Raw genomic sequence first — 112124 nt, 5'->3', positions numbered from 1 at the left:
CTGCGCGCGGCCTTGACGGCTGGGTGGAACGATTTTCTGGCGATGCCTCAATTTGGGCTGTTCTTCGGGGCGCTGTTCGCGCTTGGAGGGATGGCCCTTGCCTATGCGACAATAGGGCTCGGAGAGGTCTCCTGGCTCATTCCCGCTGTCGCTGGTTTTCCCTTGCTGGCGCCGTTCCTGGCGGTGGGTCTCTACGAGGTTAGCCGCAGGCGCGAATACGGGATTGCGGTTGATTGGCCCGCCGTATTGGGCGCTATCAGAGGCCGCGGGCATGATCAGATCTTGAGCATGGGCGTGCTCATATTTGTGGGCTTTGGCTTTTGGGTGATCATCGCTCACCTTATTTTTTCGGTCTTCCTTGTGGAGGCCGGAGCAGGTTCGGAATCTCTTGAATTCCTGATCACCCCCATGGGCCTCGCGATGCTCGCAGTTGGCAGCTTGATTGGCGGTGTGATCGGTCTCGTTTTCTATGCTGTGACAGTGATCAGCCTGCCCATGTTGGTTGACCGCGAAGTTGATTTCCTGACCGCGATCTTTGCCAGCCTGAAGGCCGTCCGCGATAACAGCGTGGTCTTGCTCATTTGGGCCGTGTGCATCGCAATTCTATTGGCCTTGGCGTTCGCATTGGCTTTTCTTGGCATGTTGGTCGTGGTCCCGGTGCTCGGCCATGCGACTTGGCATTTGTACCGAAGAACGATTGCCACAATGCCACCGACAGATGAAGTAGCCTAGAAGCTGCTTTCACCCCCATGAGCTGACATAACTGGCACATAGAGGCCGGACTTGTTGCAGTCTGTCGGCTTTTTCAGGCTAAACACAAAAAGCGGCTGGTCTGATCACGACCCAGTTGCGGATATTTGCACTACCCCACCAATAAGATTAACGTCGAAAGAGTTCGCTCGCAGCAAGTGAATGAAAGTTCAGTGTAGATTGGAACGGAAAAGAATGAACACTCAAACCTCCAAATTTCCAATTGCCTGCGCCTTCTTCCTGGCGGCACTTCCAGCCAGCGCCCAGACGGTTGGGGATGTCAACGAGATTGGAAATATCGAAACTAGGGCAACCGTCGGAATAACCATTCCATTCGGAGGTGGTGCGCACACCGCCCAAGGAAGCCCGCGGTTTGATCTGACGGTTGAAACCGCTCAACTACGTCGAAGAAACGCTAACGGATTTTCCAATCCTAATACGGTCTGGCCAGAACGCCGCAATGTGCGTCGCTCAATGCTGTCTTGGACTATCGAAGATAGGCCTCGTTTCCTGCTCAATGGTCGCATGTTGAGAAGTGATTTCCGACTCTATGCAAATGGTAACTCGGAGCAGGAAAACGAGGGCGAACGAAGCGAACGCTCAACTGGCAAGAAAGTACTTAGAGGCGCAGCCATAGCAGGAGGTGTCGTCCTCCTCGTCGCTGGTATCGGCGTCGCTGCCATTGCCCTTGATTGCAACAGTGACGATGGGTGTGGCGAGTAAATTTCACTTCCGGTTGGGAGTCCGCGCTTATACGCAACCAAGCCTTATCCGTTCACAGATAGTCCGCTTTCACCCCCAGTCTCGGTCATTAGTCAGGGACAGGAGATGGGCCGGATGCGGTCTGTCCGGTATCGGGAGTGGACTTCAAGAAGCTGCCGTTTGGTTTGCAACCCCAAAAGCCCATTGCATTTTCATCGGAAAATCATCGGCTCGGCGACGTGTCGGCTCAAAATCAAAGATCCTAGGGCTGAATCAACAGCAATCGAGACCCGGTCGCTGATTTGATTTGGAAACCAGGAGAATTCGATGATCACGACCACCAAGGATCGCGACGAGGCCGCTTGTCCGACCCATCAGCCTAATCCGGTGTTGCCTCGCCGACCGCGCTTTTTCCTTACCGATGGCGGGTTGGAAACAAGCCTTGTTTTTGACGCGGGCCTCGACTTGCCGGAATTCGCGACGTTTCCGTTGCTCGACACGCTGGAAGGCCGCGAGACGCTGAGGCGATATTATCAGCAATTTCTCGATATCGCGGTGGATGCGGATTGCGGGTTCGTTTTCGAAACGCCGACCTGGCGCGCCAGCAGCGATTGGGGGAGAAGCTCGGCTATGACACAATCGATCTGCGCCGCGTGAACAAGGCCTCGGTCGAACTCGTAAAGCAAGTCGCCGCCAGCAACCTGTTCGGCGGAGCAAGCCTGCGGATTTCAGGCTGCGTGGGACCGCGCGGCGATGGGTACAGGATCGACCAACGGCTCGACACCGATGCCGCCCAGGCTTACCATTTCGAACAGATCGCGGCGCTTGCTGATGCCGGTGTTGATTATGTCACTGCAACGACGATGACGACCAGTAAGGAAGCCATCGGCATTGCGCGCGCAGCCGCCAGCCTCGCGATCCCCTGCGTCATCTCATTCACCGTTGAAACTGATGGCACTTTGCCGTCCGGGCAAGGGCTGGGTGAGGCTATTTCACAAGTCGATGCCGAGACCGACGGCGCACCGGCGTGGTTCATGATCAATTGCGCGCATCCCAGCCATTTCGCTGAACAGTCGGATGTGTGGCAGCTTTGGACCTCTCGCATCGGCGGCCTTCGCGCCAACGCATCTTGCAAGAGCCACGCCGAGCTCGATCAAGCCACCGAACTTGACGCGGGCGATCCGCATGACCTGGCCAAGCAATATGCCGAAATCTGCGGTCGCCTTCCCAATATCCGCGTTCTGGGCGGCTGTTGCGGCACGGATCACCGACATGTCGAAGCGATAGCAAACCAGATTATCCGCAACGGCTGATACCGCCGACCAGAACTCAAACTTTCAACTCAAAACCAAACACAAACGGGTGCTGAGCGTTGGCCAGTGCCCGGCCAAAAGTCGTGTTCAAAAGGAACCTTAAGATGACAAAGTCAATTCACTATCAAGTTGGTGTATCCCTGCTCAGTATCGCAGCGACCACCATTCTATTTGGCTCTGCACTTCCAGCAAACTCACAGGACCGCAGCGATCCCGCGCCGAATGAGACCACGTCAGAATTGGTGCAGCCTAGCATCGAAGAACCAGTTGACGACCTCATTCAAATTCAGGACTTCTCACCTGAGTGCAACAACAACAATGCCAACTTTGGTCGGCTGGAGTGCGGGAATGGCGCATTCGCCACGGGTAGTGGTTCCACTGCGATTGGTGACAACGCAATTGCCAGCGATGACGACACTGTTGCGCTTGGATTCACTGCGCAAGCAAGCGGCGTTTCGTCAATCGCGATAGGCCGCTCAGCTCAATCAGATGGTGCTACAAGCGTCGCTGTCGGTATCCGGTCAGAAGCCCGTCAGTTTGAGAGCCTCGCAGTCGGTGGTTTCGCCATCGCCGACTCGGAGCGCGGCACTGCGATTGGATCTCGCGCACAAGCCCTTGGCATTGGTGGCGTTTCTATCGGTGCACGTACTCTGTCGGAAACATCTGGCAGTATCGCAATCGGCAGCGACGGGCTGGATGACGATACTGACGGCGCATTCGCGATTGCAGATGACGCGATTGCTATCGGATCTGACGCCGGAGCGGGCGGTGTAAACGCCATCGCGATCGGGTCTGGCTCGACAGCAACATTTCTCAACTCAGCTGCGTTCGGCGCAGGAATTTCGACCGAAAGAGTGGGTCAATTCAAGTTTGGCAACAGTCTGACAACCTACACATTTTCAGGAATTGCATCGAGCAGCGCACGGCTTCTTCAAGGCGAGATCGACGGTGTCCTCATCACGGATGCCGATGGAAACCTGGCATCCGACGGTGGAAGGTTGAATGCGCGTGTGACCGAGCTGGAGAACGTCGTCGGCTCAGGAGGAGGATTTTCCGAGGAGTTGCTCGACGCAGTTATTGTGGCTATCGACAACAATGCGGGCGGGATCTTTGAGCTTGGAAACGACCTTGCCGAGACAAACGAGCAAGTCGATCAGAACACCGCCGACATCGCTCAACTCGATAGCCGTGTCGATGCGCTTGAAGGCGAAATCATTGCGGTTGCCGAACTGAACGGCACCGGCGCAAACAGCACCGCTGCCGGGACCGGCGCTATCGCATCGGGAAACAATGCGACCGCACTCGGCGACAACGCTCAAGCAAGCGGCGAAGGCTCGCTCGCATTGGGAGCGGATGCGTCTGCTGCGTATGATGGATCGACCGCCATTGGCGCGAGTGCCGAAACCTCGCGAGAGAACCAGATGGCGCTTGGTACGCAGGCCACAACCTACACCGCCGCCGGTATCGCTTCGGCGCAATCACAGGCAGCCCAAGGTGAGATCGTCGGCGTGATAACAACCGACGCCCAAGGCAATCTTGCATCGGATGGGGGAGCGTTGCAGGCGCAGGTTACCTCGAACCAGCAAGAGCTGGCGGTGAACACGGCGGCGATTGCTCTGAACGAGCAGGCAATTGCAGCGCAGTCTCAGCAATTGGCGAGCTTCGATTTGCGGCTGGAGAACTTCGGCCTTGCTCTTGGCGAGCAAGGCCGCCGACTCAATCGGGTCGAAAACGGTCTGGCCGCCGCGACTGCAATCCCTGACGCCTATCTCGACAGCACCGAAAGCTACGCGATCAGTGGCGGCTTTGGCGTGGTGGGCGACGAGATCGGCTTTGGCGGCAGTGTGATGGTTCGAGCCAGTGACCGTTGGAGCTTTGGTGCGAGCCTGGGCGTCAGCGGTGGCGAGGCGGCTGGGCGCATTCAATTCCGCTTGGCAAACTGACCCTCCCCTCCGGTGTCAGGCGGAGGAGCCATCGGCGCACCCTGCGGGTTGCCGGTGGCTCCATACCGTTTGCGCGCCCCCTAGGCGTCCCACGCTATCTTGAAGGCATTTTGCACCATCGCGGCCTGCGTTGGATCGGGATAAGAATGGGCCAGCCGGGCAAGCTGCAAATCCAGATCGTCATTCCCCTCGATCCGGCGAAGCCGCGAGGCGGCGCTGCGCATCAGGGCCGTGTCCGATTTTATGGCCGCAAGAACCATCAAAGACAGCCAACTGTACGGGTAAATCGGGTTGAGTTCGGAGGCCTCTTTGAGCAACGCTTCCGCCGCATCCAGATCACCCATCATGAACTTCGCAACGCCACGGTTCACCAGTGGGAAGTACTTCCAGGGAAACAACGGCGCGACACGGGCATGCTCATCCAATGAGCGCTCCGCCTCTTCAGGCTGGCCGTGATGCAGGTAATGCCGCGCGAGATAGAGGTGCGCGATCGGGTGCCATGGTGCCAGATCGACAGCCTTGCGGGCGAGGGCCATGCCCTCGGCTGGTCGCGTGATCATGAGCAAGGCCTGCGCCACCCAGGCGAGAACATTGGCATCCTCCGGCGCGAGCGCCAGAGCCATGTCGCAATGTTTGCGCGCTTCCTCCGCCTCGGCCTCGTTCTGCGCCCCTCCCAGCTCGTAATGCGCAGCCAAGGCGTTTGCGAGAGCGGCGTGCGCCGCCGGATAGCGCGGGTCCATCGCCACCGCGGCGCGCGCTTCCTCTATCGCCCGGGCAAGATTGGGAAGGTCGATCCGCTGATAGGCCGCGTTGGCACGCACAACCGCTTGCCAGGCCGACTGCGCCTTGTCCTGAGCCAGCGATGTTTCGGTGACCTCGCGGATCACGATGGTGCTGAAACGGGATGCCAGATCGACCACGACTTCCTCAGCCGGGATTCCCGTTTCAAGCATCGGATCGCGCGGCAGTGAAATCGCGTCGCTCCAGACGATTTGCCCCGATTTGTTCTCGGTCAGCTTGCAATGCGCGCGCAGTTTGATCGTGTCGTCGCGCAGTTCGATGCTGGCTTGGAATTGCGCCGTTTCCGCCGATCCCGGCACCAGCACAGAATGTTCGCGATTGAGCGAGAGCGCCGCCGCAATGTCGCTGCAAAGGAGTTGCGCCAGAGCCTCACCCTGATCCGCCGGTCCGGTGTAGGCAGCCGGCTGAATGCCAATCGTCGGCTGAGAAGCGCCTGCTTCGCGACCTGCCCCATGGCGTGGCACATCGGCTTCTCCGCCGTCACCCAGCAGCCGATAGCCAATCTTCGGAATGGTCTGAATCTCGTAACCGCCAAGCTGGGAGGCGAGACGTCGCAACCTGCCGATGCATCGCTGAATGGCGTCATCGCCCACAATCACGCCGTCCCAGCATTCTTCGATCATCAGATCGCGATCGATGACATCGCCCGCATTCGAAGCGAGCAGTACCAGGACCTGCATAACTCTCGGCTCCAGCGCGATATTCTCACTCTCGACCGACACCGACAGCAGGCGCGGCTGAACGCTCAGCGTTCCAAGCTCAAAGTTTTCTGTCTTGGCGAGATCGATACCCATCGGACCTTCATCGGCAAATCATCGGCTCGCCAGCCTATCGGGCGCGCAGCGGACAGGCAACAAATCGCGGGTCATTTAAAGATCGAAGGAAGTTACCGTGATCGAGTTTTTCGCTGCACTTGTTGCCATTTTCATCACCTTTGCTGTGATCGACCGCGTCTTGCCCGCAAGGCCTCAACCAGACCGTCCGTTTTGGCGGACCCGAGGGGTTATCGGCTTTGTTCTCTATTATGCAATCGCCTTTACGGCGCCTGTCCTCTGGGATGGATTGCTGGCGCGGCATACGCTGTTCGATGCGTCTTCGCTGCCCATCTGGGCTCAGGTTGCTGGTGGGTATCTGCTGTTCAACCTTGGAATGTATGGTTGGCACCGCTCGATGCACGAATCCGACACTTTGTGGCGCTTCGTCCATCAGACCCACCACTCAGCCGAACGGGTCGACATCTGGGGTGCATACTGGTTCCATCCGATCGACATGGCAGGCTGGGCGCTGCTCGGAAGCCTGGTGCTTGTCGGCGTGTTCGGGATCAGCGCGGAGGCTGGCGTGGTGATCAACCTGATCGGCAGCTTCATGGCCATGTTCACCCACGCGAACATCAAAACCCCGCATTGGCTGGGCTATTTCGTCGCCCGCCCGGAAATGCACGCGGTGCACCACGAGCGCGGCGTCCATCGCTACAACTATGCCGATCTGCCATGGTTCGACATGCTGTTTGGAACCTACCGCAATCCGCGAGTTGCCCCGAAAGAGGCCGGGATCATCGATGGTGGTTCGGACCGCATTGGCGACCTCCTGATCGGTCGCAAGATTGGCTGATGGGCCTTGTGGAACGCCGTTCAACTAACTCTGAGGTATTGAAATGAAGAACCGAATTTTACTCGCCCTATCCGTCATCATGCTTTCCGCCTTGGCCGCCTGTTCTGCCGTTTCCGCGCCGATCAATCAGGAGGAGGAAATCACTCTGATCATCAGGTTCGAAGCCAGTGAGGAAGGGGTCTCGGAATTCGAGGAGATGATGGCCGGGGTGGCGGGTGCCATGGCATCGGAGCCCGGTTTTAAGTCGGCAACCGTTCATCGCAACATCGACCAACGTCGCGTCTTTGTCCTCGAGGAGGTTTGGGCAAGCCGTGCACTGCACGAAGAGCATTTCGACACAATCAACCGCAATGGCGATTGGTCACACATCCGCTCACTTTTGGTCCGCGAACCCGAGATGGGGTATTATCAATCGCGATGAGAATTGCGTCGCTTTGTGGGCCGATTGCGGACTGTCCGCTTCTGAAGCTTTAAGACTAGAAAGCTGTTGTTCTGCAAGCGACCCACTTGCGGACGTTCGAACTAACCCAATCTAGCGTTGGCTGGGGTGACAAAAGAAGCCGTCAGAACCTGAGACACCGAAAGAGGTGCTGTTCATCGATAAGAATGAGAAGTTGAGCGAACAATCAGGGCGCCGTTCTTTACTCAAGGCCGTATGCTGAGAGAACATCGATCATCGACAGACTTTTGCGCCATTTTCTCTCGCACTGGCAAGGTGATCAAATGCAATATCTTTCACAAACCCTTGCACTGGGTCTCACCTTATTCGTTATGGGCTGCTCAGGCCAATCTGTCCGTCGTCAGAACATTTGGCACAAGTCACAGCTTAGATTAGCGGAGCGTCTGCCTCGTCTTGTTGGTTGATATTAGGCGGCCAGCTTGCGGTGTTGCAAGCGCCGATGTTGGATAGTCTTTCTTTTGGTCCTTTCTCGCTGCTTGATGATGGCCTCCACTCTACCGAAGTAGGCATCGGCAGGCGTAACGTTGTCCAAGCTCTCGTGATAACGCTGGTGGTTGTAATGCTCGACCAACGCGTCGATCTGGTTTTCTAGATCGCCAGGCAGGAAGTAGTTTTCTAGCAGGATGCGGTTCTTCAAGGTTTGGTGCCAGCGCTCGATCTTACCCTGCGTCTGAGGATGGAAGGGCGCACCACGAACGTGGCTCATGTCATTCGTCTTGATGTAATCGGCTAACTCTTCGGCGATGTAGCTGGGACCATTATCGCTCAGCAGTCTCGGTCTGTGCTTGATGCTGGCAGATGCGCAACCAGAGGCTTCTAGCGCCATATCCAGCGTCTCGGTCACATCCTCAGCCCGCATCGTGCTGCACAGCTTCCATGCGATGATGTAGCGCGAGTAGTCATCGAGCACGGTCGATAGATAGACCCATCCCCAACCGATAATCTTGAAGTAGGTAAAGTCTGTCTGCCACATCTCGTTCACGCGAGTGGTTGGAGTGTGGAACCGGTCAGCAGCCTTGATCACAGTATAGGCTGGACTGGTGATGAGATCATGAGCCTTCAGCAGGCGGTAGACGCTCGCTTCAGACACGAAGTAGCGCTTCTCATCGGTAAACCGCACAGCCAGCTCGCGCGGGCTGAGCTCAGAGTGCTCCAGCGCCAGCTCGATGATCTGGTGATGGATATGCGAAGGGATGCGGTTCCACACCCGGCTTGGGGCTGACGGTCTATCTGCAAGCGCTTCAGGCCCGCCTTCCAGATAACGGTCATACCAGCGGTAGAACGTCCGGCGCGCCACACCCAACCGATCCAACGTCTGCTTGGCTGGCTGATGAGCTTGTTCGACGAGCCTGATGATCTCCAACTTCTCAGATGCAGGATACCTCATTCTTCGTCTCCCCCATCCGCGATCATGCTTTTTTTGAGCAGACGGTTCTCAAGCGTGAGATCGGCAACGCATTCCTTCAGATCACGGGCCTCATGCCGCAGATCCTTCACCTCGTCTGTGGTTGCAGATCGCGCCGTATCCCCAGCAAGCCTGCGCTTGCCTGCTTCCATAAACTCCTTTGACCAGGTGTAATATAGGCTCTGCGCAATGCCTTCCTTGCGGCACAGCTCAGCGATGCTGTCATCGCCGCGCAGACCCTCCAGCACGATCCGGATCTTCTCCTCGGCAGAGAACTGCCGCCGTGTCTTCCTGCGGATGTCTTTTACTACCCGCTCAGCACTCGCCTTAGAATTTGAATGTTTGTTTCTCATCTTCGTTCCTTCGTCACTGCGACGAGAAACAAACACTCCTTAAACCTCAACCCCTAATCTGTGCCATAGGTGCTGAAGGGGAACAGTCGATAGCTCGATCCTGAAGTCAAAGCCAAACGAAGAAAGGAATCGGCAATGACCGACATGGTGCAGTTTTCCGAAGAACAGACCCGCGCTGATCTGGCACGCCTGCTGACAAGCGCGGTCGAAGCAAGTGGGCGCACGCGCCGCGACATTGCGCGTGATGCGCAGATCCATAAGGACGCCTTGCGAAGGGTTTTGACCGGCAAACGTTCGGCGAGTTTGGGAGAAGCATCGCGAATCCTGCAGGCATGCGGCGTTCCCTCACAGCAAGCGCTCACCATGTTCTTGCTTACCGACGCCGATCAATCAGCTCAGTGGCACGGGACTGACATCGGCCGGTTTCTCGAAGACTTCTTAACGGCACTGCCCATTGCTTTAGCGTGCGAGCTTGGCAGCCGATTGCAGGAAGTTAGGCCGCGATGGGCAAAGGGCACCGCGCACCGTGTTGCGCGCTTGCTGTCTGATCATATCGATGAGCTTGAGCGGAAGGACGTACTTCTTGGCGATGTCTTCCTCGAAGTCGAAGAAGCTCACCATGGGTGAGCCGATGGAGAAAGAGCTGAGCGACCCGCGTCGCATCACACGGCTAATTCGTCTGCCGGAAGTGATGAACCGGGTCGGGCTTGGGCGCTCAACAATCTACCGCTGGATGAGCGAGGGAAAGTTCCCGAAGCCGGTGCAGTTGGGGGGACATGCAGTGGCTTGGGCTGGCGATGAGGTTGACGAGTGGATTGCAGATAAACTTGCATAGCGTTTACCTGCCCAAAATTGACATTAAGCAGCGTGAGAGCGATCGGAGCAATATCCAGTGGCACCTGTGCCGCCAAATCAGCAAAACAGGGCTTCAATCGGCCAAATCCTTCCGGTTCGCTGCTGCCTCTCTGGCAGCTGCCGCCATCGCGTTGGTGCCAGTTTTCATGAAGCGCTCGACTTCGGGCTGCCGCTGTTTGACGAAGAAGCCAGTGATGGCACCTTTCGGCTTGATCTTGTAAGTCCATTCGAATTTCGTCGTGTTGTCGTCGATCGCTATGAATCGCTGCTCTCCGATGATCTGATCGACACCCATCGCAACATTGCTGGTGAAGACCCAAACCTGATAGCTGAATATCTCAGGCCGGTTTTCCAACACTCGTTCGACAACATAGTGTCCATCTTCGAGATTGATTCTTCGAACTGAACCCGGGGTGAGCCAATCATCACGCAGGTCGGTCGTGCTCGCGGGGGTGAGATATTTTCGGTCGCCTCGAAGAAGTAGATGAACGGGTTTTCCAGCAGCCACGCACGATGCTCCTCCACACTCATGGGGATTTCGACCTCGACTACCGTTGTGATGAACCCTTCGGTCGCCAACGGTGGCGGGTCAGAGTATCCGGGCGGCGTTGGCGGGGGGCTGACCCGGAGCACCCTGCGAGGATCAGAAGAAATATACTTACGAAATATCGCATCGTTACCTCGCCGACTTCCCGTTGGATCGCATCATCATGGGGACTGTCTTCAGCCAACCGATCTGTTTGGGGATCGCCAGTGCATTCCAGCAATCCGCTTTCCAGTGGATTTGCTCACCGCGAAACTTGAAGAACGACGTAGATGGAATGCGCCACAACTCGCCGGGTTTGGGCCTGCCCGCCGCATCGACCTTCTTGGCACCGGACATGTAGAGTTGAACCGCGACCTGACTGTCGTCGATAACGATGATCTCGGGCTCGAGACGGAAATACGGACTGAGGCGCCATGTCTCGTCGATAAAGGCCGCAAGCTCGTCGCGCCCCTTCATGTTGCGACCCATGGTGAAGTCGATAAAGTCGGCATCTTCGGTAAAGACGGCGAGCACGCCGTCCTTATCCATCGTGTTGAACGCCTTGTAGTAGACGTCCAGCACGGCCTGTGTCTCCTCGCGGTTCATATATCAGTCCACCCAGAAATCGATGGAGGTGGCGCGCCGCTTCGTGATCGGGCTTTCGGGGTCTTTCTTGACGTACGAAGCCCAGCCGTGGCGATCGTCTGCGTCGGCAACCGCGCCCGTCAGGTTTACCGAGCTGGTATAGGCGGTCTGGAGCGCTTCGAAGCCTTGCGCCGTGTTGAGGTCGGCCTCGACATTCTTGTTGATGATGAACTTCAATTGGCGGAGTCCCTGATGGTTTTTCATCTGGAGCAGCTCGACCAGTTCCTGTGTCGCCGCTTCGAGTTCGTCGTTTCCAACAACGCGATTGAACAGGCCCAGATCGACGCCACGCTTTGCGGGGTGCAGCGCGCCCAGTAGGTTGATTTCCTTTGTCATGCGGCGACCGATCAGGCGAACCATTCGGGTCGTCCCGCCCCAACCGGGTGTGATGCCCCAGTCCACTTCGGGCATGCCCCAGCGAGCCCGCTCAGTGCAGATAACGAAGTCGCATGCCATAGTGACTTCGAGCCCGCCGCCAACGCAATTGCCGTCGACTGAGGCGATGGTGATCTTGTCGAGCTCCTCCAACGTATTCGCCATGTATTGGTAGTAGCGCACCCGGCGGAACACCTGATTGGGGTGCCCCCATTTGCTAAGCCGCCATTTCTGTCAGATCATCGCCGGTGCAAAAATTTCCGCCAGCACCTTTCAGTACGACGATGTGAAGGTGCTCTTGATCGCGGATGTATTCGAGCGTTTCAGTGAATTCGCGCGACAAATCGATGGAAAGCGCATTCATAACTTCGGGACGGTTCAACGTGATGGTCGCGACGTCACCATCTTCCTCATAGATGAGGTGTTCGGTTTCGGGTCGCGTGGCTGTGCTGCGGTTGTATCCGTGCGGTGTTTTGCTCATCCTAAACTCTCCCTTGCGATTAGTTTTTGTCGCCTGTGTTCGGCAAGATTGTGTGCGCAATGTCGCGAGCGGAGGCGGAGACGGGAAACCCGCCATAATAGGCGAGGTGGACCATCATCTCTTCGATTTCTTCGGGGGTGACGCCGACATTGAGTGCGCCGCGCAGATGCAGCGCAAATTGCTTCCCGCGGCCAAGCACCAGCAGAGCGGCGACAGTGATCAGGGACCGGTCCCGGATCGCAAGGCCTGGTCTTGGCCAAATTTCTCCGAACAAATGTTCCAGAGCAACGCCGCGAAATGGATCATCGTTGCCATCGTTGCCCGATGCCGCCCCTTTCCCCCAGAGCTGCTCGACAATTGCACGCGCTTTTTCCTGTCGGTCGTCCGTCATGTCATTCTCCTTTTGCTGAAGGCTCATCCATCAAGGACCGAGGCCCTGATCCAGGCATCGATCTTTTCCCAGAGTGGGTCGGCATCCTTGAGCGCGCCAAAATGCCCAGCTTTTGATTTTCCGATATCCTCAGGGCGCAAGCGCCATCGTGTCATCTCTGATGCCGCCATCTCATCGCAGAAGCGGGTCCAGGCTGGGCCAGGTCCGAGGGTGTCATCGTCCGTGAAGGACACCGCCAGAGTGGGCTGCGTGACCTGACGCAGACATTCGCGCGCGTTGCCTCCGCGGTACATGTACTTCCCGTCGAGACCCCAGGATGACCAGTCGCGAACATGTTGCTTGGCGAACCGTGCACCCCAGCCAAGCTTGTCGCCGGGACCAAAACCGATCACTTCCGCACATGCTCGCATGAGGCTGAAGAAAATCAGGCCTTTTGCCTGTTGAGTGATCGACCCCATTTCGCGGAAATGCAGCCAGACGGCGCATAGATTGATCAGCGCATCGACTTGCTCAGGATGCTTCCCGGCGTAGATCGAATTCAGCTGTCCGCCGAAGCTGTGGCCGAGAAGGATTGTCTTGGTCGACGGGTGGGTTGGACGAAGCCATTCGACGGCAGTTCGCCAGTCTTGTTCGAGAAACTCCCGCACACCAAAGTCGACGTTGCGCGACGGGGTAAGGTCGCTTTCGCCGATACCTCGCGGATCGAGTATTCCGACCGCATGCCCTCTGTCCGCGAGCGCGTGGCCCAATCGCCGATAGGCTCGCGCGGGTGCCCCCATCGCAGGCGTAATGAGTATCGCTGCACCCGTGATCTCGACCGGACGAATGTGATCCAGATGCAAACCCACACCGTCTGCTGTCTTCAGTGAAACAGGTGAGCAGATCGGCACGGATTCCTGCGGTCGCGCCGATGGGAGGTTGCCAATCGCATTAGTGCTTTTCATTACTAGCATAGTGGAACTCTATCAGAGCGAGTTTCAAAATGCTAGTGAATTCTGGCGCTGGTTGAGCAATGTTGCTAGGATCCTCCGATGGACGCCAAAAATCCAACCAGGAAAGATGCCTATTTTGCTGCTGTCGACGCACTAGGAGACACCTGGACGTTTCTGATCACGCGAGAAGCATTCTTCGGAGCAGCGCGATTCAACGATTTCTGTGACAGACTGAACATTTCACGAGCTCGCTTGACCGAGCGACTCAAGCATCTGGTCGAGACCGGGATATTTGAGCGGCACCAATACAACGAGGCACCGCCGCGTTTCGAATATCGCTTCACTGCAAAGGGGCGCGCGGTCTACCCAATCGCTCTGGCGATGATCGCATGGGGCGAGGAATGGCGGTCCAAACCAGGCACCTCAAAGTTGATCCACAAGGCTTGCGGAAAACCTCTTAGCGTGAAGACTGTATGTGCCAATTGTCGTCAGCCGATCTTTAGTCAGGACCTTGAATGGCCCCGGATCGGTGCTCTCAAACGATCGACGCCCGGATCTGGAAGCGTGCGCGGGTGGCGCAAGATGGCTTCCTTCGAAGACATCTCGGATCGTCCCGATCCGGCGGTCGACATGCTGAAAGCGGTCGGCGATCGCTGGTCGATGCTGATCGTTTACGGCGCGCTGCAGACGCAGTTTCGGTTTCGCGATGCACAGGCAACTCTTGGCGTTGCTGACACGATCCTTAGCGATCGCCTCAAACATCTTGTTCGCGAAGGAATTCTTGAGCGATCCGACTCGAGCAGGAATGCTGCCTATCGCGCGACCGATGCAGGCTTGGCGATCCTTGATCCGGTACTGGTCATGCGAACGTGGGCGCTTGATTGGGCACCCAAAGCTGACAAACCTTGGGCCGAACTCGTTCACAAACCATGCGGCGCCGATGTCAGAACAATATGTGTCTGCGGGCATTGCGAACTTGAGATCGACCCGCGCGATGTATCCTATTGAAGCGGCTACTTCGTCGAATTAATCGAGCGGTTCTCGGTCCAGTCGAAGGTTCCAAGGTCACGCTCGCGCACCGCTTGCTTCCAGCCCATCTCCTCCGATCTGCGCTTAAAATTCACCCCTTCGGGAGAATGCCGAGTGATCCCGTCAAAAAGGGTCGCGATCATCTGAGTGTTCTGCAATCCCATTGAGTCGAGGGCCTGATTGATCATGAGCTTTTGCATCATCAACTGATTGGTAGGGACAGTGCACATGCGTTCGGCCAGACGCTCTACTTCTGCATCGAGGTCGGTGTTTGCAACTGCCCTGTGGATGAGACCAATACGCTCAGCTTCGCGGCCATTGATCTTGTCGCCGGTCAATAGCATGCGCTTGGCCTGTTCTGCTCCAAGGCGATAGACCCACATTGCCGTTGTGGGGCAACCCCAGACCCGCGCGGGCATATAACCGATCTTGGCCTTTTCAGCCATCACGACCAGATCGCAGCATAGTGCAATGTCTGAACCGCCAGCAACCGCGAACCCATGAACCTTTGCGATGACGGGTTTATAGCTGCGCCAGAGCGACATGAATTTCTGCGTATTGCCCATCATGAATGCATAGTCTTGCATCGGATCCCATGGGCCATCGCCATATTGCGACTTTCCGCTGGTGTTCTGAGCATATGCCGTGAGGTCATACCCTGCACAGAAGGCCTCGCCTGCACCGCTCAAGACGATGACATGCACGCCCTTGTCAGCATTCGCATCTTCGACGCAGGCTTCGAGCTCGCCGGGGAGATCGGCATTGATGGCGTTCATGACCTCCGGTCGGTTCAGCGTGATCCGCCCGATGCGTCCGTCCTTCTCGTAGACGACTGTCGGCATGTCTTTGGTCCTTTCCCTAACTCAACCTTGTGTTGCGGATCGCGGCTCATCCGGGCGAACCGCACGGCGCAACACATCAACATACCCATTCGAGATACAGTCAAAGCCGTCATAATATCCCCGCTCTGCAAGCCGCTTGTGAAGCTTGGACAGATGATATCCCGGCACCGCGGCAAATTGATGGTGTTCCAGATGATAATTGACGTGGTTGGGGGCCACCAACAGCGCCTCCCACCAGGATACGAGCGTCGTCGATGTGTTCTCTCGAGGGTCGCTGCTGGATCTGTTCGAGGCAACGCCATGCTCGCCGATCTGTCGGAGGCGCATGATAAATGGGTACACGAAAATCTCGGCAGCCCACCACATGAGGTAGGCCCACGGCGCACCGACGAGTGTCAGGATCGTAAACAGCGAAACATGGAACATGAGCCATGGATAGTTGTCCGCAAGGCGGAAGCGCTTGATCTTGCCAAGAATGTCGCGAAAGCCGGTACGCCCGGTAATGTCGCGCAGCAGTTTCCGCTTCAAACTGGCCCGGCTTACCGGGTATTTTTCAACGAACCAGAGGTCTGGGTCGTCTTTTGTGCCTAAGCATATTTGTGATGCTTCAAATGGTATTCGCGATAGGCGTAAAGTGAGGTATTAAGGGGTGCGCCGCACAGCCAATGTCCGACGAAATCGTTGATCTTCCGTCGTGTGAAGTACGCCCCATGAGCGCAATCGTGATTGAGGATGCCAAGTCCCAATTGACGGCCGCCAAGGATCAAAACGCCAAGGACAATTGTGATCGGATTTGGCCACATAATCGCCATAGCAAACGCAGCTGCGATCACTGCCCAGTTGAAAGTCAGGGAGAAAATTGCCCGCCAATTCGACGGACGCCGCAACTCTCTGAGCTCGTCATTGGAGATGCAATCGGATAACTTCAAACTGGTCGACATCGTCGCCTCCGGTACGTTTGTCCTTTCCTCAATGTAACTGAGTATGTAACAATGAGTCAAATGACGTTATATTCTGACCATTCTATCCAGACGGATATGTCCGCAAAGAAATTGATATTGTCTCTTTTGAGTGTGACGGATAGCGAGCGGCAGTCAGCCGCCAATTTGGTTGCGGCGGGCGCCCTGTTCGACATTGAGTCTACCGCAATGCGCATGGCGATCACACGCCTGACAAAGGACGGTACTTTGGAGGCGATTGACCGCGGAATCTATGCGATCGGACCAGCCGGTCGCGCGATGCAGCTTCAAGTGACAGGCTGGAAATCCGCCTCAGAAAAGGTTCGTCCTTGGTCTGGTGACTGGCTTGTTGTGCACACGAGCCATTTGGGGCGAACCGACAAGACCCGGCTGCGCGCGCGAGAACGTGCGCTGCGTCTTAGCGGCTTCGCAGAGACCGAAAGTGCCCTATGGGTTCGCCCGAACAATCTCGCAGCTTCACTCGCCGCGACACGAGTTTCTCTGGTCGATTTGGGTCTGGGCGAAGAGGCAACGTTTATGGTGGTGACGGAGCTCGCTGTGGCGGAGGGAGAGGACTGGCGCGGACTGTGGTCGGCAGGGGAAATCGCAGCATCTTACAGCGCTGCCATCCAAACTATGGCGCAAAGCTCTCAAAAGGTGGCGAGAATGAGCGACGCCGAAGCGGCAAAGGAAACACTGCTGGTCGGTCAATCAGTCATCCGGCTGATCAATTTCGACCCGCTCTTGCCGACAGAGCTGATTGATCGCTCTGACTTCCAACAGGTTGTCGACGATATGAAAGCTTACAATGCGCTCGGCATAGAATGTTGGAAGAGGTACTACGCATCCCTTTCATAAGGCGATCATCCTGCGTTGAGCGGGATCGTCGTGACGCAGTCACCGAGACGAGGCCGCTCTGCGCAAGAACTTCTCAATCGTCATTCTTTCTCTTTCATCAAAATCGGCCAGCAGATCCGCGTTCATTTCGGAAACCCAATTCTTCGTCCGCTCGATCAGTGCGCGACCCTCGGGTGTTATGGAGAGAACTTGTTGACGCGCATCTTTCTCGCCCCGCTGCTTATGGATCAGGCCTTTGTCCTCCAATGTGTTGGTAAGGCCGGTCAGACGAGACTTTGACATTCCAGCACGTGACGCGACGATCGCACTGGGCAGCCCGTCTTCGACATACAGGACGAACAAGACAAATTGATGCGCGGTCTGAATACCCTCCTGTTTCCGAAGCGCTTTATCGGCAGCTCGAAAGACTGCTGAGTGAGCTTGATGCAGGCTGTGATAAGCGCGGAAAGAATAAGTCATTGCATTTAGTTCAATCTTGAATTAATGAAAGTACAGACTTGAACTAAACTCGCTAGCAGCCAATTGCAATCGAGGTTTCAGGCGTGTCGAAGCTAATCGGGAAGTCTTGGTATCATGATCGCAGAAATCACATATCCAATGGCTCTCATTACCAGCGCGTTATGGTTCAGCGCCGCGTTTCGGTATTTCAGCTTTCAGCAACTGGCCGCAGCCAAGGTGCTTGTTCCGAAATCAGCAAGACAATCGCCTGTGTTTTTGACAACCGCAGCATTGGCGCGGTTTCTCGGCGGAATGAATGCCGCGCTCGCTCTCCTTTCCTTTATGTTGGTGGTGCTGTGGGCGACGGAATCTACGCTATTCTCGAATTCAATTGAGCGCGGCCTGTTGCTGCTTGTGCTTGCAGCAGCGCATTTCTCGCAATTCATATTCAACGTCCCCATCCTTCGAAACGGGGAGCGGCAAGGTGAAAGCTATTGGTACGTGTTGTCCGGACCGATGTTCTTCATCTTCGCCATGGACGCCGCTCAAGCGATCATCAGCCTGATCGCAGCCATCGCCCAGTTTGCCGGGTAGTCGATCACGAGAGTTGCTCGATCGACTTTCCTCTCAATGTGCCGACTGCTGGCTGGTCACAACGCGGGCTACGATCCGAGGCAAAGTGATGGTCATGGTGTTCACGAGGTCAATCTGCCGGTAAGCGGCAACCAAATCCCGAACCACGGTCACATCGAAATCGTACTCGACCGCCATTCTGGCAGAGGAATCAGTGTCGACATTTGCGACACCTCCAACCACCATCACCCGAGAGCGTCGATGCTCGCGCAGCAATTCGTTCAGGCCCGTGCCTACAAAAGCATTGAAGCCGCGTCTTTCTGGCAGAACATGGTCGCCTTCAAGTACAAGGTCTTCTGCCAGCTCCGCACCTGCAGTGTCCTTTCTCAATAGATTGTTCTTCCGTAGCGTATCCATGTGTTCTGTTGTGTCGAGCGGGATTTGGGGCTGGTCGTCTGACCATGACATTGGAGAATGATAGATTGCCCATCCATGATCGCGACAGTGCTGCAAGAAATTGCTCAGCTTTTGGCGATCAATCGGAACTTCGCAAAGTCCGGCCAATCCGCCGCCTTCGATAACCGCATCATTTTGCGGGGTCAGTACCAAGACCGCAGTCTGACGGGCCTCGAACGGCCCATATCTTTTCGCATGGCGATTTGTCAGCACCCGGCCAAACCGATCTACTAGGCTGGCAATCATTGGCCCGGCTCCGCGATCCATTCATCCGTTGAGATCACCGAATGCGCGCACATAGGAAAACCTGTCTCAATCGCTGCATCGTGATCCGCAACTGACATCGCAGCCAGCGCGTCGGACACGATCGTTACCCGGTAACCAAGCTCGATTGCACTGCGTGCAGTGGATTCGATGCAGGTATTCGAGAGACAGCCACACAGGGCAACATGGGCGATGTTCGAGGCGGAGAGATGTTCGTGCAGGTCGGTGCCGACGAAGCCACTTGAAACAAGGTGCTCGCTTGCGACAAACTCACCTGGGCGCGGCTCAAGGCCCTTTCGAAACCTGCCACCCCAACCCGCGGCGCTGAATGTCCTGAAGAACTGCGCAAGATAGATCGATGGGTTCAGGAACTGGCGATGGTCGAACAGTCCCTTTCGATAGCGTGCATGCGGCGCATAGCACACTTTCAGACCGGCTACGCGGGCATGGGAAAGCACACGCACCAGGTTCGCATTCGTGCCGAGGCGTTTGAGCGTCGCGCGGTTCAACAGCCAAGCTCGCCCGCCCACAGACAGGAAATCGTTGTAGGGATCGACGACGATCAACGCTGTTCGGTCTAAATCGCTCATCCTACAATTCGCCTCAAGAGTGGTGCGCGCCGACCATCGGATTGATCTCAATCTCGGCAATGCGGGCGCGCGACGGTGCTTCTATCGCGTAGAGAAATGCGTTGGAGATATCATCGGGCCTGAGTGCATTCGGCTTCTCTTCATCAAAGAATGGCGTGTCCACCATCCCCGGATCGATGCTCGTCACACGTACACCATGAGGGGTGAGCTCGTTGGAGAGGTTTTTAGCATAGCCCCGAATGAACCATTTGGTCGCGCTATAGACAGAGCCTGACAACGCCACATGCCCGGCCTGAGAACCGATCAGCACGAGATGTCCTTTGCTCTTTCGAAGATGCGGGATGGCAAATTTGCAGGTTAAGGTGACGCCAAAATTGTTGACAAGGATCATCTCCTTGAAGTTCTCGATATTGCCATGCTCGGTGCCGGTCGCGGTTGCACCCAATCCGGCATTAGCGAAGGCGACGTCCAGTCTGCCGAAGTGGCCCACAGCTGCCTCGACCATCGCTTCTTGTGAACTGGGGGAGGTCACATCGCACTCGACCGCAAAGGCGCTCGTAGGTCCAAGCTCATCGACAAGGCTGTCCAATTTCGATTTGGAACGAGCAGCAAGCGCGACCTTGTGCCCTGACGTGACCGCCTCTCGAGCGCAATGCGCGCCAATGCCGGATGAGGCACCGGTGATCAGAATGACTTTTCCCATCTTCATTTTCTCCAATTTCGAAACGGTATCAAGGTGATGTCGGTAACTCAGGAATTAAATCGGTGAGAGCGATCAAACATCGGCGAATTCAGCAACGCAATCCTGCAACCAGCGGTAGGTTTTCTGAATGTTGGGCGAGAGCCATTGCGATTCCTGACTTAAGAAATTGTAGTCTTGAGTTTCGGCGCTCACTTCACTCAGAGGCGCTATCAGCCGGGTTTCGAAAGAGGGATGTCGGCGAATAAGCGGGGCCATCGCCAAGGCGATCCCATGGCCATTTTCAGCGGCATCCAGTGCACCGAGTATTGAGTCGAAAGCGAGACCAGGATCGCTCTTATCCGTCGAGCATCCGGCTGCTGTCAGCCAGTCTTGCCAAGCCGCCGGACTCGCGCGCACATGGATAAGTGTGTGGTTCACGATGTCCCTTGGATGATTGAGGGGAGGCGCATCCCTCAAGTATTGCGGCGAAGCAACCGGAAGACCACTTACCGAAACGAGTGATTTGCAGGTCAGACCTTGGCTGTGGTCGCTGCCAAACCGCAGCGCGATATCGGCCTCTCCACGCTGAATGTCTGCGAACGCATTCGACGTCTCAATCTTCAGCTCCAAGCTCGGATTCTTCTCTTCGAACTTAGCAAGGTTGGGCAAAAGGACGGTGCTTGTGAAGAAAGGCAAGGCGCTGATCCGCACCACATTGGTTTGCCGCGCACGTTGAGCCTGGATGGTCGCCAACTCCAGCTCTCGCAGCGCTGGACGTATGGCTTCACAATAGTCTGTCCCCGCATTGGTCAAGCGAACGGTTCTGCCCACGCGCTCAAACAAGCTTACGCCGATCTGCTGTTCCAATGCGCGGATTGCATGAGAGATCGCCGATGGCGTTCTGCCCAATTCCTCTGCGGCATCGATGAACGAAAGACGCGCGGCAGCTCTCTCAAACGCCAAGAGAGACTTTGTGGACGGCACGGAAAAATTAGATGATTTATTTTCATCAGTCATGAGGCAAACTCGCTTTATTTCCCCGTTCTGTCGCCATAACCTCTCTATCAATTGAAGTAATCTCAATCAAGTTTGGCGGACGATGGCGATTTTTGAACAAGACGAGACCGGTCACTGGATTGGTAGCGAGCAGGCGCAAGGGCCATTCACCGGACTACAGGGCGGGGGCGTCGCTTCGGTCATGGTCGCAGAGATCGAGAACATTGCCACGCAGCAGGGCCTGGGAGCCGCGATGTCTGTATCTGTGGAGTTCCTCCGCGCGACTCCTCTCATGCCGCTCAAGACCAACCCCAAGATTTTGCGCCGCGGTCGCCGTTCGAGTGTGCTGACCAACGAAGTCTGGGCAGATGGGAAACAAACAGCCTCTGCGACCGTCTGCGTGATCAACCCTTTTCGCGAATTAGGAATTGCGGCCAAGGCCTCCTGGGGCGTGGATGTGGGTACGATCAAACCTCTTGCCACGCGTGCCGCTCCGCATGGTGGCCCATGGCTCATGGACAATTTTGAAATACGCCCCGGCGCTGATGGAATCGTCTGGTTCCGCCACCAGGACGAGATCACTCCGGATGCTACCCCGCTTGCTAGTGTATTGGGACCTGCCGACTGGACCCATGGCCTTGCTCGTCCTTCCGAGCCGAAGCTGGCCGACCCCAACGTCAACCTTCAGGTCGCCCTCGCGCGGCATCCGCGCGGCGAACATATCGGAATAAGGCCCAAAACAACCTGGACGCCGGAGGGAATTGGCCTGGGTGAAGGCGCATTGTTCGATGAGCACGGCGAGATAGGCCGGGTGGCAATGTCCGCTGTGCTCATCCCCTTTCCATAAGGAATATTCGCGATGCTGCTCTCTAAACTGGCCGCAAGACTTGAGACGAGAAATTGGAAGGAGCGCATCCAATGGGCTCGCACGGGTCCTCCATCTCAATCCTGCTCTGACATTGATTTCTACGAAGATGATGTGTGCCTGATCCGATATAGGAAGGCTGGTCGCGGCCCGGCCATCGTATTCCTCTGCGACGGCCCTGCTACTTTGGAGGTCTATGACGCCCTGTTCGCCGCTCTAAAATCGCGATTTACTGTCATCGCCTTCGAAGCGACCGGCAACGGGTTCTCCGTACCCAAGCCTGGCTACGACTTCGGATTTCAACCCGTCAACGACGGGGTCGCTCGGTTCTTGCGAACGGTTGCGGGAGGGTCGGCTATTCTCGCATTTTCGTGCGGCGGAACCTACGCCGCAGTCGATGTTGCAAGTCGATACCCTGAGCTGTGCAGTCACCTGATCGCGATTCAGGTCCCATCCTGGTCTGAAGAAATGCTCTGGAAGAAGCGCCGCGACCCAAAGGGGATCGTGTCCACGCCGTTTCTGGGCCAACTCCTCTTTCCGCGTATGATGAAACCGCGCGCGCCCGCGTGGTACGAGCACTCGATGGCCGACACACCGGCGGTGGCCCACTTCTGCACCTGCACGGCCCAGGCGTTCGACCAAGGGGCAACCTTCGCGCTTCCAACGATGTTTCAGAATTACCTTTCGGCAAGCGAAGCTCCGTTCGAGCCACCCCTGCAGCCGACGCTTGCACTATGGGGAGAGCAGGATCAATCACATGCCGAGACTGATAAGAGTTCGTCATTATCGCTGGCAAAGAATTGTCAGCTCCTACGGCTCGATCATGTCGGGCACTTTCCCGAACTTGAGGATCCGGTGGGTTTCTCAAACTTAGTAAGTTCCTTTGCGAAGATATAGCAGTGTGCAAGGCCGCTTGGCGACCAGAGGCTGTCGCCCCTGTCTGGGGCGACAGCCTAGACGGATTACGCAGTATTTCCGCGCTTGATCTCCATCTTTGTTTGCGGACTTGCAGGCCTGGCTCTTTATGTGGCTTCGATCGCAGCCAATAGCTGACGGGCACCTTCGGCCGAAGATTGCGGGTTTTGCCCCGTCACGATGTTGCCGTCCGTAACGACATTGACCGACCAGTCCGGACCGTTCTCGATTGCCGCGCCCAGTTCGCGCAAGCGATCCTCAAGCAGGAAAGGGACGACATCGGATAGCTCGACAGCGTCTTCTTCCCCATTGGTGAACGCGCTGATACGCTTCCCTGCCACCAAGGGTGTGCCATCAGGTTTCTTGGCATCCACCAGCGCCACCGGGCCATGGCAAACAGCACCGATCGGCTTTGCTTGTTCATCAAACGTCTCGATCAAACGAGCGAGCCTGCCATTCCCCGGATAATCCCACATCGGTCCATGGCCGCCTGGAAAGAAGATGGCGTCGAAAGATCCGGCGTCGAACTCCGAAATTGGGGTAGTGTTCGCGAGCGCAGTTTTGGCAGCCTCGTCTTTCTCAAACCGTCTTGTGTCGTCGGTTTGCCATTCTTCCAGTGCACTTTTCGGATCGAGCGGCGGCTGCCCTCCGGCAATGGAGGCCAAAGTCACATCGGCGCCAGCATCGCGGAAAACGTAATAGGGGGAAGCGAGTTCCTCCAGCCAGAAGCCGGTCTTCTTGCCGGTATCACCAAGGCGGTCGTGGGATGTAAGAACGACAAGAATGCGGGGGTTAGTCATGAGAGTATCTCCAAAATTGGTTTGGGTCTGGTTGTGCCCGGGCTTTTGCCGGACGGGGCGTCACCGGATGGATCGTGCGATTTAGTCGGTGTTGGTATTGCCAAGCTGGAGGGTGCAGCTTCTTCGACACGGCGCGGTAGCGAGCGAACAGTTCCACAGCGACATCTGCGGCGGATTGTTTCGAAGTTGTCATCTTAAGGCTCCTTGCTCGGTCGCTTCTCGATGAAGCCAATATGTGGCCAAAACCGGATTGAATTAATTCCATATTTCGTGCACGCATTATTGCTCAGGAGCAATAATGCGTGATCTAGATGGATTATTGGAGTTCTGCGCCGTGGTTGAACATGGCGGGTTCACCCGTGCGTCTGAAGCGCTCAACGTTTCTGCATCGTTTATCAGTCGCCGTGTTGCCGATCTGGAGGAGCGTCTTGGGGTTCGCCTGCTTCACCGGACAACGCGGAGTGTAAATCTTACTGATCTTGGCGCTCAATATCATGAGCGGGCGATCACGATTTTGGAAAATATCCGCACCCTTTCAATGGATCTGGCCGAGCAACAAAATCTCGTCAATGGACGGATCCGCATAACGGCCGGTGGCCTGTTCGGCGAGACGTGGGTGAGCGAGGCTGTTTCAGAATTTGCGGCGTTGCATCCGCAAGTCGAGATCGAGCTCGAGGTAAGTGAACGACGCGTTGATCTTATCCGTGAGCGGTTTGACCTTGCTGTTCGCCACCGAATGCCATCAGACCCCGAACTGATGGTCCGCAGGATAGGCCAAAGGCGCATGATCGTCTGCAGTTCGGCGGCCTACCTTTCAGAACACGGAACACCGATGGAACCTGAAGAACTCAAGGGTCATGTATGCCTTACTGGGCCAGGACAACCCTGGCGCTTCTGCCGGGACGAGAAAATTTTTGAAGTGAAGGTTTCCGGCCGATGGCACAGCAATAACGGTCCCGCGCTGATCAGCGCCGCATTGCATGGTTTGGGCATCATTCGTCTAGCCGAAGACTATGTGAGGGACAGCCTCAGCTCGGGTGCATTGGTATCGTTGCTGGAAAGCTATGAAGTCGCGCCACAGGAAACGGTTTTGGTTTATCCGTCCCGCGAGAACTTGCCATATCGCGTGCGAGCGCTGATTGATCACTTGATCTCAAGATCCAAGACGCGCGCCGATGGCTCGGCATAATTAGTAGCTCAATTTGTAATACGCCTCCTTCCGCCTTGCGATCGGGCCTTGCAAGAGGCCTGGCTGGACGGTGCTACCGGGCTCGCTTTTGATGGACTGTGAATTTCCGACGAATCCAATCTGTCCAAGGCTAACACGGCGCGTAAGAAGGTTCTCTGCCACATCCAAGACGGGCCGCTTTCCGCCCCTAATCCAAGCGATTGGAATATGGCTCAAGCTGGAGCCAGACGGTTTGCTTCCAACCTTGTTGCTGTGGATCTAGTCATCGCAATCTACAGGGGAACTTTCGTCGGCGACTCAATCTGCTTGACCATCCGCAAGCCGCCAAGATTCTTACTCCAGCAACTTAGGTGTTCTGACCAACGATTTTCGCCGATTGTACATTCTTCGATAGGATAAACCATGTCGGTCATTCGAAGTTCTAACTTTCTCGAGGTGACGATCTGATGAAAAAGTCTTTATACTAGAAAATTGTGCAGTCATCTCAGGGTCTAGTGGGCCTTTTTGTGGGCATTACAAAGGGACCTCAAACATTATTGTATTAAAGACAGCAGGTTACGATTTTCGTGCGAGTCCTCTTCTGGCACCATTTGTTCTTCCCTTGTTCTCTCAGATAATCTATAAAAACCGCAGAAATCCAAGGGGTTTGGCCCTTGGATCGTCTCGGAATGTTCCGCCCAATCTCGGTCGTTCCAGACAATTTTGCGGGCCTTTTGTGGGCCTTTTGAAGGTGTTGTCAGACTAACGTGGTAGGCGAGGGTCCGGGCTGCTAGCCGTTTGTGATGAAGCGCAACTCTAGAGCTAAACCGCTAAGTCCATTTCGCCGTTTCAACTCGTCGCCTGAGGTGATCCGCATGGCGGTGATGCTTTATGTTCGTTATCCACTGAGTTTGCGCAACGTCGAAGATTTTCTGTTCAAATACGGGGTCGATGTTTGTCATGAGACGGTGCGTTTCTGATGGAATAGGTTCGGTCCGATGTTCGCAGCGGACATCAAGCGTCAACGGATCAGCCGGATGCGCGGCTACAAGCAGTGGCGCTGGCACCTCGATGAGATGTTCGTGAAGGTCAATGGCGAGACGCATTATCTGTGGCGTGCAGTCGACAACGAGGGTGAGATTCTCGAGAGCTATGTCACGAAAAAGCGGGACAAAAAGGCTGCGCTGAAGTTCCTTCGCAAGGCACTCAAAGGCCATGGTCAGGCGGAGAAGATCATCACCAACGATCTCAAATCCTATCCTTCGGCGATGCGCGAACTGGGGGGTTTGAAGATCGCCGCGAGATGGGAAGATGGAAGAACAACAGGGTCGAGAATTCTCGCTTACCATTCTGACGAAGAGAGCGTGTTATGCAACGGTTTCGGAGGATGAAGTCGTTACAGAAATTCGCATCCGTCCACGCCAACATCCGCAACCACTTCAACTCAGACCGCCACCTCATCGACCGTCAAACTTACAAGACCCGCCGCTCAGCAGCACTGGCTGAGTGGCAAAACTTTGCTGCCTGATTCATATCCAAGCTTGCCAAACTTGCGCCAATCAGAGACGAGTTCGCTTTAGTCCGACAGCACCCTTTTGTGACAGCGAAGTATCGTATGAATATTTCCGCTCGCGGACACGAACCGAGGGTGAACGCAGGCCCTTCTTTGCTTGTCTACGAATGGTAGGATGATAGATTGAAGCTTTAGCGCGATATGGACAATTTCACGCCCAATGCGCTGCTGGAGGATTTTGAATGGCCCGCATCCTACCCTTGGAAATCGAAGAGTTACCCGAGAAGACCCGTCAAGCGCTTGAATACGCGCAAGGTATCATGGGATTTGCGCCCAACGATGTACTGACCATGGCGCATTGGCCCGATTTGCTCGAAGCGATGGAAAGACTGGTGCAGGTCATCTACAAACCTGGCGAGCTTGACCCCGTGCTTAAACGCATGATTGCAACAATCACCAGCGGGGCTGCGGGGTGCCGGTATTGTCAGGCGCACACCGCGCATGGTGCGGCCAGAATGGCCGACGGCGATCATGGAAAAATCGCGCATGTTTGGGAATATCAGACAAACGACCTCTTTAGCGATGCCGAACGCGCCGCATTGAACCTGGCCCTTGCTGCGGGCACACAGCCCAACGCGACAACAGATGACCATTTTCGCGCTCTGAAACAGCATTTCTCCCAGCGCCAAATTCTGGAAATTATGGGTGTGATTGGCTTGTTCGGCTTTCTCAATCGCTGGAACGATACGCTCGCGACCGAACTCGAAGACAAGCCCATGAATTTCGCGAGCTCGATTTATTCAAATGAAGTGTGGGAGCCAGGGCGACATGAAAGGGAATAAGATTTATTGCGGCTTAATTTTTTCAGGCTGTGCCGCCCACCCAGTCACCTGCGCCTCCACGGAAGTGATTGACTCTCACCTGATTGCACACGCCTGCAGCAAAATAGGGATCAGCTGCCAAAGTTGCGAATGCTTCGGCTTCGCTTTCAGCTTCGATAACCAGCAGTGACCCGACTGTTTTCTCGCTATTCATTGGCGGACCAGCAAAGCGTCTTGAGGGCGCATAGCTACATTTCAAAGGCGAAAATGTTGCCCAGCGATCAAGCGGCATGGAAGCAGCGCTCGAAAGCGACGGGCATACCGCCATGCGGGTCTTGGTATCGACACACAAGGAAAAACGGGGGCAAAGCACCAAGTGCTCGCCCCCATATCTACTCAAATTAAGCGATTATATCGCAGCTCTCCCTATCGAAAGCTGTAATTTAGACGCACGCCGAATTGACGGCGATCACGCAGAATCACTCGGGCACCTTCACGGGTGAAGTTAAAAAATCCACCCGGCAGCGTACGCGTACCGAAGCCCGTGTCGGCGAAGTTCTGAGCCGATGTCGGCGCATCTTCATCAAGGAGGTTCGTCACAAACAACTCAATCCCAATTTTCTTGCCGCGCAAACCGGCCCGGACGTTGAGGTCGGTCGCAGGCTCAACTTCGGCAACATTTGCATTGCTGATGAAATAATCGCCTGTGAAGAACAAGTCCGTGCGCAAGAACCACGTGTCCAATGCTCCTCCACCTGAACCAAAGTCATCTTCAAACAATGTTCCCAAGGACAAAGTGATCGGCGGGAAACGTGGTGCTCTTTGTCCAGTGATCTCCGCTTGGGTTCCGAAAATATCACCAAAGTCACCCGTACCTCCAGTTTCAGGGAAACTTGCAATCGTTGAATCGATGTAAGCAAACGATCCCTGAAGAGAGAACTCGTTGCTAATTTGAAAGGCTGCATCAAACTCGATACCAAAAATATCGGTGGTCGCACCGTTAGAGATAAATTGCACCGTTCTCTGAGGATTAGGAGCGCCTGGTGCCGTATCTGTTACGACTGCAAAAGAGTTAAAAATCTCATTCTCACGCTGCATAAAAAATGCAGCCAGATTGAATGCGATATTGCCATCGGCCGATTGCTGTTTCCAACCAAACTCATAGTTCGTGAGCGACTCCTCGCCAAACACGACGCTAGCATCCGCACGAAACGCCAACAATTCACTCAATTGCAGCTCATCAAGCTGAGCGACCTCAGCATTGAATCCACCTGGCAAGTTACCTTCACTGTAGGTCAGATACAGGGTTGTCAGGTCGGTCGGCTGATAACGCAATGTCGCCCTAGGCAGAAAGCTTGAAATGTTAGCAGGTGAAATCGGATCAGTCAGACCAAGATTGACTTCGTCTTCAAATATCTCGTCTTCCTGGTACCGTGCTTCGAGAGTGATCGAGAACTGATCGCTAAATTCGTAATCAATAAGTCCAAAGACACCTATCGTCTCTGCTCCAGATACAAAGCCGGTCTCGCGGAAAATATCACCAAAGAAAATCGTCGGGCCGAAGAAACTGGACGTTCCACCAAGTTCATTGATGTCGATCGTGACATAGCTTGCGCCCACCAGGAGTGTGAGCGCATCGTCTAGGAACTCCCCTTGGAACCGACCTTCCAGAGTCAGGTCTTCGATTTCACGCGCACTGAAGTTCAGGAACGAATTATCCGGTGTCAAATCGAAGTCTGAGAAGAAACCGAATTGCTCTTCATTGTAGCCAGCAAGAAAGTTGAATTCGATGTTATCGGAGAGATCAAACGAGCCAATCGCACTCAGTTGAAGCGAGTCTAGGTTGAGTCCAAAATCGTCCACTGTCGTCGGATTATATTTGAAGCCGAAAATAGCATCGCTTGGATCAGAGCGCGGGTCGTTCAAGAACCCACGAGCCAGTTCAACTTCAGCTACGCCTGAGTTCTGGCCAATCGCCGATGCAGGCGGCAATCCAATTTGCCCCGCAAAAACAGATTCGGTCCGATCGCCAAACATGCGGCTGTTGGCTATCCGTTAAGTCAACGCTGCCATCTGGATTGATCAGAAAACCGCCGAAATTATGCTGGGCAGTACCAAAAAACGAAACTGCAGCAGCCGGTCCATCATCAATTTCTTGATAGGACCCGCGCAGTTTCAAGCGAAAACTCGAAGATGGTTCGAACAAAAGCGATCCGTTAATCGACCATTGTTCTTGATCACCAAGGCGCTGACCCTCGACCGCGACATTGTCATAATGACCGTTTTTCGTACTGTAATTGCCGCCAACTCTAAATGACAGCCCATCGAACAGCGGCCCTTCGATACCGGCTGAAAACCGATACTCGTCTCGTGTCGCCGCACTTGCATTTAGGTCAGCACGAAACTCGTCGCTGGGATCCTTTGTCACGTAATTAATTGCGCCAGCGAATGTGTTCCGCCCGAACAGTGCCGATTGCGGACCTTTGATGATCTCAACCCGCTGGAGCTCGTTCACCCCAATGGTTTCGATGCCGCCACTCAAATAAACGCCGTCAAGGAACACTGTCGCGGTTTGCTGGAGGCGGTCCCCGCTCAAAACTGAAACACCTCTGAAGCGTGGTGTGCTGTTAATCCGCGCAGGCCCCCCGACGTTTTGACCGCTTGGCTCGACAAATGCGCCAGGCGCAGCCTTGGCGACTTCCGTGATATCAGTGAAACCACCGCCTTCCAATTCCTGCTGGCCAATGACTGAGACAGCAAGCGGCGCATCAAGAAGAGTCTCTTCTTTCTTGCGAGCCGTAACGATGATTTCTCTACCGGATTGAACTTCCGCAGCTTCTTCGCCGATCTCAGAAATTGCCTCCTGTCCAAAAGCAGAAGTTGGCGTCAAAAATGTGGCAACCAACAGTGTGCCGAAAACGAACCTTTTCATGGTTTAACTCCCAGTGTTCTGCGCCTGCATCCCAAACAGGCGCATGATTTTCGATCTAACCTTAACTCTGACAACCAGTTAGAATTTGTCCAGACAAATTTTGAGAAAGGTGTTTATATCCCTTTCCTGCGTCATCAATGTACCGTCTTTGCGTTCCCCAAGAATGCCGCAATGAAGAGTAAAAAGAAAACAGCTCAGCCCCACCAACGGTTGCGATTCTTTGGTCGGCGAAGCGGGATTTCCGTCTCATCCGATGAGCCTTGCTCCAGTGCCGCCTTGAGCTGAGCACCGTCTAGCGCAACCAATCTTCGATTTGGCGACTGCTTGCTGCCCGAGGAGTCCGGTCATGCCAATGCGAATCGCAAACCAGCCGAAGGCAGAACAAACAGGTGCCCATGCAACGACAAGCAAAGCGGTGGGCACTTCCCACCAATTGCCGAGATCTACTAAACTATGTGACAACGGAAACATGAGCGCCCAAGGGCTGCGCGGCACCACGTCAACTTCGAGCAGCAGCCGTAACAAAGCGAGGCGCTGATCCAGCGCGTGGTCCGCACGACCGCGAAAATGCGCGCCAAAGACAAACACGTTCACACCTCACCCTAATCACAAGACGAAGAGCAAGAGTTGAGCACAAACCAGCGCCGGATAGGCTAGGTCAGCAATACGCAAAAGACCGCTTAAATTTGTCCTGACTGTCCGTCGTCACCACTTTCGATGCATTGTGAGGCGGTTTATGAGCATGTCGATCCGCATCGGACGCATTGGGCAACCTCGTTACCGAAGACCTTGAGCTGATACTCAACTCGATGGGTCTCTACACCGGCACTGACTTTGATAAGCTGCTACAAATACGCTCTATCGTGGAGGATGCGCTTGCTAGTGAGCCGCTACACGACTTCACTCATGGCGCTGGGCCGATGAAGCATTATGCGGAAAGGGTCGCAGTATAAGCGACACGAGCTTGTCTCAACCACTCCCTGAGATAGCAATCTCGAATTCACCCACATGGTCATAGGGTCAACCGTGGGCCACTTTCTCGTGCGGCTTAGCGCTGAGTTTGTGCGGTTGGAGCCTATTGGTGTTTACCGACCAGGACGGTTGTTCACATCGGGCTTCGGCTATTTCCCGATGTATAATCGCAGCAAGCAGTCGATTTCCTTAATTAGGGGTCAGACGTAGGATTGGCGGTCGGTAACGAACTGATCGACAAAGCGGACGCGCTGGTGGAAAACGTAAGACCCGGTGCACTCGATGGCCTTGGCCGGATTCATCAAGATTTTGCTAAGAGTAATCCCCTCCCAATCTACTCCTCTGAAAATGGGTTTCTGCCCGGTCCATATGAACAGCCCACTGCACTCGAGGAAGTAGCGCAGATGATGATTGGGCTGGCCTAAATGACCGAGCAACCGGGCAACCGGGAAAACTAACCAGCGAAGGCACAAGTGCAATTAGCGAGACCGGTGGAATCTTCGGCGAATCGGTATCCCTGCTGCGCTGGAGCAGCGCCATCGGACCGATAGGGGACAAAAAGGTGACGGCCATCCTGTTCGAAACCACGATCTACCCCTTCTGGCAGCATATAGCGCAATATGCAGTCATCGGGACGCCCGCTACGCCTATGCCCGCGCGTGTCCTGCTTGGGCTGTTACACCTATTGGATCCAACGCTTGAGGGAACAGAGGAGCCCTATCCCTCCCGCCTTACGCCAAGCCCTGCCTTAATGTGGTCAGCGCCACTAACACAAAGGCGGCATGCGAAACCGCGACTAAGATCGAAGGCGTCGCAATGACCGGGCCAACACCTTTGCAGGTTTATCCCGGGCGCGATGCCCGTCCTGAAATCAATATGCGCTGGTGCAATGTGTTCGATCCCAATGGCGTAGCCGTCGATCTCAACCAATCGTTCGATTAAGCGGACAGCGCTTTCAACACCTCCTCAGCAATTAGCTTTGCTACCTCGTCGAGTACGGCGCGAGTCACGTCGAGCCGTTCAACCAATTGCGCATGGGAAATGAGGTCTGCTGTGCGGCGCGAGGCCCCGAGCAGCATAGGCTGTGTGGCGATCACGGTTGTTGGGTGGGCGAGCGCGGCTAGGCGATCCTCGACTGGATAGGTAAAGCCTGCATGGGACCCTGCATTCAACGCCTCGCCAGGCCGCAGTTGCTCGACAAACCTCTCAAAACTGCGCGACATGCCCTGACTGCCGAGGCGCCGGGTAATCCCGCGCCCCACGCCGAAGCAAGGCTCTCCATATCTGGCGTGAAGCCGGGTGGTGCGGAGCTTCCGGCTAAGTGCTCGCGCCGTTTCGCTGAGTCGAAGGCCGGCACATCAATCAGGACCAGCGAACGCATATGAACCGGCGCTATGAGCGCCAACTCACAAGCAACCAGACAGCCTGTGGGAAAGCCGAGCAAATCAACCGGCCGTTCGGGAGAGACTGCTTCGACGACACTCCTAACCGCACTTGCATAATCAGCGATGGTTGCATCGTGCCGGTGCGGATCAGAGCCGCCATGGCCAGGAAAAATCCGGCGCAATTACACGGCAGCCTTGGGCCAGAAAGGGCATGATGGTGGTGAAAGCGAGCCCGCTGAATGGAGCGGGATGAAGGCATGTCTGGTCAGAGAATTCGCCAGCCTTACGGCAGGTCCGGCAATGGATCTGACCCAAAGGGCTGTCGCACTAACCTTTACGGATCGCATTCATCTAGTTGTGCCTTCGATCCGCTTCGCTAGTTCAAGATAACGACGCCTTGTCATCGGCATCATCGCCAATGGAATGATCGCAAAAACAAATGGCACAGCAGCGACAGCCAAACGCAGTTCGTCTTCGCCAAACACTTGGCTGGAAAGCTCCCCAACGACAATAGGGCCCAGCGAACCAAACCAGCTAATTGCAAGGTAATAAAGCGCAACAATCTGCCCGCGAATTTGTGCTGGTGTGATGACGAGCAGCGCCGTAACACCGATAGCAGAAACGATCCCGATACCCACTGTATTGATACAAAGCACAGCGAACGCGGTCCATGCATCGGGCATGAACATAGGCAGTGCAGCCGTAGGCACCATGACAAAAAAGCCGATATACATTAGGCGAAGCGCCGCATCGGGTACGCCTTTGGACGTCCACTTGTCGGAAATCGTCCCCATAAGCATCATGTTGAGCGGACCGATGATGAGTAGCGCAGCACCATTTACATAGGCATATGTTTGAGGCGACCAGCCCCATGTCCGCTCAAATACAGGTGCCAAAAACCCCTGACTGTAGGCGATCGCTGTCATGCAGCACACGACCATCACAAAACCGAAATAGAGCGCGAAGTTGTCGAAGATATGCTTAAACGCATCCCTTAATCCGTTGCCAGCAATCACTTGTTCGCTTGTTGACGCAGGACGGCGGGCAGGGTCCTTAATGAATAGGAAGAGCGCAGCGAAAAACAGGCCCGGCAAACCAACCACGATGAGGGTGAAGCGCCACGGCTCAAGTTCTCCGAACAAAGGCAAACTCTGATTGCCACTCGCTGCCGTCCAAGCAATCACAGCTCCAGACAGCAGAGATGCAAGGCCTGCCCCGATCGGCAGCGCGCTTGAATAAAAGGCGATGGGCATTCCTCGTTTTTCGGGCGGGAAGCTGTCTCCGATCATCGAGAATGTTGCTGGACTCAGGGTTGCTTCACCCACTCCCACGCCCATGCGCGCAGCGAACAGCTGGAAGAAATTCTTCGCCGTGCCGGTCGCGACTGTGGCCGCCGACCACAGTGCCATGCCAATAGCGACTATCCATGTGCGCCGTCCACGATCAATCAACCAGCCCATGAAAATTCCAACAAAGCCGTATACCCAAGTGAAGGCTGAGAGCAGCCAACCAATGGCGCGGTCTGACAGGTCAAACTCCGCCTTCATCGGTTCAATCAGCAAGCCCAGAATATAGCGGTCTACGAAACTGAAAATATAAGCGAGTGTCAGCAAGATAACGAGTGTCCAACCCGCCATTGCACTGGGGTAAGGCTTGTCTTGGATCGTCTTCGTCTCGCTCATGATTGCCCCTCCGGGAACCAGTAAATCACCACCAGATTGTCATCGAAATCAACGATCCCGATCTCGCGGCCCACTCTACCGTCAGGGGTTTTGAGCACTTCTTCTTCGTACACCGTCAGGCCCAATTCGCGCGCTCCAGCCATTACCGCATCGGGGTCGTACGTCTCGAGCACAATCGCACTACGACGAGGATGTGGTACTGGCTCTAGCGGAATTTCTGTCATTTCGGTGAGCGCCATCACTCGCCGCTGACCCGCCAGGTTAAGCGTCACAAAGCTCAGTTTGGCTTCTACAGGAATATCAAAGACGGGTCGCGAATAGCTATCGGGATTGTCGCCGAGGCGATATTCGACCTCAAACCCCAAAACGCCTTCGTAAAAGATCAACGCACGATCCAAGTCGGCGACCACGAAATTTCCTCGCTGGAACCGCACGGGGGCATCTTTGCTTACAGCCATTCTTGAGGTTCTCCACGAACTGAGCAACATTGAACTCCAACATTGGCGCCATAGTATAAGTTAGCGAGCGCGCGCGGCATCGCCGCAAAGCCCTCTTCGACGTCTTGTACAGGCGTCAATCGCCCGTCGGCCATCCAGCCTGAAAGATCGTCCATCACTTCTTCCCAACGGTCGAGATGATTGTAGACGAAGAAGCCGCGCATCACGCTATCGGTGGCGCGCAAACGAGTATAATTTGAGAGTTTGAAGGGCACATCGCGCGTGTACTCACTAATGGAGCCGCATAAGACGATCCGTGCATTCATGCGCAAGCGCTCAAAACAAGCCTCCAGAGTTTCGCCACCGACGTTGTCGAAGTAAAGGTCAATGCCGTCGGGACGCAATTGGTCGAGCATCGCTCCGATATCGTCCGTTTTATAGTCGATCGCAGCCGAGCAGCCATGGTCAAGAATGAAAGCGCACTTCTCAGGCCCGCCTGCTATGCCGACCACATCGCAGCCCACAACATTGGCAGCAATCTGGCTGACTATGGAACCGACCCCGCTTAGCCGCGCCGGAGAGCACCATCCGATCGCCTTCTTGCGGACTGCCGCAAGCGAACAAACCTGCATGGGCGGAGAGGCCCGTCATACCCAAGACACCCGCACCCAGCGCCGCTGGCAGGTCGTTTCTGGGCATGCGAAAGAACTTTTCCTGTGGCGTCATCGCGCTGACTTTGTATGTCTGCCAGCCCATTTGCCCTTGTACAATCTCGCCTTCGCGCCAGTCGGGATGACGAGACTTCACCACTTGCGCCACGCCGCGCCCATGGATCACATCGCCGGGAGAAAGTGTGCCATCTCCTGTGCGCGCTGTGCCTTGCATGTAGAACCGCATAACCGGGGCGAGACCGAGATAATGGGTGCGCAAGAGCACTTCCCCCTCGCCCGGCTCTCGAATGTCAGTGGTGTGCCATTCGAAATCGTCAGGACGCACATTGCCATCGGGCCGCCGCGCAATGCGCCATTGATAATTGGCATCATCGTCTATCGCATGCGCAAGATGGATCTCGAAAGCCGTAAGAGGGGCGGTGCTGGTCACCTAGTCGTGGATCCCCACAAGCTGCTTGACTTCAAAAAGTTGCCGTCCAGATTCCAAAAACTGACCCCGGTCATATCTTTCTGACGGCCATCAGCACCGGTCACGCTCCATTCCAGTGGTTCCGCATGCATGCGCAAACCCGCAGCCCGCGCGCGCTCAACCGTGGCCTTCGCATCCTTGGGGGCAACGACAAAGATCGGTGTGCCAAACGGAATTTCGGTTGGAAGTTCGGCGGGAATGTCATCACGCTTTGGATTGATCCATTGCAGCAGACCGATCATCCCTATCGTATCATGTTCCGCCTTCATGATCATAAGCCGGGTTTGATCACCCTTTTTGCCTGTCGCTAGCTGATTTCCGGATAGCGTAAATGGCACGTCCATCCGGCGACTCATGCCCTGAACGCCTTCGTACCATTGCGCGGCCATTTCCGCGTCACGAACTATCACGGTCGTGCGTTTAACCTCGTCGGTCATTTGACCGGCTCCGCAAGGCTAGGTGCTTCGATCAACAGAACCTGAACATCTGCGATGCCTTCCCGCAGCTTCTTAGCCTCGCCGTATTCTGGGCTGTCCCAGAACACCTTGGCCGCTTCCTTGTTCGGCCATTTGGAGATGACCATTGACGCGCCGTCGCCAAAGTCACCTTCCAGTAACTCAGCGCCCGGTCCGCGCAAGACATAGCGCCCACCAAACTTGTTCACGAGCGCGCCAGCGGCAACGCCATAGCCAGAGATAAAAGCATCGCGGTCAGCGATTTTTGCGGTGACGATCATGTAAGCGGGCACTTCTAATGCCTCCTATTTGTGGCCTCGTTTGGGATCCATTGCTTCGGCAAGCGCGTCTTATTCGCGCAGGTGGCGGCTTGCACCGACAGTATCGTTCGACCGACACTCGGCAAGCTGGTTCCGATTCCGACGCCGCCGGAAAGAAAACGGTTGAAGTAGGTCCGAAAATTGAACTGTGCAGCTTCTCATGCTCGGTACGCAGCATCATCGGATGACGTGCCAGCGCAGTGTAAAGTGGGGGAAGAACAGAGATAAGTCTTTCAGCCTTAAAAGTTGTCTGGACAACTTTTCCTTTAACTGATCACTATGTCAATCACAAAGGCATGTCGACTTAGGGACGTGCGAACCAGACCCTCTTTTTTCTGGCGATTGTTCGCGCGTGCCATACGTCTTAGAGCAAAGTAGAAAACACCCGACAATAGGATCGCGCAATTCTTAATCAGTGGGTCCTAGGTTCGAGCTCTAGTACGGACACAATATTTTCCACACATTATCAGAATCTTATAGACTGCCCAGAGCGATTCCAACTGTCCGTCGAAGCCTGAAAACTCGAATTAGGCTCCCCATGGCTCGACCAATTCTGCTTGTTTATAGCTACACAAAAGCTGCCATCGGCGATTACTTTTCGGATCACTCGCAGCTCTGTTGTCGGAGATCGAGCATGATGAGCTCTCCGCGTAGCTCAGTGAGCACCCACTAGTCTTCACAATCGTCGGCACTGGTAAGCTCGATCGAAGCACTTGCTAATTCTTGGCTCGAGGGTACATCTGGGAACGCCCGTTGGTCAGTCCAAACGGGTCAGGCGTTGTAACCTCCGAACTCTCACTGCGCCGACCCAAGGCTTCGATCATCTACAAAGCCAAAGGCAAGCACCTGGGCAATCCAGATAGCGCTCGGTCACTCCAAGATCGAAAACAATGTGCGGTATCTTGGCGTCGATATAGAAGACGGTCCTACTCTCGCTGATAAGACCGAAATCTGACTGCTACTGAGCGCCCGCCTTTTTGGGGCTGGCGTCCGGAACTAAGAGCGAAAGCGGACAATTTGGCTATTTGCAAATTCTTAGTACCTGGCAGGTATCATAGTAACACCTGTTGGAGAGTTGCTGTGAAAAACGTGCAAATGGTCTGCGCTCGCTGTTACAGCGATATCTGTTTCTGGCTGCGAAGCAAACGCATCGACGACTGAGGCTGAGCTCCTGCAGACATACGTTCAGGTTCGTCAAAAAGCTGCGGCTGGCAGCTTCCAAGATGCCGCGACTTTGACGGATGATCCTCAGGCAATTGTGGAGCAAATGACGCGGGCCCGCGAAGGAATGGGAGGCAGCAGATTTCGCGCTGAACTGACCAGTGCAGCTGTTGATTTCGAGGTGTATGATTCCGCATGGAACGGGAGCTACGGTGTCTTAGTCCTAGCTTCCGAGTTTAATGGTCGATCACGTAAAGCCGCGACATTTTTTGTGGAACGCGATGGGCAAATATTGGAAATGCTTCAGCCTACCAGCAGCGTTCCCTGCTCGCTAATTGATCAGTTCTATGTCGCGGAAAAGGAGCGAAGACCCGCAACAGTTCAATGTGCGGCTGGATAGCGGGAAGTGTGGCTTCATGCAGGTCCGCAGTCATCCTTAATTCTTCTTTGCCGCTGATCTCAGTCAGAAAATGGGTCGTATGCGGACCAGCCTCGTTCCGATGGCGGGGCGAAAGCTAGTGCTTCGACGTTTGCGGCAATACCCGTAGCTTCTCGACTCAGGCCGTCTCAAGTCGATCACTGTAAGGCCCGTGCCAAAAACTCCAGAAGAGTTCCCCCGCGACGAAAGTTCTTCGGATGTGGCTCGAAATATTTCCGCAGCGGTGATCAAGTGCTTTGACCAACTCCGAATGGCGTTCCAAGGATTCCATGGGAAGACCACACACAGGAATTTCTCGAGCAGGGTAGCCTCCGTTCGAACGAATACAATCCAGCAGTTTTACTTCCTCAACCTTCGAAAGAAAAAACTCATCATGCGCCATGACGCCTTCATAGCTGAACAGGATAGCCTGCAAAAGTTCCAACTATAGCGCCTGCCTTAGGGTTCGAGGCTGATCGTCCGCAATTTGGGCTGTCAACTGACCAGCCGCTTTCCGGCGACGAGGCACGAGACCTGACGAACCGCTCTTGGAATTGGGCTCTAGTTCGAAACTGGGCTGCTCTTGCGGATAGCAGCAGATATTGAAATGCTGCGAAGATCGACATTAGTATGTGCTCGTTTCGCCACGCTTGTGAGCGCTACCTATCTGGCGTCTAGCTACCCACAAATTGCGCGCTAATCAGCCGTAATATCGATGGGTCTTTCTTGGCCCGCGAGATAATCAGGCCGCCTTCCAGCGCGGCAACAATAACCCAGGCTCTTTTCGCGGCATCACTACCCTCGATAGCATCTGCCAGCCACGTCACCAGAAAGTCGAAATATTCTGCAATGCTCGCCCCGACTGTTTCTGGCAGAGCCGCCACCTCGGCCCCAAACATGCCGCAAAGGCACATCAAATCATCTTCTTCATTCGATTGAGTGAACAGACCAGTGACCTTCTCAATCGCCTCTTTCTCAGTATACTCATTCGCGGACCCGAGAGCACTTTGAGCCCTTTTGAGGTATCGCTCTCCAAGAGCCTCTACCAGCGCCGCCTTTGTAGGAAAGTGGTAGTGAACACTAGCACTCTTGATCCCAACATCATTAGCAATGTCCCGGAAGCTGAAACCATAATACCCCCCGCGACGCGCGCGTGTTTCAGCTGCATTCATGATCGCAGATCGCCTGTCTGGATTGGTAGCCATCAACGTCAATACCCTTGTCTGTGATCAAGGCAACACTCCCCACTATGAGGGACATACGCCATCTCTGAATCCATCAACCTACTCATAGGTCAAATACCCATTGACATCAACTTTCTAACGTATATCTAGTGATAGATAGATGAACGTTAGAAAGGATGATTCATTTGTTTGACCTTAAAAACCTCGCGAAGATCTCTGGAATGGGGGTGAAGGCGCCCGCAGCAATGGAAGGTTTTCTTGCGCTCGACAAAGCTGCACTCAGTGAAGGCGCAATCTCGAAGAAGAATAAAGAACTGATGGCAATCGCCGTCGCACTGACCACTCAATGTGGCTATTGTCTCGAAGTGCATCGCAAGGCCGCAATCGCTGCAGGTGCCACCGAAGAAGAGCTGGCGGAGACCGTCTTTGTTGCGACCGCGCTGCGCGCCGGCGCCGCTCTTACCCACGGTACCCATCTGTTCGTTGATGAATAAGTTAGCGGCTCTCAGCAGTCATACACCAACACTCAAAACTCACAAATGAGGAACGAAAGCCATGAGAATTTATGACGTAGAAAACTTCCCTAATCCTGCCCGCGTTCGCATCGCTCTGGCGGAGAAAAATGCGACAGACGCGATCACTTTCCAGTCGGTTGATGTAATGGGCGGGGAACACCGAACGCCTGAGTTTAGGGCCAAGAATATCGGTGCAGCAGTGCCCGTCCTCGAACTCGATGATGGGACTTGCATTGCCGAATGCCCGGCCATTATCGAATTCATTGACCATCACTTCGAAGGCCCAAGCCTAACCGGCACAAACGCCAAAGATCGCGCTGTCATTTCAATGATGCAACGCCGCGCCGAAACCATGGTAAACGATGCAGCTGGAGGTTATTTCCACCACGCCACCGATGGGCTCGGCCCTGAGCTTGAAACGTATCAGAATCGCGAATGGGGCGAAAAGCAGAAAGAGCGTCTGCTGGAAGGTATGCAATATTTCGACGGCGTTCTGGGCGATAGTGAGTATGCCGCCGGTTCAGATTTCTCGATGGCGGACATCACCTTGTTCACTGGCTTGAACTTCGCGAACTTCGCGGGGGTTGAAATGCCAGAGAGTCTTTCGAGCCTGAAAGCGTGGCGTGAACGTGTAGGTGCGCGTCCGAGCATCGCAGGCTAAGTTGGTGGCCGCGACATCACACAACATTTAGACCGGAGACAAGCAATCGAACTCAACGCAAAATTTAACGAGAGAGTTGTTGTCCATAGCGAGGCCATGGACTGGATCAGCTCCCCAATGCCGGGAGTCGATCGCCGACCGCTTGATCGCGTCGGCGGAGAAATCGCTCGCGCGACTACCATCGTGAGGTATGAGCCTGGAAGCCACTTCTCACCGCATACTCATACTGGCGGCGAAGAATTCATCGTGCTTGAAGGTGTCTTTCAGGACGAGCATGGAGATTTTCCAACTGGGTCTTATGTTCGAAACCCCCCGACGTCGCGGCACACTCCTGGATCAGAGCCAGGCTGTGTAATCTTCGTAAAATTATGGCAGTTTGAGCCTAGTGACCGCGGACATGTCGTCATCGACATGTCCGACATGGGAAAAACTGCCAACCCAGGCGATGCCGAAGTGGTTGTGACTGAGCTTTTCTCAGGCGAGCACGAAACTGTCTCGCATGTCAGCTTGCCAGCCGGAACATCATACATCATCGCGCCAGAAGCAGGCGCGGAGGTGCTTGTGCTCGAAGGTGCTGCGACAGAAGGCTCTGACGAGCTTGAGCAACACAGCTGGCTACGCTCGCCAACTGATACCAAGCTTGAACTGAAAGCAGGGCCAAACGGCGCACGCATCTGGGTCAAGGTCGACAACCTCAATCAGGTTCAAAGCCAGATCAAACGCGTCCTTGATGCCGCCTAACGCCCCCCGAGTGACCTAAGAGTTTCCCGATGCCCAAAATCCTTATCGAACCTGCTGAACTGGCCAATTGGCCAGAAACCAAGCGTCCCGTCATTATCGACACCCGCTCACCCGATGAATATCGCGAGGCGCATATTCCGGGAGCAGCGAATGTGCATGAGATTTTCACTTATCTTGCTTCGTCTACACCAGAAGGGATCGAAGAACTCAAAGCGAGATTCGCGAGTGTATTTGGCGCATGCGGCATTTCGGGCGATGATGACCCTGTCGTATTTTATGAAGCGGGAATGCGCAGCGGATTTGGCCAGTCGTGCCGAGGCCACTTTTTGCTCTCCTACTTGGGTCATGAAAACTCTTATGTTCTGCATGGCGGTTTGGAAGCATGGACCGCGGCAGGTTTCGATATCACTGATGCTGTGTTCCAGCCTGCACCAAAGGAATTCGTGGCAAACCCGTCACAAACCACAAAAGTCGTCAGCAAGGACGACGTGCTAGCACAGCTCGGTAAAGACGATGTAACACTGCTCGACGTGCGCGATGTTGATGAATGGATTGGCGACAGCTCCTCTCCCTATGGAAAGGATTTTGTCCCGCGAAAGGGACGCTTGCCGGGTGCCAAATGGCTTGAATGGTACCGCATGATGAAGCCTGCTGGCAGCACCATGAAGATGAAGAACGTCGATGAAGTCCTGGCGGAATGCCACAATGTTGGGCTTGATCGCGGTAAACCTGTTTGGCTGTATTGCTTTAAGGGTGCGCGAACATCGAATACCTATGTCGCATTGAAGCAAGCAGGTTTTACCAATCTTGCGACTTATTTCGGTTCGTGGAACGAATGGGCCCGCGATCCGCAACTCCCAATCGAAGAGGGTTTGCCTTGGGAGTGATCGTAGGGCGACTTTCTAAGGCACACCTTTCGGGGGCACGCACGCGGGCATGAAAACAGATATCCTGATTGTCGGCGGCGGCCTTTCTGGTCTGTCGCTTGCCCGCCAATGTCAGGCGGCCGGCATGGGTTGGCAGCTTGTCGAAGGACGCCATCGGCTTGGCGGTCGATTCCATACGGAAACGGTTGGGAGCGACGGCGTCAAAGCGAACTTCGATCTTGGCCCTGCATGGATATGGGACGGTCAGCCCCGTATTGATCGGCTTCTGAGTGAGTTGGGGCTGACCACCTTCGCTCAATATTCGGACGGTGGGGCATGCATTGAAGAACCAAGCGGCGCCGTTCGGCGCGGCGTACACATGCCCACAATGCGCGGTTCAAAGCGAATTTCTGGCGGCTGCGGCGCGGTTATTTCCGCCATTGGAGAGCAGCTAGACAGTGCTAGGATAAACCTCTCAGCACGCATCACAAATATCGACCGCGAAGATACGGCTATAACCGCACAATACGTGAATTCTGATGGCACTGATGAATCCATCCATTGCCAAAGAATCATACTCGCAATTCCGCCTCGCCTTGCAGCAGAAAAGATCGAATTCTCCGCAGACTTTCCTGAAACGGCACTCTCGGCAATGCGAAAAGTCCCGACTTGGATGGCCGGACACGCAAAATGCTTGGCAGTTTATGATCGCCCCTTCTGGCGAGAAGCAGGACTTTCAGGCGATGTGTTTAGCCGCGCTGGGCCAATGGTTCAGATCCACGATGCCTCTTCTGAAAACGGAGGGCCTTATGCCTTATTTGGGTTCCTGGGTGTGCCGGCGGCTGTACGCGCGCAGCATGCAGACAAGCTACAACCGGCCTGCATCGATCAGCTCCAGCGAATATTCGGCAAGGACGCCAAAAAGCCCGTCCAGTGCTATGTGAAAGATTGGGCGCTTGACGATCTGACCTCGTGCCGCGCTGATCATGAGCCGCCTCCCGGGCACCCAACCTATGGAATGCCTCGGGAGCTAAGCTGCCTATGGAACTGTCAATTGCAGTTCGCCTCCACCGAAGTGGCTTCAACGCACGGTGGATTGATCGAAGGTGCACTGGAAGCCTCAGAATTCGCATTCGCCTCGGTTCAACCGCCGTTAGAGTAGTTCGCCGATCGGACTGATGAGATTTTGCCCCGCTGAGATTGGGGTTGTAATCAATTTCGTCAACTTTTGGATCGTTAGCGGAACGTCTGCCTTTGAGGTCGCAGAGCATAGAGCCAACATTCGGCCTCCGGCCCAGTTCGAGCCGCGCGCCCAAGACCACGATTGGGCTGAAACGCAAAAATCAAAGAGTATGGACGCAAGCTCTCTCTATCATTCTGTTCGGCGCAGAAATGGCAATCGAATTACCGCCTTCAGACCTTTGCGCTCATTTGCGTAAAGCTCCTAGGCACCATCGTGACAGTTAACGATTGCTTTAGCTATGGGCAGCCCGTTTCGGCAAGAAAGCTAGGGTCCAGCGTTTTCGAGCAGACATTAAGTTTGTCGCGATAATCAGACGACTCAACACGCGCGCCTTATTTTTGTCCTAACCGATGCTCCATTCGCTTGGGCATGATTGATCAGAAACCATCGCCTTCTAAGCCTAAGACTGAAGCCGCGCTCCAGCTGGGTCAGAACCGGTATCCGTCTTAACATGATCGATATCCTGCGCCGCAACGAGATCGCCGCAAGTGAGAAAAGCTGTAATCAAGAAATATTTAGCAAACCTCACCGCAACACCTCCATTCAATCCGCAAACATGGTGACATTACCTATCGATAATCATCCTACGCCGCCCCTGTTTTTCCTTGGGGGCTTGGTCCAACGCGTCAGCGATCCGCCGTGAATTCACGTCCGTTGTAGCGACGCGAGTAAATTTCGCGCTGGGCTTGCATGATCCCTTCGAGCTGCTCGTAATAAGGGCGGTCCGTCACATCGACGATGCCGTTATTGTAATTCTCGCCATCTAGAGCGCGGCCCGTGATCGGACTGTCCATATATTGGAAGTAATGCGCGCCTACGAAATACGGGTTGTCGAGCACGGTGTGCAGATACTGGCGATACTTCACACCGCGATCCCTTTGGTCTGCAGCGACGACAATACCCGGGTGGAAGTGCCCACGGTCACTCGCACCGAACATGAATTCGCCGACAAGGGCAGGGCGATCGACTTCCTTTAGGATGTCCCACCGCCCTTCGACAACGCCATCATGGTAAATGTTGAAGGACAGGACGTCGGTGTGCTCGGCAGCGGCGCGTACGATCTCGTCGGGGCGGCCCCAATCGGCCATGCGCGCGCCGAGATAGAGGTGGTTCGGCAGAACGGACTTCGTGGCTCGCTCAATCGTAGAGAAATACTGCTTCCCGAAAGCATAGAGCATGTCGGAAAAGTCCTGACGCTGCTCGGGCGTCGTGAAGTCCGGATTGATGCCCGATGCAAAGCTTTCCCAGGAATCGTAGTCCTTTTCCCAAGCGGCATTGAGCGCTTCGATGGTCGCATATTTATCCTTTAGCATCTGCGTAAAATGCGCCTTGGCGGGACTTTCAGCTGCGTCCGAACCGAGCGCATTGAGCACTACGCCGAAATAGAGCTGATCGCTTTCGGCGCGGCCAAAGCTCTGCTCATTGTCGTAAAAGATGCCCATGCACCACGGACTGCCCTTCATCTGGCTCTTGACGAACTCGGCAGACGCCACCGCGCGCTCATAGAAGAACGGATCGAACGGGTCGGGCACAGGGAACCAGAAATCGAAACCGCTGGAGACTGTTTTGAATTCGCCATTGATGTCTGCAAAGGCGACGAACGGGATTTGCTTGTTTTCGTAGAATTCAGGCTCGACCCAGTTTCCAAGCGACGTGAAACCCCAGTCGACCAGCCGGTCGAGCGATACCTGGCGCCACGTGTCCATGTAGCTCCTGGGGTAGGTCTCGCCATAGCGGCGCTCGAGATTCGCCGAATAGAAGCTGTAGGTTTCGCCGCGCTTGAGAGGGCCTGATTGGGCCGTGCGGCGATAGCCATAGTGGTTGCCCAATGGATCATCGACGTCGGGCAGCCATTCGAACATCTTGGCGCGCGTTTCATTGACGAGCTCGCGTGTTGGCCATGCTTCGCGCGGTGCAGGGTTCAGCGGCTGATCGTCTTCCTGGATCAACGAATTGGGGTCGATCGGCTCGATATAGGAATGATCGAAATCGTAACCGGTCATCGTGCCCGAATTGGACAGGCGGATAATGTCGATACCGGACGAGAAATAGAGATAACCTTCCGGGTCGATCAGCCACCATTTCCCGTCGACTTTCTTGGGATAGAAGTAACCGGTTGCCTCGAAGCGCGGTCCATCGGCCCAGCCATGGTATTTGGACCGGCCTGGCAACGGATCGCCTCTGAGGGCAGCACGCTCCGCATCGGCTTCGGCGCGCAGCTGTTCGTCGGACAAGACCTTGCCCGGATAATCCATCTTCGCGTTCTGGCCGAACTTGTCGAGAATGCCGACGAGGAAGTTGGGGTCTTTGGGCGGATTCGCGCGGAGGCGAATATTATCGATCACCAGAGAGCGGTCGGACAGCTTGCCTGAAGAGCCGAAATGGATGCCGGTGACGGCGCTGTAATCGATCTGGCGCGGACCCCACAGGTTGATCAACTGGTACTCGCCTTCCGCCTGCCAGCTGGGCGGGTTGGCGCGCAGGCCGGATTGGAAGTTGAACTCGTTCGCTGCGGTGCCGGGCGGGTGATACTGATCGTGGCCGTCCATCTTGCCGTAGACGGTCATCTCATCGCCTGCTGCGATCACGAATAAACGCGTGTAGCTACCGCCCTTGTCGTCGGACATGGTCATGTTGATTTCGACGGATTTGTCTGAAGGATTCCGGACGTCGAATACGACCGAGAAATCAGAGTAATCTGACCAGTCCCATGGCGTATCGGGCGCAAGGGTGAGGCCGGTGGAGTAATCGGACCCGTTGTTCCAGGTCACTTTCATCGATTGACCGTCGATCGCCGCATCGCCTGAAACCACGACTGTTTCGCTGTTGTTGGTACGCACGAATTCGGGAACCGTGCCGTTCTCGAAATTGGCAATCGTAAGAAGTGTCTCACCTGGCTCCGGAATGGCGCTGGCTGTCGAAGCAACGGGAGCGTCATTTGTCGCACATCCGGAAGCCGCCATCGCGGCAGGCGCGAGACCGAAAAGGAGCGCGGCCTTGTAGGCTAAACCATTCTGCATTTTCGAGAACCTCTCCACTCTTTTACCGTGTCTGACGCGCCGACGGGCATGGCCGAAAGTCACCCATTGGTGATAGATTGTCAACAGTCTGCAATGTGCTACAATGCGTTTTGAGAAGCCAAGAAAGAGGGATGGATAGCGTATGTCGCGGTTGCTGCATTACGGCTCCATTCGGGACGGGAGGGCGTGGAGATGGACGTCGATGGTTCAGGCAGGCTTGCCCTTGAGGCGACGAGCATTCTGCAACATCTGCGAGTGAGTCGGCGGCAATTTTCTGTGGCAACGGCTGGTTTGGGAGCTAAGCGCGCTGGCCTCTTGCGCACCAATGCCGAGCACCGCTTCAGCCGCGCCAAAATCGCTGACACGGATCGGAATCCAGCTCTGGACCATTCGCAATACGTTCGAAGCTGACCCCCTTGGTGCACTCAAAGTTGTCGCGGCTTCGGGGTATAAGGAAGTCGAATTTGGTGGGGGCAATTTCTTTGCGCGAGACCCGATAGAATTGCGCGACATGCTCGACGAAACCGGACTGACGGCACCCAGCCTTCATGTCGGCAGGGGGGAACTCACCGTCCAGATGGATCGCGTCATCGAGATGGCGAAGGCTGTCGGCGCTGGGTACGTGGTGGTCCCGGCTGTTGGCACGGAGATGCGCGGGTCGGCCGAAGCCTGGAAAGGCGTCGGCAGGATTTTCACCGAAGCGGCAAAGCGGCTTGCGGATGAACGCCTTCAGTTTGCCTATCACAACCACGATTTCGAGTTTGACCAGATCGATGGCGAGACCAACGGGTTTGATGTGCTGTTCGGAGAAACCGATGCTGAACTGGTGAAAATCGAACTCGACTTCTTTTGGGCGACCTACGCAAAGCAGGATCCCGCCGCCATCATGCGGGCGCATCCGGGCCGTGTGCGACTATGCCATGTGAAAGACATGAACGCCAACGGAGAGATGTGCTTCCCGGGCGAAGGGTCGATAGACTTTCAATCGCTGTTCTTGCGCATGGAGGAGGCTGGCTTGGAGCATTTCCATGTCGAGTACGACCATCTGGCAGTGGTCAACCTCGAACGAATGCGGGCAGCCAATCGTCACCTTTATGGGATGACGCAGTCATGAGCGGAAGATTAACATTCACATCGATGGACCGGCGCTCCATGATGGCTGCAACCGGAGCGAGCGCGGCATTGGCTGGTTGTTCTCCGTCCTCAATGCGAGCAGGGGCAAGCGAGATGAGCGCTTCGGATATCTCGATATTCACTGTCAATCTGGAAAGCTGGTGGACGCATCTGCCATTGCACGAACGGATCGAGGAGGCGGCTCGCGCCGGTTTCACGACGGCGGAGATGTGGTCCGTTGGGGAGGGTGAGCGCAGCGCCAATGCACTAAAACGGCGCGCGCTCGATGCCGGAATTGCGATCATCCATTGCGCATTCGACGTTCCCAATCTGGCCGAGGCAAGCTCCCGGCAAGTCAGTGAAGCAATCGCCGTCGAAATCGCTAAGGCTCAGGAGCTTGGTGCAAGTTACGGGACAATCGTCGGGCACTCGGTTGTCGAAGGAATGTCGAAGGCGGACATGCTGCGAGCTTATCGCGACAGGATCGCGGACGTTGCACCGATGTTCGAGGCGTCGAGTGTGACCGCCTGTATCGAACCCTTCAACCCGTTCGATCACCCCGGCTTCTTTATCTACGGCGCAGACGATGCGGTGGAGATGTGCAGGTCGATTGGCAGCGACAAGGTCAAGCTGAACTGGGATCTGTTTCACATGCAGCGGCACGAAGGCAATGTTGTGCATCGCCTGCGGGAAGGGATCGACCAATGCGGGCTGATTCAAATCGCGGATTCTCCTGCGCGACGGGAACCGGGAACGGGCGAGATGAATTACGGCTTCATTCTAAGCGAGGCGCGCAGAGCTGGTTTTGCAGGTCCAATAGGACTTGAGTGTTTTCCTCCTGCCGGATCTGAAGATTTGGCGGTCGAACGTATTAGACTGCTTGCCTCGCAAGTTGCCCAGCTTAGTTAGCGCGTCACGCGGATACAGGCTTGAGGATTGGCTCGCTACAGATTGTTGACAATCTGCACGAATCGCGCCACAACCCAAATTGTTGACAATCAGCAATTGAGTTTACCGGCACTCTCCGGTGCAATTCGACAGAAGCTGAAGTCGACGGGGAGACATCGCGAGCCAATAGGCGGCGATTGGGATAGAACGCGGACTGAGAGCCGCGTATCGAGGATGCGGAGGGGTTGGATATAATGTCCAGAATCAATTCAAAGCTGTTGCACACCACGGCAGTTACGGCGCTTTTGATAGCTTCACAAGCGGGTATTGCGCAGGCTCAGGAAGCTGAGGTTAGCGACGAGGCGAGCGCAGAAGTCGACGGTGAAGAGAATGTCATCATCGTCAGTGGTATTCGCGGAAGCATCATTCAGTCGATCAACGACAAGCGTAGCTCCGGACAGATTATTGATACCATCAACGCTGAGGATATTGGTAAGTCGACCGACCAGAACATCGCCGAGGCGCTGAACCGCGTTTCGGGTGTCAGCATCAATACGTTGGACGGTGAAGGCACGACCATCTCCGTTCGCGGTGCTAACGCAGATCAGACTGTCGTGACGCTCAATGGCTCCGTTCTCGGTTCGACGGGTTTTTCCCAAGGGGTTGACCTGTCTTCCTACTCTGCTGATATTCTTGGTAAGGTCGAGGTGATTAAGACTCCTTCGGCTGACGACGAGGAGGGCTCGCTTGCTGCTGTCGTCAATCTGATTACCCGCAAGCCTCTCGATATCGACGAGAATATTCGGACCGCGACGATTCAGGGGCGTTACAACGATCTGTCTGAGAACTTTGACCACAAATTCTCTGCGACGTTTTCTCAGAAATTCGCGAACGATACTCTGGGTATTCTTGTCAGTGTCTATGATGAAACCAACTCGGTGCGTCGCGATGAGATTTTCTTCGAAGGTTACGACGTCTTCAACTCTTACGCGTACACCGATCAGAACGGCAATTCGTTTGTAACTCAGGCGGCATTTGATGCCGACCAGATTGCGGCCACGCGCAATGGCCGGGCCAACGTGTTCGACGGATTGCAGGCCGTCACCAGCAACGGCGGCGATGTAAATCCCTATGCTCCAATCGTTTCCGGTCTTGCTCCGGGCTCGGTTGGCTATCAGCTCTTGGAAACCGATCGCGATCGCCGCGGCATCGACGGTTCGATCCAGTGGGAGCCCTCGGATCGCTTCAACATCACGCTTAACGGCACATATGCCAAGCAGCGCTTCAACAACCGGGCTGACGGCGTTTCAGTAGGCACGTCGCGCTTCTTCCCGCATATTGACGGTGTTCAGCAGCCAAACCTCGGTCTTCCGCCTGCGTTTATTGATCGCTCTGGCTCTGACTTAGGAGTTGCTACCGGCGCGGGGGTTGATCCCTTGATCGGTATCTATGACGCAAACCCGATCGACTTCGGAGGCACCGTCGCCAATTTTGGTGACCCGGTCACAAATCCAACTTTGAACGACGGACTGCTTTGGTCTGACCCGGCGCATTTGTGGCGCACGTTCAACACCGAGACAAACACGTTTGACCGTTACTTCGCGCGCCATGCTACGGGCGGCACGCAGGCGAGCGTCAATCGTTTCGAGAACGAGAATTATCTGTTTGGTGCCGATGTCGAATGGCAACCGTTTGACAGCTTGTTCGTCAGTGTCGGCGGTTCGATAGCCAAGTCGAAGCAGACGCCGGACGTGAATGTCTTCCTTGCGACCAACCGTAACCGCACGATTGGTCCCTGGAACTTGCACCACGTCCCGGCGGACATTCTGGTCCCTGCCGGTTACGATTGCACGAGCGGCGAGCAATGCAGCCTCAATGGTGCCCCGTTCGAGCCATTCCTGGGCAACGTCATCGACATTCGTTCCGACACCAATGACCTTTGGGACAATGTCGGTCGCACAGGCTTCAACCCTGACGATCTTGCGTCACATACTCTTGCGTTCATCCAATCTAACGTCACCGAAGTCGAGGATGAGCAGGAAACGCTCTACGCCGATTTCGACTGGGAAACTGATTTCGGCGGAATCACTCGCTTCGAATTTGGGGTCAAGTACACTAACCGCCGGAAATTTGTTGATGCCCAGAGCGGACGGCCTGCGCCGAGCACTGATCTGGTTGAGGGGATCAGCCCCTTCACTGGCGAGACTATCTTCGTCGATCCTTCCAATATCAACCTGATCCAAGCAGCCCTGTTCTCGCAGGGTGAGCTAGACGCACCGGGATTTGGCGAAGGCATTGGCCTCCAGCGCGACTTCATCACTGATGGCTGGCAGATTTTCGACCCGGTCGCAGCATTGGAAGCTATTTCGACTGATATCCGGGATTTCATTGTCGATCGGACGCAAACCCGGGACGCTGAATTCGAGAATTGGGCTGCCTATGCAAAGGCCAACTTCGAGTATTTCGATGGCAGACTGCGCGGCGATGTCGGCCTTCGATACGTGCGGACGACAGTGGATACTAGCGGTTTTACAGGCGCACAATTCCAATTCGACTCGCAAGGCCGAGGGCGGATCATTGATCCGATTTCCCTGCAAACCCTGCGCAACTCGGACCAAGGTAATCCGTGTCCTGTTCTGCCAGAGAACCCGAGTCCGGTTGGCATTGGTCCTAGTTCGCTGTTCTGGACTGGCACTGGGGTGGATCCAGCGGACATCAATGCGCCTGATAACTACAATCTGACCGCATTTCAGGATCGCAATGCGTCTGCGCGGATCGACGGACAGGGTTCAGCACCCGCTGTTCCCGGCGGTGTTTGCTACGACCCGTTGCTGGAGCCCGGCGCACTGCCCGATACGTTCCGCGAGCGGAATCTCGTGCGGTATTCGGACCTTTCTACCGAGCGGTTCAGCACCAATCCCAACGTTCCGATCGCGAACGATCGTAGCCTGGCTTCGGTGCCATCGTCGGATAGCTACACCTACGATGTGTGGCTGCCGAGCCTGAACCTCAGTTTCCTTGCAACGGACAAACTGATCCTGCGTGCATCGGCCTATCGTACGATGTCGCGTCCGCCGATCGACGATCTGAGGGCTGGCTTCCAGCTGACGGAAGGCAGCGTGTTTCAGGGCGAGAACGTGTTCCGTCCAGGGTCGAACCTGAACCTGTTCACAGCTCAGATTGATCCACTCGTGGCCAACAACGTCGATCTTGCGGTTGAGTGGTACTTCAACCGTGACGCGCTGCTTTCCGCGAATTTCTTCTACAAAGACATCTCCGATTTGATCGAACCTGTTCAGTCGAGATTCTTCGTAGGGGATATTCGTCGGATTGCTGCCGACCCGGAAAACGCGACGGTCGATGGATTGACCTTTACCAATGCGGAAGGCGTAACCACTGATTTGTTGCTGGCAAACGCTGCCGACCCATCCGCCATTCCGGACATCGCCAATTGCTTCCCTCGGCGTTTGCAAGGGGAATCAACGCTTACGATTGCCGAGCAATGGCTGTTCAGTGGCGATCCGCGCGCTCTATGTAATGAGTTCCAACTGACCCGTCAGGAGAATGCGGAATCAGCATCGGTGACCGGAGTGGAATTTCAATACGTCCACAACTTCACTTTCTTGCCAGGTTTGCTTTCGGGGCTCGGTCTCTCGGCGAACTACACGTTCCAGGACGGCAAGTTCGACACTGCCGACGAATTCCCGATCCCCGGCACGCCGAGGCACTCCTACAACGTTACCGGCTATTGGCAGGATGACAACGGCAACCAAGTCCGCCTTGCCTTCTCGGGCAATAGCGATCGCCTGATCCAACGCAGCTTCGGTGGTATCGGGGCACTGTGGGAAGATGGCCGACAAACGCTCGATGCCTCTGCGGCTCTGCGACTGAACGACAACTTTCTGCTGACGTTCGATGCCGTCAACCTGACGGACTCGCCGGTGCGGACATACTTCACTAGCCGGACTGCTCTACTGACCGATGCAAATGGGAATCAGTTCACGTTCAACGAAGGCTCCATTCAGGATGGTGCATACCAAGGCCGCACCGTGCAGGAATACACCACCGGGCGTATTTTCCGGGCGGGCGTGAAATTCGACTTCTGAGCCTTGAACACTGATGGGCCGGAATTCGAACTCTCTCTCCCCGAATTCTGATCCAAAGGAACAGGGCGCTGCGATGCTGAGGGTGTCGCAGCGCCCTTTTCTATAATTTTCGCTTGAACAAGGCGGTTCCAAACATCAGGGTCACTGACCAATGAACAAGAACGCTGATCTCGCTTCAGAGCAACGCTTCGTCATTCTCGGCGGGGGCACGGCGGGGTGGATGGCAGCGCTGCTCATCAATCGGGCCTTCCCGCAGGCGCATTTAACTCTGCTCGAATCGGCGGCGGTCGGGACCATCGGAGTGGGGGAGGGTTCGACTCCGGCGCTGAAGAGCTTTCTCGATGCGGTCGGCATCCCGGAGCATGAATGGATGCCCGCCTGCAACGCGACCTACAAGTCTGGGATTGCATTTCGCAACTGGTCGCGCGCGCCGGGTTTCGAGAGTTACTTTCACCCTTTCCTGACGCATTTCGATCGGGATCATATCAAGGCTTTGCAGTTCAACTCGTTGGTCCGCCGAAGCGGTGTGGCGGTAGACGCACATCCTGATAAGTATTGCTATTCGCACTATCTGGCCGATCGCAAACTGTGCCCGGTCACACCCTACACCTTCCCGTTCGAAGTCCAATACGGCTATCACTTCAACGCCGGACTGCTTGCTCAGCTGTTCAAGACAAAGGCGCTCGAGCCGCGGCGTGATCTGGCGCGATTGCACGATTGCGGATGTCGTCCGATCCGACGATGGCAACGTCGCAAGCCTGCTCGATGAAGAGGGGCATACATATGCAGGCGACTTCTTCATCGATTGCAGCGGTTTCGCCTCGCTCATCACCCGGAAGGCCTTGGGTGTCGAATATCGCTCCTATTCAGACGCGCTGTTCAACGATCGAGCTGTCACCCTCGTTACAGATGGCGAAGTTGAAGCCTCATCGCAGACTGATGCGACCGCGCTCGCCAATGGTTGGGCCTGGCGGATCCCGCAGCAGGGGCGCGTGGGGAACGGCTATGTCTATTCTTCACGGTTCTGCTCTCCAGAGCAGGCGGAGACCGAATTGCTGGAGCACCTTGCGGAGAAGCGTCCCGACGGTGAGATGCGACACATCCCCTTCCACACTGGGCGGGTCGAAAGCGTCTGGAATGGCAACACGCTGGCACTCGGCCTATCGCAGGGATTTCTCGAGCCACTGGAAGCGACAGCGCTCGCGCTTGTGCAACTCACTCTGGCGCGGTTTGTCCGGCACTACGAGGCAGGAGGTTTTACTTCGCAATATGCCAGCGTGGTGAATCGTGAAGTGGCCGACGCCTTCGATGGGGTTAAGCAGTATTTGCAATCGCACTTTCTACTCTCCAATCGCGATGACAGCGACTATTGGCGCGCTTGCCGCAGCAATTCAGCGGCGATCTCGCCAGAACTGAAGCGCGTTATGGAATGCTGGTTTGGGCGGGGGGACTTGTCGGAGACCTTGCAGGAGACGGGCCTCGGTCGGCACTACAAGCTCAATTCCTGGCTCTACATCCTGTCGGGGATGGGCGTGTTTCCCAAAGCCGACCAGTTATCGCCGCCAAGCGAGGAGCAAGCCGGGAAGGTGCCGCTGGACGACATCCAGACTTTCTTCGAAAAGCTAACGCTCAACCACATGCCGCAATCCGAGGCGTTGAAGTTGCTGGCACAGGGCCGAAACCTGCATGATGAAAGAGAGCTCGCGGCTATGGGCGATCCGCTTCAAGATTTGCTCGGTCTCGGCTTTGCCGTGTCGTCCGCCGGTTGACTAGCCGACCTCGTCGCTCGCGATCGAAGCCAAGGCCTCTTGGTGGGTGCGCGGGATCTTCTCGGTTTCGTTGTGAACCGCACTGGCGACATTCTGGAGGAATTGCAGGAGCTGCGGCGCGCGATCCTGCGGGCAGGCAAATCGCGGATAGTCGAGCGGGAATTCCTGCCCCACCAGCACCTGATACCAGCTGTCGCTCCCGAAAAGCGCCTTGTCGGGCAGGTTGATCCAGCCAGTCCGGGTGAACTCGTCGAGATACCCTTTCAGACTGTCGGGCTTTGGTCCCTCGCGGCGCAACTTCCAGAATTCCTCGTCGCGTCGGTTCACCACGTAGTGCGCCATCAGGAAATCGCGGATTTCATCGGTTTCGGTTCGCCAGTCGCGGTTGAACTTATCGCGGGCCGTGTCGAGCGATCCCTTCCCGGCTAGGGCGCGTTCCAGTTCGAGAGCGTATTTGCAGATCAGGTGAATGCTGGTGGACTCGAGCGGCTCTAGAAAACCAGCCGAGAGGCCTATAGCGATGCAGTTCTTTTGCCATGGCTCACCAAGGCGCCCTGTCTGGAAGGCGATCCTGCGTGGATCGGTGATCGCCTCACCTTCGACCTGTTCGATCAGCAGCGCAGTCGCTTCGTCTTCACTCATGAAATCCGATGCATAGACACAGCCGTTTCCAGTGCGGCCCTGAAGCTGGATTTCCCATCGCCAACCGGCCCGGTGTGCGATCGAGCGGGTGAACAGGCGCGGCTCACTCTCGCGCGATGTCTGCATCGCGATGGCGCCATCACAAGGAAGGTAATCGCGCCAATCATCGAACTCACCTTTCAGCGACTTGCGCGCCAGAAAGCCGTACAGGCCTGAGCAATCGACGAAGATGTCGCCCTCTATCCGTTGCCCTCCCTGTGTGATCAGCGCCTTTATGCCGCTGTCGTCGAGATCGACATCGGAGATCGTCTCCCGCAGATGCGTCGCACCGTTCTCGATAGCGTTTGTTCGCAGGATTTGCGCGAGTGATGATGCGTCGAAATGCAACGCGTAGCTCAGCTCGCACAGAGGGAAGAACAGGTTGTCGGCCACCCCTTCGGGACGGTTCGCCACCCTCGAAAACCGGCCTTTAAGCGCCGCAGCTACCGCTGGGGTGAAGGGTGCCAGATCGCGGCTCGTAAAGTATCGCGCACCCGCCAACCACGCGGTAAAGAATTCAGCCGAACCGAACCGCGTTCCCATGTTGCCGAAGCCATGCATGTAGTGTTCGCCTGGCTTCGACCAGCCCTCGAACTGGATGCCATATTTGAAAGTCGCCTGCCCGTTGGCGATCAGCTCCCGGTCGTCAAGACCGACATGGCCGAGCAGGTCGTAGATCGTTGGGATGCTGGCTTCGCCGACCCCAATTGTGGGTATGTCGGCGCTGTCGATTACGGTTACTTCGTAGCTATTGGACGCTGCGTTCTTCGCCAGCACCGCAGCGCTCACCCAACCGGCTGTTCCTCCACCCAAAATGACAATTCGTTTCAAGTGTGCGCCTTTCAATCGTCGCGAAGGTGAAGCGACTGCGAGTTCATAGCGTGTCGGTCACAGCAGTTCAAAATGCACCCTGACGGTCCGCGTCGCGAGATACACCTCGGCGATGAAAAACAGGATGCCGATCATGATGCCGCCCATCGCTGAGATGAACAGCAGTGCGACTGCATCGGATGGAATCGCATCGCTCAGATAAGCGAAGAAGAGCGTCGCCACCATGATCGCGACGATCAGAGCTGACACGCAGAAGAAGTTGATCGACCAATGGTTGTACCGCATTCTCCGGTCGAGATCGCGTAGCTCGCTGAGGATTGAGTCTTTGGAAGCCTGATCGACGCCATCGCAAACGCGCTGCTCTAGCTCTCGGGCACGATCGACAACCCGGCCCAGTCTTCCTGTGACTACGCCCAACAGCGCCGCAATTGCGACCAGCAGGAAAGCTGGCGCCACGACCAACTGGATAACTTCACCCATCGGTCGGCTTTTCGTAGGCTGTCATGCTGAGTTTCACCACGAAGGAAGAGTCACATCGCACGGCAGCCCGCTCTCGCCGTCAGAGCTATGGCGCACGGTGACGACGAATGGGCCCAGATCGATATCCTGCTTCTCTCCGCCAAGGTGGAGTGTGACTTTGCCCTGACCGTCCTTGAGCTTCACTTTGGATGGCCCTTCTAGGCAGTAGAAGCGCTCTTCCCCATTGAGATCGACGCGCGCGATAATGGCAGCATCGTAGGGTGACGCGATCTGCCCGACATTGGCATTGACCCAGACCGGTCCATCGTCCGAGCCTGCTCGCGCAAAGAAGCCGAGCGTGACGATCTGCCCTTTGTCGATCGCCTTGATTGGTTCGCTATTGGCGGCGCTGTCCCAGTAATTCGCGCCTTTGCGGGTGACTTGAGCGCGGAGCATCTGCCCGCCAGGTGTCCGCTCTGCGTCGACCGGCTTGACCTTTACGTCGCCATAAAACGACCAACTGGGTTTTTGCATGTCGCTGACGACAATTTCTTCCGCCGCAAGAGGCGCACTGGCCAAAAGCAGGCCTGTACACGCAAGCGAAAACACCCGTTTCATCACCATATCCTCCCATTTCATCCACCCGAATTGACAATGCTCCGAATGCCTTAGATAGTCAATTGTTGACAAAAGAGAGGCGTATGGACCGCAGGCAATTTATTCGTTCAGCTTCCGCCGCATTGCTGGCGAGCCCGGCGCTCATGGCTTGCGCGCGAGACGCCGCCAATCGACCAAGCGCGTTTACCGCCACCACGGTTGAGGATGCGGGAGCATCAGGATCGAGAAGTTGGCTCGGGCCCGATTGGTGGGCGAACCGGTTGCATGATTGGGAACGGCAGGGAGGCGAGATCGTATGTCGCGCGACTTCTGCGGCCCTAGAAGGGCGAACGGCGCATTGCCTGACGCGCCGCTTAGAGCCCGGCTTCAAGTCCGCCCGGCTTCGGATTAGCTTGCGAAATCAATCCGACACCGCAGGGGGAATGGCGGGTCTGCTGATCGGTGCGGGTGGCAGTGATCTCGACTATCGCGCCGCCTCGCTGATCCAGCGGTTCAGCGGCGAGGGCGGCGGCATTCTAGCTGTCGTGGAACCGGACGGGACACCATCCCTGCGTGCCTTCGATGATCCGGCGAACAGCCTCGATTACGCGCTATTTGGAGATCTTGCGCGGGCGAGAGCGGATATTCGCCCCGACGCAGCGATTGAGCTGGTTGTTGAAATCGAGGAGCATGCTCCGGGTCAGTGCAACATTCGCGTCTGCTCCATTGATACCGCGACTGGTGAGGAGATCGGCTGCGCGGTCGCCCCAGATGTCCAAGCCGATCGGCTTGTGGGCAACGTTGCGTTGTTCGCTTCGCCAGGGGGAGGCGAGGACGGCGCGCGTTGGGCCTTCAACGGATTTGCAGCCGCATGGCGAGATCGCGGTCCACAAGGACAGGGTGCTTGGACCGGTCATGGCCTGTCTCCATTCGCTCAATCGCAACGTCATGAAAATGACCGTTCAATTGATGCCGGTCGATCCGGTCGAGATGCCCGAGGTGGAGCTCCGAGTGGCTTCGGAAGGATTCCAAACCCGTTCGATCAAGGCGCCAGTCGGCGACGGATTTGCTGCACAGTTTCGGATCGACGATTGGGACTTTGACAAGGATCATTCTTACCAGATTATCGATCCTCGAAAGCCCGACACCACGATGTTCGAAGGCACCGTCAGGGCCGATCCCGGAACTTCAAGGCCGCTTTCTATCGCTCTGCATAGTTGTTTGCTGCCCACCGCGCGCAGTCTTGATGAAGCGAATTACAGCCCGCGCATTCCTCAGGAGACGCAGTTCGGTCGATACTCGCCCGACAATCTGGTCTTTCCGCACTCCGAGATGGTCGGTCGCTGCGAAAGCAAAAGGCCAGACCTGTACGTCTTCGCGGGCGATCAGTATTACGAGACCTTCCCGACCCGGCGCGGGCATGACGACCCTGATGCGCTGCTCGACACGCTCTATCGCTGGTATCTGTTCCTCTGGACCTTCCGCGATGCGCTGCGGGACAAGCCCGCCATCGTCCTCGCCGACGATCACGACATTTTGCAGGGCAATCTATGGGGCAACGAAGGCGAGAACTCGGAGATGCCGCGCGAAGAGGACGGCGGGTTCAAACGCGATAAACAGCTGGTCCGCACCATCTACCGCCTGCAAACCGGACACAATCCCGATCCTTGGGACGAGGAAACAATTGCTTACGAAATTCCGGTCAGCTTTGGCCGGTTCGTCTACGGCGGAACGAGCTTTGCCTTCGTCGAGGATCGCAAGTTCAAGGATCCGCCGGACACCGAAACCGAACCGACCAAAACGCGCGGGGAGTTGCTCGGCGACCGGCAGGAAGCGTTCCTTGAGCAATGGACGAAACTCGATCAGGGCCTGCCCAAAGTCTGTTTGACCGCGTCGATCTGGGGAAGCCCGCAAACCGAAGGCAATCTGAAGCCACTGCTCGACTATGACAGCAACGGCTATCCGCCCGATGGTCGCAACCGCGCCGTGAGGTTGCTGAAGGAGGCGGGAGCGATTGCATTGGCTGGTGACCAGCATCTGGCCATGCTTGCGATCCAGGGTATCGATGCGCCCGACGATGGTCCGCTGTTCTTTGCGGGTCCGGCGGGTGCCGCGTTCTGGCAGCGCTGGTTCGAAGGGCTGGGCGAGCTTCCGAACCAGCGCAACGGCGACCCAAACACAGGCGATTTCGTGGATTGTTTCGGCAATCCCATGCGGGTTCTGGCGGTCGCGAATCCCCGTATCGGCTTCGACGAATTCATGACCAGCAAGGATTACTGGGGCAATTTCGTTGCCGATTATCGACTGAAAAGCGAAGGCTTCGGGATAGTTCGGGTCGATCATGAAAATTCGCACTATGTCTTTGAATGTTGGCCGCGAAGCAGCGATGATTCTGCTGGAGGGCAATTCGAAGGTTGGCCCTACCAGCATCCGATAACCCGTATTGTCGACAATTAACAACAAGTGAGCTATTGATTCCCCGATGGCTCCGGAGGGGAGCGTTGGGAGAGTGTAGATGATCCGCAATTTCGATCGCCGTGCCCTTGCGGGCGTTGTTTCCGGCATTGCTCTGGCGGGAGCCTTGACCACTGTTGCGTGGGCCGATGATGGTGAGGCAACAGCGTCGGAAGAGGTGCTGTTCGATTTCGAAGGTGAGGCAATTCCGTCCAATGTCTCTGGCGGCAATGCCGCTTTCTCCTTGGTGGAAGGGTCAAATGGCGGGGCACTTCGAGCCATCCTGGCATCGGAAGACAACCTCTACACCGACGTTACCTTCATACCGGATTCTTCGCTTGATCTGAGCAAGCATGAGGCGGCTGGCGTTGCGATCGATATCGCCAATCCGGGCACCGAATCGATCCAGCTCAATATCAATGTTAAGGACGCCAGGGGACAAACGCATACGCGTTCGACCAATATCCCGGCGGGCAGCAACGACACCTACTACGTGCCGCTTGTCGGCTCGGCTCTCGAGACCGATTCCGGATTGCGCGACGATCCGTCGGACTGGCTATACGAGGGCAAGAAATTCATCTGGATGTGGGGCACCAAGCAGCTCGACACCTCGGCGATCACCGAAGTCTCGCTGATCTCGATGAGCCTCGCGAGCGATCGTGAGATCATAATCGACAATGTCCGCGTCGTGGCCAATCCTCCGCGTAATCCGAACTACCTGACCGGCATCGTCGATGCTTTCGGACAGCAGGTCGGTGCGGAGTTTCCCGAGAAGATCACCAGCACCGGCCAGTTACAGATGAAAGCGGTCGAAGAACTCGATTCCTTTACTGGCAAACTCTATCCCGATCGCTCCAAATGGCAGGGCTGGAAGGATGGCCCCAAGCTCGAAGGCACCGGCTATTTCCGCACCGCGAAGGTCGACGGAAAATGGTGGATGGTCGACCCCGACGGCTACCTGTTCTTTTCCAACGGCATCGCCAATGTGCGTATGTCCAACACCTCAACAATGACCGGCTTCGATTTCCGGGCCGACTATGTCGACAAACGCAAAGACGACGACACCACGCCGGAAGATTCCGAGGGCATGAACCGCGTCTCCAATGCCGCGTTGCCCGGGCGGATTGTCGCTTCGGAACTGCGCGCCAAGATGTTTACCTGGTTGCCCGACTACGAAGGCGATCTGGGCGATCACTACGGCTATCGCCGGTCGGCCTGGGCAGGGCCGCTCAAACAGGGCGAGACGATCAGCTGGTATCGACTCAACCTGGAGCGCAAATACGGCGATCGTGGCGACCAAAGCTATATGGATGATTGGCGTCAGGTCACGAAGGCGCGCATGGTCGATTGGGGGTTCACTAGCTTTGGCAACTGGCTCGATCCGTCCTTCTATGCCGATCCGGTGGTACCTTTCTTCGCCAATGGCTGGATCATCGGTGACTTCAAGACGGTCAGCTCCGGAGACGACCTGTGGGCTCCGCTGCCCGATCCTTTCGATCCGGTCTTCGCCGAGCGCGCCGAGGCAACCGTTCGTCAAGTCGCAGCCGAGGTGAATGGCAGCCCGTGGTGTGTCGGCGTCTTCATCGACAATGAAAAGAGCTGGGGGCGTCCGGAACGGATCGAGACGCGCTATGGCATCGTTATCGACACGATGGGCCGCGATGCTGCCAATACACCGGCCAAGGCTCACTGGATGGGCATGCTTAAGGACAAGTACGGGAGCATCGGCGCGCTCAACGCTGCGTGGGACACGGATTTTCGGTCATGGGAAGTGCTCGCCAAGGGCGTAATCCTGACAGACCACGGCGAAGGCAAAATCGCAGACTATTCCATCCTGCTTGAAGCTTTTGCCAGCGAGTATTTCCGCATTGTCGACGAGAAGCTCGAAAAGCATATGCCCAACCACATGTATATGGGCGTGCGCTTTGCGACCTGGGGCATGAATCCCGAAGTGGTCGCCGCGGCCCAAAAGTATGTCGATGTGGTGAGCTATAACGAATACAAGGAAGTGCCGCATGACACAGCGTGGGCATTCCTCGACGAAGTCGATATGCCGAGCATCATTGGCGAGTTCCACATCGGCGCGGCTGACAGCCCGCTCTACCATCCCGGTCTGGTGCATGCGAGCGACCAGCAAGACCGCGCGCGGATGTACACGCAATACATGGACACCGTGATCGCCAACCACAACTTCGTCGGCGCGCACTGGTTCCAGTATATCGACTCGCCGCTGACGGGCCGCGCCTATGATGGCGAGAACTACAATGTCGGATTCGTTACTGTTGCGGATATTCCGTACAAGCCGCTGGTAGACGCTGCCAAGGAACTGAACCGAACGCTTTACACGGATCGGTTTGGTAGTCTCGAACAGGCGATGGGCGAATAAGGCTCAGTCGCCTAGCTTGACCGAGCTGCCAGCTGAGACGGCGAGAAGCTCTGCCTTCGTGCCGTCTCGCCAAAGAACTGTGATTCTATCAGCGCGCTTTGCAGAGCCGATCCCGACATGCTGTCGGGCCAGCAGGCTCTGTGAATGGGTCGCGCCGTTCGAGCCGATCCGGCGAGTAGAGGCCCCTGCTGCGGTCTCGACAATCAAAAGCGCGCCGGAGGCGTCGGTACCATTTGGTGAGCGACCGATTTCCACGGAGACAGCCGAACCGGAATCCCGGGTGACATTGCGATAGAGGTGCCAGCGTCCCCGATCATCGTCGCCGTTCAGCAGGTCGATCCGGCCATCGCGGTCGAAGTCGAAGGCGCCCCCCATATCGCCGTGACCCTGATCGCTGCTGGCATTATGATCGAGGGTTTCGACGAATCCCGAAACGGTGTTCCTGATCAACGCATCAGGCACGCGCGAACTTAGCTTGCCGAAGCGATGGACGAATAGGTCGGTCCGTTCGTCATTGTCGAAATCGCCGGTCGTCACGCCCCAATTGTTGCCTCTGGAAAGGGAGGGTAACTCGTCGCTGGCATCGCGAAAGATGCTACCCTCTCGCATAAGGAGGATGTCGGGCACGCCGCGATCTTGTGGCTCGAAATCGGGATCGACCTTGGAAACACCGCTCACCGAGGCGCGCATGCCCCACGCAAGATCGGCAGAGAGATGCCATTCGAGCCGCCATTGATCACCGCCCAGATGGCCCAGATACCAGCCGTCGCGCAGAAATTCGTCGGGAAATCCAGCAGCGTCGGTTGGGGCGATGGTGACAGCATCGGCAGGTTCGTCGACCGGGTGCATTGCCGCCCCAAGGTAGACCGGGAGTGGAATCTCCAACCGGCGTTTCCAGTGCCAGAAATCGCTGAGAGTGACCGACCCAGGCGCGCGGAATGAGACCCCATCGCTGCCTTGATTGCCCTCGTCACGCAGGTCGAACCGGCCGGCTACCGGATCGAAATCGAGCGAGTTGTTGGCCAACTCGTAATAGGTCTTGCCACGCGCAATGTAGAGATCGAAATCGCCATCATTGTCGAGATCGGCTTCGGCGACCGCCATCACATTCTCGACCGGCTCCCGAAACGACGGGAGCATTCGCGCAGTCACATCCTCGAAGGTGAAATCGCCGCGCCCCTGCCAGAGTGTCAGCGGTGAAAAGAGAACGAGATCGGGGGCAAAGTCGCCATTAAAGTCGGTGACGAGGACGCGCTCGGCTTCGACCGGTTCGATCTCCGAACCTTCGCGGTGACGGAATTGGCCATTCCCGATGTTCTCATAGACCAGATTTCGCGGACCGGGTTCATCCACGACCTTGCGCGCATTGATCGCGAGTATGTCGAGGTCGCCATCGCGGTCGATATCGAGCCAGCGCACAGCACGTCCTCGTGCACCCAGTCCGCCAAGGCCAGCCTTTTCGGTGACGTCCACCCATGTCCAGCCATCGTTGCGCATCAGCACCGGCGGGCGCGGGGCGAAGCCATTTCCGCCCCCAAGCGCAATCAGCAAGTCCTGATCGCCATCATGGTCGAAATCTCCGGGCGCAATCCCGTGCAAATCGGCGAGCGAGAGCGGGAAGGGGCGTGCCTCCAGCTTGCCCGGCGCCACTTGCTCGAACAATTGACCTGGCACTTCGTGATGGTTGGTAAGCGCGAAGTCGTAATCGCCGTCGCCGTCCAGATCTGCAATCGCTGGGCCACCATATTTCCATGTCGGGACGGACGTGAGGCCAGCCTTGTCGCTAATGTTCTCGAACTGGATTACAACGGGATCTACTTCTCCCGTATGTACGCACCCGCCCAAGAGGTTTGCCATCAACGCAGTTGAAACGAGAAAGGCTCTAATCATCGCCGATCAGCGCGCAACGTCGCCTGAGCCACCAGCCATAAGCGCTGCGATCTCGGCAACGCTGGTGAGGTTCGCATCTCCCATTATCGAATGCTTGATCGCGGCGGATGTCAGGGCGAAATCGATCGAATCCTGCCCACTTGCTCTGCGCCCTATCTGATGAAGCATGCCGCGCGGCAAAAGCGTCTCCGGCTCCGATGCGATCGACGATCGGTTGCAGATTGCGGGAAGGCGACACGAATATCTCGCCATCGCGGCAATATCGCCCGGTAAGCGTATTGTGCTCTGTCGAGTGGACTTCGCGATAGGTGCTGGCGATATGCCTCAGGTTCGGCCAGATTGCGCGATAGGCATCGCACACTTCGGCGAAATTCTCGGTTGGGTGAGGACGGGCAAAATCCTTCTCCAACAGGTAACGCGCGTCGCGACGCCCAGCGAACAGACAATCGGCCATTGAGACCATGCGGCGCTTCATCTCGGCCATTTCCTGCTCACGCCCGGCCCAGAGCTTTGCTCGAAAGTTGCAGTCGAAGGAGATCTTTGTACCGGTAGTCTTGGCCGTTTCGGCCGCTGTCAGCGCCGCTGCTGCTGGTCCTTCACCCAAAGCCAGCGTGATACCGCAAATGTGCAGCCAGTCCTTGCCATCGAGCAGTTCTGACCAGTCAAGCTGGGCGAAGTCGAATTTGGCGAAGGCCGACCCAGTGCGATCGTAGGATATCGCAGAAGGACGTATCAGCGCACCGCGCTCGAAGAAATACAGGCCCAGCCGGTCTCCAGCCATTCGGATCGCTGAAGTGTTGACGCCCTGTTCCACCAACGAGTGACGGCAGGCATGTCCAACCGTACTGTCCGGGAGTGCGGTGAGCATGTGCGCGTCGTTGCCCAAACGCGCCAACAGGTTGGCGACATTGCCTTCTGCGCCCACAAAATGGGTATCGAGCGATTGCCCCTGGAAAAGCCTCTCGCCCGACGGCGCGCTCAACCGCAACAGCATCTCTCCGAAACAGAGGTAGCTAGCCATGGTCTATTAGTCTCCGTTCTCGGGGGTATTCAGCGCATCGACAACAGCTTTGGCATCGGAGGCAATCTGCGCAATCGACTTCCCCGGCTTGTAGATCGCAGAGCCGACCCCCAGGCCTTGCGCTCCTACAGCGAGGTATTCGCCTGCGTTGTGGACACCGACACCGCCAACTGCGAAAACCGGCAGGGAAGGGGGAGGATCGCCTTCATTGCCTTCAAGACGGCGGATGAGGCCATTTCGCATGGGAATAGTTTCAACCCGTCCGCGCCTGCGTTGAATGCAATGAAAGCTTCGCTCGGCGTCAGGAAGCCGGGGAGCGAGATAAGGCCCGCCGCCTTGCTCGCCTTGATGACATCGGCGTCGGTGTTAGGGGAGATGGCGATGCCGCCCCCGGCATTTGCAACCTGTTGTGCTTCCTCTGGCCGGGTCACCGTTCCCGCACCAATGACGGTATCTTGCAGGCCAAGGCCTGCTAGTGTTTCGATCATTTGGAGAGCGCCGGGCGTGTTGAGCGTGACTTCGATCACATCGATGCCAGCTTCGGCGAGCGCTTCCCCGACCGGCACAATCTCTGCGGGCGCAATGCCTCGCAAAATCGCAACCGACCGGATAGTATCGAACGCCGACATCAAATCTCTCCCCATCACGCCCGCGTCTTGCGAGGATTATTGTCAATTGTCAACAAACCAAGGCAATGCTAAGTCGGCATCGAGAGAGGTCAGCGTATTGGCAGAGCGTCAAAAAATTCTGATAGTCGGGGGTGGCTCGGCAGGCTGGATGACAGCGGCTTTGCTGGTCAAGACCCTGTCCGACAAATTCGATATCGAATTGGTGGAATCGTCGGAAATTGGAACCATCGGGGTTGGGGAAGGCTCGGTTCCCAAACTGGCCGCCTTGTTCGAGGCTCTCGGTATTGCCGAATCCGAATGGATGCCCGCCTGCAACGCCACCTACAAATGCGGCATCCGATTTCAGGATTGGTCTATCAGGCCAGGCTATGAAAGCTACTTTCACGGCTTCTTTTCGCATTTTGACCGCGATCATGTGAAAGCGTTGCAGTTCAATAGCGTCCTTCGGCGTGCGCGGGTGGACGTCCATGCGCACCCGGACGCGTTTATTTACAATTCCTACCTCGCCGAGCGAGCATTGGCGCCGACCCCTCCGGAAAGCTTTCCGTTCGATGTCCAATATGCATTCCATTTCGACGCAGCGCTTTTGGGCGCATTTTTGAAGGAATGGTCCACGGGGCGCGGTGCAAAGTGGAGCGATTGTCAGGTCGATCACAGTGAGCGTGGTGAGGATGGTAGCCTTTCGGCAGTTGTTACGAGCGACGGTGACCGGATTCAGGCTGACCTATTTGTGGATTGCACGGGCTTCGGCGCATTCCTGATCGAAAAGGAGTTGGGCGCCGAGCACATCGGCTATGGCGATGCCTTGTTCAACGACGCCGCAGTCGCGATTGCCACTGCCCCGATCGACAACCCTAAGCCGATGACAACGGCGACGGCGCTGACCAATGGCTGGGCTTGGCACATTCCGCTCCAGTCGCGCACCGGGCATGGCTATGTCTATTCGAGCCGCTATATCGACAAGGAGGCTGCCGAGGCCGAATTGCGCGCGCATATCGGCGATGCGGCGGAGGGCGTTGAGGCGCGCCACTTGCCGATGCGGGTGGGACGGCTGGACAGGCCCTGGATTGCGAACTGTGTGGCCGTGGGGCTTTCGCAAGGGTTTCTCGAGCCGCTCGAAGCCACCGGTCTGATGTTGTCGCAATACACCGTCACCCGCTTCATCCATCACTTGCTAGACAAAGGCTGCACAGCGCCCGCGCGCGACGCCTTCAACAAGGAGATCGGTTCGGCATTCGACGGAGTGCGCGATTTCATCGTGGCGCACTACCTCACGGCCAGCCGGGAAGACACGCAATACTGGCGCAACGTTCGCAGCAACACCGCAGGGATATCCGACAATCTGAAAGCCGTGTTGGAAGTATGGATCAAAGGAGGGGATTTGGGCGCTGAACTCAATCAGCGCCAGATGACGGCCTATTTTTCCCTCAATAGCTGGTATTACATGCTGGCCGGTAAGGGGATCTATCCGCCCGGCAAAACAGGGGCGCCACCACCGGACTTGCTGGCAAAGGTCCCGATGGATGATATCTCGGATACGCTAGAGCGCTGCACCTTGAATCATCCAACGCATGCACACAGGCTTGGGTGGCTTGCATCCCAGGAAGCACATGACAAGCTGAGCGGTACCATCCCGACAATTCAAGAGGCCCGGAACATCCTGGTCAACGCAACACCCAATACCAGCCGCGCGAAACGAGCGCTTCCGACCGATTCCTTCTAATTGTTGATTGTCAACAATTCTATTGCTTGCTAAACGTCTCTTCGAGCAAGGCGATGGTGTCGCATGCATCGACGGGAGGGGATCAAAGTGGACAGCGATTTCGAGCAACGAGTTCACGCTCTTGTCGAAGCGCTGGATCTTGGCCGGGCGGATGAGGTCGTGTCCATTAGTCCGTTAATCGGGGGCGTGTCGTCCGAGATCGCCTTGGTCGAGCTTGGCGAGTGCAAGATTTGCGTCAAATTCGCTCTTGAGCAACTGAAAGTGGCTGCCGAATGGCATGCGCCCGTACGCCGGAATTTGGCCGAATATCGCTGGCTCCAGTATGCTGCCAGCGTTGTTCCAGAGAATGTACCGGCGCTCTTTGGCCATGATGACACGCTAGGCGGTTTCGCAATGGAATTCGTGTCGGGCGAGGGCGTGGCGAACTGGAAGGCGCAGTTGCTCGAAGCGCCGCCGCGGATGCAAGATGTCGTGGCTACGGCGCGATTGGTTGGTCAGATTCACGCACGTTCGGCTGATGATAAAGACGTTGCTCCGCGTTTTGAGAACATGGGTGATTTTGAGGCACTTCGGATTGAACCGTATCTGGGATCCTTGCTGGCCAAGCACGCAGACCTCGCGGGCCCGATCGAAGACGCAGCCAATTCACTCCGTACCTCGCGTACCGCGCTCATCCATGGTGACGTTAGCCCCAAGAACATCCTGTTGCGCAATAGGAAGCCGATCCTTCTCGATGCCGAGTGTGCAACGATGGGTGATCCTGTGTTCGACGTGGCATTCTGCATCAATCATTTCCTGCTCAAGGCGATCTATGCGCCACTCAACGCCGCAGCCTTTGCCGAGGCCGCAACGGGTTTTTCCGAGGAGTATGCGCGGTACATTTCTTGGGAGGATCGCGAGGCTTTCAATCTGCGGCTCGCGGCGCTTCTGCCGATGCTATTTCTGGCCAGAGTCGATGGCAAATCGCCGGTCGAATATCTCGATGGCGCACAGCAAGATCAGGTGCGGGAGCTGACCCGCCACGCCATCCTAAACCCGACCCCGGACATCGCGCCGCTGGTCCGTTCTGTCGCACGAGAAACTGTATGAGCGGTTCTGCCATATCGAGCGTTCTTGGACGCCGTGTTTGGGACTCGCGCGGGCGTCCCACCGTCGAGGTCGAAGTCGCGCTGGAGAGCGGGGTGGTAGGCCGTGCGATTGCGCCAGCCGGTGCGTCGTGTGGCAGTCGAGAGGCGATTGATCTTCGCGATGGCGGAGACCATCTCGCTGGCTTCGATGTCGCCAAAGCGGTTGCGCAGGTTGGTTCCAAGATCGCCCCGGCAATCTCCGGACTCGATGCTGGCGATCAGCGCGCTGTCGACGACGCCCTGATCGCGCTGGACGGCACGAAGACCAAGAGCGTGCTGGGTGGGAACGCGATGGTCGCAACATCGCTGGCCGTTTTACACGCTGCAGCCGCCAATGCGGGAATGCCGCTATGGCAATGGGTGGCCGAAAGCTTTGGCCGCACGCCGACGATCCCGCTTCCCGAAATCCAGATCTTCGGCGGCGGTGCTCACGCCGGTCGCCGGGTCGATATCCAGGATTTCATGGTCATGGTGCCAGGCGCGAGTTCCTTCGAGGAAGTGATGGAAGTCACCTCCAATATCTACCGCGCAGCGGGCAGGATCATGGAGGAGAAGGGCGGCATCACCGGGGTCGCGGACGAAGGCGGCTGGTGGCCCAATTTTGACAGCAATGAAGAGGCGCTCGAATGCCTCGTTCGCGCAATCGAATTGGCTGGCGAAGTTCCTGGCGAACGAGTAGTGATTTCACTCGATATCGCAGCGTCCGAATTTTTCGCAAACAGCGAATACCGCTTGGCGCTCGAGGATCGCGCGATGGATGCCGATGGGCAGATCGCGTTGCTCGAAAGCTGGCTCGACAAATATCCGATTGCTTCGATCGAAGACCCGCTGGCGGAGACCGACAAGTCCGGGATGAAGGCCTTCACACAGGCGTTTAGCGAGCGTGTGCAGATCATCGGCGACGATTACCTCGTCACCAACGCGGCGCTGGTCGAAGAGGCAGCAACGGATGGGGCCTGCAACGCTGTCCTCATCAAGGTCAATCAAGCGGGGACGGTCAGCGAATCTATCGACGCATTCGAGGTGGCACAGCGCTTTGGCTTTGGGACCATCGTTTCAGCCCGGTCCGGCGAAAGTGAAGACACCTCAATCAGCCACCTTTCGGCTGGTTTGGACGCCAAACAGCTCAAGGTCGGATCGTTCACACGGTCCGAACGGATGGCGAAATGGAATGAATGCCTCCGGATGCAATGCCAGCCCGGCATGGGCGGTTTTGTCGGCGGACAGGCTTTGGCAAACACGTGGTGGGGAAAATCACAATGAAATTCATGCGGTTCGGGGATCGTTACGGCAGCAAGGTTCCGTGCCTGGTCGAGGCCGATGGCACGTTGCGCGACCTTTCTCCGCTGGTGGCCGATATTGGTCCTGCGACATTGGGCGGCGCGCTTCAGGATGCGCTCTCCGATTCGGATATCGCGCATCTGAAAGTCATCAATCCCGATGGTCGCCGCGTCGCCCCACCGATGAGCGAGCCGCGCAATATTTGGTGCGTTGGCCTCAATTTCTCGGACCATGCTGCCGAAGCGGGACTGCCAGTGCCAAAGGAACCGATCCTGTTCAACAAGGCCGCCGGCACCTTTTGTGGGCCGAATGATCCGCTGCTCTACAGCCCGGAGATGACCAAGCTCGATTGGGAAGTCGAACTGGGCATCGTCATCAGCAAGCCGGCCCTGCGGATCACGAAAGAGACCGCGATGGATCATGTCGCAGGCTTTGTGGTGGTCAACGATGTGTCCGAGCGCGCCTGGCAGATGGAGCGCGAAGGGCAATGGGTGAAGGGCAAGAGCTTCCCGAACTTTTGCCCGGTCGGGCCGATGCTGGTCACGCCTGACGAGGTCGATGTCGGCAATCTCTCCATGTGGCTCGATGTCGATGGCGAGCGGATGCAGGACGGCTCAACCTCGACCATGATATTCGATGTGCCGACCATCGTATCCTACATGAGTGAGTTCACACAGCTTGAGGCAGGCGACCTAATTTGCACCGGCACGCCGCCTGGCGTGGGCGCGGGGATGAATCCTCAGCGCTGGCTCACGCCGGGCAAAGTCGTGACTCTCGGCATCGAAAGGCTTGGTGAGCAGCGGCAGGAGGTGACGCCGCTGTGAGCATGGACAGCGAATTCGCTGGTAAGCATGCCGTGATCACGGGCGGCGCACGGGGCATGGGCTTTGCGGCGGCTGAGCGTATTCTGTCCGCAGGCGGTTCGGTTTCGCTGTGGGATATCAATGCCGAGGCGCTCGCAAGCGCCGCTTCGCGGCTCGATGCGGACGATCGCGTTACGACGCAGGCGGTCGACATTTCGGACTACGTTGCGGTCAAAGCCGCGATGACCGAAGTTGCGCTCCATCGCGGGCTCGGCATTCTCGTCAATTGTGCGGGCATCGCTGGCGTCAACGCGCATGTCGAAGATTTCCCAGTCGATGTCTGGCACCAGGTCATGACAGTCAATCTTGGCGGCATCTTCCACTGCTGCCGTGCGGCAATCCCGCATATGCGGGCAAAAGACTATGGGCGGATCGTCAACGTCGCATCGGTCGCGGGCAAGGAAGGCAATCCCAACGCCTCCGCCTATTCGGCCAGCAAGGCGGGCGTCATCGCGCTCACCAAATCGCTGGGGAAGGAATTGGCGATCGCCGGGATAACTTGCAACGTCATCACACCAGCTGTGATCCGGACCGAGATGCTCGACGACGTGACGGAAGAGCAGCTTGCCTACATGCTTTCGAAGATTCCGATGGGTCGGCCCGGCACGGTCGAGGAAGTGGCCGAGATGATCGCGTTTCTCGCATCGGATCGCGCCGCATTTTCCACCGCCGCCGTGTTCGACATGACGGGCGGAAGATCGACTTACTGAATTGCGAAGGGAGAGGATGATGAGGATTTTCAAAGGACTGGTGGCAACAGCTCTTGCGAGCTGTGTTGTCGCAGCGCCGACCGTCGCTCAGGACGATAGCCCGTTGGCACCACTGCTGGGTTTTGAAGAAACCGCTGATGCCGGGGAGACAACGCTGAACGCCACAGCAAGGCTGGTTTCTGGTGCCGGCTGTCACCGAGGGATCGCGCGCGCTCGAAATCACCTTTGCACCGGAGATGCGGTCGCAATATGCAATCGATGCTGACGGCCTTTGGGACTGGAGCGGGGAAGGGGAACTCAACCTTGCTTTCGATATCACCAATCCAATGGATCACTCGTTCCAGTTCTTCTTCGTAACGGAAGATGAGGATGGACAATATTACCAGCATTCCGGTGTAGTCCCAGCGGGAGAGACCGTGTCATTCTATGCATTGATCAATGGCCGCGCGGCCCATGGCGAACGCGGAATGCGCGACACGCCGCCATCTTGGTTCAGCGACGAGAAGAAGCTAGCCTGGCGCAACGGCAATCGCACGCTGGATGTCGGCAAGGTGCGAAGGCTGCTGTTCCGGACTTATGAGCAACTCGAAGAAAACCGCATCATCGTCGACAATCTCCGTCTCCGTCGCAATCCTGCAGAGGACCCCGACTATCTGGTCGCAATCGTCGATCGCTACGGCCAGTCGGCCAAGGAACGCTATCCCTACAAGATCAGTTCTGACGAACAGCTTCTAGCCGCCCGCGATGCCGAGCTTGCAGCGCTTGCAGCCTCAACCGGTCCGCAAGGCCGCAGCAGGTGGGGAGGATGGGCTAACGGACCCAAGCAGGAAGCGGCGGGTTATTTCCGAACGGCAAAGGTCGACGGCAAATGGTGGCTGGTCGACCCGGACGGCCACCTGTTCTTCTCCAGCGGCATCGCCAATGTCCGCATGGCTAACCTCTCCACCGTCACTGGCTACGATTTCGTCGATCCCAGCGTTCGCGCCAAGGATCCCGAAGGTCTGACGCCGGACGATTCCAAGACCGGTACGCCTGTTTCGGCAGAGGCGCGCAAGACGCGGTTTCTTGCCTCGCCATTGCGGGCCGAAATGTTCGAATGGCTGCCATCCTACGAGGAGCCGCTGGGCAAACATTATGGCTATCGCCAGAGCTTCCACACCGGCGTGCTCGAGCATGGCGAGACCTACAGCTTCTACAAGGCCAATCTCGAGCGCAAATATGGCGCAGACCATCTTGAAAAATGGCGCGATGTGACCATTGACCGGATGAAGGACTGGGGCATGACCAGTTTCGGCAACTGGATCGATCCGGGTTTCTATCAGAAGGACCGCATGCCCTACTTCGCCAATGGCTGGATCATTGGTGATTTTGACGTTGTTTATTCGGGACAAGACTATTGGTCGCCGCTGCCCGATTTCTACGACCCGGAATTCGCTCGCCGCGCGCGCCTGACGATTGAGCAGATCGCGCGCGAAGTCGCCAATTCGCCGTGGTGCGTCGGCGTGTTCGTCGACAACGAAAAGGGCTGGGGCAACATGGACAGCGACCGCAGCCGCTTCGGCGCGGTGTTCTACACGCTCAACCGAAGCGCAGCCGAACAGCCAGCCAAGGCTGCTTTCACCAAGCTGCTGCGCGAGAAGCACAGTTCCATCGCGGCGCTGAACGCGGCATGGGACACCAGCTTTGCGTCATGGGATGCATTCGAGCAGCCGTTCGAAATGGGCGAGTTGAACGAAGCCTCTCGCGCGGACTTCTCGATGCTCTATTACGACTTTGCGGACACCTATTTCCGCATCGTCCATGCTGAGCTGGAGCGCGCCATGCCCAACCACATGTATATGGGCGTTCGCATCGCAGCGAACTGGGGTATGCCGCGCGAAGTGGTTGAAGCGTCGAAGAAATATTCCGATGTCATGAGCTTCAACAACTACCGTGAGGGGCTGCATCCGGATACGTGGCAGATCCTCGAAGAGCTCGATAAGCCAGCGATCATCGGCGAGTATCACATCGGCTCAACCTCGGACACGGGCCTGTATCACCCCGGTCTCGTCATCGCAGCGGACCAGACCGACCGCGGGCGGATGTATAACGACTATATGACGACTGTGCTGGAAAACCCCTACATGGTGGGCGCGCATTGGTTCCAGTATGTCGACGACTATCCGACAGGCCGCGCCTATGATGGAGAGAATTACAATGTCGGCTGGGTGACCAATGCTGACATCCCCTATGGCCCGATGGTCGATGCAGCCAAGCGTTTCAATTACGATTTGTATGAGCGGCGGTCTGCTGTGCCGGAGCGAACCGCAGAGTAGCGCTAGCTAAAGAACGCGCCCGTCACCGCCGTGCGCACGCGCAGGAGGGTGTCGGTGGCGGTCATGTAGAGCGTGCTTCCGTCATCGCCGAAGGCGCAGTTTGCTGTGGCCTTGCCGGTGTAGATACGGCCGAGGATTTCGCCTGAGGGTGCAGTGATCCATACGCCTCCCGGGCCGGTGGCCCATACACACCCCTGTGTGTCGAGCGCCATTCCATCGGGCAGACCAGGATTGTCGTCGTTGAGCTCCGTTGAGGTGTCGAGCCAGACTTCTCCGCCTGACAAGGTGCCGTCTGCGTTGACTGCGAACCGGCGCAAGACAGGCGCATTAGGGTCCGACTGGGAAACATAGAGGTGCTTTTCGTCAGGCGACAGAGCAAGCCCGTTTGGGAAGGTCATGTCGGTAATCAACTGATCCAGTCGCCCGTCGCTCGATAAGCGGTAGACCCCTTTGACGTCCAGCTCACGACCAGATGATGTCTCCCCATCTTTCAGCCCATAGGGCGGGTCGGTGAACCACACTGCGCCGTCGCTTGAACGGATGACGTCATTGGGGCTGTTGAATTTCGCACCATCGAAACCCGCAACAAGCCGTTCGCGTTCGCCGCTTTCGAGCGCGAGGCGATCGACCGAGCGGCCATCTTGATTGCAGATCAATATGCTGTCGGTGCCGCTTTCGTAGAACAGACCGTTTGTGCCTGGTGCCGCAAATTCATCCACGTCGCCATTCGGTTCGCCGGCCGGGTCGAGGAGCACACCCAGGCCATCCGCCTCGGTCCATGTGTGGACGCGGTTGTTGGGAATGTCCGAGAAAATCAGTCGTCCCCGGCGCGCATCCCATGTCGGGCCCTCGGTCCACTTGAACCCGTCGGCAAGCACTTCGATCGGGGCGTCCTTGTCGATCAGCATGTCCAGCTCAGGCGAGCGGCGTTCGATCAAGCCAAGCGTCTCAAAAGTGGTGTCGGTCATGGTGTTCTCATTGCGGTTGCAGGCGAGCAGGAAGGCGGTGCTGGCAGAGGCGAGAAAATGGCGGCGATCCAAGGCGATGGTCATGCCGATACCTCCTCATCGACGGGGCGAACTTCGCGAACCAACAGCAAATAGGAGAGACTGCCGACGATTGCGAGGAAGCCGATATAGAACAGCGCCGGGGCGAAATTCTCTCCATCGACGAGAAATCCGATCACCAGCGGCGTCACGATGGCCGATAACGCGCCGCAGAAGTTGAAGATGCCGCCGACCAGGCCGACACGGCCTTTCGGTGCCATCAGCGAAACGAACACCCACGCAATCGACGCAAGACCGTTGCCAAAGAACGCAATGCTGAGGAACAGGATCACCATCGCGGTGCTGTCTGTGAAGTTTGCGGCGATGATGATTGTTGAAAGCACCATGCCCGTCAGCACCGGAGCCTTTCGGGCAAATCCATGGCCGTGGCCGCGCTCGACCAGCTTGTCCGACACCTGGCCGGACAGCAGCACTCCGCAGAAGGCGGCAAGAAACGGTATGGACGCGAGCCAGCCTGAATCGGCGAATTCGACCCCGCGATAATCGACGAGGTAGGACGGGAACCAGGTCAGGAAGAAGATCGTCAGACTGCCGAGGCAGAACTGCCCAAGGTAGATGCCGATGAGGTTGCTGTTGCGCCAGACTATCGACCGGTCGCTGCTTGGTGCGGCTTCATTTTCGACCTGTTGCACGGGCTCATCCGGTTCAATCTTCTGCTCCGGATCGCGATAGAAGATGTACCAGACCACCGCCCACACGATCCCGACAACGCCAGTCGCTACAAACAGGCCTCTCCAGCCGATTACAGTCTGGATCGCTACCAGCGCAGGAGCGAGCATAGCCAGCCCGAGGAACTGGCCCGACGTATAGAACGCGATTGCCCCCGCGCGCTTCTCCGGCGCGATCCATTCGGTCACAATCCTGTTGTTCAGCGGAAATGATGGCGCTTCGAACACGCCGATAATCGCGCGCGCGCCGACAAGCGCGGCAAGGCCATTGGCGAGCGATTGCATAAGAGTTGCGAGCGACCAGCCAACTAGCAGGATCGGATAGAGTATGCGCGCCTTGACCTTGTCGGCAATAAGCCCACCGGGAATCTGCAACGCCGAGTAAGTCCATGCAAAGGCCGAGAAAACCAGCCCCATCTGCTCGGGCGACAATCCCAGATCACCGCGCAGCGCCGGGGCCGCAACGGCGATATTCACCCGGTCCATATAGTTGATGACCACCGTGAAAAAGATCATCGGCAGCAGCACGCGTGGCGCCATTTTCGGAGTTGCTGTAGACATCCTTGGAGTTCCCCTCACTGGATAATGTCAACTGTTGACAATCCTACGTCAAGCGCTCATTCCACTGCCTCCAATTCAGCCCGCAGAAATGGCAAAATGCCAAGAGGATCGGACTGGGGAGCCGCGCTGCGGCGGGAGAGGGATCGGGAATGGCCAGTTCAGCGCTGTCGGGTGACACGTCGCATCAACCACAGACCTCGCGTTCGCGGGCGATAGCGAGCGCAATCATCGTGACAATTGGCGGGTTCATTTTCGGCCTCGATGCCGCGCTGATCTCTGGCGGGATCGGGCAGATTTCTGAACAATTCCGCTTATCCGATCTCCAGCTCGGCGCGGTTGTAGGCGCACCGGGCTTTGGTGTGCTTTTCGCGCTAGTAATCACTGGCGCGATTTGCGACAGGATTGGGCGGCGAAAAACACTAATCCTTATCGCGGCACTTTATTTGGTGTCGGCCATAACCTCCGCTATCGCGCCGAGCTTCGAGACGCTGGTTCTTGCGCGCGGGCTAGGTGGGCTCGCCTTTACCTCACTCTCGGTCGCATCGATCTATATCGGTGAGGTCGCTCCGGCTCGCACGCGCGGACGGTTGGTTGCTCTCAACCAGCTCAACATCGTAATCGGCCTCTCGGTCGCGTTCTTCATAAGTTATGGGCTGTTCAACCTCGCCAATAGCGGTGCTGAATGGGTGGAGCGGTATGGGATCGCCGATCAGACCTGGCGCTGGATGCTGGGTGCGGAGATCATCCCGGCGCTAATCTGGCTTGTCGGCCTGCTCTATGTCGGCGAGAGCCCGCGCTGGCTCTATCGCACCGGCAAGGTCGATGAGGCGGAAGCCGAGGCGGCGCGTTTATATCCACCCGGAACCGCAGCCGAGATCATGGCTGAAGTCCGCGCCGATGCCGAAGGGGAAGAAGCCGGTTTTCCGATTGGCAAGGTCATCAAGCTGTTGTTCGGCACGCATCTACGCAAGGCATTGTTCGTGGCGCTTTTGGTGGCGCTGGTTCAGCCGCTCACCGGTATCAATGCAATTCTATTCTACGCTCCGCTTGTCTTCGAGCAGGTGGGGATTGGTGAGGATGCAGCGCTCGCCCAGGCCGTCATAGTCGGGCTTGTCAGCGTGGTCTTCACTGCGATTGCGCTTGTCCTGGTCGATCGCTTGGGTAGGCGGTTCCTGATCAAAGTCGGGCTGACCGCAGCCGGCCTCAGCTTGCTTCTTTGCTGGTGGGCATTCAGTCAGGCAACTTACGTGCTGCAGGCCGGCGATCTGGCGATCTTGGCCGACACCGTCGATATCCAAGCGCTAGGCCCGCTTGTCGGGCAGCCCTTTGCCGACGACGTTGCGTTTAAATCGGCGATGGTTGATGCGCTGGGATTCGATGCAGCCCGCGCACGCGAGGGCGAGTTGATCGCTGCGGCGATCACCGTCAATTCTACCGCAATCTTGTTCGGGATTGTCGCCTTCATCGCGGCATACAATTTCTCAATCGGCCCTGTTTTGTGGATTGCCCTATCCGAACTGTTCCCAACTCGCGTACGCGGCGTCGCTGTGACGGGATGCGCTTTCGTTGTCAGTTTGATGAGCTACTTCGTCCAGCAGTTCTTCCCGTGGCAGCTCGCAAACTGGGGTGCAGCCACCGTCTTCCTGTTCTACGCTTCGATCATCTTCACCGGATTGATCCTGCTGTTCTGGAAACTGCCGGAGACAAAGGGCAAAACGATCGAAGAGATCGAAGCGGAATTTCGCGCGGCTTGAGGCAACCGGCCAGCCGCAACCTGAAAGGAGCATAGGTGTTCAAAGACAAGGTCATGATCGTCACTGGCGGATGCTCGGGCATTGGCTGGGGCATCACGAAAATGGCGGCGGAGCGCGGAGCAACCGTGATTGCCGGGCAACGGAGCGTGGACGCGGGGCGGGCGCGGATTGATACGCTTACTGAGCAAGGGCTTGATGCGCATTTCCTGCAACTCGATGTTGCTGATCCGGACAGGGTCGAAGCTTTCGTCAGTGAGGTGAAGGACCGGTTCGGCCGGATCGATATCCTCATCAACAATGCCGGGATCACGATTGAGGAAGAATTCTTCGACATGCCGCTGGAAAAGCTGGACATGCTGTGGAACGTCAATGTCCGCTCGATCTTCCTTATGAGCCAGCATGCAGCGCGTCACATGGTCGCTGATGGCGTAAAGGGTTCCATTGTAAACGTCTCGTCCGCGCATAGCCGCGCATCTTGTCCTCAGTACGAGATGTATGCTGGCACCAAAGGTGCGATCAGCGCAATGTCGCGGGCAATGGCATGGAGCCTGGGTTCACACGGTATTCGGGTCAATACCTGCTCGCCTGGTCTGACCATGACGGAAGATGTCCAGAAGGTTGCGGATGAAAATCCGCGTCTGGCGCGGTCCTTCCGCGAAATCAGCGCGACCAAGGATGTCGCGTCAGTTGAAGATATTGCTGAGGTGGTACTGTTCCTCGCATCGGGCGCGGCGGCGGCGGTAACCGGGGCAGAATACTATGCTGACAAGGGGCTATCATCACTGCTCGTGCCGCAGGACAGCCTGCTATGAGCAAGATCAGCGCGATCAAGGCTTTCCCGACTTGGGTGGGGCACCGCAACAACCTGATCGTCAAGGTCGAGACCGACGATGGTCTCTATGGCTGGGGTGAGAGCGGCGTTTCGGGGCGTGAGTTGGCCGTGGTTGGAGCGTTCGACCACTTCCGCGAGTTCCTGCTGGGCCAGGATAGCCGCCGAATCGGTGCGATCTGGCAAGAGCTTTACCGTAGTGCCTATTTCGAAGGCGGACGGGTCATCGCAGGGGCGATTTCGGCCATCGATATCGCTCTGTGGGACATTGCTGGCAAGCGTCACGGCGTGCCGACATACGAGTTACTTGGCGGCGCACAGCGCGACAAGATTCCGTGTTTCCCCACATGCCCTGCGCCAACCGGCGATGTGCTGATCGCGGATGCGAAATCGCTCATAGCCGATGGCTGGGATATCGTGCGCCTGACGACAGGCGATGCAGATAATGGCGCGGCAAACGCGCCTTATGATCCCAATGTCGATGCCACCCGGATGGCTGCTTGCCTTACCGAGCTGCGTCAGGAAATTGGCCCCAATGTAACACTGGGCGTCGATATGCACCACCGTCTCAGCGTCGCGCAGGCTGCCACTTTCGCGCAGCGCATGCCGCAAGGAACGATCGACTTTCTCGAAGAGCCCATCCGTCACCAAACGCCCGAGGCTTATGAAGCTTTGCGGAACATGACCGACGTACCCTTTGCCATCGGCGAGGAATGCGCAAGCAAGTGGGATTTCCGGCCCTACATCGAACGCGGGCTGAGCCAGTTCGTGCGGATCGATGTTTGCAATGTCGGCGGCCTCACAGAAGCGATGAAGATCGCGGCGATGTCTGAAACGCATTACACCGAAGTCATGCCGCACGATCCGCTGGGGCCGGTTTGCACGGCGGCCACCATTCAGATGTGCGCGGCCATTCCCAATCTCTCATGGTGCGAAATTGCACCTTATGGCGGCGACAAATCCGACCATGATCGGATTTTCGTCAACCGTCCGGTCGAGAAGGACAGGTTCTACGCGATTCCAACCGCTCCCGGCATCGGAATCGATGTGCGCGAAGGCGAGCTTGAAACGGATTTTCGGTATTGGGAAGCTCCGCGCCGCCATCGTCCAGATGGCAGCTACAATAATTGGTAAAATCAGTATGTTGATCGGCGGTCTACAGCGCAGCTCGAATTGATGGATTCACCTTTGTAAATTGTTGACGATTTACAAAAACTGAGTCATAGATATGCCCCACGGAGGGGAATGCGAATGGCAACAGTGTCGCAAGCGCCAGCGTTTGGCTACGCATCCGACCTTGCGTCCGTTGATCTGGGGGCGATCTCGAACGTGGAGGCGGAGTGCTTCCGCGTTCCCCTTGAAGAGCCATTGGTCGACGCCGCTCATGGTGAGCATCACTTCTTCGAATTGGTTCTCTGCCATGTGCGAACGAGCAAGGGCTTTGAAGGGACGGGATACACCTACACAGGCGGCTCGGGCGGGCGCGCAATTGCCGAGTTTATCCGCACCGACGTCGCGAACATTGCCAATGGTCAGCCAGCCCGAGAAATCTCGGCGATATGGTCCAGTCTGCAGTCGAAGTTGCACTATGTCGGACGGGGCGGCCTGCTTAGCTTTTCGGTTGCCGCACTCGATATCGCCCTTTGGGATTTAGTGGCTAAGCAGCAGGCTAAGCCGATTGCTGCACTTCTCGCCAAGGGTCGGCTTAGCCAATGCGGTCGAGACCTATGCGGGCTTCATCGACTTGCACCTCGATGGCGACAGTCTTGGGCAGCTCGCAGAGTGCGCGCTCGAGCGGGGTTTCGTAGCCATAAAGACCAAGGTCGGGCGCGACGTGATGGCCGAAGACGTTTCGCGCGTCGGCTTGCTTCGTGCGGTCATCGGTGCCGGACGCAGACTAATGGTAGATGCCAACTTCGCGCTCGATGTGGACCGCGCAATCAAGTTCTCTCAGGCGATCGAAGAGTTCGACATCGCCTGGTTCGAGGAGCCAATTTCGCCCGACGATTTTGAAGGCTATGGCGCGATTGCCGACGTGACGAACATCCCGCTCGCCATGGGTGAAAATCTTCATATTCTTGAGGAATTCGATCGCGCCATCCGGTATTCGAAGCTCACATACCTGCAGCCGGACGCTTCCAATGTCGGCGGTATTACCGGTTGGCTGAAGGTCGCGCAGATGGCGAAAGGTGCGGGCCTCACCGTTTGCTCGCATGGAATGCACGAACTGCATGTTTCGCTGTTGGCTGCTCTCGAAGAGCCGGGATGCCTCGAGTTTCACAGCTTTCCGATCGATCATTACGCGATGCACCGCCTTGAGCTGAAGGACGGAAAGGCAGTCGTGCCGAATCGCGCCGGGATTGGCGTCGAGTTCGACCGCGCATTGCTCAAGCCGCACAAGATTACCTGAATTATTTCAAGGACCAGAAATGCAAGCTGCCACGTACCAAGGAAATGCCACGTTCAACGTCGTTGAAGGCACCAAGACCGCGCCTAATTCCGGAGAGGTCGCCGTTACGGTCGGCTATGTCGGCATCTGTGGTACCGACATGCACATCTATCACGGCGCAATGGATCATCGTGTCGAGGTGGGGCAGGTCATCGGCCACGAAATGGCAGGTGTCATCAATGCGGTTGGTCCTGCTGCGCTGGGCTTTGAAGAAGGCGACCGCGTCGTCGTTCGTCCGCTCGATTATTGCGGCGATTGCCCAGCTTGCAATCGTGGCCACAGCCACATTTGCCACAATCTCAAATTCATGGGGATCGATAGCCCCGGCGCGCTGCAATCCAGCTGGAATGTGAAGGCGCGCACCTTGCACAAATTGCCCGACCACGTGACCTTGAGGCAAGGCGCGTTGGTCGAACCGCTCGCTGTGGCGGTGCATGATGTTTCCAGAGCCCGGGTCGCACCTGGTGAGGACGTGGTCGTCCTGGGCGGCGGCCCGATCGGCCAGTTGATCGCTGCGGTTGCGCGAGCCGACGGAGCGCGCGTGCTGGTGTCGGAGATCAATCCGCAGCGGCGTGAGTTTGCCGAAAAGCAGGGCATCGAAGTGTTCGATCCGTCTGCGGGCGACCTCGTCGAGAAGGTTATGGAATGGACCGGCGACAAGGGTGCCGATGTCGTGTTCGAAGTCGCAGGCGTCATGCCGACGGTGGAGGCAATGACCGAAGTCGCGGCGGTTCGCGGTCGCATTTGCGTGGTGGCGATCCATGGCGAAGCGCCGCCCGTCGACTTGTTCAAATTCTTCTGGCGCGAGCTCGAACTGCTCGGCGCGCGCGTCTACACGGCCGAGGATTTCGAGCGGGCGATCGAACTGATCGCGACCGGTGACATAGACGCCGATGCCTACATCACCGAAGAGTTCCCGCTCGACCAGATCGCCGAGGCGTTCGAGAACCTCGAAAAGAACACCGCCAGCATCAAATCGCTGATCGCCGTTGAAGGGGCGATGGAATGAGCGTCCTGGGCAGCTTTTCTCTCGCGGGGAAGATCGCGCTGGTCACCGGATGCAAGCGCGGTATCGGTAGGGCCATGGCGGAAGGTCTGGCTGAAGCCGGTGCCGATATCATCGGCGTTTCGGCTACGCTTGAAACCGAGGGCAGCGAAGTCGGTGCGAGCGTCGCTGCGATTGGTCGCAAATTTGCCGGATATGCCTGCGATTTCTCCGACCGTTCAGCTTTGAAAGCCTTTGTCGAACAAGTCATCGCCGAGCACGGCGTGCCGGACATTCTCGTCAACAATGCAGGCACGATCCTGCGCAAACCGGCGGCAGAACATCCCGACGAATTCTGGGACGAAGTGATCGAAGTCAATCTGTCTGCGCAATTCGTGCTGAGCCGCGAGATCGGTCGCGCGATGCTGGAACGGGGATCGGGCAAGATCATCTTCACCGCGTCTTTGCTATCTTATCAGGGCGGGATCACCGTGCCCGGCTATGCCGCGAGCAAGGGCGGCGTGCAGCAGCTTGTCATGGCGCTGTCGAACGAGTGGGCTGCGAGGGGCATCAACGTAAATGCTATCGCGCCCGGTTACATCGCGACGGACAACACTCAGGCGCTGCGCGAAGACAACGAACGCGCTGAATCGATCCTCGCGCGAATCCCTCAAGGCCGCTGGGGCGAACCCGAAGACTTCAAGGGGCCGACGGTGTTCCTCGCTTCGCAGGCTTCCGACTATGTCAACGGCGCGACCTTGCTTGTCGATGGCGGATGGATGGGGCGCTGAGGGAGGCTGGTGATGCGCGTTCCGAAGCAATATGCGAGCGAGGGCTATGTTGCGCCGCTGCAGGCGTTCAGTTCCCTTCAGGCGGACCGATACCGCGCATGCCTGGAAGCGCATGAAGCAACCGACGGATCACTTTCGAAAGCACATCGCAACAACCCGCATCTGCTGTTCAGCTGGGCAGACGAGATCATCCGGTCGCCGCAAGTGCTTGAAGCAGTGGAGACGATCTATGGCGGGAACCTGCTGGTGTGGGGTTCGACCTTGTTCATCAAGGAGCCGGAGGATCCGGGCTTTATCTCATGGCATCAGGACTCGACCTATTGGGGCCTGGAACCGGCCGATCTGCTGACCGCATGGATCGCGATCAGCGACAGCAAGGCGGACAATGGCGCGCTGAAAATCGTTCCGGGCAGCCACAAATGGGACCAGATCGCGCATCGCGACACTTTTGCGGAAGGTAACATGCTGTCGCGCGGGCAGGAAATCGCTGTCGATGTGAGCGACGACGAAGCCAAGACGCTCGAACTGGAGCCTGGGCAAATGTCGCTCCACCATGTTCGAATGGTTCACGGCTCGGATGCCAACGGCTCGAAGCGCCGCAGGATCGGTTTTGCCGTCCGTTATCTTCCCACTCATGTCCGTCCGAAAGGCGGTTCTGGCGATAGTGCGAGCCTTGTCGCGGGTGTGGATCGCTTCAGTCACTTTATGCGCGAGCGCCGCCCGAAGGTGGATTTCGGCGAAGCGGAGCGCGCATTCCATGCCGAAGTCGAAGCCCGCACGCAGGCGATCATCATGAGTGGCACGAAAGCAAATTAGAAGCTCTCTTCAGGGAACTGTTTTACAATGGAACTTTATCACAGCTTCATCGACAATCAGTGGATTGAAAGCTCGGATGGTGCGCGCATCAATGTGGCCGATCCCTCGACGAACGAGATCTGGGCTCAGGTTCCGGCATGCACCGCGGACGATGCCGCGCGGGCCGTAGAATCGTCGCATGCCGCGCAAAAGGCATGGGAAGCGACTCCGGCAATCGAACGGGCTGCTGTGCTAGAGAAGCTCAACGAATTGCTTGGCGAAGAACGCGAGCATTTTGCGCGGCTGCTGGTCCGAGAACAGGGCAAGACTTTCACCGAGGCGCTGGGCGAGGTCGACGATACGATCGGCTATATACGTTATGCCGCCAACAGCGCTCGCTGGCTGAGGGGCGATATTCTTCCGGCAGACGCCCCGAATGAGCATCTGATGACGTTCAAGGTACCCTATGGCGTCGTCATCGCGATATGCGCCTACAATTATCCGCTCGCGCTTATCGGACGCAAAATTGGCCCTGCATTGGTCACCGGCAACACCGTCGTTATCAAGCCGCATGAAGCGACACCGGTTACTGCTTCGGAGTTCTGCCGTTTGGTCGAGAAGGCCGGCTGTTCCGGCGGGTGTCATCAATATGGTAACGGGCGACGGCGCGTCCACCGGTGCGCCTTTGGCATCGCACCCTAAAACTCGGATGATCACGCTGACGGGTTCGATCCCGGCGGGCAAACGCGTTGCGGCGCTGGCTTCGGAAAACCTTGCCAATCTCTCGCTCGAGCTGGGCGGGAAAGCGCCTTTCATCGTGATGGACGATGCCGACCTCGATGCTGCTGCCGAGGCCGCGTCGATCGCGCGCTTTGCCAATTGCGGTCAGGTGTGCATCTGCAATGAAACCATCCTTGTCCACGAGGCGGTCGCCGATGCCTTTACCGAGAAGCTCATGGCGCACGTGAAGGAAGTGTCAGCCGGAAATCCAATGGAAGATGGCGGGATGGGGCCGCTTTCGACACCGCAATCGCTGGAGCGGATTGAGACTCTAGTGGAGGCAGCCAAGGCGTCGGGCGCCGAAGTGCTTGCAGGTGGAAATCGCACCACAGTCGAGGGATGCGCCGACGGCAACTGGTTCGAACCGACCGTCCTGCTCGCCAATGATGCATCGCTCGACGTGATCCGCGACGAAATATTCGGACCCGTCCTGCCAATCATGCGCGTTTCATCGCTCGAGGAGGCGCTCTGGATCGCAAACGCGCGCGAGGATGGATTGTCGGCCTATTTCTGGAGCAAGAGCCACTCGAACATCATGAAGGCAATCGCCGGTCTCGAAACAGGCACTATCTTCGTGAACAAGGGTATTTCAGGCTCGTTCCACGGCTACCACAATGGCCACAAACTGAGCGGGGTGGGCGGTGAAGACGGCCCCTATGGCCTCGAAAACTACCTGCAGAAACGCAGCGTCTACATGGCGTACTAGGCGTCTTCGATGAGCTACTTATCGAATATTGTGCTGCAAGGCCTCAAGCGCCGCCTTGGTATCTCCATCGACCAGCTGTACTAGGATTTCGCGATGTTCTTCAACTGCTTGCTTGGAATTCGTGATCCGCTTGTAGTTCATGCGCATGCGCAGCACGATAGGCTCCCACAGCATCACGAGATCTTGTCCATGCGGCCAATTCGATCAGGTAACGGTGGAAGCTGATGTCAATCTTCGTGGCTTCGGTAAAGTCGCCATCGTCGAGAGCTTTACCCAATTGTTCGAGGATCTTTTCCAGCGCTGTGACGTCAGCATTGCTCAGTTTGCCGACAAGCATGTCTGCCGCGCGATACTCAATTATACGCCGCAGCTCGACCAAAAGCTCCTGCATCATGTCATTGGGCGCTTCTGCGACCGTAACGCCGCAATTGGGCTTGGACACCAACAAACCCTCTTTAGACAGCTGCAACAACACGTCGCGGACCGGGCCGCGCGACACGCCAAATTGTTTCGCAAGGTTTTCTTCACGCAAGCGCGAACCTGCGGCGAGTTCTCCGCTGATGATGTCGGAGCGCAATATGTCCGCGATTTGTGCGCGGATCGGTACGACGGCTTGAGCTTTGGCCATCCGGCTTCCTTTTTAGGTAAGGGACTGTTTGCTTAAATTGTAATCATTTGACAATTTGGGTCAAGGTTGGCCCGCCAATTGAGATGCACCACGGAGGTAAAATGATGAACGCGAAGTTCTCAAGAATGGCCAGAATTGCCACTAGGATCATTCCGGCTGTAATCTTTGTCAGTGTTGGTAGCATAGGTGGTGCGACTGCAACGGGCGCTCTAGAGCTACCTTCAAAAGTCTCCTCTGCTCCCGAGGGCAAGGTAACCGGCCTGCGCCATATCGTGATACATGTGCTCGAACTCGAGAGGACGCTCACATTATATCAGGACATTTTGGGCTTTGAGCTTGAAGGCGCTGAAGTGCTTAGGGGATCTCTCGAAGGCATGTTGCTGCTCAAGCTGACGGCGAACGACCTGACAATCACGCTGTCGGTCCCTCCGCCGCAAGCGATGGATGGCTATGGCCCAGTCGGCAATACGAACCACAATCATTTCATGCTAAAGGTGGATGATATCGGTCCCATTGGTGATCGACTTAGGGCGGCAGGATACGCGCTCGAGAACGATAACTACGTGCGTGACCAATACACTTTCTTCACCGGCCCCAACGGAGAGATCGTTGGACTTTCCTCATATGACTAGATGTGATGCTGAGTCTTCCGTTGCAAGAGTTACTTTGGCTTTGCAATCGCCACTTCTCCGTTTGGCCTGAGCAAAGTACTGGGAGTTGAATGTACCTAGCCTCTTGCGATTCATCAGTTGAATTTTGTCGACAGTCTACAAAATTTGGCAGGGCGCGATATCAACCTGTTTGCAGAGCATGATTTGGGAGGCTGAGGGAAATGAGGAGCATTGGGGAGTTCAGATCGGGGTCTTCGATCATTCTTCTGTTCTACGCCTGCCTTCCCATAACTGCGCGCGCATCCGATCCAACGCCGCATCAACTATCGAGCCCTAGCTCACTTGCTCCTGGCGATTCCTTACTTTTCATGGAAGATGGTGGCTGGTGCTGGTTTTAGGATCCACGCGCGATCATAGCCGGTGGCAAACTGGTGATCGGCGGGATCAGTATGCAGAGCGGCGATATCAGGGTTGGAGTCTATGACCTGGAAACGGGCGATTCCACTGCAGCGTGGCTAGCAGCCTTACATCCTTAAGGAGATCGCAACGTCTTGGACTGGGCGCAAAGCGGTCATTCGATAATCACACTCCCGCAATTCCGATTTGAGAAAACTGCCTTTCGATATCAACTAGTTGTGACGTCGGACTGGAGGCGTGTGGGCCTTTTCGCGGGCTGCCCGCAAAGGCCTTGAAGATTAGTTCATTAAAAACAGTGCTTTACGCCGCCAGTGCGAATCCTCTTCTGGCACCATTTCTCTCACGCAATTGTCGTTGATCGCGAACTTGGGGCGCAGCCTTGAGGTGTCTGATTTGTCATTCAGAAGCCTCTCCGCCTGCTGCAATTGCGTGCAATCAAACTTGGCGCCCTGATCTTGTGCTTTGATAATCAATTCGGCGAAGAGAGGCGGTGGCAGGGTCATTGGCCCGCGCCTTAGGAAAGTTCGGTGCCAGCGTTTCGCTGGAGCCAGGATAGTCGCAAAGGTGTCGCTACCATCGGGCGTCCCTAATGCTGCCTCACCCAGTTCAGTTAGCAATGCATCAGGCGTGTTCGGCATGGCCATTAGAGCGGCGTATCGTCTTGCGGCTTCGCTGTGGTTTCCCGTTTCAATAGCTAGTCTCAGAACCGCTTCCTGTGTGACCGGGTCGCGCCAGCTGCGGCGACTAGCGGCTTGGAGCGTCTGAAGGCTCGCCGCGTCATTTTGACCTAGGACTTGTGCGATGGCCAGAGTGCGCAAATGTTCGGCAGCCAATGGGCGGCGCGTTACAAGCTGCTGGGCTTCGGCGAGTGCTTGGCCGGGCTCACCCACTGCAAGGGCGCGAGTGGCTAATCTTTCTTGCGCAAAGGCACGGAATGGGGCGGGAACGTGAGCCGCGAGATCGCCTGATATGCGGGCCTGCCGGTCAATTTGCGCTCCTGTAGTGACAAGGCCTATCAACATCAGCGCTATGATCCAGAGAGCCTGTTTCATGCCACTTCCGCCTGATCAGCCTTGCCAAAACGCAGGAGTAGAATGATCGCAAATGAGCCCATCCCGAGCATCGTCTGGTTTCGAAGCGGGTAGTCCAAAAGTGATTGAAATGCGATGCCAGCCAAGATCGCGCTTCCGCTCCAGGCGGTCCATTTATGCTCTGAAAGCCGCGCTCGCCCTGTCATCCAAGCCATCCAAGCGAGCCACATTGCGATGAGCAAAACTCCAAAGAAACCGGCCTCGATGGCGACTTCCAAATAGTCATTATGGGCGCGACCTGCGCGGCGGGGCGTTAGGTTTTCAAGAGATTCGTCGAGCTGAAAAACCTCATCGAACGTGCCCATGCCCGATCCGATCGGCCAATAGCTGCTAGCGGCGTAGGTTGCATCTTCCCAGATGTAGCTGCGGGCGTCCTCTCTGGCATCGAAGCGATCAATACTCTCGCTAATCCGCCCGGGTGCAAAGGCGAGAAGGCCGGCAATCAATGCTGCAAGTACGAGGCCAGCAATTGCTCCTTTCTTAAGGAGCTGTGGTCTTTTGCTTGGGTTTTCTTGCGCTTTGCTGAGGCTTGTGCCGAGAGTTTTCGCAAACAACATAGCGAGCGGCAAGGCGGCCAAAACGATGGCGGTGCGAGAGCGGGTTAGCAGAATGGCGGTGATCAACAGCAGGCAGATTGTGGCGCGCCACACGGTAAACCGTGTGGTATTCGACGGAGGGGGCAGCAGTGCGGCGAGCGCGAGGGCCGAGACCAAAAACAGGCCAGCTGAATTGCGGTTTGCAAAGGTCCCAAAAAGGACGCCAGGCATTGGGTTTTCTGGATAGAGCAGTCCGCTCTGGCCCTGCGTTACGACTTGTACCGCGCCGAGCAACACGCTGCCCAAAGCCAAGCCCACCAATGCCCAGGCGGTCCAGATCAGCTGACGCCGCGAAAGTCGATAGGCCACAGTCAGCACGGTGAGTGGCAAGATCAGACCCGCAAGCGCGACAAGCGTTCTCGCCGGATCGACGCTCATGGGAAACCAAATGTTCACCCCGGCCAGCGAGTGCGCCTCGAGTACTAACTCCCTGCCAGGCAAGACTTCTAAGACTCCCGGCGGCAGAGGAATGAGCTGCGCAATCGGAAGCAAGAGGCAAGCACCAACGAGGGCGCGAAGAGCAACTGGCGCCGTGCTCCAGAACTCAGCAAACGCGCGGCGATGCACTCCAAGCACAACGAGGGCAGCGAGTTGTACGGTCAGGTTTGCCAGACCGTATCTGACGCCTCCTCCACCACTTATCACCGTGAGAGTCAGTAGCGCAGCGAGCGCAAAGGCGCTTGATTGTTGGGAAATGCGATCAGCGCGCATGGGAGGCGATCAACGGGCCTGCTTCAATTGGCCCCTGGCGATTGATTGAGGCCTCCGTCACCGCGCTGCTCCTGATCACCGTCTTCTTGAATGATCAGGATGCCGATGATTACTCCCACACCGCCCAACAGCGCAAGCCAGAGAGCACCGCGATCTGTATCTTCGGCAAACCAACTCTGATCAACGCTGCCTTCCAGCGTAGCTCCAGCCGCCGCTCCACCGCAGCAAACAGAGTAATCGCCCGCCCTAGTATTGGCATGGGCTGAAAATGGCGCGAAAAACAGCGCAATGGCGGCCACAAAAACCGCTATTTGAGCTCGTAATGTTGGTGCCATCGTCCGCTCCCGCCGTCTAACCTACGTATTATTACTAGGTTCGGAGCAATTTACAAATCGAGCCATACTCGCGGGCAGGCCGAATAGACCAATTATTTGTAAGAGGAGGTGGTTGGATTTGGATCGCGGGGGAAGATCGGGGTGTAAAGTTCTGTGCTACTGCCCAGCACAGTTTTGCCTCCGCACAGCAGCCAAGCATGTGCGCTGAGACCATTGACGTCTTCTCGCCTAATCCCCAGCTCAATCACGCTTGGGGTGCCAAATTGGCTTAGCCAGTTCTGGCCAGCGATCGCCTGTATCAAGCAATCGCTGCGCCATGGCACTCGAGCCGAAAGGCGAGGCAGTACGTAGCCAATGCGGGCGAGCATCTCCGCTTGCTTTGCGCTCAGGGAAGGCTGCTCTTGGCAGGCCATGGCCGCGTATTCGTTGCGCTGATCAAGCGCGCGCATATCCAGCTTTGCGAATGTGAGACGCGCCCGAACAAGCTCGACCAAGCCGCGCACGCTATAGTGGCCAATCCAGAGGGCATCCCTCAGTTCAGGCTTTTGGCCCTCTAGTGGCGCGGCGGAGGTTCTTGCTGTTGTCACTTCGCATAAGGTGCCAGATTTTGCCCCCTGCGACAAACGGAGACCGTAAAGCGCGGTGTGATTTGTCCGGCTTATCGCTTCAGCCCTTCTGTGTGCTATGTCTGCAATATGCTGAGTGAAGCGATCAAGGACAGGTTAGAGGATCGTGAATATCTCGATCTGCATTTGGCCGCCATTGCCTCGGTCGCAAAGGTGGGTGAGGTGCCGTGGTACGACGCGCATTTCTTGCGCCGGTTTGAGGCGGCAAAGCTGTATTTGGCGGAAGTAGCCCCTGAGTATTTGGGGCGTTTCATCGCAGGTTTTGCGCCGCTGCGCCCGGCCGCGAGTTTCGAAATCTGCACTCTCAATGCTCTGTTTGATGACGCGGTTCGGCAAGAGATCCGCGCAGTGGTCGAAAGTCTTTCCGCCGCGCAGCTTGAGCGTCATGAGGTCAAGGACTTCGGGCGCGATGTCGTCCATGATCATCCGTTCTTTCTGCAGTTGCAGCGGGGTCTGTTGCCATTGGTGAGCGAGCTCGCAGGTCGCGAATTGGTGTTGGGATACAATTTCTTGAGCCTCTACGGAGGTTCAGGCCAGTGCGCGCCGCATCTGGATGAGCCGATTTCGATGTACACGCTCGACTATTGCATCGAGCAAAGCGGAACTTGGCCGGTCCACTTCAGCAAGCAAGTGGAATGGCCCGGTTCTGCTGCGATGCAGATTTGGGCCGAGGAAAGCCTAAAGAATGATCCAGCAATGGAGTGGACTGCGCATGAGTTGAGGCCGAACCAGGCGTCGCTTTTCAATGGTTCATCGCAATGGCATTACCGCGAACCGATAACGCCGGACGGCTATTGCAACCTTCTGTTCTTCCACTTTTATCCTGCTGACTGCGAGAAACTGGTAAGGCCGCACCTCTGGGCGGAACACTTTGAGCTCAGCGTGTTGCAGCCACTATGCGATCTCTTCGCGGCCGAAGCTGAAAATGGGCGGCTTGGGTGATCGCGCTGCTTTACTTCAATTCATCAAAAGCCATTGAGGCTGAATGACCGGGATCGCTGGGCTTTGGTGTTCTGATGGGGTGGACCCTGCGAGCCTAACGGCAATGACGGACGCTATCGCGGATCGCGGTCAGGATGGGGTCGCGACTTGGCTTTCGAGCGCGTTCGGGCATCGCAGCCTCGTTGGATTGGGTGCCAGCATGCTGCGAGTGACCAGCGAAGCGCAGGCAGAAACCCAGCCGCATTGCAGTGAAGAGGATCGCATTGCTCTCGTGTTTGATGGCTACCTCACCAATTGGGAGGAGCTTCGCGCCGAGCTGCTGAGTCTCGGCGCAGTGCTACGCACGCGGGCGGACACGGAACTGGTGCTGCGCGCCTATCAGCAATGGGGCGAGGATTGCGCTCGCCATTTGGACGGCGAATTTGCTCTCGCCCTGGTTGATTGCCGGGCCAATCCGAGCGATCCGTTGATCTATTGCGCGCGCGATCACATGGGCCTGCGCCCATTGTTTTATCATTTCGATGGTCAGAGGTTGCTGTTCGCTTCTGACCTCTCGGCTTTGGTCCCGCAGATCACGCCAAGGCCTGAGCCAGACTTCGACTACCTGGCGGGTGTCATGGCGGACAAATGGCATCAGCGCGATGCAACGCCTTGGCGGGGTATCAAGCGCTTACTTCCGGCTCATTCGATGAGTTTGTCGGGAAATCGCCTGACGTTGAAGGAGCATTGGTCACTCAATCCTGAAGTCACCATAAGGTACGACCGTGATGAGGATTACTTCGAGCACTACAGTCACCTCTTGAGGGATTGCGTCCGCCGAACTTCGCGCTCTCATGGGCCGCTTGGGGTGACGGTTAGCGGCGGCCTCGATTCCAGCGCAATCTATTGTTTGGCATATGAATTGGCAGAGCGAGGCGAACTGCTGGCGCCCACTATCAAAGGGTATGCTCTGGCGGGAGAACCAGGCTCCCCCGCCTATGAATTGCCATTCGCCAGAGCCGCAGCGGAGCATGTTGGCGGTCAGTTAACCGAAGTACCGCTGACGCAGCCGCCGATCGATTGGTTCGCGGAGCAAGCGCGTGCGAGATATGATCTCCCGATCCCCACCAATGGCGCGATGAGCCTTGGGCTGGAGAATGCGGCGGCTGCGGATGGTTGCAGGGCTCTGATGGGAGGCGATGGAGGTGATGAATGGCTGCAAGGCAGCGTCCACTATTACCGCGAGTTTACCGAAGCGGCTGACATTGGAGGGTTCGCCCGGGCCTTACGTGAAGACGCCGCCGTTGACGGGTGGCGGCGAACGCTGCCCATTGCCTTACGGCACATGGCTATGACGCTTCTGCCGGAGAGCATTCGAGTTCAGGGCCGAGATTACAAGCGGCGCAAGGCAAGGGAGCAGCAAGAGTATCTCGAATGGATGACGGAGGAGGTCAGACACCGACTAGCCAGGATTGAAGACGATTACATCACCTCACTGCCAAGCGAGCCAGTGCGTTGGAGTAAGCTCAATCTCGCGCGCGCGCCGGGCACGGACATGGCAAACACGATGATGCAGGGGCAATATGCGAGGGCCGGGCTCGAGCCGCGCAATCCGATGCTGAGCAAGGCCTTCATTGAGTTTTCAGCCAGCACACCGGAGCATATTCGAAGACGGGCAGGTCAAAGCAAATACATCCATCGCATGGCGCTGCGAGGGATTGTGCCAGATGCGATCCTGGACCGTTCAACTAAGGCGGATTTCCCTTCGCCAGAGCTGGATCGAGAATTCGCTGACTTTGCATGCAAGAATGCCGATCCATTGCTGGGCGATCTGTGTGATTATGCCGGGCTTCAGCGTCTTCTGCGGCCAGATGCATCTGGCAAAATCCCAGATGAGCGTTCGTGGGAGGTATGGGGAGTTTACGCTTGCGCCGCTTTTTTGTATCATTTCCGCTGATGGTCGCCATGCTCTCTGACTCACGGCCCAATCAGCAAGGTCGCTTTATGAAACAGAAAGCCAAGAAAGCGAAATACACGCCGCCGCGCCTGACGGCATACGGTTCTGTACGAAATCTGACCGGTGGAAGCGCCACCTTGATGATGGACGGAATGATTATGATGGCGATGGATTAGCGCCGATCTGTTTTTACGCTGGACGGGTAACGCTGTGGCTCGAGAGGTGCTTTCGCTTTAATGATCGACGTCCTGAACGAGCACCTTGAATATCTCAATCTGACTGGACGCTTGCAGCTTTATCGCCAAGCCGTCGAAGAAGTCATTCAACCTGGCGATACAGTGGCAGACCTTGGTTGCGGCCTGGGCGTCTTGGGGCTTCTTTGCCTGGAAGCAGGCGCTTCCGAAGTTTGGGGCATTGATAGCAGCGATGCGATCCAGCTTGCGAGGGAGAGCATCGCTAAGGCTGGTTTAGGCGATCGCTATCACTGTATTCCGCAATCAACTTTCCACGCCGTATTGCCGCAAAAGGTCGATCTGCTGATTTGCGATCACATTGGCTTTTTCGGGTTTGATTACGGGATCATCGCTATGCTCCGGGATGCGCGCCAGCGGTTTCTGAAGCCAGGCGGAGCGATTATTCCTCAGTCGATGGATTTGATGGTCGAAGGCGTCTCGAGCGAGGTATGCCGGAACAAGACTAGCGCGTGGCAGGCGGAGCATATTCCGGCTGAATATCGCTGGCTTGATGGCCATTACCGCGGTGCAAAGCACCATCACAATCATTCTGATGATGAACTGATTAGCGATGCGGTGCAGCTGGGCGGTATATCACTGTGTGAAGACAATCCCGGACTGTTCAGCTTCAACGCTTCGCTATCGATCAATCAATCCGGTTTGTTTGACGGAGTGGCTGGGTGGTTCGATTGCGCTTTAAGCCCCAGCGTGCGGATGACCAATTCCCCGCTTGATCCTGCTGGCATTGGTCGCTCTCAGGCATTCTTGCCTGTGGCCCAGCCGTTCACGGTTGAAGCCGGTGATGAAGTGGAATTCTCGATCCGCATTCGCCACGCAGAGGACATGCTAGCCTGGACGATCAAGCCGCCAAGAGGCGCGCCTGTCCAGAAGCTCTCGACCTGGCAAGGGGCTTTGCTGAAACCCGCTGACTTGGCGGCGCCTGGTGGACAGTCGCTCACCTTGTCCGATCAGGGTACGGCGCGTGCATATGTCCTGGCGCAGGTTGATGGCGTGCGCACCAGCCAAGAGATTGTGGATCAGGTGTTGCGGGACCGCCCAAACTTGTTTCCAAGTGAGCAGGCCATAAAAGATTTTGTGATGCAGGTGCTGGCTAAGGACTGCACCTTGTGACCCGCCTGAAACTCGCCGAGGCGCGCGTTCAAGCGGCTTTGGCGCAGGCGCCCTATGATCGCTGGGTTGATCTGGACGGAGAGGTAAAGGCTGAATTCCGCCGGGACGGCGATGACTTTCATCTGAGATTTCTGGATGAAGTCGACTTTCACATCGCAGGCAGTGGTCAAGAAGTGATCGCTTGGCCCGCTCCCAGCACTACAGAGCAAACCGCGCAAAACCTGTTTCACAATGCGATACTCCCGCTTCTTATCAATCATTCCGGCGGGCTGTGCCTTCATGGAAGCGCGGTTGTCATTGACGGCAGGGCCGCCGCTTTTCTCGGGGCCTCGCGTAGCGGCAAGACGACACTGGCTGGAGCCTTTTCAAAGTCAGGCGCTCCATTCTTGACTGAAGACGTGGTTGAGCTTGAGCTGCAAGAAGGCGGTTATCGGGTGCAGCCAAAGACACCCGCTCTACGTCTCTTCCATGACAGTGCTGAGTTTTTGCTCGGTCCGCAAGGAGAATGGGCTGAGTCCGAAGGTAAGCAGAATGTTTCAGCGGCTGAGCAATTGCCTGCTGCCGAGAAGCCTGCGGAGTTGGATGCGATCTTTGTGCTGGCGTCCGCAGATCCTGAGACAGTGAGCCTCAACAAACTGAGCCCGGTGGCCTCCGTGACCCAGTTGATACCGCACTCATTCATTCTCGATGTTGAAGATAAACCGCGATTGAAAGCCCATTTCGCGAGGCTGGTCGATCTATCGCAGGACGTTCCGAGCTATGCGCTGGACTATCGCCGCGATTACCGCGAGCTTGCGCATGTTATCGCAGCGGTTCGTGAAGTGATGAGCAAGTAGGAGGCGCAAAGTGCAATTGAGTGATGTTATATGCGCGTCTGAAGACGTAGTCTCGCGGGAGGTCAGCGGCGAAATGGTGCTGCTCGATATGGCCAGCGGGACCTATTTTGGTCTGAATGCCGTGGGCACTCGAATTTGGAGCCTACTCGATGAGAAGGCCCATTCGATTGCGGCGCTTTGCGAGGTAATCGAAGCGGAGTTTGATGCGCCGCTTGCGAGCATCCAGCAAGACGTGCTCAGCCTGGCTACAGAGCTAAGCGAGCAAAATCTGATCAGCGTTGAATAGCAACCTCGCGCAGGGACTGATCACTCACTTCGAAAACTCGGTCGGCAAGGGCAAGGCTCGCAGCGCGATGCGTTATTATGATGACGGTGCGCCCGCTTAACGCACTTTCGGATTCGGCGATGAAGGCGGCCTCGCTCTCGAGGTCATACATGCTGGTGGCTTCGTCCAGTATGAGGATGGGCGGATCATTGAGCAGGGCCCGAGCGAGCGCGATGCGCTGACGCTCACCGCCTGACAGACGGATGCCATTGTCGCCAATTTCCGTGTCCAAACCGTCCGGCAGTTCGCCGATAAATCTCCATGCTTGGGCCAGCCTGGCAGCGCGTTTAATCGCTTGTGGCTCGGCTACGTCACACCCGAACGCGATGTTTTCGGCTATCGTTCCGTTGAACAGCAGCGCGCGCTGCGGAACATAGCCAATCTGTCTGCGCCAATGCTGTATTTGCAGATCGGCGATATTGTCTGACCCGTGAAGAATGCGTCCCTGATCCGGCGTGTAGAACCGCAGGAGCAAGCTGATCAGGGTCGATTTTCCTGCGCCATTTGCGCCTGTTAGAGCCACCACTTGGGCTGGTTCTATCGCAAAGCTGATATCGCGCAGGACTTGATCGCGGCCCTCATATCCAAAACTGACATTGTCGAACTGGATGGTCGCAGGTGAGGTCTCTTTCATCTCGCGCCCGGACCCAGTGATTTCAGGCTCCACCGCGAAAATGCTCTCCATTCGTGCCACGGTGCCGCGTGCGATCTGCCATTGGCCATACACATTGACCAAGCCGCCAATGGGGCGAGTGAGCAACGCGGCGTAAAGCAGGAACGCGAACAGTTCCGCCGGATCGCGCTCGGCCGCACCCGGTCCAGAGGCAGCGAGCACAATGATTGCAATGGCGGCCAATCCGGCGGCAAGGGCAATCACAGGGCCAATCACGGCTGTGATGCGGTCTTCCTGCAAGCTGAGACTACGGGCCGCTTCAACAATTCTAGCGTAGGCTTTGCCATGCCGAGCTTCGGCTGCAAAGGATTTGATCGCAGGCAGCATCTCTAGGTCACTATCGGCCACCCACATCACTTCGGCTTCCGTTTCTCTGACCCGTTCTGCCAGCCCTCTGAGCCGCTGCGGCTGATGAGTTTGAGTGCGATGAAGAATGCTGGCACCAACACAGGCACGATGAAGGCTATCGCGGGGTCTATGAGGAACAGCAATGTGACCGCGCCGCCAGCCGTCATCAGCATGGCGGGGACATTGGCGATGGTGGAGGTCAGGAAGTCGCTGAGCGAGCGCACCTCATAGGTCATCATCGCCAGGAGATCGCCCCGCCGACTTTGCTCGTGAAAGCCGATCGGCAGGCTCTGAATGTGGTCATAAGCATCGGTTCGCAGCTTTGCGAGTATCCGCCCGGAAGTTTGAGCGGACACTATACTTGCGGCAATATTGAGGCCGGTCACGATGACCAGCGCGAGCGCCAACAGGCCTGTGATCTTGGAGAGGTCGCTAGGTGCATCGTTCGCAAGCCCGCCTAGCAATTGTCCGGCCAGCCATGGTACGGACAGCGTCGCTAAGGAGCTGAGCAGCGTAAGCATGCTGATAAGAGACAGCTCGCGTTTGAACGCCAATGCGCGCTGCCAAAGGAATGATCGCTTCATGAGGTCTTTCGTCCGGTCAGCAGTCTTTTGAATGACCTGGCCAGCCACCGCGCGCGAAGGCCAGCGACGGTGGGGCTTTGGGACGCCGCGGACTTTTCCTTCAGATGTGCTGCACTGGGCCAAGCCTGCGCTAGGGCGAAGCGAGCTTTTGCTATTGGCGAACGCACATTGGCGAGATCGGTTTTGAACCGCGAGGCTGTGTCTGTCTCTGCAAGATAAGCTGGGATTTCAGGCGATCCAGTTTGCCGTTCCAACTGAGCTTCGATCTTTGCGGGAATGTGTGTGAGGAGAGTTGCTCTCGCTCTCCTCAGAGCCTCGAGCACAACCGGCCCCATACCCGTCTTTTCACAAAACTCGGTAAGTCTGAACCAATCGCGCTGATCGAAACTGCGGGCGAGCAAATCGTAATCCATTGCCCAAATCAGCCGATCCCCCCTCGGACCTTGGTTTCCTCGACTGCATAGCCATTGGTTTGGTGCCAGGCCTGGTTAAGCGCGATTTGGGCCATCGTTAAGATCGGCGATGCTGCGAGCGCATATCTGCTGAGGCCGGACAGGGGACGGGCTTCCTCAAAATATTGCTCAGCGGGCAGGATTGTTTGCAAGGTGGGACTATCGACGGCCTGCCAGTGGAGGTCCAATTCATGCACGAAATGAGCGCCGGTATTGAACAGCCACGTCTCCTGATAGTTTAGACCATGCGGGCTCTCCCGCTTGACCCAGCCGCTCGAATTGAGTGCTGCTCGCGCTGTCTTGCGGTCGCTTGACCTAATCAGCAAATCGGTGTCACCTCGCCGCCGCACCGAAGCATCGTCATAGAGAGCGTAGGCAAGCGCTGTGCCTTTCATCACGACTGTTTCAACGCCTTGCTCTGCCAAACCATCGATAAGCGCCGCGACACGTTGCCGATGGGTTTCCTCCCAAAGCGCCGCAATCTGCGCTTCGTGCTTGATGTAATTGAGGATCTGATCAGGCCAGCCAGAGAGTTGGCCGAGCCGCAGGTTAAGCGCACCTGCGATCCCATGAAAGGCGATCCGGTTCCAAACCCGTGAAACGCTCTCGCCCACCCACTGCGCTGCCTCTCCGCGCACCGCAGCGGCTAGCATTGCATCAATGGCTGAACTTTCAGTCATATCTTTAGCGGTGAGCCTTTGGGGTTCAGCAGATGTTTCCCGCCGAAGGTGCGCCATTTTTGTTGGATTATCCAGCGCGTCAATGATGCTTAAGCCGCGCAAATGCGATTAACCGCATTGACCCGCCCAAGGATCTCGGTGGAAGGCAGCAGTTGTGCGTTGACCGCGCTATGCGGCCCTGCAATTAATCCAAGTAACAAATGCAGGGGGTATTTGCCCCAGTATTAGGAGCCTTTGTCCCATGACCACCAGCCGCAAAGGCATTATTTTAGCTGGTGGCTCGGGCACGCGTTTATACCCGCTGACGCGCGGAGTTTCTAAGCAATTGATGCCAGTTTTCGATAAGCCGATGATCTACTACCCGCTCAGCACTCTTATGCTGGCGGGGATCCGAGATATATTGATTATCACCACGCCGGAGGATGCAGCGCAATTTCACAGAGTTCTCGGTGACGGCAGCGATTGGGGCTTATCTCTTAGCTATGCGGAACAGCCAAACCCGGAAGGGTTGGCGCAAGCTTTTCACATTGGCGCAGACTTTATCAATGGTCAGCCGAGTGCTCTCATCCTCGGAGATAATATCTTTTACGGCCATGGCTTGCCGCAAGACCTCACGAATGCCGATGCCCGTACCACTGGCGCGAGCGTATTTGCTTATCGCGTGAACAATCCGGCGGCATATGGGGTGGTCGAATTTGATGATCGCGGACGGGCTGTATCTATCGAGGAAAAGCCGGCAACGCCGAAATCGAATTATGCGGTGACGGGGCTCTATTTCTACGACGGGACCGTTGTGGACCGGGCCCGTGGCCTCAAACCATCGCCGCGCGGCGAGTTGGAAATTACCGATCTCAATCGTTTATATCTCGAGGACAATGCACTTTCGGTGGAGTTGATGGGCCGCGGCTATGCTTGGTTGGACACAGGCACGCATGCTTCTCTGCTCGATGCTGCGACTTTTGTTCGCATTACAGAAGAGCGCCAAGGCTTGAAGCTGTGTTGCCCTGAGGAGATCGCGTGGCGGCAGGGCTTTATTGACGATGAAAAGCTTCAGGAAATTGCAGAGCCTCTGCGCAAGTCGGGCTATGGTACATACTTGCGGCAATTGCTTGAAAACCCGGTGCAAGCGTGAAGCTCATTGCGTGCAACATTCCCGGACCGATGATTATCGAGCCGCGCGTGTTTGGCGATGATCGCGGCTTCTTTTTGGAAAGTTGGAATGAGCAGGAATTTAGAGAACTCGGGTTGGCTGCCGAGTTTGTTCAAGACAATCACAGCCGCTCTCAAGCCGGGGTATTGCGCGGCCTACATTTCCAAAACCCAGGCCCACAAGGCAAACTGGTTCGCGTAACAAATGGTGCGGTGTTTGATGTTGCCGTCGACCTCCGGCGTTCATCTGAGAATTTTGGCCAATGGGTTGGCGTAGAACTTTCGGCGGCAAACAAGCGCATGTTTTGGGTGCCAGAAGGTTTCGCTCATGGCTTTTTGACGCTCGCGCCAGATACCGATTTTCTTTACAAATGCACGGCCGCCTACGCGCCAGAGCATGAGCACACTCTTGCTTGGGATGACCCTGAACTGGCGATTGATTGGCCAATTGATGATCTGGAGTTGGTGCTGTCGGACAAAGACCGTCACGGCACCGCTCTGGGTGACGTGGAAGCCTTTGCATGAAGGTGCTTTTGACTGGCGCCAATGGGCAAGTTGGGCGTGCATTGCAGGCCTGCATGCCCAATGGGACCGATTTGATCGCCCTTGATCGGCTGCATCTGGATGTCACGGATCAATTGGATGTCCAGCGCATAGTTGATGAGCGCCAACCGGACTGGATCATAAACGCTGCCGCATACACCGCCGTGGATAGGGCCGAAGACGATGCTTCTGCCGCGCAGCTTCTCAATGCTGATGCCGTTTCATTTTTGGCGGAGGCAGCGGCTGGCTGCGGCGCACGATTGGCCCAAATCTCCACGGACTTCGTTTTCGACGGGCAAAGTGAGCTTGCCTACAAACCCGCAGATCGGCGCGGCCCCTTGTCGGTTTACGGTTCGACGAAAATGGCTGGTGAAGATGCAGCTGGCGCAGAGGCTCTGATCGTGCGCACAAGCTGGGTCTATGCGGCTGGGCATGCTAATTTCGTCACAACAATGCTGCGATTGATGAAAGAGCGCGATGGATTGCGCGTGGTCTCCGATCAGATCGGAGCGCCGACCTATGCTGGCAGCTTGGCGAAAGTGATTTGGGAATTGGTCAAAGGCGGCAAGCGTGGCGTATTTCACTATTGCGATGCTGGCGAGGCAAGCTGGTATGATTTCGCGGTGGCCATACAGGAAGAGGCATTGGCGATAGGATTGCTTGATCGCTCCATCCCGATCACTGCGATCTGCAGCGAGGAATATCCCACGCCAGCCAAGCGGCCTAAGTTCTCTCGGCTAGATTGTTCTGCTACCAGCGAAGCGCTGGGCCGCGGTTTCCCTGATTGGCGTGACAACTTGCGCGTGATGCTGAAACAGGAGCAGGCTCTTGGCTAACCTACTCATCACTGGCGGGGCAGGCTTTATTGGCGGCAATTTCGTGCATTATTGGAGCGAGCATCACCCCGCTGATCGGCTCATCGTGCTCGATTCGCTGACCTATGCGGGCAATCGTTCAACCATTGAGGGCGTGCAGCAATGCGAGCTAATTGAAGGCGATATTCGTGATCAGGCCTTGGTTGAGCGGCTTCTAAGCGAACGCGCCATTGGCACGATCGTGCATTTTGCGGCCGAAAGCCATGTCGACAGATCCATCACTGGGCCAGACGCTTTCATCGACACCAATATTCTAGGCACGAATTCTCTTTTGAAGGCGGCACGCAAAGTCTGGCTCGATGAGGGCAGTGGGGGCGAGCATCGTTTTCATCATATCTCGACGGATGAAGTGTTTGGCTCGCTGAGCGCGGATGAGCCCGCTTTCAGTGAGACGACGGCATATGCGCCAAACTCACCCTATTCCGCTTCGAAGGCAGCCTCTGACCACTTGGTCCGGGCCTACCACCACACTTACGGCCTGCAGGTGACGACGAGCAATTGCTCTAACAATTATGGTCCTTATCAGTATCCTGAAAAACTGATCCCGCTGTTCTTGCTCAATGCACTGTCGGGTCGGCCGCTGCCGATTTACGGCGATGGTATGAACGTGCGTGATTGGCTTCATGTCGAAGATCATTGCCGCGGGATCGAAGCTTGCCTTGAGCGCGGCGAGATCGGCGAGACCTACAACATCGGCGGCGGCGCAGAGCTTCCTAATATGGCCGTGATCGATGCGATCTGCCTTGAGGTTGACCGGGCCTTTGCGCAGGATGAGGAGCTTGCTGAGCGATATCCCGATGCGCCAGCCGCGCAGGGACTGCAAACGTCGGAGCTGAAAACCTTCGTCGAAGACCGCGCTGGCCATGATCGTCGATACGCCATTAATGAAACCAAAGCGCGGCGTGATCTCGGCTACGCACCTCAGCGCAGTTTCGAGCAAGGCTTGGCGCAATCGCTGCGCTGGTATTTGGACAACGAGGCGTGGTGGCGCCTATTGCTGACGGTTTGAGTGAAGCGATGCGGCAAGCCCCAAACTTAGCGCTGAAGTCCGAAGATTTTTGCCTGATTGTGGCGGTCGATAATGATGAGATATTGGGCGAATGCTTGCGGCGTTCTCCGGATGTTGCGAGCGGCGCTTTGCCAATCACGGAAATCCGGGGCGCGAGCAATATGGCGGACGCCTACAATCAGGGCTTAGCTAAAACTGCGCGGGGCATTTGTGTCTTCGCCTATCAGGATGTGTATTTGCCGCAGGGGTGGTTGGAACGCGCCGTCGCGGCGCTCAATGCTCTAAGCGAGAGCGCACTGGATTGGATGGTTGCAGGTCCTTACGGCGTTCGTCCCAACGGAGAGCATGTTGGCCGGGTCTGGGATGTGACGATGGGCAAAGAGCTTGGTTCGAGCGGCTTCGCCCCGGCACAGGTCGGTTCATTTGACGAGCTGGTTTTGATCTTGCGCCGAGAGCCGGGTTTCCAGTTTGATCCCGATTTGCCGCATTTCCATCTTTATGGGACGGATCTGGCGCAGAGCGCGATTGCGGCTGGCAGAACGGCCTGGGCGTTAGAGCTTCCCGTCGTTCATAACAATCGCCCAATCGTTTCGCTTGGCGGAGGCTATCGCGATGCTTATCACTATGCCCGCAAAAAATGGCGGGATAAGCTGCCAATTCACACCTCAATTTGTGCGTTGTCGAACAATCCGCTGGCGCTTTGGCGTGCGCGGTGGAGGCGGCGGAAGGTCAAATCGCGCGGTCCTTACTTGCAAGCGGACGCTCGGGACATTGCTAGGCAAGCGGGCTATGAAGAGCCATAGTTTAGACGGTTTTACGAGTGGAGCGGTATTCTTGGCTAGGAGGCTAGGTCTTTGCCATCATTAGCAGTGCTGGGCATGCATCGCTCCTACACTTCGCTTGCGGCGCGGTGGCTGGCCAGTTGCGGGATCGATATGGGCGGTTCCACTTTGGGCGTTGGAATTGGCAATGAGCATGGTCACTACGAAGATGTCGAATTTTTGACGTTCCATGCCAAAGTGTTGGCTGCGCATACACTGCCTAGCAATGGCATGGCCGATTGGGGCGCGCGCTCGTTTGACCCAGCCGCTTATCGCGCGATGAAGATCGAAGGCGAACTGGCCGAAGAAGGCCGGGCTCTTTTGGAGCGAAAGCAAAAGTCCAATGCATGCTTTGGCTGGAAGGAGCCGCGAACTTGCCTCTTCCTGCCCTTCTATCGCGAGGCGCTTGATCCCTTCGCGCTGATCTTGTTTCGCCCCTTTGAAGAGGTCGTGTCTTCACTGCTGGAGCGGGAAAGACGCGTTCATGCAGAGACCGGGCATCGCGGCTGGCGAAAGGCCTATTACTGGGCAACGCGATCACGCAGTGAGGCGTGGTTTGAGCAATTGCGCAGCGACTATCTAGAGGCCTGGATCTATTACAACCAATGCTTGCTGGACCATATCGAGGCAAGCGAACCTGGCCGCTACATGGTGCATGATCTGGCCAGCATGGTCGCAAATGATGGTGCCATCCTTGAGCGGCTGAATCAGTGGGGTTTCGATTGCGAGATGCAGGGCCTTGGCGCGCTGAAGGGGACTACCAAAACGCGCGAATTGACGGGGCTCAGTAATGATGAGCTGGGCCGTGCACAGCATATAACCCAGCGCTTTTCTGAGCTAATTGGCCGGTAGCGACGTGACCGTCTGGAAACGAATACGCACCAATGCGGGCTGGTCACTGGTATCGCTTGGCGCGGTTGCCGTGTTCGGGTTTGCCGCCATGTATTTCAACGCCCGCGCGCTCGGCGTCGATGGCCTTGGTACGCTGGCCGCACTGCTTGCCCTTACAATGATGCTAGAGGCTTTGGCTAGGCATGCAATTGTGGCAGGCGGTCTTGGCATTGTCTGAAGGGCGCGAGAGCCGAATCTTAGGCGCGGCTTTGATCATAAATCTGGCAGCGGCGGCGATTGGTGTCCTGATTGGCCTCGGCGCTCTGTTATGGCTGGATTGGGAAGGCGGTCGGGCCGCGATTGTGCTGATCAGTTCGCAATTGCTTCGAACGTCTGACCCGCTGACGGGAATTTTGCGCAAACACGATCGCTTTGATTACTTGGCGATCGTCCGATCAGGGGCCGCCGCAGTTACCCTGCTTGCAGCCGCAGTGTTTTGGCACGTTGCGGCTCCGATAGGCGCTTATCTGATCGCTTTTGCGTTGGTCTTTGTGGGTACGAACGCCGTCCTGCTCGCAAAGGTATTGCAATTGTGTGTGCCAGAGCGGCGGCGCGCGGCGAAACTCTCGAGGTATTGAAGTTTTGCCTGCCGACCGGGCTGTCAGGTGCGGTGGGTGCGGTGAGGCAGCGCGGCATGATTGTGTTGTTGGGCGCGCTTGCTGGCAATTCGATGGTTGGAATTTACGCCGTGGCTGACCGGATCGCTTCACTGATGCAGATGCTCTACCGCGCCGCATTCGAAGCCGTGTTTCGAGAAATGCCAACCGCGCCAAATCCGCTGAGACTGGCGGGTGTGATTGCCGCATTCGGACTATTCACTTCGCTAGCCGCCTTGGCCGCGGTCTATTGGCTGGGCGTGCCAATCATAGAGCTTGTCGCAGGGCCAGAGTTCGTTCCCGCTGCAACCACCTTAAATTGGTTGGTGCTCGCGATTTGCTTGAGTCTCACGACCCTAGGGATGAGGGCGCTCACAATCGTCAAAATCGGGCCAGGCGCGATGCTGAAATGCAATCTGTTTGCCCTGATCGCGCTGCTCGCTGCCCCTTGGATGATTGATCAACATGGCGCCGTTGGGGCGGCCATGATCCAGGTGCTGTTCGAGATATTGTGGATCGGCGCGGTTTTGCTGGTGATGCTGCGAAACTGGTCTTCGCTAGGCAATCCTGCACAAGACAAAGCAGTGTAAGAGCCGGAGCGTTGGGATGGCTCCGGCTCTCTTGGCCTCCCGCAAGGCTCAACCGAAGATCGACTTTCCGACAGCGCCTACCGCGCCATAGGTAGAGCGTTTGGCGCAGTTCAAATCGCCGCGCAGCACCGGGCTCTTTCCATTGATCAGCAGATCACCGGCAGGAGCGAAGTCGCCATTGTCGGCATCGACATAGAGCGAACCAAAGTCGCCGCCGATGGACGTGCCATTTGCCCCTGTTGGTGGGGACGAGCCTGCATGCACGTGATTGTCAGCAACAATTGGATCAGGATCAGCCGCGCCGCCCCACCGCAATTCTTGCGAGACGTTGTTTGCAATCAGGCAGTATGCGTCTGGGTTGAACGTGCTGTCGCTGCGCATGGTGATTGTTTGGCTCGCCATCGAGTTATGCGCGACAATGACATGGCTGTGGGCGGAGCTGAACTGGCTTTGTGCGCCGCTGCTTAGGAAGTTCTCAAACGCATTGTTCACGATCATCACATCGCTGAACCCGCCGGGGGCCGTGAGGAAGATGTTCTGCGCATCAATATCCCACATGCGGTTTTCGGCGATGACGATGTTCTCAATCGCTGAATTGCCGCTCAGTTGATAGATGTCGGCATGGATGTCGAACTTCGTATGCAAGACCAGCGGAGCCGACTTTACATCTTGCTGACCGAAAGCGGCCTGCGGAGAGCCGCTATCGAGGCACAGTCCAAAAGCCGCGAAGCGATTGTCCAGTACGGTCGCGTTCCACCCAGACTGAGCATTGATCCAATCAGCAAGGTTTTGAACCGTGTAATTGGTATCGGCGAGAAACGCGGCCTTGTTGGTTCCGGTCACAAACGTCCCGATGCTTGCGCCATCTTCTCGCAAGGTGAAGGTTTTCGGACCAATACCGCTCGCTGCGATGGTCGCGCTTCCAGCAGGCCCGGTGTATTCAACGCTTAGGGCAGCCATGCCATCGCGGTAATAGCTACCGTCGAAATCCTGCACTATGTTGCCGACAAAGGCATATGTGCCATTTGCGAGATCCGACCAGCACTGCGTGAATTCGCATCCGCGCACCAGATGCTGACCCGTTGCGCAGTTTGCCAAATTGCTGAAACTGCATTCGGTGATCCAATGCCTCCCGCGCAAAATCCACGCTAGCGTGTTACGAGGCACCTTTAGCGGGGCATCATTGCGGCCATTGCTATTGGTCAAGACGCAGCCATCGAACCAGTTCTCCCGCGCCCATCCAGGCTCGAAATAATACTCGCTGGATCCCGCAAAATCGAACTCGCAGCGGCGGAAGCAGACTGGTTCGAAGCGGGGCCTGAAGAAGCTGAGCGTGCCATCGGCTTGCAGGTCTTGGGAAAAGCGAACGCCGGGAACCGTGGCTTCCACGACAAGCCATTCAGCCGCCGCGCCTCTGTTCCAATTGCGGTCCGTCAGCGCGTAATCGCCAGCTTTCTCAATTCGCACGCGCAAGGCGCCGGAGGCACCTTGCTGCTTCATGGCATTGATGGCCGGATTTATGTCGTGATAGTTTGTGGCGGAAAGCGGCAAGTCGGGATTGACGGTAAAGTCGAGCTCCCACTCCTGATCATTCGGATGAAACGTGTACGGGCCGATCACGCGGCTTTGCATATTGGTGTCGGTCGGGACCGCCTCAAAATACACATCGGCTGCGCCATTGCCGCTGTATTCGAGCTCACACCACCAACCCCAATAGCATTTGGTGATATCATTGGCGTCGACGAGGTTGCGCACGCTCGGCGCGGCAATATCGACGATGTTGCCTTCATAATGGACGCGGACAAACGACAGGCCGTCTGTGTCGAACAAAGTGCCAGAATTGTTCGCCGCCGCCCGAACGCCAATTGTGAGATTGCTGGAAAAGCGTTGCTTGGGCGGGGTGATGAGGCGCAGCACCGGCTTGGCGGTTGTCCGAGCCGGGTCAGCGGGGACGGACGCAAACCCGCTACCCGCTGTGCCGGTCCAATCTTCGCCTGGGTTGATGGTCGCTTTGCTCGATGCGGATGCCGCGTTCAGCAGCCTTGCAACCGAGCCAAAGCCATATCCGACGCGCCCCATTAGGCCAGCCCGATAATGTTCGCTGCTGTCGTGCCGGATGCGCTAACTCTCCGAGCGCGGACATCGATAATGCTGCCTGATGGAACGCTGGTGAAGACAACAGGGGCATCGGCGCGGACCGAGGTGACGGCCAAATCACCGCCTTCGCCAACGTAGAGCGCCTTGGTTGCGCACATCAGATCGTCTGTGTCGCTGGGTGTGATTTCAAAGCAATATTCTGCCGGTGCCATTGGGCTGTCGGCTTGATTGCGGAATGGATCTTGTTGCATTTCGATGTCCTCGGATTCGCGTTGGATGAAACTGTTCGAAGATAAGAACATAAATAGAACATGTAGGAAAGTTGTTTGCGAGTAGAGGTGCTAGTTTTGCAAACTGCGGTGCGAGAACTTGGGTCTGGCAAGAGCGGACGCAGTGATGCACAGTAGGCTCGGGCAATCGACTTAGTGCATTGTTCAAAGGTCAAAGGAAGCCGCCGCAATACTTCAATGGAAAATTCTGCAGCCTTGCCAATCAACCCAGAGACCGCGCCGCAGATGGTGCGGGGTTATGAGGTTGAGCGATGGCGTGTTTTTGGCGCGGCGGCGCTGGTTTATTGTCTGCTGATCCCACTGCCGTTCAATTTTAGCGTGGGAACACTGCTGCTTCCGCCCTATCGATTGTTTCTGATCGGCGCGGCTTTCTTCATCCTTCGAGATGTTCTGAAAGGCCACCTCAGGCTTTGCGTGGCTGATTATGTCGTCGCCTCGCTCGGGGTTTGGATCGCCATATCCTCAATCGTGACCATGGGATTGGACCAAGCGGTGCAGGCCTCTGGCTCTTTGATCCTGGACATTATCATCGCCTATTTCTGGCTGCGCACCACGCTTCATTCGCTCAAGGATTTGCGTATTCTGCTGGTTCTGGTGGCGCCCGGGCTGGCAGTCACGGGGCTATTTATTGGGGCCGAGTCGCTTCTCCAGACGCATCTGGTCATGCCCGCTGCAAGTGCGATTACTGGACAGGTCCATGAGCTCGAACCGTCTATCCGGCTTGGTCTGATGCGCGCGCAGGGGCCATTCCCGCATCCAATCCTCGCCGGTATTTTCTTGGGCAGTTTCTTGCCGCTTTATCTGGTGGCTGGCCTTCGCAGCTGGCCCCTGTGGCTCGGCCTGTTTGGAGCCTTTTGCTGCGTGTTCACGTTCAGCTCCGGGGCCTTCTTGGTGCTCGCGTCGGGCCTCGCATTGGTGACGGCGAATTTCATGATTTCCCGCACCAGCATGGTCACTTGGCGGCTTACGCTTTTGGGTTTGCTGGCAGTGATCGTATTTCTGGAGGTGGCCAGCCAGTCGGGGGTTGTGAAGCTGATCACCCGGTTTGCAGCGCTAAATAATCAAACCGCTTTCTTCCGCCTGCTCATTTGGGATGAAGGCATTAAGACTGTGGTCGAAAACCCGCTGTTCGGGATCGGCTTTGGCGATTGGGCGCGGCCACGTTGGATGCCGCCGTCGGTGGACAATTACTGGCTGGTTTTGGCCATGCGGCACGGGGTCATGGCTCCCGTACTCGCCTTGCTTGCGGTTGTGATCGCCGTGGTCGGCCTCGCTCGCAACTCCGTGCATTTGGCGCCCGTGGATCAGAACACGATGAGCGGCACGGCGATCGCCTTGTCGGTTACGTGCCTTGGGGTGTTTTCGGTGGCCTTGTGGCTATCGCCTCAGGTCTGGTTTTTCGCCTTGCTCGGCATCGCAGTCTCGCTTTCTCAGAACTCCCGGCGAGCAGTCACCGTGGCGTAGCCTCACCGATTTAACACGCGTTTCGCAGCGGCAATCGCCCGCTCGCGCACCCATCTCATTGGCCACCAAATCCATCGGTCTAGTTTTGCTTCCAGCAGGCTTGGTGGACGGGGCAATCGGTGCTCTGCAATTTCAAAGTTCGGCAGCGTTGGGGTGTGCCGGACGAGGGCACCTTTGACACGGTTCGAAACGTTCTCGCCATGGATTGTTTGCAGCCAAGCGGGTGGCGAAGAGACTTGGTGGTAAGGGAAAGTCCTACGCAGTCTAGGATGCTGATCACACCAGACGGTTCGGATGTCATCTGCCCCCTCTAGCAGCGATACAAAAGGGCTGGTTTGGTCGCTTGCTTGGTAGAGTTTGCGTGCCTTCAGGCTGTAGCCGAGCTGGGAAATTGATCGCGGTCCTAACGGGCACTTGCTCCGCTGCTTCATGCAGTTTGGCAACGAAAAAACGGGCGATTGCATCATCATTGTCGAGCCGTGTGGTCAGCAGTTTTTCGGTGCTTGCGTTTAGGCGCTTTCTGATATCGTCGGCCGCCCGGCGTGATACGAAATCATCAACAAAAATTGCCTCGAACGGCACAATCGCGCGCCAGCTCTCAATCCGTTCGCGATAAGCCTCTTCGGTCCGAGCATCGAAATATATGAGCCATTGGAAGTTACGTTCAGTTTGCGCGGCCACACTGGGCAGGCATATCTCCTCGAACAGCTCCATGCGCCGGTCGAGCCATCCGCTGCGGCCACGGATAGCAGCTTCCCGCCCGGTGCTAGCGATATTGAAACGCGTGAGAAGAAAGTGTTGTAGGCTCACGGCTTCGTTCGATTGGCCAATGCGCCACCATCAAGCCTAGCCTTTAGGCCTGACTTTGGATGATAGCCGCGCAGCCATAGGCCGGGCCGCAGTGCAACGTGGCGATATCCCCGTCCAGCGGCGGCAAGCCGGTCGCTGTGCCAACCTAAGAGCGCGCCGAGAATTACCCGTAAAAGCGCAGCCTTCCAGATCAATACAGCGGCGATGATCCGCTTAGGCAAAGGCCAGTGTTTCTTTAGAAATTCCATGGTCCCAGCGGCTTGATAGAGGCGGCGGAGGGGCGACTGAAAATTTCCATGAGCGATTTGATGGTGCGCTTTTGCTGCGGCAATTTGCCTCAAGCCGTATCCGGATTGACGCAGCCGCAAACATAGATCGACTTCTTCGCAATACAGGAAGAACCGCTCGTCCAAGCCGCTCATCTCCTCCCAAAGATCGCGCCGGATCATGAAGAACCCGCCGGATAGAACGTCTGCTGGTCGGTCGTTCTCAATACTCGAGGAGGGGTCGTGAAGCGCCCCAGAGAGGCCCAATACGCTCGATAGAAACCCGCTTAAGGACGGCATTTGAATGGAATTGCCAAAGTCGGGCAACCCATCGCTATCGAGCGTGATGCCGCCCCATGCACCCGCTTCTGGGTAGCGGGAGGCGCCATCCAGCAGCGCATCGAGCGCGCCCTCCTGAAGAAAAGCGTCTGGATTGAGCAGCAGCAGATATTGGCCCTTCGCGTGCTCTGCCAGCCGGTTATTCGCGCGCGCAAATCCGACATTGCCTTCGCTGGTTATGGTGGTGACATCCGGGAAAGCTTCCAAGACGTGTTGTTCAGTTCCATCACTGCCATTGTCGACGAGCAGGACTTCAACGCGGGCACGCCCGACAGACCTCTCAATTGCGTCCAAGCACGCATCAATGCAGCCGCGCGAATTGAAGGCCACGACCAGAATTGAAATGTCGATTGCTGAAGAATCCACGGGCCGATCCACTTTCACAGATTGCGCGAGCTATGATCGCGGACCCAGATCGCTTGCCGCCCGCGCAGCTTACGCCACTCGGCGAGCAGCTTCGAGGCCAATTTTATTCCCGCAAAGGTCATGGCCGCTAAGGGCGTAGTCCCTCCGGAGAAAGCTGATTTGAGAACACCTGTGCCTGTCTTCGGCAAATAAGGACTCGGGAAATGGCTGCGAACCTGCTCACTGCCGATCCGGCGCCGGGCTTCGACGCGGACCTGTTCGATCGCAGTGTGAGGCAGGGCTATGGTGCCATAAACTGACTCACCAGCGCTATCCTGCGTCACCAGAGCTCTTTCATGATCAGCGAATCGAGACAAAGCCCACAAATCATCTGCGATAATCGCAGGGAAGGGGCCTATCCGCTCCAAGCCCTCTTGAGAGATAGCAAAGCATCCTGAACCACCCAGCGCGGACGACGCAAAGCGCTGCTGCTGCCAAACCTTGTAATAGGCCCGCACGGACGGGCTCGATCTCGATGTATCAAACCGCGCCTTGGGCACTGCAGCGAAAACCTCACCAGTCCCTAATGCATCCGCCAGGGACTGCAGCGTTCCAATGCTGCACCTCACATCGGCATCCAAGAACACTTGAGGGAAGTATGAGGCGGCGGATCGTCCTGCGTTCATGGCCCCGGTTTTGGACGCCTCGGTGATTTCGATGACTTTGACTTGAGGAGCAAAATCGCGCGCTATCTGGGCGGTTTGATCGTTGCATCCATTGGCCACCACGATCACTTCAAACTCGGCTTCGGCTGGCGCATCTTCATATAGGCAGGCGAGGCAGCGTTTGATCACTGCGGCCTCATCATGAGCAGGAATGATGACCGTAAAGCTTGCCGTGTCCATCGGCCTATGGTCCCGCCTATTTGTCCTCATATTGGTAATAGCGGTATTGGTAATCATAGCTCTGGCCAGCGGTCAGTGCGCGATATTTCGTCAGGACTACGCCCAAGACATTGGCGCCAACACCCTGCAACCGCTTAACCGCCGCTTTGGCTTGGCCGAATTGCACTTTGTTGGCCTCAAGAATGAAGACTGTTCCATCGACATGTTTGGCGAGCAGCGGGGCATCTGCGATCCCCATGACCGGCGAGGAATCGATCAGGATGATCGAATAGTCTTGCCGCTGCTTAGCTAGAAAATTGGCCAGATAATCTGACGACAGGGTTTCGACCGGATTGGGCGGAAGCGCGCCGACGGCCAGTACGTCCAAGTTCTCATGAGGCCCGTTGACCACTGCTGTTTCGAAATCGGAGTGCCCGAGCAACACCTCCACCAAGCCAGCTTCTGGGGGTTTGCTGCCAAGCAATTTCGCGATCGACGGCTTACGCAGATCGCCGTCAATAAGCAGCGTCTTGCGGCCCAGCCGAGCAAACATCTCCGCCAGGATCAGCGCGCTGGTCGATTTACCCTCACCCGGCTGGGCGCTTGTGAATTGCAGCACGTTTTTGTCGCGCGACATCGCATAATCCAATGTCGACTGGATCGAGGCATAGGCCTCCATCAATGCGCCATGCTGCTCTGACCCCTCTTCATGGATCTTGGCCTCATCGACAAAGGGCGTGTGTCCAAACAGCGGCAATCCAACTTTGGTTTCAACGTCGTCGAGCGAGCGCAGGCGATCATCGAAGGTCTCGCGTATCACCGCCAATCCGCCAGCCAGAGCGAGGCCGCTGACGAGGGCGATCAGCAGGTTGCGCATAAGGTTGGGCGATATCGGCGATGAGGGCACCAGCGCGGGGTCGAGCCGTGTGATGGAGCCGCTTTGCACATTGGCCGCTGTGCTGATCGAGTTGAACCGCTCCAAGAGCTCTGCAAGCTGGCTGCGAAGCGCGCCGGCCTCTCGTTCAAGAACACTGAACTGCACCTGGCGATCTTGCTCGTTGAGTGTCGCTTGCGTGACGGAGCGGAGCTCACGCGTAAGCGCGCGTTCCTGCTCGCGGGCAATTACAAAGTCGCTGCGAATGCTCGCTTTGATATCGGCGCTGGCGTTTTCGATTTGCCGCTCAACTTCTGAGATTTGAGCGTTGATTTCGACAATTGAAGGATATTGGTCATTGTAGCGCTGCTGCAGATTGGTGCGCTCACCGATTAGCCGTGCCCGCGTGTTCTGCAGGTTTTGGACCACCACATTGTTCTGCACTTCCGGCAAT

At 56.6% G+C, this 112124-nt stretch carries 118 protein-coding genes and 4 pseudogenes (2 of these 122 only partly in view); 68 read left to right on the top strand and 54 right to left on the bottom strand.

Features of this window, described 5'->3' with window-relative positions:
- From AC0V6U_RS12280 to AC0V6U_RS12260, 5 genes are all read left to right on the top strand, one after another.
- A protein-coding gene (locus AC0V6U_RS12280) for a DUF2189 domain-containing protein (RefSeq protein ID WP_472643454.1) crosses the window boundary here: on the top strand, window positions 1-732 show its 3' portion. Its footprint begins 66 nt before the window's first position; the window shows 732 of its 798 coding nt (coding positions 67-798); the start codon falls outside the window, past its left edge; the stop codon is at window positions 730-732.
- Between the two features lie 213 nt (window positions 733-945).
- Window positions 946-1473 carry a hypothetical protein gene (locus AC0V6U_RS12275; RefSeq protein ID WP_472643453.1) on the top strand — a complete coding sequence of 176 codons (528 nt, stop codon included), beginning with the start codon at window positions 946-948 and terminating at the stop codon, window positions 1471-1473.
- Between the two features lie 306 nt (window positions 1474-1779).
- Window positions 1780-2109: a homocysteine S-methyltransferase family protein gene (locus tag AC0V6U_RS12270; protein ID WP_472643452.1), complete on the top strand. Its 330-nt coding sequence runs from the start codon at window positions 1780-1782 to the stop codon at window positions 2107-2109.
- A complete protein-coding gene (locus AC0V6U_RS12265; RefSeq protein WP_472643451.1) occupies window positions 2064-2765 on the top strand; it encodes a homocysteine S-methyltransferase family protein in 702 nt (233 codons plus the stop codon). Before AC0V6U_RS12270 ends, AC0V6U_RS12265 begins: the two co-directional genes overlap by 46 nt.
- Window positions 2766-2869: 104 nt before the next feature.
- The gene (locus tag AC0V6U_RS12260; protein WP_472643450.1) at window positions 2870-4708 is read left to right on the top strand and encodes a hypothetical protein; all 1839 of its coding nucleotides are present in this window, start codon (window positions 2870-2872) and stop codon (window positions 4706-4708) included.
- 80 nt (window positions 4709-4788) lie between these two features.
- On the opposite strand, the gene AC0V6U_RS12255 is transcribed toward AC0V6U_RS12260, so the two are convergent.
- A complete protein-coding gene (locus AC0V6U_RS12255; protein WP_472643449.1) occupies window positions 4789-6303 on the bottom strand; it encodes a winged helix-turn-helix domain-containing protein in 1515 nt (504 codons plus the stop codon).
- A gap of 97 nt (window positions 6304-6400) precedes the next feature.
- On the opposite strand from AC0V6U_RS12255, the gene AC0V6U_RS12250 reads away from it, so the two are divergent.
- Window positions 6401-7120: a sterol desaturase family protein gene (locus AC0V6U_RS12250; RefSeq protein ID WP_472643448.1), complete on the top strand. Its 720-nt coding sequence runs from the start codon at window positions 6401-6403 to the stop codon at window positions 7118-7120.
- Window positions 7121-7163: 43 nt separating this feature from the next.
- Complete coding sequence (locus AC0V6U_RS12245) at window positions 7164-7541, top strand: putative quinol monooxygenase (protein ID WP_472643447.1); 378 nt, start codon at window positions 7164-7166, stop codon at window positions 7539-7541.
- Window positions 7542-7986: 445 nt separating this feature from the next.
- On the opposite strand, the gene AC0V6U_RS12240 is transcribed toward AC0V6U_RS12245, so the two are convergent.
- Window positions 7987-9338 (bottom strand): IS3 family transposase gene (locus AC0V6U_RS12240; RefSeq protein ID WP_472642790.1). Its coding sequence is split into 2 segments (ribosomal slippage): window positions 7987-9002 and window positions 9002-9338, totalling 1353 coding nucleotides; the frame shifts between segments, so codons are not numbered across the junction.
- A gap of 135 nt (window positions 9339-9473) precedes the next feature.
- On the opposite strand from AC0V6U_RS12240, the gene AC0V6U_RS12235 reads away from it, so the two are divergent.
- Both AC0V6U_RS12235 and AC0V6U_RS12230 read left to right on the top strand, forming a co-directional pair.
- Window positions 9474-9965: a helix-turn-helix domain-containing protein gene (locus tag AC0V6U_RS12235; protein WP_472643446.1), complete on the top strand. Its 492-nt coding sequence runs from the start codon at window positions 9474-9476 to the stop codon at window positions 9963-9965.
- Window positions 9958-10173 (top strand): AlpA family transcriptional regulator, encoded by a 216-nt coding sequence (locus tag AC0V6U_RS12230; RefSeq protein ID WP_472643444.1) that lies wholly within the window; start codon window positions 9958-9960, stop codon window positions 10171-10173. Before AC0V6U_RS12235 ends, AC0V6U_RS12230 begins: the two co-directional genes overlap by 8 nt.
- 93 nt (window positions 10174-10266) lie before the next feature.
- Here AC0V6U_RS12230 and AC0V6U_RS12225 read toward each other — a convergent pair whose 3' ends face one another.
- The 6 genes from AC0V6U_RS12225 to AC0V6U_RS12200 form a co-directional block, all read right to left on the bottom strand.
- Entirely contained in the window at window positions 10267-10701 is a 435-nt protein-coding gene (locus AC0V6U_RS12225) for an SRPBCC family protein (protein ID WP_472643443.1), read from the bottom strand.
- A 168-nt stretch (window positions 10702-10869) separates the two neighbouring features.
- A complete protein-coding gene (locus tag AC0V6U_RS12220; protein ID WP_486169480.1) occupies window positions 10870-11325 on the bottom strand; it encodes a nuclear transport factor 2 family protein in 456 nt (151 codons plus the stop codon).
- 3 nt (window positions 11326-11328) lie between these two features.
- Window positions 11329-11934 carry an enoyl-CoA hydratase/isomerase family protein gene (locus AC0V6U_RS12215; RefSeq protein ID WP_472643441.1) on the bottom strand — a complete coding sequence of 202 codons (606 nt, stop codon included), beginning with the start codon at window positions 11932-11934 and terminating at the stop codon, window positions 11329-11331.
- Between the two features lie 22 nt (window positions 11935-11956).
- Window positions 11957-12220 (bottom strand): enoyl-CoA hydratase/isomerase family protein, encoded by a 264-nt coding sequence (locus AC0V6U_RS12210; protein ID WP_472643440.1) that lies wholly within the window; start codon window positions 12218-12220, stop codon window positions 11957-11959.
- Window positions 12221-12239: 19 nt separating this feature from the next.
- A complete protein-coding gene (locus tag AC0V6U_RS12205) occupies window positions 12240-12611 on the bottom strand; it encodes a carboxymuconolactone decarboxylase family protein (protein ID WP_472643439.1) in 372 nt (123 codons plus the stop codon).
- A 23-nt stretch (window positions 12612-12634) separates the two neighbouring features.
- Entirely contained in the window at window positions 12635-13555 is a 921-nt protein-coding gene (locus AC0V6U_RS12200; protein WP_472643438.1) for an alpha/beta hydrolase family protein, read from the bottom strand.
- A gap of 87 nt (window positions 13556-13642) precedes the next feature.
- Between AC0V6U_RS12200 and AC0V6U_RS12195 the strand changes: the two genes are divergently transcribed.
- Window positions 13643-14551 carry a winged helix-turn-helix transcriptional regulator gene (locus AC0V6U_RS12195; RefSeq protein WP_472643437.1) on the top strand — a complete coding sequence of 303 codons (909 nt, stop codon included), beginning with the start codon at window positions 13643-13645 and terminating at the stop codon, window positions 14549-14551.
- Window positions 14552-14556: 5 nt separating this feature from the next.
- Here the strand turns inward: AC0V6U_RS12195 and AC0V6U_RS12190 are convergent, their stop codons facing one another.
- Genes AC0V6U_RS12190 through AC0V6U_RS12180 form a run of 3 tightly spaced genes read right to left on the bottom strand, consistent with a single transcriptional unit; the run spans window position 14557 to window position 16355 of the window.
- A complete protein-coding gene (locus AC0V6U_RS12190; protein WP_472643436.1) occupies window positions 14557-15414 on the bottom strand; it encodes a crotonase/enoyl-CoA hydratase family protein in 858 nt (285 codons plus the stop codon).
- 21 nt (window positions 15415-15435) lie between these two features.
- On the bottom strand, window positions 15436-15942 hold the full coding sequence (locus AC0V6U_RS12185; protein WP_472643435.1) for a fatty acid desaturase: 507 nt from the start codon (window positions 15940-15942) through the stop codon (window positions 15436-15438).
- A gap of 59 nt (window positions 15943-16001) precedes the next feature.
- Entirely contained in the window at window positions 16002-16355 is a 354-nt protein-coding gene (locus tag AC0V6U_RS12180) for a fatty acid desaturase (RefSeq protein WP_472643434.1), read from the bottom strand.
- A 60-nt stretch (window positions 16356-16415) separates the two neighbouring features.
- Between AC0V6U_RS12180 and AC0V6U_RS12175 the strand changes: the two genes are divergently transcribed.
- Window positions 16416-17231: a hypothetical protein gene (locus AC0V6U_RS12175; protein WP_472643433.1), complete on the top strand. Its 816-nt coding sequence runs from the start codon at window positions 16416-16418 to the stop codon at window positions 17229-17231.
- A gap of 39 nt (window positions 17232-17270) precedes the next feature.
- Here AC0V6U_RS12175 and AC0V6U_RS12170 read toward each other — a convergent pair whose 3' ends face one another.
- On the bottom strand, window positions 17271-17690 hold the full coding sequence (locus AC0V6U_RS12170; RefSeq protein ID WP_472643432.1) for a MarR family winged helix-turn-helix transcriptional regulator: 420 nt from the start codon (window positions 17688-17690) through the stop codon (window positions 17271-17273).
- 114 nt (window positions 17691-17804) lie between these two features.
- Between AC0V6U_RS12170 and AC0V6U_RS12165 the strand changes: the two genes are divergently transcribed.
- A complete protein-coding gene (locus tag AC0V6U_RS12165) occupies window positions 17805-18263 on the top strand; it encodes a hypothetical protein (RefSeq protein ID WP_472643431.1) in 459 nt (152 codons plus the stop codon).
- 33 nt (window positions 18264-18296) lie between these two features.
- Here AC0V6U_RS12165 and AC0V6U_RS12160 read toward each other — a convergent pair whose 3' ends face one another.
- From AC0V6U_RS12160 to AC0V6U_RS12145, 4 genes are all read right to left on the bottom strand, one after another.
- Window positions 18297-18944 (bottom strand): cysteine hydrolase family protein, encoded by a 648-nt coding sequence (locus AC0V6U_RS12160; protein WP_472643429.1) that lies wholly within the window; start codon window positions 18942-18944, stop codon window positions 18297-18299.
- Complete coding sequence (locus AC0V6U_RS12155) at window positions 18941-19528, bottom strand: cysteine hydrolase family protein (protein ID WP_472643428.1); 588 nt, start codon at window positions 19526-19528, stop codon at window positions 18941-18943. Before AC0V6U_RS12155 ends, AC0V6U_RS12160 begins: the two co-directional genes overlap by 4 nt.
- Before the next feature lie 37 nt (window positions 19529-19565).
- Complete coding sequence (locus AC0V6U_RS12150; RefSeq protein WP_472645761.1) at window positions 19566-20261, bottom strand: SDR family oxidoreductase; 696 nt, start codon at window positions 20259-20261, stop codon at window positions 19566-19568.
- Window positions 20262-20327: 66 nt separating this feature from the next.
- Entirely contained in the window at window positions 20328-21302 is a 975-nt protein-coding gene (locus AC0V6U_RS12145; protein WP_486169479.1) for a LysR substrate-binding domain-containing protein, read from the bottom strand.
- Between the two features lie 31 nt (window positions 21303-21333).
- Here AC0V6U_RS12145 and AC0V6U_RS12140 point away from each other — a divergent pair, with 31 nt between their 5' ends.
- Entirely contained in the window at window positions 21334-22077 is a 744-nt protein-coding gene (locus AC0V6U_RS12140; protein ID WP_472643426.1) for an acyl-CoA thioesterase domain-containing protein, read from the top strand.
- Window positions 22078-22089: 12 nt separating this feature from the next.
- Window positions 22090-22992 carry an alpha/beta fold hydrolase gene (locus AC0V6U_RS12135; protein WP_472643425.1) on the top strand — a complete coding sequence of 301 codons (903 nt, stop codon included), beginning with the start codon at window positions 22090-22092 and terminating at the stop codon, window positions 22990-22992.
- Window positions 22993-23117: 125 nt separating this feature from the next.
- Here AC0V6U_RS12135 and AC0V6U_RS12130 read toward each other — a convergent pair whose 3' ends face one another.
- Window positions 23118-23810 carry a type 1 glutamine amidotransferase domain-containing protein gene (locus AC0V6U_RS12130; RefSeq protein WP_472643424.1) on the bottom strand — a complete coding sequence of 231 codons (693 nt, stop codon included), beginning with the start codon at window positions 23808-23810 and terminating at the stop codon, window positions 23118-23120.
- A gap of 298 nt (window positions 23811-24108) precedes the next feature.
- Between AC0V6U_RS12130 and AC0V6U_RS12125 the strand changes: the two genes are divergently transcribed.
- The 3 genes and pseudogenes from AC0V6U_RS12125 (at window position 24109) to AC0V6U_RS12115 (ending at window position 27333) form a co-directional block, all read left to right on the top strand.
- Window positions 24109-24999: a LysR family transcriptional regulator gene (locus tag AC0V6U_RS12125; RefSeq protein ID WP_472643423.1), complete on the top strand. Its 891-nt coding sequence runs from the start codon at window positions 24109-24111 to the stop codon at window positions 24997-24999.
- 782 nt (window positions 25000-25781) lie between these two features.
- Window positions 25782-26506: pseudogene (locus tag AC0V6U_RS12120) on the top strand (IS6 family transposase).
- A gap of 227 nt (window positions 26507-26733) precedes the next feature.
- Window positions 26734-27333, top strand: coding sequence for a carboxymuconolactone decarboxylase family protein (locus AC0V6U_RS12115; protein WP_472643422.1), 600 nt, complete (start codon window positions 26734-26736; stop codon window positions 27331-27333).
- Between the two features lie 22 nt (window positions 27334-27355).
- Here the strand turns inward: AC0V6U_RS12115 and AC0V6U_RS12110 are convergent, their stop codons facing one another.
- The 4 genes from AC0V6U_RS12110 to AC0V6U_RS12095 form a co-directional block, all read right to left on the bottom strand.
- Window positions 27356-27526 carry a YciI family protein gene (locus AC0V6U_RS12110; protein ID WP_472643421.1) on the bottom strand — a complete coding sequence of 57 codons (171 nt, stop codon included), beginning with the start codon at window positions 27524-27526 and terminating at the stop codon, window positions 27356-27358.
- A gap of 212 nt (window positions 27527-27738) precedes the next feature.
- On the bottom strand, window positions 27739-29349 hold the full coding sequence (locus tag AC0V6U_RS12105; RefSeq protein WP_472643420.1) for a TonB-dependent receptor: 1611 nt from the start codon (window positions 29347-29349) through the stop codon (window positions 27739-27741).
- Window positions 29261-30244: a TonB-dependent receptor plug domain-containing protein gene (locus AC0V6U_RS12100; RefSeq protein WP_472643419.1), complete on the bottom strand. Its 984-nt coding sequence runs from the start codon at window positions 30242-30244 to the stop codon at window positions 29261-29263. Before AC0V6U_RS12100 ends, AC0V6U_RS12105 begins: the two co-directional genes overlap by 89 nt.
- 246 nt (window positions 30245-30490) lie before the next feature.
- On the bottom strand, window positions 30491-30838 hold the full coding sequence (locus AC0V6U_RS12095; protein WP_486169478.1) for a hypothetical protein: 348 nt from the start codon (window positions 30836-30838) through the stop codon (window positions 30491-30493).
- A gap of 170 nt (window positions 30839-31008) precedes the next feature.
- Here AC0V6U_RS12095 and AC0V6U_RS12090 point away from each other — a divergent pair, with 170 nt between their 5' ends.
- The 3 genes from AC0V6U_RS12090 to AC0V6U_RS12080 all read left to right on the top strand — a co-directional run bounded on the left by AC0V6U_RS12090 (window position 31009) and on the right by AC0V6U_RS12080 (window position 32158).
- Window positions 31009-31197: a hypothetical protein gene (locus tag AC0V6U_RS12090; protein WP_472643416.1), complete on the top strand. Its 189-nt coding sequence runs from the start codon at window positions 31009-31011 to the stop codon at window positions 31195-31197.
- 231 nt (window positions 31198-31428) lie between these two features.
- Window positions 31429-31641 carry a CoA transferase gene (locus AC0V6U_RS12085; protein ID WP_472643415.1) on the top strand — a complete coding sequence of 71 codons (213 nt, stop codon included), beginning with the start codon at window positions 31429-31431 and terminating at the stop codon, window positions 31639-31641.
- A gap of 391 nt (window positions 31642-32032) precedes the next feature.
- On the top strand, window positions 32033-32158 hold the full coding sequence (locus AC0V6U_RS12080; protein WP_472643414.1) for a hypothetical protein: 126 nt from the start codon (window positions 32033-32035) through the stop codon (window positions 32156-32158).
- On the opposite strand, the gene AC0V6U_RS12075 is transcribed toward AC0V6U_RS12080, so the two are convergent.
- The 8 genes from AC0V6U_RS12075 to AC0V6U_RS12040 all read right to left on the bottom strand — a co-directional run bounded on the left by AC0V6U_RS12075 (window position 32155) and on the right by AC0V6U_RS12040 (window position 36608).
- Window positions 32155-32439, bottom strand: coding sequence for a hypothetical protein (locus tag AC0V6U_RS12075; protein ID WP_472645804.1), 285 nt, complete (start codon window positions 32437-32439; stop codon window positions 32155-32157). The two genes, AC0V6U_RS12080 and AC0V6U_RS12075, sit on opposite strands and share 4 nt — an antisense overlap.
- The gene (locus tag AC0V6U_RS12070) at window positions 32385-32783 is read right to left on the bottom strand and encodes an alpha/beta fold hydrolase (RefSeq protein WP_472643413.1); all 399 of its coding nucleotides are present in this window, start codon (window positions 32781-32783) and stop codon (window positions 32385-32387) included. The genes AC0V6U_RS12075 and AC0V6U_RS12070 overlap by 55 nt, the downstream gene beginning before the upstream one ends.
- Before the next feature lie 165 nt (window positions 32784-32948).
- Entirely contained in the window at window positions 32949-34283 is a 1335-nt protein-coding gene (locus AC0V6U_RS12065) for an MFS transporter (RefSeq protein ID WP_472643412.1), read from the bottom strand.
- A complete protein-coding gene (locus AC0V6U_RS12060) occupies window positions 34280-34741 on the bottom strand; it encodes a VOC family protein (RefSeq protein WP_472643411.1) in 462 nt (153 codons plus the stop codon). Before AC0V6U_RS12060 ends, AC0V6U_RS12065 begins: the two co-directional genes overlap by 4 nt.
- Window positions 34732-35232 (bottom strand): zinc-binding dehydrogenase, encoded by a 501-nt coding sequence (locus AC0V6U_RS12055; RefSeq protein ID WP_486169477.1) that lies wholly within the window; start codon window positions 35230-35232, stop codon window positions 34732-34734. Before AC0V6U_RS12055 ends, AC0V6U_RS12060 begins: the two co-directional genes overlap by 10 nt.
- Entirely contained in the window at window positions 35207-35821 is a 615-nt protein-coding gene (locus AC0V6U_RS12050) for a hypothetical protein (RefSeq protein WP_472643409.1), read from the bottom strand. The genes AC0V6U_RS12055 and AC0V6U_RS12050 overlap by 26 nt, the downstream gene beginning before the upstream one ends.
- Entirely contained in the window at window positions 35818-36297 is a 480-nt protein-coding gene (locus AC0V6U_RS12045; protein ID WP_472643408.1) for a VOC family protein, read from the bottom strand. The genes AC0V6U_RS12050 and AC0V6U_RS12045 overlap by 4 nt, the downstream gene beginning before the upstream one ends.
- On the bottom strand, window positions 36294-36608 hold the full coding sequence (locus AC0V6U_RS12040) for a DUF1330 domain-containing protein (protein WP_472643407.1): 315 nt from the start codon (window positions 36606-36608) through the stop codon (window positions 36294-36296). Before AC0V6U_RS12040 ends, AC0V6U_RS12045 begins: the two co-directional genes overlap by 4 nt.
- Window positions 36609-37403: 795 nt before the next feature.
- On the opposite strand from AC0V6U_RS12040, the pseudogene AC0V6U_RS12035 reads away from it, so the two are divergent.
- Window positions 37404-37590 (top strand): annotated as a pseudogene (locus AC0V6U_RS12035) (integrase); the annotation flags it as partial.
- 763 nt (window positions 37591-38353) lie between these two features.
- On the opposite strand, the gene AC0V6U_RS12030 reads toward AC0V6U_RS12035, so the two are convergent.
- Together AC0V6U_RS12030 and AC0V6U_RS12025 are read right to left on the bottom strand one after the other, a co-directional pair.
- Entirely contained in the window at window positions 38354-38659 is a 306-nt protein-coding gene (locus tag AC0V6U_RS12030; protein WP_472643406.1) for a hypothetical protein, read from the bottom strand.
- A gap of 229 nt (window positions 38660-38888) precedes the next feature.
- Entirely contained in the window at window positions 38889-39419 is a 531-nt protein-coding gene (locus AC0V6U_RS12025; protein WP_472643405.1) for a TetR/AcrR family transcriptional regulator, read from the bottom strand.
- Window positions 39420-39583: 164 nt separating this feature from the next.
- On the opposite strand from AC0V6U_RS12025, the gene AC0V6U_RS12020 reads away from it, so the two are divergent.
- The 6 genes and pseudogenes from AC0V6U_RS12020 to AC0V6U_RS11995 all read left to right on the top strand — a co-directional run bounded on the left by AC0V6U_RS12020 (window position 39584) and on the right by AC0V6U_RS11995 (window position 43343).
- On the top strand, window positions 39584-39892 hold the full coding sequence (locus AC0V6U_RS12020; protein ID WP_472643404.1) for a carboxymuconolactone decarboxylase family protein: 309 nt from the start codon (window positions 39584-39586) through the stop codon (window positions 39890-39892).
- 61 nt (window positions 39893-39953) lie between these two features.
- Window positions 39954-40574, top strand: a complete 621-nt coding sequence (locus AC0V6U_RS12015) for a glutathione S-transferase family protein (RefSeq protein ID WP_472643403.1) — start codon at window positions 39954-39956, stop codon at window positions 40572-40574.
- Between the two features lie 15 nt (window positions 40575-40589).
- Window positions 40590-40940: pseudogene (locus AC0V6U_RS12010) on the top strand (cupin domain-containing protein); the annotation flags it as partial.
- A gap of 54 nt (window positions 40941-40994) precedes the next feature.
- A complete protein-coding gene (locus tag AC0V6U_RS12005) occupies window positions 40995-41315 on the top strand; it encodes a cupin domain-containing protein (RefSeq protein WP_486169476.1) in 321 nt (106 codons plus the stop codon).
- A 29-nt stretch (window positions 41316-41344) separates the two neighbouring features.
- Complete coding sequence (locus AC0V6U_RS12000; protein WP_472643402.1) at window positions 41345-42202, top strand: sulfurtransferase; 858 nt, start codon at window positions 41345-41347, stop codon at window positions 42200-42202.
- A gap of 49 nt (window positions 42203-42251) precedes the next feature.
- A complete protein-coding gene (locus AC0V6U_RS11995) occupies window positions 42252-43343 on the top strand; it encodes a flavin monoamine oxidase family protein (RefSeq protein ID WP_472643401.1) in 1092 nt (363 codons plus the stop codon).
- 707 nt (window positions 43344-44050) lie between these two features.
- Here the strand turns inward: AC0V6U_RS11995 and AC0V6U_RS11990 are convergent.
- Window positions 44051-46444: a hypothetical protein gene (locus AC0V6U_RS11990; RefSeq protein WP_472643399.1), complete on the bottom strand. Its 2394-nt coding sequence runs from the start codon at window positions 46442-46444 to the stop codon at window positions 44051-44053.
- Window positions 46445-46769: 325 nt separating this feature from the next.
- Between AC0V6U_RS11990 and AC0V6U_RS11985 the strand changes: the two genes are divergently transcribed.
- From AC0V6U_RS11985 to AC0V6U_RS11965, 5 genes are all read left to right on the top strand, one after another.
- The gene (locus AC0V6U_RS11985) at window positions 46770-47558 is read left to right on the top strand and encodes a sugar phosphate isomerase/epimerase family protein (protein WP_472643398.1); all 789 of its coding nucleotides are present in this window, start codon (window positions 46770-46772) and stop codon (window positions 47556-47558) included.
- Window positions 47555-48466, top strand: a complete 912-nt coding sequence (locus AC0V6U_RS11980) for a TIM barrel protein (RefSeq protein WP_472643397.1) — start codon at window positions 47555-47557, stop codon at window positions 48464-48466. Before AC0V6U_RS11985 ends, AC0V6U_RS11980 begins: the two co-directional genes overlap by 4 nt.
- A 233-nt stretch (window positions 48467-48699) precedes the next feature.
- Window positions 48700-52551 carry a TonB-dependent receptor gene (locus tag AC0V6U_RS11975; RefSeq protein ID WP_472643396.1) on the top strand — a complete coding sequence of 1284 codons (3852 nt, stop codon included), beginning with the start codon at window positions 48700-48702 and terminating at the stop codon, window positions 52549-52551.
- 151 nt (window positions 52552-52702) lie between these two features.
- Complete coding sequence (locus tag AC0V6U_RS11970) at window positions 52703-53320, top strand: tryptophan 7-halogenase (protein WP_472643395.1); 618 nt, start codon at window positions 52703-52705, stop codon at window positions 53318-53320.
- Window positions 53247-54320, top strand: coding sequence for a tryptophan 7-halogenase (locus tag AC0V6U_RS11965; protein ID WP_472643394.1), 1074 nt, complete (start codon window positions 53247-53249; stop codon window positions 54318-54320). The genes AC0V6U_RS11970 and AC0V6U_RS11965 overlap by 74 nt, the downstream gene beginning before the upstream one ends.
- Here AC0V6U_RS11965 and AC0V6U_RS11960 read toward each other — a convergent pair whose 3' ends face one another.
- From AC0V6U_RS11960 to AC0V6U_RS11950, 3 genes are all read right to left on the bottom strand, one after another.
- Window positions 54321-55814, bottom strand: a complete 1494-nt coding sequence (locus tag AC0V6U_RS11960) for a tryptophan halogenase family protein (protein WP_472645760.1) — start codon at window positions 55812-55814, stop codon at window positions 54321-54323. It lies immediately after the preceding gene.
- A 75-nt stretch (window positions 55815-55889) separates the two neighbouring features.
- Entirely contained in the window at window positions 55890-56312 is a 423-nt protein-coding gene (locus tag AC0V6U_RS11955) for a DUF2721 domain-containing protein (RefSeq protein WP_472643393.1), read from the bottom strand.
- A gap of 33 nt (window positions 56313-56345) precedes the next feature.
- Window positions 56346-56909 carry a hypothetical protein gene (locus tag AC0V6U_RS11950; protein WP_472643392.1) on the bottom strand — a complete coding sequence of 188 codons (564 nt, stop codon included), beginning with the start codon at window positions 56907-56909 and terminating at the stop codon, window positions 56346-56348.
- A 561-nt stretch (window positions 56910-57470) separates the two neighbouring features.
- Between AC0V6U_RS11950 and AC0V6U_RS11945 the strand changes: the two genes are divergently transcribed.
- Both AC0V6U_RS11945 and AC0V6U_RS11940 read left to right on the top strand, forming a co-directional pair.
- A complete protein-coding gene (locus AC0V6U_RS11945) occupies window positions 57471-59345 on the top strand; it encodes an alkaline phosphatase D family protein (RefSeq protein WP_472643391.1) in 1875 nt (624 codons plus the stop codon).
- A gap of 58 nt (window positions 59346-59403) precedes the next feature.
- Window positions 59404-61728 (top strand): beta-galactosidase, encoded by a 2325-nt coding sequence (locus tag AC0V6U_RS11940; RefSeq protein ID WP_472643389.1) that lies wholly within the window; start codon window positions 59404-59406, stop codon window positions 61726-61728.
- 3 nt (window positions 61729-61731) lie between these two features.
- Here the strand turns inward: AC0V6U_RS11940 and AC0V6U_RS11935 are convergent, their stop codons facing one another.
- The 3 genes from AC0V6U_RS11935 to AC0V6U_RS11925 all read right to left on the bottom strand — a co-directional run bounded on the left by AC0V6U_RS11935 (window position 61732) and on the right by AC0V6U_RS11925 (window position 65268).
- Window positions 61732-63585: a CRTAC1 family protein gene (locus AC0V6U_RS11935; protein ID WP_472643388.1), complete on the bottom strand. Its 1854-nt coding sequence runs from the start codon at window positions 63583-63585 to the stop codon at window positions 61732-61734.
- A gap of 25 nt (window positions 63586-63610) precedes the next feature.
- Complete coding sequence (locus AC0V6U_RS11930; RefSeq protein ID WP_472643387.1) at window positions 63611-64639, bottom strand: sugar kinase; 1029 nt, start codon at window positions 64637-64639, stop codon at window positions 63611-63613.
- A gap of 125 nt (window positions 64640-64764) precedes the next feature.
- Window positions 64765-65268, bottom strand: coding sequence for a beta/alpha barrel domain-containing protein (locus AC0V6U_RS11925; protein ID WP_472643385.1), 504 nt, complete (start codon window positions 65266-65268; stop codon window positions 64765-64767).
- Window positions 65269-65365: 97 nt separating this feature from the next.
- Between AC0V6U_RS11925 and AC0V6U_RS11920 the strand changes: the two genes are divergently transcribed.
- From AC0V6U_RS11920 to AC0V6U_RS11895, 6 genes are all read left to right on the top strand, one after another.
- Entirely contained in the window at window positions 65366-66991 is a 1626-nt protein-coding gene (locus AC0V6U_RS11920; RefSeq protein ID WP_472643384.1) for a tryptophan halogenase family protein, read from the top strand.
- A gap of 87 nt (window positions 66992-67078) precedes the next feature.
- The gene (locus tag AC0V6U_RS11915; RefSeq protein ID WP_472643382.1) at window positions 67079-68080 is read left to right on the top strand and encodes a phosphotransferase family protein; all 1002 of its coding nucleotides are present in this window, start codon (window positions 67079-67081) and stop codon (window positions 68078-68080) included.
- Window positions 68077-69381: a phosphopyruvate hydratase gene (eno, locus tag AC0V6U_RS11910; protein WP_472643381.1), complete on the top strand. Its 1305-nt coding sequence runs from the start codon at window positions 68077-68079 to the stop codon at window positions 69379-69381. The genes AC0V6U_RS11915 and eno overlap by 4 nt, the downstream gene beginning before the upstream one ends.
- Window positions 69378-70223 (top strand): fumarylacetoacetate hydrolase family protein, encoded by an 846-nt coding sequence (locus tag AC0V6U_RS11905; RefSeq protein ID WP_472643380.1) that lies wholly within the window; start codon window positions 69378-69380, stop codon window positions 70221-70223. The genes eno and AC0V6U_RS11905 overlap by 4 nt, the downstream gene beginning before the upstream one ends.
- Window positions 70224-70225: 2 nt before the next feature.
- Window positions 70226-70972 (top strand): SDR family oxidoreductase, encoded by a 747-nt coding sequence (locus AC0V6U_RS11900; protein WP_472643379.1) that lies wholly within the window; start codon window positions 70226-70228, stop codon window positions 70970-70972.
- A 182-nt stretch (window positions 70973-71154) separates the two neighbouring features.
- Window positions 71155-73287 (top strand): beta-galactosidase, encoded by a 2133-nt coding sequence (locus tag AC0V6U_RS11895; RefSeq protein WP_472643378.1) that lies wholly within the window; start codon window positions 71155-71157, stop codon window positions 73285-73287.
- A 2-nt stretch (window positions 73288-73289) separates the two neighbouring features.
- Here the strand turns inward: AC0V6U_RS11895 and AC0V6U_RS11890 are convergent, their stop codons facing one another.
- Both AC0V6U_RS11890 and AC0V6U_RS11885 read right to left on the bottom strand, forming a co-directional pair.
- The gene (locus tag AC0V6U_RS11890; protein ID WP_472643377.1) at window positions 73290-74339 is read right to left on the bottom strand and encodes an SMP-30/gluconolactonase/LRE family protein; all 1050 of its coding nucleotides are present in this window, start codon (window positions 74337-74339) and stop codon (window positions 73290-73292) included.
- Window positions 74336-75583, bottom strand: a complete 1248-nt coding sequence (locus AC0V6U_RS11885; protein WP_472643376.1) for an MFS transporter — start codon at window positions 75581-75583, stop codon at window positions 74336-74338. Before AC0V6U_RS11885 ends, AC0V6U_RS11890 begins: the two co-directional genes overlap by 4 nt.
- A gap of 149 nt (window positions 75584-75732) precedes the next feature.
- Between AC0V6U_RS11885 and AC0V6U_RS11880 the strand changes: the two genes are divergently transcribed.
- The 10 genes and pseudogenes from AC0V6U_RS11880 (at window position 75733) to AC0V6U_RS11835 (ending at window position 84672) form a co-directional block, all read left to right on the top strand.
- The gene (locus AC0V6U_RS11880) at window positions 75733-77337 is read left to right on the top strand and encodes an MFS transporter (RefSeq protein ID WP_472643374.1); all 1605 of its coding nucleotides are present in this window, start codon (window positions 75733-75735) and stop codon (window positions 77335-77337) included.
- 35 nt (window positions 77338-77372) lie between these two features.
- Window positions 77373-78149: an SDR family NAD(P)-dependent oxidoreductase gene (locus AC0V6U_RS11875; protein WP_472643373.1), complete on the top strand. Its 777-nt coding sequence runs from the start codon at window positions 77373-77375 to the stop codon at window positions 78147-78149.
- Window positions 78146-79300: a mandelate racemase/muconate lactonizing enzyme family protein gene (locus AC0V6U_RS11870; RefSeq protein ID WP_472643372.1), complete on the top strand. Its 1155-nt coding sequence runs from the start codon at window positions 78146-78148 to the stop codon at window positions 79298-79300. Before AC0V6U_RS11875 ends, AC0V6U_RS11870 begins: the two co-directional genes overlap by 4 nt.
- Before the next feature lie 111 nt (window positions 79301-79411).
- Window positions 79412-79798: pseudogene (locus tag AC0V6U_RS11865) on the top strand (hypothetical protein); the annotation flags it as partial.
- A 46-nt stretch (window positions 79799-79844) separates the two neighbouring features.
- A complete protein-coding gene (locus AC0V6U_RS11860) occupies window positions 79845-80576 on the top strand; it encodes a mandelate racemase/muconate lactonizing enzyme family protein (protein WP_472643371.1) in 732 nt (243 codons plus the stop codon).
- A 19-nt stretch (window positions 80577-80595) separates the two neighbouring features.
- On the top strand, window positions 80596-81624 hold the full coding sequence (locus tag AC0V6U_RS11855) for a zinc-dependent alcohol dehydrogenase (protein WP_472643370.1): 1029 nt from the start codon (window positions 80596-80598) through the stop codon (window positions 81622-81624).
- Entirely contained in the window at window positions 81621-82391 is a 771-nt protein-coding gene (locus tag AC0V6U_RS11850; protein ID WP_472643369.1) for an SDR family oxidoreductase, read from the top strand. Before AC0V6U_RS11855 ends, AC0V6U_RS11850 begins: the two co-directional genes overlap by 4 nt.
- A 12-nt stretch (window positions 82392-82403) precedes the next feature.
- Complete coding sequence (locus AC0V6U_RS11845; RefSeq protein WP_472643368.1) at window positions 82404-83207, top strand: phytanoyl-CoA dioxygenase family protein; 804 nt, start codon at window positions 82404-82406, stop codon at window positions 83205-83207.
- A 27-nt stretch (window positions 83208-83234) separates the two neighbouring features.
- Complete coding sequence (locus tag AC0V6U_RS11840; protein ID WP_472643367.1) at window positions 83235-83888, top strand: aldehyde dehydrogenase family protein; 654 nt, start codon at window positions 83235-83237, stop codon at window positions 83886-83888.
- A 7-nt stretch (window positions 83889-83895) separates the two neighbouring features.
- Complete coding sequence (locus AC0V6U_RS11835; protein ID WP_472643365.1) at window positions 83896-84672, top strand: aldehyde dehydrogenase family protein; 777 nt, start codon at window positions 83896-83898, stop codon at window positions 84670-84672.
- 100 nt (window positions 84673-84772) lie between these two features.
- Here AC0V6U_RS11835 and AC0V6U_RS11830 read toward each other — a convergent pair whose 3' ends face one another.
- Window positions 84773-85300 carry a GntR family transcriptional regulator gene (locus tag AC0V6U_RS11830; protein WP_472643364.1) on the bottom strand — a complete coding sequence of 176 codons (528 nt, stop codon included), beginning with the start codon at window positions 85298-85300 and terminating at the stop codon, window positions 84773-84775.
- 101 nt (window positions 85301-85401) lie between these two features.
- Here AC0V6U_RS11830 and AC0V6U_RS11825 point away from each other — a divergent pair, with 101 nt between their 5' ends.
- Complete coding sequence (locus AC0V6U_RS11825; RefSeq protein ID WP_472643363.1) at window positions 85402-85932, top strand: VOC family protein; 531 nt, start codon at window positions 85402-85404, stop codon at window positions 85930-85932.
- 674 nt (window positions 85933-86606) lie between these two features.
- On the opposite strand, the gene AC0V6U_RS11820 is transcribed toward AC0V6U_RS11825, so the two are convergent.
- The gene (locus AC0V6U_RS11820; protein ID WP_486169475.1) at window positions 86607-86972 is read right to left on the bottom strand and encodes a hypothetical protein; all 366 of its coding nucleotides are present in this window, start codon (window positions 86970-86972) and stop codon (window positions 86607-86609) included.
- Window positions 86973-87376: 404 nt separating this feature from the next.
- Window positions 87377-88393, bottom strand: coding sequence for an O-antigen ligase family protein (locus AC0V6U_RS11815; protein ID WP_472643361.1), 1017 nt, complete (start codon window positions 88391-88393; stop codon window positions 87377-87379).
- Between the two features lie 302 nt (window positions 88394-88695).
- Here AC0V6U_RS11815 and AC0V6U_RS11810 point away from each other — a divergent pair, with 302 nt between their 5' ends.
- On the top strand, window positions 88696-88992 hold the full coding sequence (locus AC0V6U_RS11810; protein WP_472643360.1) for a hypothetical protein: 297 nt from the start codon (window positions 88696-88698) through the stop codon (window positions 88990-88992).
- Between the two features lie 161 nt (window positions 88993-89153).
- Here AC0V6U_RS11810 and AC0V6U_RS11805 read toward each other — a convergent pair whose 3' ends face one another.
- Window positions 89154-89555: a lasso peptide biosynthesis B2 protein gene (locus AC0V6U_RS11805; protein ID WP_486169474.1), complete on the bottom strand. Its 402-nt coding sequence runs from the start codon at window positions 89553-89555 to the stop codon at window positions 89154-89156.
- Between the two features lie 201 nt (window positions 89556-89756).
- Here AC0V6U_RS11805 and AC0V6U_RS11800 point away from each other — a divergent pair, with 201 nt between their 5' ends.
- From AC0V6U_RS11800 to AC0V6U_RS11775, 6 genes are all read left to right on the top strand, one after another.
- Window positions 89757-90629 (top strand): hypothetical protein, encoded by an 873-nt coding sequence (locus tag AC0V6U_RS11800; protein ID WP_472643358.1) that lies wholly within the window; start codon window positions 89757-89759, stop codon window positions 90627-90629.
- Between the two features lie 103 nt (window positions 90630-90732).
- Window positions 90733-92565 (top strand): asparagine synthetase B family protein, encoded by a 1833-nt coding sequence (locus AC0V6U_RS11795; protein ID WP_486169473.1) that lies wholly within the window; start codon window positions 90733-90735, stop codon window positions 92563-92565.
- The gene (locus AC0V6U_RS11790) at window positions 92535-92741 is read left to right on the top strand and encodes a lasso RiPP family leader peptide-containing protein (RefSeq protein WP_486169472.1); all 207 of its coding nucleotides are present in this window, start codon (window positions 92535-92537) and stop codon (window positions 92739-92741) included. The genes AC0V6U_RS11795 and AC0V6U_RS11790 overlap by 31 nt, the downstream gene beginning before the upstream one ends.
- A 60-nt stretch (window positions 92742-92801) precedes the next feature.
- Entirely contained in the window at window positions 92802-93929 is a 1128-nt protein-coding gene (locus tag AC0V6U_RS11785; protein ID WP_472643355.1) for a 50S ribosomal protein L11 methyltransferase, read from the top strand.
- Window positions 93926-94765, top strand: a complete 840-nt coding sequence (locus AC0V6U_RS11780; protein WP_472643354.1) for a hypothetical protein — start codon at window positions 93926-93928, stop codon at window positions 94763-94765. The genes AC0V6U_RS11785 and AC0V6U_RS11780 overlap by 4 nt, the downstream gene beginning before the upstream one ends.
- Before the next feature lie 16 nt (window positions 94766-94781).
- Complete coding sequence (locus AC0V6U_RS11775) at window positions 94782-95051, top strand: PqqD family protein (RefSeq protein WP_472643353.1); 270 nt, start codon at window positions 94782-94784, stop codon at window positions 95049-95051.
- On the opposite strand, the gene AC0V6U_RS11770 is transcribed toward AC0V6U_RS11775, so the two are convergent.
- From AC0V6U_RS11770 to AC0V6U_RS11760, 3 genes are all read right to left on the bottom strand, one after another.
- A complete protein-coding gene (locus AC0V6U_RS11770) occupies window positions 95038-96117 on the bottom strand; it encodes an ABC transporter ATP-binding protein (protein ID WP_472643352.1) in 1080 nt (359 codons plus the stop codon). The two genes, AC0V6U_RS11775 and AC0V6U_RS11770, sit on opposite strands and share 14 nt — an antisense overlap.
- Window positions 96117-96695 carry an ABC transporter transmembrane domain-containing protein gene (locus AC0V6U_RS11765; protein WP_472643351.1) on the bottom strand — a complete coding sequence of 193 codons (579 nt, stop codon included), beginning with the start codon at window positions 96693-96695 and terminating at the stop codon, window positions 96117-96119. Before AC0V6U_RS11765 ends, AC0V6U_RS11770 begins: the two co-directional genes overlap by 1 nt.
- Before the next feature lie 421 nt (window positions 96696-97116).
- Window positions 97117-97827: a nucleotidyltransferase family protein gene (locus tag AC0V6U_RS11760; RefSeq protein ID WP_472643350.1), complete on the bottom strand. Its 711-nt coding sequence runs from the start codon at window positions 97825-97827 to the stop codon at window positions 97117-97119.
- A gap of 241 nt (window positions 97828-98068) precedes the next feature.
- Between AC0V6U_RS11760 and rfbA the strand changes: the two genes are divergently transcribed.
- The 9 genes from rfbA to AC0V6U_RS11715 are packed head-to-tail and all read left to right on the top strand — an operon-like array spanning window position 98069 to window position 104301.
- Complete coding sequence (gene rfbA / locus AC0V6U_RS11755; protein WP_472643349.1) at window positions 98069-98959, top strand: glucose-1-phosphate thymidylyltransferase RfbA; 891 nt, start codon at window positions 98069-98071, stop codon at window positions 98957-98959.
- Complete coding sequence (gene rfbC / locus AC0V6U_RS11750) at window positions 98956-99501, top strand: dTDP-4-dehydrorhamnose 3,5-epimerase (protein ID WP_472643348.1); 546 nt, start codon at window positions 98956-98958, stop codon at window positions 99499-99501. The genes rfbA and rfbC overlap by 4 nt, the downstream gene beginning before the upstream one ends.
- The gene (rfbD, locus tag AC0V6U_RS11745; protein WP_472643347.1) at window positions 99498-100355 is read left to right on the top strand and encodes a dTDP-4-dehydrorhamnose reductase; all 858 of its coding nucleotides are present in this window, start codon (window positions 99498-99500) and stop codon (window positions 100353-100355) included. Before rfbC ends, rfbD begins: the two co-directional genes overlap by 4 nt.
- Window positions 100348-101403, top strand: a complete 1056-nt coding sequence (gene rfbB / locus AC0V6U_RS11740; RefSeq protein WP_472643346.1) for a dTDP-glucose 4,6-dehydratase — start codon at window positions 100348-100350, stop codon at window positions 101401-101403. Before rfbD ends, rfbB begins: the two co-directional genes overlap by 8 nt.
- An 8-nt stretch (window positions 101404-101411) precedes the next feature.
- Window positions 101412-102206, top strand: coding sequence for a hypothetical protein (locus tag AC0V6U_RS11735; RefSeq protein WP_472643345.1), 795 nt, complete (start codon window positions 101412-101414; stop codon window positions 102204-102206).
- A 51-nt stretch (window positions 102207-102257) separates the two neighbouring features.
- Window positions 102258-103076 (top strand): hypothetical protein, encoded by an 819-nt coding sequence (locus tag AC0V6U_RS11730; protein ID WP_472643344.1) that lies wholly within the window; start codon window positions 102258-102260, stop codon window positions 103074-103076.
- A 4-nt stretch (window positions 103077-103080) separates the two neighbouring features.
- On the top strand, window positions 103081-103293 hold the full coding sequence (locus tag AC0V6U_RS11725) for a hypothetical protein (RefSeq protein WP_472643343.1): 213 nt from the start codon (window positions 103081-103083) through the stop codon (window positions 103291-103293).
- A 31-nt stretch (window positions 103294-103324) separates the two neighbouring features.
- Window positions 103325-103693 (top strand): hypothetical protein, encoded by a 369-nt coding sequence (locus AC0V6U_RS11720; RefSeq protein WP_486169471.1) that lies wholly within the window; start codon window positions 103325-103327, stop codon window positions 103691-103693.
- A gap of 56 nt (window positions 103694-103749) precedes the next feature.
- The gene (locus tag AC0V6U_RS11715; RefSeq protein ID WP_472643341.1) at window positions 103750-104301 is read left to right on the top strand and encodes a polysaccharide biosynthesis protein; all 552 of its coding nucleotides are present in this window, start codon (window positions 103750-103752) and stop codon (window positions 104299-104301) included.
- A gap of 48 nt (window positions 104302-104349) precedes the next feature.
- On the opposite strand, the gene AC0V6U_RS11710 is transcribed toward AC0V6U_RS11715, so the two are convergent.
- Together AC0V6U_RS11710 and AC0V6U_RS11705 are read right to left on the bottom strand one after the other, a co-directional pair.
- Window positions 104350-106380: a hypothetical protein gene (locus AC0V6U_RS11710; RefSeq protein WP_472643340.1), complete on the bottom strand. Its 2031-nt coding sequence runs from the start codon at window positions 106378-106380 to the stop codon at window positions 104350-104352.
- A complete protein-coding gene (locus tag AC0V6U_RS11705) occupies window positions 106380-106649 on the bottom strand; it encodes a spike base protein, RCAP_Rcc01079 family (protein ID WP_472643339.1) in 270 nt (89 codons plus the stop codon). Before AC0V6U_RS11705 ends, AC0V6U_RS11710 begins: the two co-directional genes overlap by 1 nt.
- 216 nt (window positions 106650-106865) lie before the next feature.
- On the opposite strand from AC0V6U_RS11705, the gene AC0V6U_RS11700 reads away from it, so the two are divergent.
- Window positions 106866-108152 carry an O-antigen ligase family protein gene (locus AC0V6U_RS11700; protein WP_472643338.1) on the top strand — a complete coding sequence of 429 codons (1287 nt, stop codon included), beginning with the start codon at window positions 106866-106868 and terminating at the stop codon, window positions 108150-108152.
- A 2-nt stretch (window positions 108153-108154) separates the two neighbouring features.
- Here AC0V6U_RS11700 and AC0V6U_RS11695 read toward each other — a convergent pair whose 3' ends face one another.
- The 5 genes in view from AC0V6U_RS11695 to AC0V6U_RS11675 are tightly spaced (at most 16 nt apart) and all read right to left on the bottom strand, a layout consistent with a single transcriptional unit that may run on beyond the window.
- The gene (locus tag AC0V6U_RS11695) at window positions 108155-108448 is read right to left on the bottom strand and encodes a glycosyltransferase (protein ID WP_472645759.1); all 294 of its coding nucleotides are present in this window, start codon (window positions 108446-108448) and stop codon (window positions 108155-108157) included.
- Window position 108449: 1 nt separating this feature from the next.
- Window positions 108450-108962, bottom strand: a complete 513-nt coding sequence (locus tag AC0V6U_RS11690) for a glycosyltransferase (RefSeq protein ID WP_472643337.1) — start codon at window positions 108960-108962, stop codon at window positions 108450-108452.
- Window positions 108959-109933, bottom strand: coding sequence for a glycosyltransferase family 2 protein (locus AC0V6U_RS11685; RefSeq protein ID WP_472643336.1), 975 nt, complete (start codon window positions 109931-109933; stop codon window positions 108959-108961). Before AC0V6U_RS11685 ends, AC0V6U_RS11690 begins: the two co-directional genes overlap by 4 nt.
- Before the next feature lie 14 nt (window positions 109934-109947).
- Window positions 109948-110817 (bottom strand): glycosyltransferase family 2 protein, encoded by an 870-nt coding sequence (locus tag AC0V6U_RS11680; protein ID WP_472643335.1) that lies wholly within the window; start codon window positions 110815-110817, stop codon window positions 109948-109950.
- 16 nt (window positions 110818-110833) lie between these two features.
- Window positions 110834-112124, bottom strand: partial view of a GumC family protein gene (locus tag AC0V6U_RS11675; protein ID WP_472643334.1) — the 3' portion only. 908 nt of this gene lie beyond the right edge of the window; only the last 1291 of its 2199 coding nucleotides appear in the window; its start codon lies beyond the right edge, outside the window; it ends in the stop codon at window positions 110834-110836.

This window comes from Erythrobacter sp. W36 (genome assembly GCF_057364935.1).
This window is presented reverse-complemented; position numbering and strand designations above follow the sequence as displayed.

Excerpts from the sequence above, each read along its gene's own strand:
- AC0V6U_RS12275 (WP_472643453.1), top strand. The coding sequence starts at position 946 with ATGAACACTCAAACCTCCAAATTTCCAATTGCCTGCGCCTTCTTCCTG.
- AC0V6U_RS12270 (WP_472643452.1), top strand. The coding sequence starts at position 1,780 with ATGATCACGACCACCAAGGATCGCGACGAGGCCGCTTGTCCGACCCAT.
- AC0V6U_RS12260 (WP_472643450.1), top strand. The coding sequence starts at position 2,870 with ATGACAAAGTCAATTCACTATCAAGTTGGTGTATCCCTGCTCAGTATC.
- AC0V6U_RS12255 (WP_472643449.1), bottom strand. The coding sequence starts at position 6,303 with ATGGGTATCGATCTCGCCAAGACAGAAAACTTTGAGCTTGGAACGCTG.
- AC0V6U_RS12245 (WP_472643447.1), top strand. The coding sequence starts at position 7,164 with ATGAAGAACCGAATTTTACTCGCCCTATCCGTCATCATGCTTTCCGCC.
- AC0V6U_RS12235 (WP_472643446.1), top strand. The coding sequence starts at position 9,474 with ATGACCGACATGGTGCAGTTTTCCGAAGAACAGACCCGCGCTGATCTG.
- AC0V6U_RS12230 (WP_472643444.1), top strand. The coding sequence starts at position 9,958 with ATGGGTGAGCCGATGGAGAAAGAGCTGAGCGACCCGCGTCGCATCACA.
- AC0V6U_RS12220 (WP_486169480.1), bottom strand. The coding sequence starts at position 11,325 with ATGAACCGCGAGGAGACACAGGCCGTGCTGGACGTCTACTACAAGGCG.
- AC0V6U_RS12210 (WP_472643440.1), bottom strand. The coding sequence starts at position 12,220 with ATGAGCAAAACACCGCACGGATACAACCGCAGCACAGCCACGCGACCC.
- AC0V6U_RS12205 (WP_472643439.1), bottom strand. The coding sequence starts at position 12,611 with ATGACGGACGACCGACAGGAAAAAGCGCGTGCAATTGTCGAGCAGCTC.
- AC0V6U_RS12200 (WP_472643438.1), bottom strand. The coding sequence starts at position 13,555 with ATGAAAAGCACTAATGCGATTGGCAACCTCCCATCGGCGCGACCGCAG.
- AC0V6U_RS12195 (WP_472643437.1), top strand. The coding sequence starts at position 13,643 with ATGGACGCCAAAAATCCAACCAGGAAAGATGCCTATTTTGCTGCTGTC.
- AC0V6U_RS12190 (WP_472643436.1), bottom strand. The coding sequence starts at position 15,414 with ATGCCGACAGTCGTCTACGAGAAGGACGGACGCATCGGGCGGATCACG.
- AC0V6U_RS12180 (WP_472643434.1), bottom strand. The coding sequence starts at position 16,355 with ATGTCGACCAGTTTGAAGTTATCCGATTGCATCTCCAATGACGAGCTC.
- AC0V6U_RS12175 (WP_472643433.1), top strand. The coding sequence starts at position 16,416 with ATGACGTTATATTCTGACCATTCTATCCAGACGGATATGTCCGCAAAG.
- AC0V6U_RS12170 (WP_472643432.1), bottom strand. The coding sequence starts at position 17,690 with ATGACTTATTCTTTCCGCGCTTATCACAGCCTGCATCAAGCTCACTCA.
- AC0V6U_RS12165 (WP_472643431.1), top strand. The coding sequence starts at position 17,805 with ATGATCGCAGAAATCACATATCCAATGGCTCTCATTACCAGCGCGTTA.
- AC0V6U_RS12160 (WP_472643429.1), bottom strand. The coding sequence starts at position 18,944 with ATGATTGCCAGCCTAGTAGATCGGTTTGGCCGGGTGCTGACAAATCGC.
- AC0V6U_RS12150 (WP_472645761.1), bottom strand. The coding sequence starts at position 20,261 with ATGAAGATGGGAAAAGTCATTCTGATCACCGGTGCCTCATCCGGCATT.
- AC0V6U_RS12140 (WP_472643426.1), top strand. The coding sequence starts at position 21,334 with ATGGCGATTTTTGAACAAGACGAGACCGGTCACTGGATTGGTAGCGAG.
- AC0V6U_RS12135 (WP_472643425.1), top strand. The coding sequence starts at position 22,090 with ATGCTGCTCTCTAAACTGGCCGCAAGACTTGAGACGAGAAATTGGAAG.
- AC0V6U_RS12130 (WP_472643424.1), bottom strand. The coding sequence starts at position 23,810 with ATGACTAACCCCCGCATTCTTGTCGTTCTTACATCCCACGACCGCCTT.
- AC0V6U_RS12125 (WP_472643423.1), top strand. The coding sequence starts at position 24,109 with ATGCGTGATCTAGATGGATTATTGGAGTTCTGCGCCGTGGTTGAACAT.
- AC0V6U_RS12115 (WP_472643422.1), top strand. The coding sequence starts at position 26,734 with ATGGCCCGCATCCTACCCTTGGAAATCGAAGAGTTACCCGAGAAGACC.
- AC0V6U_RS12110 (WP_472643421.1), bottom strand. The coding sequence starts at position 27,526 with ATGAATAGCGAGAAAACAGTCGGGTCACTGCTGGTTATCGAAGCTGAA.
- AC0V6U_RS12105 (WP_472643420.1), bottom strand. The coding sequence starts at position 29,349 with ATGTTTGGCGATCGGACCGAATCTGTTTTTGCGGGGCAAATTGGATTG.
- AC0V6U_RS12100 (WP_472643419.1), bottom strand. The coding sequence starts at position 30,244 with ATGAAAAGGTTCGTTTTCGGCACACTGTTGGTTGCCACATTTTTGACG.
- AC0V6U_RS12080 (WP_472643414.1), top strand. The coding sequence starts at position 32,033 with ATGACCGGGCCAACACCTTTGCAGGTTTATCCCGGGCGCGATGCCCGT.
- AC0V6U_RS12075 (WP_472645804.1), bottom strand. The coding sequence starts at position 32,439 with ATGTCGCGCAGTTTTGAGAGGTTTGTCGAGCAACTGCGGCCTGGCGAG.
- AC0V6U_RS12065 (WP_472643412.1), bottom strand. The coding sequence starts at position 34,283 with ATGAGCGAGACGAAGACGATCCAAGACAAGCCTTACCCCAGTGCAATG.
- AC0V6U_RS12060 (WP_472643411.1), bottom strand. The coding sequence starts at position 34,741 with ATGGCTGTAAGCAAAGATGCCCCCGTGCGGTTCCAGCGAGGAAATTTC.
- AC0V6U_RS12045 (WP_472643408.1), bottom strand. The coding sequence starts at position 36,297 with ATGACCGACGAGGTTAAACGCACGACCGTGATAGTTCGTGACGCGGAA.
- AC0V6U_RS12025 (WP_472643405.1), bottom strand. The coding sequence starts at position 39,419 with ATGGCTACCAATCCAGACAGGCGATCTGCGATCATGAATGCAGCTGAA.
- AC0V6U_RS12015 (WP_472643403.1), top strand. The coding sequence starts at position 39,954 with ATGAGAATTTATGACGTAGAAAACTTCCCTAATCCTGCCCGCGTTCGC.
- AC0V6U_RS12005 (WP_486169476.1), top strand. The coding sequence starts at position 40,995 with ATGGGAAAAACTGCCAACCCAGGCGATGCCGAAGTGGTTGTGACTGAG.
- AC0V6U_RS12000 (WP_472643402.1), top strand. The coding sequence starts at position 41,345 with ATGCCCAAAATCCTTATCGAACCTGCTGAACTGGCCAATTGGCCAGAA.
- AC0V6U_RS11995 (WP_472643401.1), top strand. The coding sequence starts at position 42,252 with ATGAAAACAGATATCCTGATTGTCGGCGGCGGCCTTTCTGGTCTGTCG.
- AC0V6U_RS11990 (WP_472643399.1), bottom strand. The coding sequence starts at position 46,444 with ATGCAGAATGGTTTAGCCTACAAGGCCGCGCTCCTTTTCGGTCTCGCG.
- AC0V6U_RS11985 (WP_472643398.1), top strand. The coding sequence starts at position 46,770 with ATGCCGAGCACCGCTTCAGCCGCGCCAAAATCGCTGACACGGATCGGA.
- AC0V6U_RS11980 (WP_472643397.1), top strand. The coding sequence starts at position 47,555 with ATGAGCGGAAGATTAACATTCACATCGATGGACCGGCGCTCCATGATG.
- AC0V6U_RS11975 (WP_472643396.1), top strand. The coding sequence starts at position 48,700 with ATGTCCAGAATCAATTCAAAGCTGTTGCACACCACGGCAGTTACGGCG.
- AC0V6U_RS11970 (WP_472643395.1), top strand. The coding sequence starts at position 52,703 with ATGAACAAGAACGCTGATCTCGCTTCAGAGCAACGCTTCGTCATTCTC.
- AC0V6U_RS11955 (WP_472643393.1), bottom strand. The coding sequence starts at position 56,312 with ATGGGTGAAGTTATCCAGTTGGTCGTGGCGCCAGCTTTCCTGCTGGTC.
- AC0V6U_RS11950 (WP_472643392.1), bottom strand. The coding sequence starts at position 56,909 with ATGAAACGGGTGTTTTCGCTTGCGTGTACAGGCCTGCTTTTGGCCAGT.
- AC0V6U_RS11945 (WP_472643391.1), top strand. The coding sequence starts at position 57,471 with ATGATCCGGCGAACAGCCTCGATTACGCGCTATTTGGAGATCTTGCGC.
- AC0V6U_RS11940 (WP_472643389.1), top strand. The coding sequence starts at position 59,404 with ATGATCCGCAATTTCGATCGCCGTGCCCTTGCGGGCGTTGTTTCCGGC.
- AC0V6U_RS11935 (WP_472643388.1), bottom strand. The coding sequence starts at position 63,585 with ATGGCAAACCTCTTGGGCGGGTGCGTACATACGGGAGAAGTAGATCCC.
- AC0V6U_RS11930 (WP_472643387.1), bottom strand. The coding sequence starts at position 64,639 with ATGGCTAGCTACCTCTGTTTCGGAGAGATGCTGTTGCGGTTGAGCGCG.
- AC0V6U_RS11925 (WP_472643385.1), bottom strand. The coding sequence starts at position 65,268 with ATGTCGGCGTTCGATACTATCCGGTCGGTTGCGATTTTGCGAGGCATT.
- eno (WP_472643381.1), top strand. The coding sequence starts at position 68,077 with ATGAGCGGTTCTGCCATATCGAGCGTTCTTGGACGCCGTGTTTGGGAC.
- AC0V6U_RS11905 (WP_472643380.1), top strand. The coding sequence starts at position 69,378 with ATGAAATTCATGCGGTTCGGGGATCGTTACGGCAGCAAGGTTCCGTGC.
- AC0V6U_RS11900 (WP_472643379.1), top strand. The coding sequence starts at position 70,226 with ATGGACAGCGAATTCGCTGGTAAGCATGCCGTGATCACGGGCGGCGCA.
- AC0V6U_RS11890 (WP_472643377.1), bottom strand. The coding sequence starts at position 74,339 with ATGACCATCGCCTTGGATCGCCGCCATTTTCTCGCCTCTGCCAGCACC.
- AC0V6U_RS11885 (WP_472643376.1), bottom strand. The coding sequence starts at position 75,583 with ATGTCTACAGCAACTCCGAAAATGGCGCCACGCGTGCTGCTGCCGATG.
- AC0V6U_RS11880 (WP_472643374.1), top strand. The coding sequence starts at position 75,733 with ATGGCCAGTTCAGCGCTGTCGGGTGACACGTCGCATCAACCACAGACC.
- AC0V6U_RS11870 (WP_472643372.1), top strand. The coding sequence starts at position 78,146 with ATGAGCAAGATCAGCGCGATCAAGGCTTTCCCGACTTGGGTGGGGCAC.
- AC0V6U_RS11855 (WP_472643370.1), top strand. The coding sequence starts at position 80,596 with ATGCAAGCTGCCACGTACCAAGGAAATGCCACGTTCAACGTCGTTGAA.
- AC0V6U_RS11850 (WP_472643369.1), top strand. The coding sequence starts at position 81,621 with ATGAGCGTCCTGGGCAGCTTTTCTCTCGCGGGGAAGATCGCGCTGGTC.
- AC0V6U_RS11845 (WP_472643368.1), top strand. The coding sequence starts at position 82,404 with ATGCGCGTTCCGAAGCAATATGCGAGCGAGGGCTATGTTGCGCCGCTG.
- AC0V6U_RS11840 (WP_472643367.1), top strand. The coding sequence starts at position 83,235 with ATGGAACTTTATCACAGCTTCATCGACAATCAGTGGATTGAAAGCTCG.
- AC0V6U_RS11835 (WP_472643365.1), top strand. The coding sequence starts at position 83,896 with ATGATCACGCTGACGGGTTCGATCCCGGCGGGCAAACGCGTTGCGGCG.
- AC0V6U_RS11830 (WP_472643364.1), bottom strand. The coding sequence starts at position 85,300 with ATGGCCAAAGCTCAAGCCGTCGTACCGATCCGCGCACAAATCGCGGAC.
- AC0V6U_RS11825 (WP_472643363.1), top strand. The coding sequence starts at position 85,402 with ATGATGAACGCGAAGTTCTCAAGAATGGCCAGAATTGCCACTAGGATC.
- AC0V6U_RS11820 (WP_486169475.1), bottom strand. The coding sequence starts at position 86,972 with ATGGCCATGCCGAACACGCCTGATGCATTGCTAACTGAACTGGGTGAG.
- AC0V6U_RS11815 (WP_472643361.1), bottom strand. The coding sequence starts at position 88,393 with ATGAGCGTCGATCCGGCGAGAACGCTTGTCGCGCTTGCGGGTCTGATC.
- AC0V6U_RS11800 (WP_472643358.1), top strand. The coding sequence starts at position 89,757 with ATGCTGAGTGAAGCGATCAAGGACAGGTTAGAGGATCGTGAATATCTC.
- AC0V6U_RS11795 (WP_486169473.1), top strand. The coding sequence starts at position 90,733 with ATGACGGACGCTATCGCGGATCGCGGTCAGGATGGGGTCGCGACTTGG.
- AC0V6U_RS11785 (WP_472643355.1), top strand. The coding sequence starts at position 92,802 with ATGATCGACGTCCTGAACGAGCACCTTGAATATCTCAATCTGACTGGA.
- AC0V6U_RS11770 (WP_472643352.1), bottom strand. The coding sequence starts at position 96,117 with ATGTGGGTGGCCGATAGTGACCTAGAGATGCTGCCTGCGATCAAATCC.
- AC0V6U_RS11765 (WP_472643351.1), bottom strand. The coding sequence starts at position 96,695 with ATGAAGCGATCATTCCTTTGGCAGCGCGCATTGGCGTTCAAACGCGAG.
- AC0V6U_RS11760 (WP_472643350.1), bottom strand. The coding sequence starts at position 97,827 with ATGACTGAAAGTTCAGCCATTGATGCAATGCTAGCCGCTGCGGTGCGC.
- rfbA (WP_472643349.1), top strand. The coding sequence starts at position 98,069 with ATGACCACCAGCCGCAAAGGCATTATTTTAGCTGGTGGCTCGGGCACG.
- rfbD (WP_472643347.1), top strand. The coding sequence starts at position 99,498 with ATGAAGGTGCTTTTGACTGGCGCCAATGGGCAAGTTGGGCGTGCATTG.
- AC0V6U_RS11735 (WP_472643345.1), top strand. The coding sequence starts at position 101,412 with ATGCGGCAAGCCCCAAACTTAGCGCTGAAGTCCGAAGATTTTTGCCTG.
- AC0V6U_RS11715 (WP_472643341.1), top strand. The coding sequence starts at position 103,750 with ATGATTGTGTTGTTGGGCGCGCTTGCTGGCAATTCGATGGTTGGAATT.
- AC0V6U_RS11710 (WP_472643340.1), bottom strand. The coding sequence starts at position 106,380 with ATGGGGCGCGTCGGATATGGCTTTGGCTCGGTTGCAAGGCTGCTGAAC.
- AC0V6U_RS11705 (WP_472643339.1), bottom strand. The coding sequence starts at position 106,649 with ATGCAACAAGATCCATTCCGCAATCAAGCCGACAGCCCAATGGCACCG.
- AC0V6U_RS11700 (WP_472643338.1), top strand. The coding sequence starts at position 106,866 with ATGGAAAATTCTGCAGCCTTGCCAATCAACCCAGAGACCGCGCCGCAG.
- AC0V6U_RS11680 (WP_472643335.1), bottom strand. The coding sequence starts at position 110,817 with ATGGACACGGCAAGCTTTACGGTCATCATTCCTGCTCATGATGAGGCC.